General features: G+C 67.0%; 81 protein-coding genes and 2 pseudogenes. 43 read left to right on the top strand and 40 right to left on the bottom strand.

All coding sequences use genetic code 11. From position 1 onward, the window contains the following. The 4 genes from H3O04_RS02705 to H3O04_RS02690 form a co-directional block, all read left to right on the top strand. Positions 1-768 (top strand): 2-hydroxycarboxylate transporter family protein (locus H3O04_RS02705; RefSeq protein WP_202587093.1); only part of this gene is annotated, 768 nt, incomplete at its 5' end. 205 nt (positions 769-973) lie between these two features. Then, entirely contained in the window at positions 974-2,878 is a 1,905-nt protein-coding gene (locus H3O04_RS02700) for a sensor histidine kinase (RefSeq protein WP_027812004.1), read from the top strand. Further along, positions 2,868-4,229 (top strand): sigma-54-dependent transcriptional regulator, encoded by a 1,362-nt coding sequence (locus tag H3O04_RS02695; RefSeq protein ID WP_202587092.1) that lies wholly within the window; start codon positions 2,868-2,870, stop codon positions 4,227-4,229. Before H3O04_RS02700 ends, H3O04_RS02695 begins: the two co-directional genes overlap by 11 nt. A gap of 25 nt (positions 4,230-4,254) precedes the next feature. Further along, on the top strand, positions 4,255-4,584 hold the full coding sequence (locus H3O04_RS02690) for a DUF3579 domain-containing protein (RefSeq protein ID WP_185921208.1): 330 nt from the start codon (positions 4,255-4,257) through the stop codon (positions 4,582-4,584). A gap of 22 nt (positions 4,585-4,606) precedes the next feature. Here H3O04_RS02690 and H3O04_RS02685 read toward each other — a convergent pair whose 3' ends face one another. Then, positions 4,607-5,452, bottom strand: a complete 846-nt coding sequence (locus H3O04_RS02685; RefSeq protein ID WP_006480453.1) for a GSU2403 family nucleotidyltransferase fold protein — start codon at positions 5,450-5,452, stop codon at positions 4,607-4,609. Further along, positions 5,449-6,585, bottom strand: coding sequence for an RpiR family transcriptional regulator (locus tag H3O04_RS02680; RefSeq protein WP_011546856.1), 1,137 nt, complete (start codon positions 6,583-6,585; stop codon positions 5,449-5,451). Before H3O04_RS02680 ends, H3O04_RS02685 begins: the two co-directional genes overlap by 4 nt. 329 nt (positions 6,586-6,914) lie before the next feature. Here H3O04_RS02680 and H3O04_RS02675 point away from each other — a divergent pair, with 329 nt between their 5' ends. Continuing rightward, on the top strand, positions 6,915-7,766 hold the full coding sequence (locus tag H3O04_RS02675) for an alpha/beta fold hydrolase (RefSeq protein ID WP_006480452.1): 852 nt from the start codon (positions 6,915-6,917) through the stop codon (positions 7,764-7,766). Positions 7,767-7,868: 102 nt separating this feature from the next. Here H3O04_RS02675 and H3O04_RS02670 read toward each other — a convergent pair whose 3' ends face one another. Continuing rightward, positions 7,869-8,309 (bottom strand): PACE efflux transporter, encoded by a 441-nt coding sequence (locus tag H3O04_RS02670; protein WP_006480451.1) that lies wholly within the window; start codon positions 8,307-8,309, stop codon positions 7,869-7,871. A gap of 101 nt (positions 8,310-8,410) precedes the next feature. Here H3O04_RS02670 and H3O04_RS02665 point away from each other — a divergent pair, with 101 nt between their 5' ends. Then, positions 8,411-9,301, top strand: coding sequence for a LysR family transcriptional regulator (locus H3O04_RS02665; protein ID WP_202587091.1), 891 nt, complete (start codon positions 8,411-8,413; stop codon positions 9,299-9,301). A 186-nt stretch (positions 9,302-9,487) separates the two neighbouring features. Here H3O04_RS02665 and H3O04_RS02660 read toward each other — a convergent pair whose 3' ends face one another. The 5 genes from H3O04_RS02660 to H3O04_RS02640 form a co-directional block, all read right to left on the bottom strand. Then, positions 9,488-9,901 carry a hypothetical protein gene (locus tag H3O04_RS02660; RefSeq protein ID WP_011546853.1) on the bottom strand — a complete coding sequence of 138 codons (414 nt, stop codon included), beginning with the start codon at positions 9,899-9,901 and terminating at the stop codon, positions 9,488-9,490. A gap of 386 nt (positions 9,902-10,287) precedes the next feature. Continuing rightward, complete coding sequence (opcM, locus tag H3O04_RS02655) at positions 10,288-11,829, bottom strand: multidrug efflux transporter outer membrane subunit OpcM (RefSeq protein WP_027812008.1); 1,542 nt, start codon at positions 11,827-11,829, stop codon at positions 10,288-10,290. 10 nt (positions 11,830-11,839) lie between these two features. Then, complete coding sequence (gene ceoB, locus H3O04_RS02650; protein WP_011546851.1) at positions 11,840-15,025, bottom strand: multidrug efflux RND transporter permease subunit CeoB; 3,186 nt, start codon at positions 15,023-15,025, stop codon at positions 11,840-11,842. 45 nt (positions 15,026-15,070) lie between these two features. Beyond that, a complete protein-coding gene (ceoA, locus tag H3O04_RS02645) occupies positions 15,071-16,288 on the bottom strand; it encodes a multidrug efflux RND transporter periplasmic adaptor subunit CeoA (RefSeq protein WP_027806808.1) in 1,218 nt (405 codons plus the stop codon). Between the two features lie 38 nt (positions 16,289-16,326). Beyond that, a complete protein-coding gene (locus H3O04_RS02640) occupies positions 16,327-17,187 on the bottom strand; it encodes an alpha/beta hydrolase (RefSeq protein WP_012339341.1) in 861 nt (286 codons plus the stop codon). 174 nt (positions 17,188-17,361) lie between these two features. Here H3O04_RS02640 and ceoR point away from each other — a divergent pair, with 174 nt between their 5' ends. Both ceoR and H3O04_RS02630 read left to right on the top strand, forming a co-directional pair. After that, positions 17,362-18,366, top strand: coding sequence for a putative multidrug efflux transcriptional regulator CeoR (ceoR, locus tag H3O04_RS02635; protein ID WP_011694866.1), 1,005 nt, complete (start codon positions 17,362-17,364; stop codon positions 18,364-18,366). A 418-nt stretch (positions 18,367-18,784) separates the two neighbouring features. Next, on the top strand, positions 18,785-19,078 hold the full coding sequence (locus tag H3O04_RS02630; protein ID WP_006480444.1) for a DUF4148 domain-containing protein: 294 nt from the start codon (positions 18,785-18,787) through the stop codon (positions 19,076-19,078). Positions 19,079-19,304: 226 nt separating this feature from the next. Here the strand turns inward: H3O04_RS02630 and H3O04_RS02625 are convergent, their stop codons facing one another. The 3 genes from H3O04_RS02625 to selD form a co-directional block, all read right to left on the bottom strand. Beyond that, positions 19,305-20,384, bottom strand: a complete 1,080-nt coding sequence (locus tag H3O04_RS02625; protein WP_011546848.1) for a purine-nucleoside phosphorylase — start codon at positions 20,382-20,384, stop codon at positions 19,305-19,307. A gap of 228 nt (positions 20,385-20,612) precedes the next feature. After that, a complete protein-coding gene (locus H3O04_RS02620; protein ID WP_202587090.1) occupies positions 20,613-21,206 on the bottom strand; it encodes a LysE family translocator in 594 nt (197 codons plus the stop codon). Positions 21,207-21,278: 72 nt separating this feature from the next. After that, on the bottom strand, positions 21,279-22,343 hold the full coding sequence (gene selD, locus H3O04_RS02615) for a selenide, water dikinase SelD (protein ID WP_202587089.1): 1,065 nt from the start codon (positions 22,341-22,343) through the stop codon (positions 21,279-21,281). Positions 22,344-22,458: 115 nt separating this feature from the next. Here selD and H3O04_RS02610 point away from each other — a divergent pair, with 115 nt between their 5' ends. Then, on the top strand, positions 22,459-23,295 hold the full coding sequence (locus H3O04_RS02610; RefSeq protein ID WP_202587088.1) for a DMT family transporter: 837 nt from the start codon (positions 22,459-22,461) through the stop codon (positions 23,293-23,295). A 256-nt stretch (positions 23,296-23,551) separates the two neighbouring features. Here the strand turns inward: H3O04_RS02610 and pdxR are convergent, their stop codons facing one another. Continuing rightward, positions 23,552-25,060 (bottom strand): MocR-like pyridoxine biosynthesis transcription factor PdxR, encoded by a 1,509-nt coding sequence (pdxR, locus tag H3O04_RS02605; protein ID WP_202587087.1) that lies wholly within the window; start codon positions 25,058-25,060, stop codon positions 23,552-23,554. A 126-nt stretch (positions 25,061-25,186) separates the two neighbouring features. On the opposite strand from pdxR, the gene H3O04_RS02600 reads away from it, so the two are divergent. Together H3O04_RS02600 and gabD are read left to right on the top strand one after the other, a co-directional pair. Further along, complete coding sequence (locus H3O04_RS02600; protein WP_027814522.1) at positions 25,187-26,470, top strand: 4-aminobutyrate--2-oxoglutarate transaminase; 1,284 nt, start codon at positions 25,187-25,189, stop codon at positions 26,468-26,470. A gap of 91 nt (positions 26,471-26,561) precedes the next feature. Further along, entirely contained in the window at positions 26,562-28,031 is a 1,470-nt protein-coding gene (gene gabD / locus H3O04_RS02595) for an NADP-dependent succinate-semialdehyde dehydrogenase (protein ID WP_202587086.1), read from the top strand. A gap of 115 nt (positions 28,032-28,146) precedes the next feature. On the opposite strand, the gene H3O04_RS02590 is transcribed toward gabD, so the two are convergent. Both H3O04_RS02590 and H3O04_RS02585 read right to left on the bottom strand, forming a co-directional pair. Then, on the bottom strand, positions 28,147-29,691 hold the full coding sequence (locus tag H3O04_RS02590) for a methyl-accepting chemotaxis protein (protein ID WP_124548588.1): 1,545 nt from the start codon (positions 29,689-29,691) through the stop codon (positions 28,147-28,149). A 409-nt stretch (positions 29,692-30,100) separates the two neighbouring features. Then, positions 30,101-31,645, bottom strand: coding sequence for a methyl-accepting chemotaxis protein (locus H3O04_RS02585; protein ID WP_202587085.1), 1,545 nt, complete (start codon positions 31,643-31,645; stop codon positions 30,101-30,103). Positions 31,646-31,956: 311 nt separating this feature from the next. Here H3O04_RS02585 and H3O04_RS02580 point away from each other — a divergent pair, with 311 nt between their 5' ends. The 3 genes from H3O04_RS02580 (at position 31,957) to H3O04_RS02570 (ending at position 33,983) form a co-directional block, all read left to right on the top strand. Next, positions 31,957-32,814 (top strand): class I SAM-dependent methyltransferase, encoded by an 858-nt coding sequence (locus tag H3O04_RS02580; protein WP_078041709.1) that lies wholly within the window; start codon positions 31,957-31,959, stop codon positions 32,812-32,814. Beyond that, positions 32,811-33,371: a GNAT family N-acetyltransferase gene (locus H3O04_RS02575; RefSeq protein WP_078041710.1), complete on the top strand. Its 561-nt coding sequence runs from the start codon at positions 32,811-32,813 to the stop codon at positions 33,369-33,371. Before H3O04_RS02580 ends, H3O04_RS02575 begins: the two co-directional genes overlap by 4 nt. Before the next feature lie 132 nt (positions 33,372-33,503). After that, complete coding sequence (locus tag H3O04_RS02570; RefSeq protein ID WP_157130416.1) at positions 33,504-33,983, top strand: DUF523 domain-containing protein; 480 nt, start codon at positions 33,504-33,506, stop codon at positions 33,981-33,983. A 100-nt stretch (positions 33,984-34,083) separates the two neighbouring features. Here the strand turns inward: H3O04_RS02570 and pcaF are convergent, their stop codons facing one another. Beyond that, complete coding sequence (pcaF, locus tag H3O04_RS02565; RefSeq protein WP_011546836.1) at positions 34,084-35,286, bottom strand: 3-oxoadipyl-CoA thiolase; 1,203 nt, start codon at positions 35,284-35,286, stop codon at positions 34,084-34,086. Positions 35,287-35,513: 227 nt separating this feature from the next. Here pcaF and H3O04_RS02560 point away from each other — a divergent pair, with 227 nt between their 5' ends. Then, complete coding sequence (locus H3O04_RS02560; protein ID WP_027813851.1) at positions 35,514-36,302, top strand: IclR family transcriptional regulator; 789 nt, start codon at positions 35,514-35,516, stop codon at positions 36,300-36,302. A gap of 210 nt (positions 36,303-36,512) precedes the next feature. Here the strand turns inward: H3O04_RS02560 and H3O04_RS02555 are convergent, their stop codons facing one another. Together H3O04_RS02555 and H3O04_RS02550 are read right to left on the bottom strand one after the other, a co-directional pair. Further along, entirely contained in the window at positions 36,513-37,628 is a 1,116-nt protein-coding gene (locus H3O04_RS02555; RefSeq protein ID WP_202587084.1) for a succinylglutamate desuccinylase/aspartoacylase family protein, read from the bottom strand. 55 nt (positions 37,629-37,683) lie between these two features. After that, the gene (locus H3O04_RS02550; protein WP_006480429.1) at positions 37,684-38,457 is read right to left on the bottom strand and encodes a transporter substrate-binding domain-containing protein; all 774 of its coding nucleotides are present in this window, start codon (positions 38,455-38,457) and stop codon (positions 37,684-37,686) included. A 136-nt stretch (positions 38,458-38,593) separates the two neighbouring features. Here H3O04_RS02550 and H3O04_RS02545 point away from each other — a divergent pair, with 136 nt between their 5' ends. Next, positions 38,594-39,514 carry a LysR family transcriptional regulator gene (locus H3O04_RS02545; protein WP_006480428.1) on the top strand — a complete coding sequence of 307 codons (921 nt, stop codon included), beginning with the start codon at positions 38,594-38,596 and terminating at the stop codon, positions 39,512-39,514. 41 nt (positions 39,515-39,555) lie between these two features. Here the strand turns inward: H3O04_RS02545 and H3O04_RS02540 are convergent, their stop codons facing one another. The 3 genes from H3O04_RS02540 to H3O04_RS02530 form a co-directional block, all read right to left on the bottom strand. Next, complete coding sequence (locus H3O04_RS02540) at positions 39,556-40,887, bottom strand: MFS transporter (protein WP_006480427.1); 1,332 nt, start codon at positions 40,885-40,887, stop codon at positions 39,556-39,558. 56 nt (positions 40,888-40,943) lie between these two features. Further along, positions 40,944-42,143, bottom strand: a complete 1,200-nt coding sequence (locus H3O04_RS02535) for a M20 aminoacylase family protein (RefSeq protein ID WP_124476266.1) — start codon at positions 42,141-42,143, stop codon at positions 40,944-40,946. 186 nt (positions 42,144-42,329) lie between these two features. After that, a complete protein-coding gene (locus tag H3O04_RS02530; protein ID WP_034175370.1) occupies positions 42,330-42,938 on the bottom strand; it encodes a short chain dehydrogenase in 609 nt (202 codons plus the stop codon). A gap of 107 nt (positions 42,939-43,045) precedes the next feature. Here H3O04_RS02530 and H3O04_RS02525 point away from each other — a divergent pair. Then, positions 43,046-43,938, top strand: a pseudogene (locus H3O04_RS02525) (LysR family transcriptional regulator). A 140-nt stretch (positions 43,939-44,078) separates the two neighbouring features. Here the strand turns inward: H3O04_RS02525 and H3O04_RS02520 are convergent. Beyond that, a complete protein-coding gene (locus H3O04_RS02520; protein ID WP_229278325.1) occupies positions 44,079-44,999 on the bottom strand; it encodes a type 1 glutamine amidotransferase domain-containing protein in 921 nt (306 codons plus the stop codon). Continuing rightward, positions 44,980-45,789 (bottom strand): SDR family NAD(P)-dependent oxidoreductase, encoded by an 810-nt coding sequence (locus H3O04_RS02515; protein WP_202587082.1) that lies wholly within the window; start codon positions 45,787-45,789, stop codon positions 44,980-44,982. Before H3O04_RS02515 ends, H3O04_RS02520 begins: the two co-directional genes overlap by 20 nt. Before the next feature lie 314 nt (positions 45,790-46,103). Between H3O04_RS02515 and H3O04_RS02510 the strand changes: the two genes are divergently transcribed. Next, positions 46,104-47,069: a GlxA family transcriptional regulator gene (locus H3O04_RS02510; protein WP_053524753.1), complete on the top strand. Its 966-nt coding sequence runs from the start codon at positions 46,104-46,106 to the stop codon at positions 47,067-47,069. 117 nt (positions 47,070-47,186) lie between these two features. On the opposite strand, the gene H3O04_RS02505 is transcribed toward H3O04_RS02510, so the two are convergent. From H3O04_RS02505 to H3O04_RS02455, 11 genes are all read right to left on the bottom strand, one after another. Then, the gene (locus H3O04_RS02505; protein WP_034175119.1) at positions 47,187-47,582 is read right to left on the bottom strand and encodes a tautomerase family protein; all 396 of its coding nucleotides are present in this window, start codon (positions 47,580-47,582) and stop codon (positions 47,187-47,189) included. A 177-nt stretch (positions 47,583-47,759) separates the two neighbouring features. Continuing rightward, positions 47,760-48,692: an amidohydrolase family protein gene (locus H3O04_RS02500; RefSeq protein ID WP_202587081.1), complete on the bottom strand. Its 933-nt coding sequence runs from the start codon at positions 48,690-48,692 to the stop codon at positions 47,760-47,762. Positions 48,693-48,694: 2 nt separating this feature from the next. Next, positions 48,695-50,017, bottom strand: coding sequence for an MFS transporter (locus H3O04_RS02495; RefSeq protein WP_023475776.1), 1,323 nt, complete (start codon positions 50,015-50,017; stop codon positions 48,695-48,697). Between the two features lie 11 nt (positions 50,018-50,028). Further along, entirely contained in the window at positions 50,029-51,267 is a 1,239-nt protein-coding gene (locus H3O04_RS02490) for an MFS transporter (RefSeq protein ID WP_202587080.1), read from the bottom strand. After that, on the bottom strand, positions 51,264-52,544 hold the full coding sequence (locus tag H3O04_RS02485) for an MFS transporter (protein ID WP_034175117.1): 1,281 nt from the start codon (positions 52,542-52,544) through the stop codon (positions 51,264-51,266). The genes H3O04_RS02490 and H3O04_RS02485 overlap by 4 nt, the downstream gene beginning before the upstream one ends. Further along, positions 52,541-53,587: an amidohydrolase family protein gene (locus H3O04_RS02480; RefSeq protein WP_034175116.1), complete on the bottom strand. Its 1,047-nt coding sequence runs from the start codon at positions 53,585-53,587 to the stop codon at positions 52,541-52,543. The genes H3O04_RS02485 and H3O04_RS02480 overlap by 4 nt, the downstream gene beginning before the upstream one ends. 10 nt (positions 53,588-53,597) lie before the next feature. Continuing rightward, positions 53,598-54,749: a porin gene (locus tag H3O04_RS02475; protein ID WP_202587079.1), complete on the bottom strand. Its 1,152-nt coding sequence runs from the start codon at positions 54,747-54,749 to the stop codon at positions 53,598-53,600. A gap of 49 nt (positions 54,750-54,798) precedes the next feature. Next, positions 54,799-56,178, bottom strand: a complete 1,380-nt coding sequence (locus tag H3O04_RS02470; RefSeq protein WP_105798285.1) for an MFS transporter — start codon at positions 56,176-56,178, stop codon at positions 54,799-54,801. Positions 56,179-56,264: 86 nt separating this feature from the next. Then, a complete protein-coding gene (locus H3O04_RS02465; RefSeq protein ID WP_006480416.1) occupies positions 56,265-57,206 on the bottom strand; it encodes an SMP-30/gluconolactonase/LRE family protein in 942 nt (313 codons plus the stop codon). A gap of 21 nt (positions 57,207-57,227) precedes the next feature. After that, entirely contained in the window at positions 57,228-58,175 is a 948-nt protein-coding gene (locus tag H3O04_RS02460; RefSeq protein ID WP_006480415.1) for an NAD(P)-dependent oxidoreductase, read from the bottom strand. Next, complete coding sequence (locus tag H3O04_RS02455) at positions 58,175-58,873, bottom strand: demethylmenaquinone methyltransferase (protein ID WP_023475784.1); 699 nt, start codon at positions 58,871-58,873, stop codon at positions 58,175-58,177. Before H3O04_RS02455 ends, H3O04_RS02460 begins: the two co-directional genes overlap by 1 nt. 165 nt (positions 58,874-59,038) lie before the next feature. Here H3O04_RS02455 and H3O04_RS02450 point away from each other — a divergent pair, with 165 nt between their 5' ends. The 4 genes from H3O04_RS02450 to H3O04_RS02435 all read left to right on the top strand — a co-directional run bounded on the left by H3O04_RS02450 (position 59,039) and on the right by H3O04_RS02435 (position 62,232). Further along, the gene (locus H3O04_RS02450; protein WP_006480413.1) at positions 59,039-59,749 is read left to right on the top strand and encodes an IclR family transcriptional regulator; all 711 of its coding nucleotides are present in this window, start codon (positions 59,039-59,041) and stop codon (positions 59,747-59,749) included. A gap of 203 nt (positions 59,750-59,952) precedes the next feature. Beyond that, positions 59,953-60,591 carry an acrylate utilization transcriptional regulator AcuR gene (acuR, locus tag H3O04_RS02445; RefSeq protein ID WP_202587078.1) on the top strand — a complete coding sequence of 213 codons (639 nt, stop codon included), beginning with the start codon at positions 59,953-59,955 and terminating at the stop codon, positions 60,589-60,591. 45 nt (positions 60,592-60,636) lie between these two features. Next, positions 60,637-61,620, top strand: coding sequence for an acrylyl-CoA reductase (NADPH) (acuI, locus tag H3O04_RS02440; protein WP_202587077.1), 984 nt, complete (start codon positions 60,637-60,639; stop codon positions 61,618-61,620). A 33-nt stretch (positions 61,621-61,653) separates the two neighbouring features. Continuing rightward, complete coding sequence (locus H3O04_RS02435) at positions 61,654-62,232, top strand: peroxidase-related enzyme (protein ID WP_011549018.1); 579 nt, start codon at positions 61,654-61,656, stop codon at positions 62,230-62,232. Positions 62,233-62,635: 403 nt separating this feature from the next. Here the strand turns inward: H3O04_RS02435 and H3O04_RS02425 are convergent, their stop codons facing one another. Together H3O04_RS02425 and H3O04_RS02420 are read right to left on the bottom strand one after the other, a co-directional pair. Continuing rightward, positions 62,636-63,511, bottom strand: a complete 876-nt coding sequence (locus tag H3O04_RS02425) for an SDR family NAD(P)-dependent oxidoreductase (protein ID WP_023475787.1) — start codon at positions 63,509-63,511, stop codon at positions 62,636-62,638. Positions 63,512-63,663: 152 nt separating this feature from the next. Further along, the gene (locus H3O04_RS02420) at positions 63,664-64,242 is read right to left on the bottom strand and encodes a TetR/AcrR family transcriptional regulator (RefSeq protein ID WP_023475788.1); all 579 of its coding nucleotides are present in this window, start codon (positions 64,240-64,242) and stop codon (positions 63,664-63,666) included. 203 nt (positions 64,243-64,445) lie between these two features. Here H3O04_RS02420 and zwf point away from each other — a divergent pair, with 203 nt between their 5' ends. Beyond that, a complete protein-coding gene (gene zwf, locus H3O04_RS02415) occupies positions 64,446-65,921 on the top strand; it encodes a glucose-6-phosphate dehydrogenase (protein ID WP_011549013.1) in 1,476 nt (491 codons plus the stop codon). A 72-nt stretch (positions 65,922-65,993) separates the two neighbouring features. Here the strand turns inward: zwf and H3O04_RS02410 are convergent, their stop codons facing one another. Continuing rightward, complete coding sequence (locus H3O04_RS02410; RefSeq protein ID WP_006480405.1) at positions 65,994-66,935, bottom strand: LysR family transcriptional regulator; 942 nt, start codon at positions 66,933-66,935, stop codon at positions 65,994-65,996. A gap of 101 nt (positions 66,936-67,036) precedes the next feature. Here H3O04_RS02410 and H3O04_RS02405 point away from each other — a divergent pair, with 101 nt between their 5' ends. The 7 genes and pseudogenes from H3O04_RS02405 (at position 67,037) to H3O04_RS02375 (ending at position 73,338) form a co-directional block, all read left to right on the top strand. Further along, positions 67,037-68,239 carry an MFS transporter gene (locus H3O04_RS02405; protein WP_006480404.1) on the top strand — a complete coding sequence of 401 codons (1,203 nt, stop codon included), beginning with the start codon at positions 67,037-67,039 and terminating at the stop codon, positions 68,237-68,239. A gap of 28 nt (positions 68,240-68,267) precedes the next feature. After that, entirely contained in the window at positions 68,268-68,591 is a 324-nt protein-coding gene (locus tag H3O04_RS02400; RefSeq protein WP_006480403.1) for a MoaF-related domain-containing protein, read from the top strand. 16 nt (positions 68,592-68,607) lie between these two features. Next, positions 68,608-69,556, top strand: a pseudogene (locus H3O04_RS02395) (LLM class oxidoreductase). Between the two features lie 151 nt (positions 69,557-69,707). Then, positions 69,708-70,514 carry a 2,5-didehydrogluconate reductase DkgB gene (dkgB, locus tag H3O04_RS02390; RefSeq protein ID WP_011549008.1) on the top strand — a complete coding sequence of 269 codons (807 nt, stop codon included), beginning with the start codon at positions 69,708-69,710 and terminating at the stop codon, positions 70,512-70,514. Positions 70,515-70,583: 69 nt separating this feature from the next. Beyond that, positions 70,584-71,699 (top strand): alkene reductase, encoded by a 1,116-nt coding sequence (locus tag H3O04_RS02385; protein ID WP_006480400.1) that lies wholly within the window; start codon positions 70,584-70,586, stop codon positions 71,697-71,699. Between the two features lie 19 nt (positions 71,700-71,718). Then, on the top strand, positions 71,719-72,681 hold the full coding sequence (locus H3O04_RS02380; RefSeq protein ID WP_006480399.1) for a cyclase family protein: 963 nt from the start codon (positions 71,719-71,721) through the stop codon (positions 72,679-72,681). A gap of 138 nt (positions 72,682-72,819) precedes the next feature. Continuing rightward, positions 72,820-73,338 (top strand): DUF3455 domain-containing protein, encoded by a 519-nt coding sequence (locus H3O04_RS02375; protein ID WP_202587076.1) that lies wholly within the window; start codon positions 72,820-72,822, stop codon positions 73,336-73,338. Between the two features lie 122 nt (positions 73,339-73,460). Here H3O04_RS02375 and H3O04_RS02370 read toward each other — a convergent pair whose 3' ends face one another. Continuing rightward, positions 73,461-74,126, bottom strand: coding sequence for an O-methyltransferase (locus H3O04_RS02370; RefSeq protein ID WP_202587075.1), 666 nt, complete (start codon positions 74,124-74,126; stop codon positions 73,461-73,463). 48 nt (positions 74,127-74,174) lie between these two features. Between H3O04_RS02370 and H3O04_RS02365 the strand changes: the two genes are divergently transcribed. The 3 genes from H3O04_RS02365 (at position 74,175) to H3O04_RS02355 (ending at position 77,572) form a co-directional block, all read left to right on the top strand. Continuing rightward, positions 74,175-74,852: a TetR family transcriptional regulator gene (locus H3O04_RS02365; protein WP_023475795.1), complete on the top strand. Its 678-nt coding sequence runs from the start codon at positions 74,175-74,177 to the stop codon at positions 74,850-74,852. 530 nt (positions 74,853-75,382) lie between these two features. Then, the gene (locus H3O04_RS02360; protein ID WP_237666149.1) at positions 75,383-76,771 is read left to right on the top strand and encodes an NCS2 family permease; all 1,389 of its coding nucleotides are present in this window, start codon (positions 75,383-75,385) and stop codon (positions 76,769-76,771) included. Positions 76,772-76,978: 207 nt separating this feature from the next. Beyond that, positions 76,979-77,572 (top strand): hypothetical protein, encoded by a 594-nt coding sequence (locus H3O04_RS02355; protein ID WP_202587074.1) that lies wholly within the window; start codon positions 76,979-76,981, stop codon positions 77,570-77,572. A 9-nt stretch (positions 77,573-77,581) separates the two neighbouring features. On the opposite strand, the gene H3O04_RS02350 is transcribed toward H3O04_RS02355, so the two are convergent. Then, a complete protein-coding gene (locus tag H3O04_RS02350; RefSeq protein ID WP_006480393.1) occupies positions 77,582-77,983 on the bottom strand; it encodes a CopD family protein in 402 nt (133 codons plus the stop codon). Next, entirely contained in the window at positions 77,980-78,288 is a 309-nt protein-coding gene (locus H3O04_RS02345) for a DUF3817 domain-containing protein (protein WP_023475797.1), read from the bottom strand. The genes H3O04_RS02350 and H3O04_RS02345 overlap by 4 nt, the downstream gene beginning before the upstream one ends. Before the next feature lie 106 nt (positions 78,289-78,394). On the opposite strand from H3O04_RS02345, the gene H3O04_RS02340 reads away from it, so the two are divergent. The 4 genes from H3O04_RS02340 to H3O04_RS02325 all read left to right on the top strand — a co-directional run bounded on the left by H3O04_RS02340 (position 78,395) and on the right by H3O04_RS02325 (position 82,672). After that, a complete protein-coding gene (locus H3O04_RS02340; RefSeq protein ID WP_124592023.1) occupies positions 78,395-79,342 on the top strand; it encodes a GlxA family transcriptional regulator in 948 nt (315 codons plus the stop codon). A 60-nt stretch (positions 79,343-79,402) separates the two neighbouring features. Continuing rightward, on the top strand, positions 79,403-80,323 hold the full coding sequence (locus tag H3O04_RS02335; RefSeq protein WP_006480390.1) for a LysR family transcriptional regulator: 921 nt from the start codon (positions 79,403-79,405) through the stop codon (positions 80,321-80,323). A 226-nt stretch (positions 80,324-80,549) separates the two neighbouring features. Then, complete coding sequence (locus H3O04_RS02330; protein ID WP_006480389.1) at positions 80,550-81,332, top strand: ABC transporter substrate-binding protein; 783 nt, start codon at positions 80,550-80,552, stop codon at positions 81,330-81,332. 224 nt (positions 81,333-81,556) lie between these two features. Next, positions 81,557-82,672: a succinylglutamate desuccinylase/aspartoacylase family protein gene (locus H3O04_RS02325; RefSeq protein WP_027805884.1), complete on the top strand. Its 1,116-nt coding sequence runs from the start codon at positions 81,557-81,559 to the stop codon at positions 82,670-82,672. A gap of 157 nt (positions 82,673-82,829) precedes the next feature. Here the strand turns inward: H3O04_RS02325 and H3O04_RS02320 are convergent, their stop codons facing one another. After that, entirely contained in the window at positions 82,830-83,636 is an 807-nt protein-coding gene (locus H3O04_RS02320) for a MetQ/NlpA family ABC transporter substrate-binding protein (RefSeq protein WP_185921215.1), read from the bottom strand. A 594-nt stretch (positions 83,637-84,230) separates the two neighbouring features. Here H3O04_RS02320 and H3O04_RS02315 point away from each other — a divergent pair. From H3O04_RS02315 to H3O04_RS02290, 6 genes are all read left to right on the top strand, one after another. Further along, positions 84,231-85,388, top strand: coding sequence for a porin (locus tag H3O04_RS02315; RefSeq protein WP_105798274.1), 1,158 nt, complete (start codon positions 84,231-84,233; stop codon positions 85,386-85,388). A 218-nt stretch (positions 85,389-85,606) separates the two neighbouring features. After that, positions 85,607-85,867: a DUF2866 domain-containing protein gene (locus H3O04_RS02310; protein WP_011548992.1), complete on the top strand. Its 261-nt coding sequence runs from the start codon at positions 85,607-85,609 to the stop codon at positions 85,865-85,867. A 123-nt stretch (positions 85,868-85,990) separates the two neighbouring features. Next, positions 85,991-86,374, top strand: coding sequence for a DUF6232 family protein (locus H3O04_RS02305; protein WP_034175112.1), 384 nt, complete (start codon positions 85,991-85,993; stop codon positions 86,372-86,374). Between the two features lie 190 nt (positions 86,375-86,564). Beyond that, on the top strand, positions 86,565-86,792 hold the full coding sequence (locus tag H3O04_RS02300; protein ID WP_006480384.1) for a hypothetical protein: 228 nt from the start codon (positions 86,565-86,567) through the stop codon (positions 86,790-86,792). A gap of 227 nt (positions 86,793-87,019) precedes the next feature. Then, a complete protein-coding gene (locus tag H3O04_RS02295; protein ID WP_202587073.1) occupies positions 87,020-89,287 on the top strand; it encodes a TonB-dependent hemoglobin/transferrin/lactoferrin family receptor in 2,268 nt (755 codons plus the stop codon). A 49-nt stretch (positions 89,288-89,336) separates the two neighbouring features. Next, positions 89,337-90,323, top strand: a 987-nt coding sequence (locus H3O04_RS02290) for a hemin-degrading factor (protein WP_202587072.1), incomplete at its 3' end; no start/stop codon positions are given.

Below are 90,323 nucleotides of genomic sequence, written 5' to 3'. Positions count from 1 at the left end.
GTCGGCGAAGGCGCGATTCCGCTGTCGATCGGCTATTCGGAACTGATGCACCTGCCGCAGGGCGAGATGTTCGCGATGGTGCTGCCGCCGGTGATGCTCGGCAGCCTGACCGCGATCATCCTGTCGGGCGCGCTCGACATGCTCGGCAAGCGCCTGCCGCACCTGACCGGCAATGGCCGCCTGCAGGTCGGCGAAAGCGGCGACATGACGCCGGAGAACGAAGAGATCCGCGGTCACGTCGACGTCACGCACATCGCGGGCGCCGGCATCACCGCGATCACGCTGTACCTCGTCGGCCTGATGGCGCACAAGCTGTTCGGCCTGCCCGCGCCGGTCGCGATGCTGTTCCTCGCGGTGCTGGTGAAGCTCGCGCGTGCGGTGTCGCCGCCGCTGCAGGAAGGCGCGTTCGTCGTCTACAAGTTCTTCTCGACCGCCGTCACGTATCCGCTGCTGTTCGCGATCGGCGTCGCGATGACGCCGTGGGACAAGCTGACCGCCGCGTTCACGATCGTCAACGTGGTCACGATCGTGTCGACCGTCGCGACGCTGATGGGCACCGGTTTCGTGGTCGGCCGCCTGCTGAAGATGTACCCTATCGACACCGCAATCGTGAACGCCTGCCACAGCGGGCAAGGCGGCACCGGCGACGTCGCGATCCTGACCGCCGCGAACCGGATGCAGCTGATGCCGTTCGCGCAGATCGCCACCCGCATCGGCGGCGCGATCGTCGTCACGGTGACGCTGATCCTGGTCGCGCACTTCGGATAACGCGCGGCCGCGCGCACCGTCGCGCCGGCTGCTTCAGACGCGCCGCCGCCGGCCCCGCCGGCGCGCGGCGCGCGTCGTTGCGGGCGACCGGCGGCGGGCGACCGGCTGCGGGCGACCGGCTGCGGGCGACCGGCTGCGGGCGACCGGCTGCGGGAGCCGGCCAGCGGCGGCCGACGGTGGCGGACGGCCGACGTTGCGGGCTTCGATGAGGGCGAACGTGCAGAAGAGCTTCAAGGGAATCCCGTGGTGGGGCTGGGCCTCGGCCGCGGTGCTGTATGTCGGCGTGGCCGGCGCGGCCGTCGATTTCGCGTGGGAACGCGCGATCGACGCGCTCGAGGAGGCCGGCGCGCACCGGCTCGACCTGTATGCGTCGAGCCTGAAAAGCGAGCTCGGCCGCTTCGAGATCCTGCCCGGCCTGGTCGCGCGGCAGGACGGCGTGCGCGCGATGCTGAAAGCCGCGCCGAACGATGCGCCCGAGCTCGTGCATGCGGTGAACACCTACCTCGAAGCCGTGAACCGCGACGCGGGCAGCGGCGCGGTCGACGTGATCGATCTGCAAGGCGACGTGATCGCCGCGAGCAACTGGAACGAGACGATCAGCTTCGTCGGCACCAACGTGTCGTACCGGCCGTACTTCAAGGACGCGCTCGCGCGCGGCAGCGGCCGCTTCTTCGGCATCGGCACCAACACCGGCGTGCCCGGCGTCTACTTCGCGAGCGCGGTGCGCAGCGACGGCGTGCCGATCGGCGTGGCCGCCGTGAAGATCAGCGTCGACCCGCTCGAATCGGCATGGCGCGCGCCGGGCGTCGCCGCGCTGGTCGTCGACGGCAACGGCGTGGTCGTGATCTCGACCGAACCCGCGTGGAAATTCACCGCACTGCGTCCGATCACAGCGCAGCAACAGCGCGACATCCAGGCGTCGCGCCAGTACGCGGGCCGCACCGTCGACGCGCTGCCCTATCGCCGCATCGGCGATCGCAGCTCGGCCGCGTGGTTCGGCACCTTCCCCGATCCGCGCCACGCCGGCCGCACCACCCGCTATCTCGTGATGTCGCGCCCCGCGCCGCAAGCCGGCGATTCGCTGATGGTGCTGCTCGACATCGCGGGCGCACGACGCCAGCAGCAAACGGCGTTCGTGTTCGTCACCGGCGCGTTCCTGATCGTCGCGCTGCTGGCCGGCTATGCGATCCAGCGCCGCCGGGCGATCCTCGCACGGCTGAGCGCGCAGGACGCGCTGCGCCGCGCGAACGACCGGCTCGAACTGACCGTCGCGCAGCGCACCGCCGCGCTGACGGCCGCGAACGAGCGGATGCAGCGCGAGATCGACGAACGTGAACGCACCGAGCAGCGGCTGCGTGCGTCGCAGCAGGAAGTCGTGCACGCGGGCAAGCTCGCGGTGCTCGGGCAGATGGCCGCCGGCCTCACGCACGAACTGAACCAGCCGCTCGTCGCGATCCGCACGCTGTGCGACAACGCGCGCACGTTCTTCGAGCGCGGCCAGCCGGCGCCGGCGCTCGCGAACCTCGAACGGGTCGGCAAGCTGGTCGACGGCATGGCCGTGCTCACCGGCGAGTTGAAGACCTTCGCGCGCAAGCCCGACGTCGAGCGCGTCGCGGTGTCGCTGAACGAGGCCGTCGCGCATGCGCGGCTGATCTACGATGCACGGATTCGCGACGAAGGCGTGCGGCTCGACGTCAATATCGCACCCGGCACGACGGTCTCGGCCGAATCGAGCCAGTTGCAGCAGGTGATCGTGAACCTGCTCGGCAACGCGCTCGACGCGGTGCACGACGCGCCGGTGCGCCGCATCGTCATCGAGGCGGCCGAAACCAGCGATGCGGACGATGCGACCGACGCCGGCCGCGTGCGCCTGACCGTGGCAGACAGCGGCGCCGGCATCGCGCCCGACGTGCTGCCGCACCTGTTCGAGCCGTTCGTGACCACCAAGCCGCGTGGCCAGGGCCTCGGGCTCGGGCTCGCGATCACGTCGCGCATCGTCGAGGCGTTCGGCGCGAGGATCACCGCGACGAACCGCGACGAAGGCGGCGCGCAGTTCACCATCGAATTCGCGGCGGCGACGCCGCAACAAAGGACAGAGCATGGAAGATGAGATTCGGGTGCTGGTCGTCGAGGACGATGAAAACGTCCGGATCGGCGTCGAGCAGGCCGTCGCGCTCGCCGGATTCCCGGTCGACGCGTTCGCGGCGGCCGCCGACGCGCTCGCCCACGTCGCGCCCGGCGCGCCGGTGGTGATCGTGTCGGACGTGCGGATGCCGGGCATCGACGGGCTGCAGTTGCTCGACCGCGTGATGGCCATCGATGCGCAGATCCCGGTCGTACTGATCAGCGGCCACGCGGACATCTCGACGGCCGTCGGCGCGATGCAGGTCGGCGCGTACGACTTCATCGAGAAACCGTTCTCGTCGGACCTGATCGCCGGCCGCGTCGCGCGCGCGGTCGAGAAGCGTCGCCTGACGCTCGAGGTGCAGGGGCTGCGCGCGGCGCTGAACAACTGGCAGGGCATCGAGGCGTTCGTGCTCGGCAAGTCGCCCGCGATGGCCGACGTGCGCAAGAAGATCCTGCGCCTCGCCGATACGTCGGTGTCGGTGCTGATCACCGGCGAGACGGGCACCGGCAAGGAACTGATCGCGCGCAGCCTGCACGACTTCGGCGGCCGGCGCGACGCGCATTTCGTCGCGCTGAACTGCGGCGGCCTGCCCGAGCAGGTGTTCGAGAGCGAGCTGTTCGGCCATGAGGCCGGCGCGTTCACCGGTGCGATCAAGAAACGCATCGGCAAGATCGAATGGGCGGACGGCGGCACGCTGTTCCTCGACGAGATCGAGACGATGCCGATCGCGCTGCAGATCAAGATGCTGCGCGTGCTGCAGGAGCGCGTGGTCGAGCGGCTCGGCGCGAACGACCTGATTCCGGTCGACTGCCGCGTGGTGGCCGCATCGAAGGCCGATCTCGCCGGACTCGCCGCCGACGGGCGCTTTCGTGCGGACTTGCTGTATCGCCTCAACGTCGCGCAGATCGAATTGCCGCCGCTGCGCGAACGGCGCGAGGACGTGCCGCTGCTGTTCGAGCATTTCGTGCTCGCGGCCGCGCGGCGCTTCGGGCAGCCGGCGCCGGTCGTCACCGCCGCGCAGGTGTCCGAACTGATGACGCACGCGTGGCCCGGCAACGTGCGCGAACTGCAGAACGTGGCCGACCGCTTCGTGCTCGGGCTAACCGGCGACAGCCTGCTGTCGTCCGGCGAAGCGCCGGCCGTGGGCAGCACGCTCGCGGAACAGCTCGCGTATTTCGAGCGGATGCTGATCGAGGACATGCTGCGGCGTCACAACGGCAACGTCGCGGACGCGAGCGAGGCGCTCGGCATGCCGAAGAAAACGCTCTATCACAAGCTGCGCAACCTGCGGATTCCCGCGCGCGGCGACGCGGCGGCCGACGGCGGCGAATGACGCGCACGAGGACACGCACCCCAGCATGGATCGCATCGACATCACCGACCACGGCCGCATCACCGGCCATTTGATCCGCGGCGTCACGCACGCGCAGAAAACCTTCCGCCCGGGCGACTGGCCCGAGCGCCTCGCGGGCGTCATCACGCTGTTCGTCGGCGAGCGGCGGCCCGGCTATCCGTGCGCGCTGTCGCGGCTCGCGATGCCGGTCGTCGACGGCGGCGTCAAATGCCTGTTCGTGTCCGACGAATTGCGCGCCGTGTGCGCCGATGCGTTCGAGTTCGCGATGCAGTTCGCGGCCGACAATGATTTGCCGGTCGAGCTTCAGGGCGTGCCGGCGTTGACGGTGCGCTGACGCGTGGGCTGCGGCCGGCGCCCTAGGGCACTTCGCCGAACAGCGCTTCGAAACCGTTCTTGCACAGCCTGAGTAAATCCTCGGGCTCGATCTGCCGGTCGGGCCGCGGAATGTCCGCCGCTGCACGAATGGTGTCGTTCACTTCAGCGAAAAATGCGCCGACGCCCGCATCGAGGGACCTGCGCTGAGCATCCGACAACGTGGGTTCGAGGCGCTTCCAGACCGGGACAAGCTCGTCCTCGATCGCGCCGCCAAAAAGGAGCATCGCATCGTGGATGTAAAGCACATCCTGAGCGCGCTTTTCCGGAATCCTGTCGTCACGAATCAGCAGCTTCTGGACCATGAAGCTCACCGGATTGGGGATACGTAGGTCGACCAGTGCATCGCCACACCCTGACTCCTCGGCGGGAATCGTCACGAGCCAAGGTTCGTGCAGCAGTATCTCCAGATGGCGCAGCTTCTGTGCAACAACGCCGGCATTCGCCTCCGTTGCGTCTTGCTCCATCCGCCTCGTGACCTTGTTGCGCCGCAAGGGGCTACCTGTCAGCGGCGTAAGAAATTCTGCGTAAAACCCGTTGGCTTGCTTGCCGAGGGTGTAACGCATCGCCGGCGGTTTGAACCCGCCGGCGAAATTCGGTTCCTCCTTGAAACCCGCGCTTTCGAGCGCCTTCTTGATATCTCCTTCGAGTACCTCGCGTTCTGCGTACGCGACGTCGGCATCCTGCGTGAAGATCGGCTTGTGGTCGGGCTTCCAGGCACGCGGCTCATACGAATAGAGCCGAAAAGCCCAGCCTCCGATGAAAACGATCCTGGCTCGCCACGGCGCCAACGTCATCGCGAGATTGCTGAAATCGGCCAATTCGCTCACGCACCTTCTCCAGTCACGTTCACGAGCACGCCGTGCTCCAGTTCAGCCGCCTGCTCCGCCCCGCGCGCCGGGTGAGCGGAAACGTCGAGCCAGGTCTGGATGATGTCCGTGACCGGCAAACCATCGCGGTAGACAACACCCCGCCCCAGTGATTGGGGAAAGCCAGGCTGTTGCAAGACGAGATCGGGGCGCTCGCCCTCTTTGGCCCGACGCAGTGGTCGCCAGTTTTCGGCTTCCATCAGGCTAGGGACCCAGACCGTTGGCGGGACGCCGCTGACATGGCCGACACCGAGTGCATCGGCCGCGGCAAAAAGGCCGAGCGTGCCGCCCTCATTCTTGAGCACCTTGCGCAACTGGACGTCCGGCGCGGCCGGCACAAGAAACTTCATCGGCACCGCCGCTGCCTGCCTCAGGTATTCAGCCTTCCAGCGTTGAGCGAGTTTTCGCCGTTGCACGACCTTCAGGAACGGCTTCGTCTCGATGAAACCCTCCTGTTTGAGCGCATGGATCAGTCGCGTCGCCGTCATTACCGAGACATCGGCGGCACGCGCGAGGTCGGTCGCCGTGGTGTATCGCCGGCCCTCCGCACCGATAAGGTTCTCTCTCTTGATATCGATCGCGAGCAGGAGCTTGAGCATCCACTGGTTCAGATCCGAGAATGCCAGCCCCGGCTGGACACTGCGACTACGGCTGTAGGAACGAGTCGACTGCCCCGGATGCTCGGAAATATCCAGCCCCGGAAACCGGACATATCGCGTTCCGTCGGCCGAGAGTACGGCGAAGGGCTCACGGTCGGCGAACTCAGCGTGAAAATCGGCCAATCGCTGGATGAGCGACGGCGGAGCACTGCCGACCCAAATCAGAATCGCGGGCCGCATCTTCTGCCGTTTCGCGTATGCACGTGCCTCGAGGAGCGCCTGAGCAAAGAGCGCGGTAACGCGATCAGCACGCCCCTCGTTGAACGTCTTGAGGTTCGCGACGTACGTTTGGCCCTTGTCATTGCTCAGGATGAGGTCTCCGACATGATCCTGAGCAATCTCCTCGACCACGCGCCACCCCTCTGCTTTCTCGAACAACGTCCGGAAAGCGTCAAGCGCAACGCGCGCCGGCATAGGGTTCGGCAGCGATCTCATATCACACTCACTTGGCCAAGTGATATCACTTGGGCGCGTTAAATGACATGGCCATGTTATGACCATCTCGACCGCGCCGCAAGTGTCCCTCGCTCCGACATCGCTTTCACACCGTCATTGTTGATGCTCGGCCACCGAGATCCTCTATGCAGGAACCCCACACGGATGCAGCCGAGTCGTATGCGAATCGTCAGCCCCCTCAGCCCGACAAGTGTTTCCAGCCGAGCCATCAATAAAATTGATCGTGACGATGAAAATTATGCGTTTTCCTTGCAGGTCGCCGTGATGCATAGTTGCGTCGTGTTGACGCACCTTTGAGTCTTTCAGTCATGAACATGCGAATCGAGCCGTCCGTGCTCGCGAACCCCGACCTGCAATTTGCGACGCTTTCGTCAGGCATCAGCCTGCCGTATGTCGAGCGGGGCAGCGGTGCGCCGATGGTGTTCGTGCACGGCTCGCTGTGCGACTACCGCTACTGGGATCCGCAGCTTGCGGCGTTGTCGGCCCACTACCGCTGCATCGCGCCGAGCCTCAGCCACTACTGGCCGGCCGTCGAAGCGGGCATCCAGGACGAGTTCAGCTGGCAGAACCACGTCGACGAGCTCGCCGAATTCATCGATGCGCTCGATCTCGGCCCCGTGCACCTGGTCGGCCATTCGCGCGGCGGCAGCGTCGCGTTCAACGTCGCGCGCCAGCATCCGCACCTCGTCGAATCGCTGACGCTCGCCGATCCGGGCGGCCCGCTCCAGCAGCCGGGCGTGCGCGAAGCCGCGCTGCCGGCCGCCGCCCTCGCGCTGCGCACGAAGGCCGTGAACCTGATCGAGCAAGGTGAAGTGGAAGCCGGCCTCGAGATGTTCGTCGATTCCGTGAGCCTGCCCGGCGCATGGAAGAAGAGCACGGCGCGCTTTCGCACGATGGCGATCGACAACGCGAGCACGCTGCCGAAGCAGCTGCGCGACCCGCTGCCCGCGTATTCGCAGCACACGGCTGGCGATATCGCATGCCGCACGCTGCTGATCGACGGCCAGCGCAGCCCGAAGATGTTCCGCCACAACGTCGACACGTTGTCGCAGTGGATCGGCCATGCGCAACGGCAGACTGTCGCCGGTGCGTCGCACGGGATGAATGCGGCGAGCCCGGCGGTGTTCAACCGTTACGTGCACGAGTTCGTCGCCGCGTAACGCGAGCGGGCGGCATGCGCGCCGCCCCGTCTTCCTCTCTGTTGCAGAAGCGAAACGTCGCGGGTGTCCGCATCGTTTCGCATCCCTCTGCATCCGTCTACATTACGCCACCGGCGCCGCCTTGCGCGTCACCGCATCCGGCAACCCGAACACGCTGTCGAACGCCCAGTTGTACGTGAACGTGAAGATCGGGAAGAACACGATCAGCACCGCGTCGTACAGGAACGCCTGCCATAACGACACGTCGAGCCACCACGCGATCAGCGGAATCAGGAACGTCACGAGCGCGACCTGGAACCCGATCGCATGCACGACGCGCCGCCCGACGGTGCGCGTCGTTTCCGCCCGCCGCCGCTCCCACGCCTCGAACCCGAGGTTGTACAGAAAATTGACGGTGACGCCCGTCGTCGAGATCATCACGCCGAGCAGCCCGCTCGTCGCCGCGCTCGCGCCGCTCAGCATCCCGAGCACCGACGACGCGACGAGGATGCCGAGCACCTCGAACATCACGACGTAGACTATGCGTCTCTTCCATCCTTGCATGACCGACCACCCTCATATCGAACAAGGTGGCGAGACTACAGCGGGCACTGCATCCGCCAAAGTCAGGTCCTTTCAATTTTTCTGACAGGAGGCGGCCGACCATGCTGACCAGCGATCACATCGACATGCTGCTGACCGTCATCGACAAAGGCTCGTTCTCGGCCGCCGCGCGTGCGCTCGGCCGTACGCCGTCGGCGGTCAGCATGGCGATCGCGAACCTCGAGGCCGAGCTCGACCTCGTGCTGTTCGACCGCGGCACGCGCGAGCCCACGCCGACCGCCGCGATGGCCGCGCTGCTGCCCGATGCGCGTGCGATCGCCGAACGGCTGCATGCGCTGCGTGCGCATGCGCAGCACTTGTCGGAAGGCGTCGAGGACACGCTGCGGCTCGGGCTCGCGGCCGAAATCGACGGCGTGCCGATTGCGCGCGCACTGACCGCCGTGGCCACGAAATATCCGGCGCTCGCGGTCAGCGTCGTCACGGCGCCGCAGGATGCGATCGTCGACGCGCTGCATCGCGGCACCGTCGATCTTTGCGTCGCGTACGGCGGGCTCGATCTTCATCCGCAGGAACAGATTCACGCGCTGTGGACCGAGACATTGATCGCGGTCGCCGCGCCCGGCCATCCGGCGATTGCCGAAGCCGCACATCCGGAAGCGATCGAGCGATTGTCGGGGTTTCGGCAGATCGTGATCGCCGATCCGGAGCGGCCGTTGACCGACGTGCGGCCGCTGATCGGCAATCGCACGTGGAAGGTCACCGACATGGGCACCGCGATCGCGCTCGTGAAGGCCGGTCATGGCTGGGCGAATCTGCCGGAATCGGTCATCGGCCGGTATGTCGACAGCGGCGAACTCGCGCCGCTCGTGTTCGCGAACATTCGCAACGGGTTGCCGCTGCCAGTGTATTTGCGGCGGCCGAAGCATACGGGGCTCGGCAAGGCGGCGAGCGAGCTGGTACGGGCTCTGCGGGCTGAACGCGCCGACACCTGAGCGCCGCCGACAGCATGTGTCAACTAGCGGGGCGCGCGGCGGGACGCCGCCGCACCGTTGGAAGGCGCTGGGTGAAACCGACCGTTAGTTGCGAAACACGGAGCAATGAAGAAGGTGCTTCATCGATTTCCGTGGACGTCGCCTTCCGTTCCGGCGTGGTCGCTTATCGGCACGTTGCCCGGAAAGTCAGCGGATAAGCTGTCCGAAAACCCGCGCCCACGCTGCCCGAAGGCGTCGCGCGCGGTCTTCGAGGAGATAGGAAGCCGCCAGCGCCAAGAGACCTGAAATTACCCCGGTCACGATGTGCTCGACATAGGGAATACGGTAATGACTCGTATGCGAGTAGGCGTCGCCCAGCGTCGTCAGGACGCCAACGACCAGCGCATTGCCGTATCGATGCGCGTAGAGTTTCCCCACCGGCGTGAAAGTCAGAAGTACCGCCAGGAGTCCGGTCAGCAGACCCGTATGAAATGCGATGGTCCAGTGGGGGAGGCTGGTGATGTTTCCCCAGCTCCCCGGCATGCAGGTCATGCACGCAGTGGTTGGCTGCCAGAAACGCTGGACGAACAGCCTGACGCGGTGCTTCCACTCGGTTGACATGATGCGTTCCCATCAATGCCGTCGCCACGGCCGGCGCCGCCACACGTATCGTTGAAGCAGTTTCCCAACGCTTGACGAGCCTGCCGCCGTCGCCCCGGGATGGTCGGCTGTCCGCCGAAGAGACCCGGCAATCACCTGGACATGGGGAAATACTACTCCACGATCAAATGGCCGCTGTGTCGACCGAGACCGGAATTCGACACTTGCTTCTATCGGCGCGACCCCGTCCGCGACGCGCATCGAACGATGCCCTTGCACGCGAAGTCGACGACGGGCGCCCTGAAGCGCGACGACCCATAAAAGAACCCCGGCATGCAGACCTGAGCCTGCATGCCGGGATTCTTCGCTTCACGGTCGGCAAGCGACGAATCGCCCGCCGTTCGCGCTTACCGCGCAGCTACGTCAGCCTTGCCAGACGCCGCATCACCCACCGCCGTCGGCGCCGGCGCATTCCCCCACCCGCCGCCCAGCGCGCGGATCAGGTTGACGGTCGACACCGCCTGCGCCCCCGTCAACTGGTTCGCCTGCAACTGCGATTGCAACACCGACCGCTCGCTGTCGATCACGTCGAGATACGCGACCTCACCTTCCTGATATTGCGTGCGCGACAACGTCGCCGCCCGACGCGACGCGTTGACGGCCGCCTCCTGCGCGCGGATCTGATCATCGAGCAAACGCAGATCAGCAAGATTGTCCTCGACCTCGCGGAACGCGACGAGCACCTGCTGCCGGTAGTTCGCGACCTGCTCGTCGTACTGCGCGCGCGCCTGCTGCACGCCGGCCGCCCGCCGCCCGCCGTCGAACAGCGGCAGCGTCAGCGCGGTGCCGGCGAACGGCCCGAGCAGGAACGTGCGGCTCGACCACAGGAACAGGTTGCCGAGCGTCGACGCTTCATAGCCGAACGACCCGGTGATATCGAGCTTCGGGAAGTACGCCGACTTCGCAAGCCCGATCCGCGCGTTCGCGGCCGCCATCGCGCGCTCGGCCGCCGACACGTCCGGGCGGCGTTCGAGCAGCGCGGACGGCAGGCCCGGCGGAATCTTCACCGCGACCGGCACGATCGGCGTTTCCTTGAACGCGAAATCCGCGGGCGCCTTGCCGAGCAGAATGGCCAGCGCATGCTCGGACGCCGCGCGCCGGCGCGCGACGCCGACCGCATCGGCCTGCGCGCTCGCCAGTTCGTTCTTCGCGCGCGACACGTCGAGCTCGCTGATGTCGCCTTCGTTGAAGCGGCGCTGCACGAGCTTCAGCGCCTGCTCGCGCAACTCCACCGTGCGGCGGTACAGGTCCTGATCCGAATCGAGCTGGCGCAGTTCGAAGTAGTTCTGCGCGACGTCGGCCTGCAACGCGAGCTGCACCGAGCGGAACAGCGCTTCGCTCTGCGCCTGGTCGGCACGCGACGCCTCGACGTTGCGGCCGACGCGGCCGAACAGGTCGGCTTCGTACGACACCGTGCCCTGCGCGCGCCACAGCGTCGCGTTGGTCGGGCCGGTGCCCTGCGGCTGGAACTGCGACGCCGACGACAGCCCCTCGCGCGTCGGCCCGAAACCGGCGCCGACCTGCGGGAACCATTGCGAGCGCGCCGAACGGGTCGCCGCACGCGCTTCCTCGACCCGCGCGGCCGCGGCCTTCAGGTTCTGGTTCGCGGCGAGCGCCTGCGTCTCGAGCGAATCGAGCACCGGGTCGCCGAACACCTTCCACCATTCGCCGCGATGTTCGCCGTCCGCCGGCTCGGCCGTCTTCCACGTGCCGGCCTGCTCGCCGGCGGCGAGGGTCGGCGCTTCCTTGAACGCGGCGGGCGCCGCCGCGTCCGGACGCTTGTAGTCGGGGCCGACCGCGCACGCGGCGAGCAGCGTCGCGAGCAGGGTGCTCGCGGCCGCCACCTTCGCGAAGCGCATCAGGCCGTTCGTGTTGTGCAAGTTATTCATTTTCTGGTCCTCAAGCATCGGGCGCCGGCACGCCGTACCCCGTCGAATCCTTGCCGGCGACGTGGATCTTGCCGCCCGCGAGCGTCCGCAGCACAACGTAGAACACCGGCGTCAGCATCAGCCCGAACAGCGTCACGCCGAGCATCCCGAAGAACACCGCGACGCCCATCGCATGGCGCATTTCCGAACCGGCGCCGGTCGACGTGACGAGCGGCACCACGCCCATGATGAAGGCGATCGACGTCATCAGAATCGGGCGCAGCCGCAGCCGGCTCGCCTCGATCGCGGCCTCGAGCGGCGTCCTGCCGTCGTGTTCGAGCTCGCGCGCGAATTCGACGATCAGGATCGCGTTCTTCGCCGACAGCCCCACCAGCACCATCAGGCCGATCTGCGTGAAGATGTTGTTGTCGCCCTGCGTGAGCCACACGCCCGTCAGCGCCGACAGAATGCTCATCGGCACGATCAGGATCACCGCGAGCGGCAGCGTCAGGCTTTCATACAGCGCGGCGAGCACGAGGAACACGAGCAGCACGCTGATCGGGAACACATACATCGCCGAATCGCCCGCGAGGATCTGCTGGTACGTGAGGTCGGTCCATTCGAAACGCACGCCGCGCGGCAGCGTCTCGTGCGCGATGCGCTCGACCGCGGCCTGCGCCTGCCCCGACGAGAAGCCGGGCGCCGGGCCGCCGTTGATGTCGGCCGCCGTGTAGCCGTTGTAGCGCACGACCATTTCCGGGCCGAACGTCGGCGTCACCGTCACCAGCGACGACAGCGGCACCATCTCGCCCTTGTCGTTGCGGGTCTTCAACTGCAGGATGTCGTCGGCGCGCTGACGGAACGGCGCATCGGCCTGCACGCGCACCTGGTACACGCGCCCGAAGCGGTTGAAGTCATTCACGTACAGCGAACCGAGATACACCTGCATCGTGTTGAACACGTCGGTCACCGGCACGCCGAGCTGCTTCGCCTTCACGCGGTCGAGATCGACGTTGAGCTGCGGCACGTTGATCTGGTAGCTCGTGAACAGCGGGCCGAGTTCAGGCGCCTGCTGCGCGCGCTTGATGAAGTCGTTGGTCGCATCCGACAGCTTCGCGTAGCCGACCGCGCCGCGATCCTCGATCTGCATCTTGAACCCGCCGAGCGTCCCGAGGCCGAGCACCGGCGGCGGCGGGAACACCGCGACGAACGAATCCTTCATCGCGCTGTATTTCTGGTTCAGCGCACCCGCGATCGCGCCGGCCGACAGCGCCTTGCCGTGCCGTTCCGAGAACGGCTTGAGCGTGACGAACACGATGCCCGCGCTCGAGCTGTTGGTGAAGCCGTTCACCGACAGCCCCGGGAACGCGACCGCGCTCTCGACGCCCGGCTGCTTCAGCGCGATCGAACCCATGTCGCGGATCACCTTCTCGGTGCGGTCGAGCGATGCACCGTTCGGCAGCTGCGCGAACGCGATCAGGTATTCCTTGTCCTGCGCGGGCACGAAGCCGCCCGGCACGACCTTCGACACGAGCACGGTCGCGCCCACCAGCACGAGATACACGCCCAGCATCAGCGTCTTGCGCGACAGCACGCCGCGCACGCCGCGGCCGTAGTTCTCCGCGCCGCGATGGAACACCTTGTTGAAGCCGCGGAAGAAGCCGCCGAGCACGCGGTTCATCACGCGCGTGAGCCAGTCTTCCTTGTCGCCGTGACCCTTCAGCAGGATCGCCGACAGCGCCGGCGACAGTGTCAGCGAGTTGAACGCCGAGATCACCGTCGAGATCGCGATGGTCATCGCGAACTGCTTGTAGAACTGGCCGGTCAGGCCCGACATGAACGCGAGCGGCACGAACACGGCGACGAGCGTCAGCGCGATCGCGATGATCGGCCCGCTCACTTCCTGCATCGCCTTGTAGGTCGCCTGCCGCGCGTTCATCCCGCCCTCGATGTTGCGCTCGACGTTCTCGACGACGACGATCGCATCGTCGACCACGATCCCGATCGCGAGCACCATCCCGAACAGCGACAACGCGTTGATCGAATACCCGAACGCCAGCAGCAGCGAGAACGTGCCGATGATCGACACCGGCACCGCGATCAGCGGAATCAGCGATGCGCGCCAGGTCTGCAGGAACACTATCACGACGATCACGACCAGCGCGATCGCTTCGAGCAGCGTGTGCACGACGGCCTTGATCGACGAGCGCACGAACTGCGTCGGGTCATAGACGATCTTGTAGTCGACGCCCGCCGGCATGTCCTGCTTCAGCTCGGCCATCGTCTTGCGCACTTCGTCCGAGATCTGCAGCGAGTTCGCGCCGGGCGACTGGTTGATCGCCATCGCGACGGCCGGCTTGTTGTCGAGCAGCGAGCGCAACCCGTATTCGGATGCGTCGAGCTCGATCCGCGCGATGTCGCGCAGGTGCGTGACGCCGCCGTCCGGCGTCGTCTTCACGACGATGTCGCCGAATTCGTCTTCCGTCTGCAGGCGGCCGCGCGCGTTCACCGACAGCTGCAGCGGCGTGCCGGGCAGCGACGGCGATGCGCCGATCACGCCGGCCGCGACCTGTACGTTCTGCTCGCGGATCGACTGCACGACGTCCTCGGCCGACAGCCCGCGCTGCGCGACCTTCTGCGGATCGAGCCACACGCGCATCGCGTAGTCGCCCGAACCCCACAGCTGCACCTGACCGACGCCCTGGATTCGCGACAGGCGATCCTTCACGTTGATCAGCGCGTAGTTGCGCAGGTAGGTCATGTCGTAGCGGTTGTCCGGCGAGATCAGGTGGACCACCATCGTCAGCGTCGGCGAGCTCTTCACCGTGGTGATGCCGAGCCGCTGCACGTCTTCCGGCAAGCGAGGCAGCGCCTGGTTCACGCGGTTCTGCACGAGCTGCGTGGCCTTGTCCGGATCGGTGCCGAGCTTGAACGTGACGGTGATCGTCATGTTGCCGTCGCTGTTCGCCTGCGACTGCATGTAGAGCATGTCCTCGACGCCGTTGATCTGCTCTTCAAGTGGCGACGCGACCGTCTCGGCGATCACTTTCGGGTTCGCGCCCGGGTACTGCGCCTTCACGATCACGGAAGGCGGCACGACTTCCGGATATTCCGAAATCGGCAGCAGGAACATCGCGATCACCCCGCCGAGCAGGATGATCACCGATAGGACTCCTGCAAAGATCGGCCGGTCGATAAAGAATTTGGAAATGTTCATGTGTGGCTCTGTCTGGTTGAACGCGGATGCGAAGCGGCGCGCCGCTTACGAATCCGCCTTCGCCGGTGCGGCCGGCTTCGCGGTGCTCGCGAGCGGCGCGGACGGCTCGTCGCCGCCCGTCATCGGGACCATGTGCGGCTTCACCTGCGCGCCGGGACGCACGCGTTGCGTGCCGTTCACGACCACGCGGTCGCCGGCGGCAAGACCGCTCACGATCACGCGCCGGTTGCCGTGCTGCAGCCCCGGCTGCACTTCGCGATACGACACGCGGCCCTGCTGATCGACGACGAACACGAACTTCTTGTCCTGGTCGGTGTTGATCGCCGCGTCGTCGACGAGCAGCGCCTCGTGCGGCGCGCTGCCGCCCACCTTCACCCGTGCGTACAAGCCCGGGACGAGCGTGCCGTCCGCGTTGTCGAAGCGTGCGCGCACGCGGATCGTGCCGGACGACGTGTCGAGCCGGTTGTCGACCGAATCGATCTCGCCGCTGCGCGAGTAGCCGGTTTCGTTCGCGAGGCCGAGCTCGACCGGGACCTTGCGGCCGCTGCGCGCGCCGTTGATGTATTGCAGGTAGGTCTGCTCGTCCGCGTCGAACGACGCGTAGATCGGCGACACCGACACCAGCGTCGTCAGCGGCGCGGCCGATGCGCCGGCCGACACGACGTTGCCGAGCGTGATTTCCGCGCGCGACACGCGGCCCGATACCGGCGCGGTGATGCGCGTATAGCCGAGGTTGATGCGGGCCGTTTCCAGCGCGGCTTCGGCGGCCTTCAGGTTCGCGTTCGCTTCGCGCGCCGCGTTCTGCTTCTCGTCGTAGTCGCGCTTCGCGATCGCGTTGTCGCCGATCAGCCGCTGCGCGCGCTGCCAGTCGGTCTGCGCATAGCCGTTGCGCGCCTGCGCGGCCGCGAGCTGCGCGGCCGCGCGGTCGACTTCCGCCTGGTACGGGCGCGGGTCGATCACGAACAGCACATCGCCCTTCTTCACGAGCGCGCCGTCCTTGAAATTCACCGCGACGATCGTGCCCGACACCTGCGGGCGCACGTCAACTTTCTCGACCGCCTCGAGGCGGCCCGAATAGCTTTGCCAGTCGGTCACGGTCTGCGGCACGACGGTCGCGACGTCGACTTCGGGTAGCGGCGCCGCCGCTTTCTCGGGGGCGTTCGCGTTGACGCGCATCGCGCCGAACGTGCCGAGGCCGACGACGGCGAGCGTGACGATCGCCGCGGTCGCGATTCGTGAACGGGAGGTGCGTAGGATGGCCATGTGGATCTCCAGGAAACGTGGATTGGTCTGGTTATGGGTTATTCGGGACGGTTCGGCTGGCGCGCCTGGAAGCGGCACTGGAAGAAGCGCACGGCTTCCTCGAATGCGGCTTCGTGCGTGGCGAGCGCGGCGTGCGTGATGTCCGGATAGCGGATCACCTGCGTGAGCACGCCGGACGAGATCAGGCAGCCCGCATATTTCTCCGCTTCGACGTGCAGCACGTCGTTCTGCGCGGTGACGACGAGCGTCGGCGGCAGCCCCGCGAGGCGCACCGATTCGATCGGCGCCGCGTACGGGTGCATGCGCTGCGCCGCCTGCGGCAGATACGCGCGATAACAGGCCGCGCATTCGCGCGCGGTGATGTCGGACGCGAGGCGCTCGGCGTCGCCGATGCGCGTCATGCTCGGGTCGAGCATCGGCCCGAACAGCGCCTGCGCGGCGATCGACACTTCGCCGCGGTCGCGGGCGATGAAGGCGAGGCAGTTCGCGAGCTGGCCGCCCGCGTCGTGCCCGGCGACCCCGATCTTCTTCGGGTTGCCGCCGAACGCGCGGGCACGCGTCGCCGCCCACACGGCGGCGCGATACGCATCCTCCGGCGCGGCGGGAAAAGGAAAGGCCGGCGCGAGCGAATAATCGACCGACACTACGAGCGCTGGTAAGCGTTCTGCTAAAAAACGCGCGGCGAAATCGGCGTCCTCGAGCGAACCGCGGACGAAGCCGCCGCCGTGGAAATAAAGCACTACTGGCAGCCCGGTCTTGTCCGGGCGGCGGTAGAGGCGCAGCACGATGTCCTGTGCGTAGCCGGGAATTTCCACTTCGGCAACCGTCAGCGCCGCGCCCGTCAAGGCTTGAGCGGGCAGCGCGGCTTTCAGGAATTTGCTGAATTCAGAGGCGTCCATGACGATGCAGCATCCATTTCGAGATGGAACGAATTCTGGGTCCGGCAGACATTGGGATAAATGCCTATAATCCGGCAACACAATTCAACGCCCCCGAACAATCCGAGGCTGCGTTTACCCACGAGGTAGCGCAGCCTTCTTGTTCCGGCGGCAAATTAAATTGCGGAGGTTGTGATGGACCGGCTTCAGGCCATGCAGGTATTTACTCGCGTCGTCGATACAAGCAGCTTCACCAAGGCAGCAGAAACGCTCGGCTTGCCGCGCGCGTCCGTCACGACGATCATCCAGAATCTCGAAGCCTTCCTCGGCGTGCGGCTGATGCACCGGACCACGCGCCGGCTGTCGCTCACGCCGGACGGCGCCGCGTACTACGAACGATGCGTGCGCATCCTCGCGGACGTCGAGGAAACCGAAGCGAGCTTCCAGGCCAACAACCGGAAGCCGCACGGAAAGTTGCGTATCGACATGCCGGGCTCGATCGGGCGGCTGCTCGTGATTCCGTCGCTGTGCGAATTCCACACGCGCTATCCGGACATCGACCTGCAGCTCGGCCTTTCCGACCGGCCCGTCGACCTGCTGCAGGAAGGCGTCGACTGCGTGATCCGCGTCGGTGCGCTGCAGGACTCGTCGCTCGTCGCCCGCCGCGTCGGCCTGTTCGAATGCGTGACGGTCGCGTCGCCCGACTATCTCGAGCGCCACGGCGAGCCGCAGACGATCGACGACCTCGGCCAGCACAAGGCCGTCAACTACTTCTCCAGCCGCACGGGCCGCACGATCGACTGGACCTTCCTGATCGACGGCAAGGAAGTCGAGATGAAGATGGAGGGCATCGTGTCGGTGAACGATGCGGATGCGTACGTGACGTGCGGGATCGAGGGCTTCGGCCTGATCCAGCCGCCGCTGTTCATGGTGCTGCCGCACCTGCGCGAAGGCCGGCTCAAGGAAGTGCTGCCCGGGGTCAAGCCGCTGCCGATGCCGATCTCGGTCGTGTATCCGCATAGCCGCCATCTGTCGCCGAAGGTGCGCGTGTTCGTCGACTGGATCGCCGAGGTGTTCGACCGCTGCCCGCTGCTGAGCGGCAAGGGCAGCCTCGACGCGACGTGCAGCAAGCGCACGTTCGAGGAAGCCGAGCGCGCGCCGGTGCTCGATACGCCGGTCATCAACGAGTGGGTCGCGTAATCGTCTGACCTCCACGCGCGGGCCTCGCCGCCCGCGCGTCGTCCCGCCTCAGCGCCGCCTCGGCACGCCTTTCAAGCGCGGCGCCCCCGATCCTTCCCGAATCCGCAGTAAACCTTTGCACGACCCGCGGCAATCGGTCGCCGCGTCATTGCGTGTCGTTGCGCGGTGCCGCGGCGCGTCCCGGCGAAGCCCGCGCCGCCGGGCTCCCGGCCATTTCCGCATAACCCTGCCGGCGGTGCGGATGACGATTGTTCCACTGACACGACAATTCAATTCGCGTCTGCCGCATTTATCGCACCGGAACAGATACCTAGAGTAAACCCTGTCGCGCAACCTCGTTGCGCATCGAACAGATCCCGCCTGGCGGGACCGGAGTCAGCGCCCAGGCGCCAACTCCGACATCTCTAGGAGTGACGCCATGAACCGCCGCCATCTTCTCTCGGCCCTTGCTCTCACCCTCGCCGTGTCCGCACCGGCCTTCGCCGATTCGGGTACGCCGCACGCCGGCGACTACGCCAACACATCGTGGTACTCGCAGCACAACGGCCCGCGTACGCGCGCCGAAGTGCGTGCGGAAGTCGAGCAGGCACGCAAGGACGGCACGCTCGCGTACCTGCGCAAGGCGACTTCGTATCCGCAGGGGCTCGAGCTAGCCCAGGGCCCGTATCGTCCGCTGCCGGAAGGCAACCAGCTCGCCGGCGGGGGCCGGTAAACGCGCGACGCCGCGCAGCGGATTGCCCGATGCGCGGCGTCTCGAACTATCTTGTCGACGACTCGCTGAGTCAATTAGTTGCAGGAGCACATGATGAACGACCAACTTCCTTCGCCGCTCGATCACTGGGACGACACCACGCCGGTATGGACGCCGTTCCGTTCGACCCAGCAATCGCATTGACCGCATTCACTGCCTTGACCGCCGACTGAGTCGTCGCCGGTTTTCAACGGCGCGGCACCCCGTCGCGCCATTCGCCCCAGTGCGTGACGATGTCCTGCACCAGCGGATTGCCCGCGCGGTACAGGTTCTCGGTTGCCGGCGCGAAGCCGCCTTGATCCGCGTAGTTCAGCAGGTTGTCGGCGCTCGTCTGCCCCGCGTACGGCCGATCGAAATCGGACCCGGTGCGCAGCACGGCCACACGCGACAGGTCGACCCGCTTCACGCTCGCCGCGCGCTTGAGCGCTTCATACGTCGCGTTGTCTTCCTGAGCGGTCATGCAGTAGGTGCCCTTGCCGTCCGTCAGGATCTTGGTCCACTGGCGCGCGCGCTCGCCGATCAGCGTGCCCGAGAACCACGTGTTGCCCGATGACGTATCGCACTGGATCACCGTCGGCGGCCGGTTCGCCGGCGCATACGTGAACTTCGCGCGCGCGGCCTGCGCCTGTGCGCTGTCGGCGAGCACGACGTTGCGCGACAGCGCATACGCGGCATCGGTCAACTGCGGGTTGAGCTGGAACACTTCGGTGCGATAGTCGAGCGGCGGCTTGTCGTTCGGGCTCTTCGTGTTGATGCCGAGATAGCCGGTGTTCCAGCCGGCCGGGATCTCGCGCGCATCGAGCTCCCACTGCAAGCTGAAATCGACGAGGTATTTCGACCACGCGGCCGATCCGACCGTGCCCTGTGCGGGGTCGACGCCCGCGATGCCCGAGACCAGGAAATACGTGCGGCGCAGATCGAAGCGTTGCGAGAACGTGAGCGCCATGATCGTCGCCGATGCGTTCGCATAGCCCATGCCGGTCGTGACTACGCACACGTCCTGCTTGTTGCAGTGGACCGCCGGATAGTCGGGCGACAGGCCGGGCACGGTGACGTCACGCCACGGGCCGAGCCGGTCGAGCCACGCCTGGCCTTCCGGCCCGAACATCGTGATGATCATGACCTTGACCGGGCGGCCATGCGAGCCGGTCTCGGCGAATGCTGCGTTGCCGGCATCGTTGCCCTGGTTGTCCTGCGCGATCGACGGCGCGGTCGCACAGGCGGCAAGCGAGAATGCAGCGGCGGAAAGGATGGAGCGAGTCAGCATCGGCGTTCCTTGTTTCGGTGATTGGGTGAGAACGGCTGTCGGAGACTGCGCGACGAGTATAGAACGGGCGTGCGCGATGCGGAACCCGACTACGAAACGGCTGGCGGTGTTACGTGCGAACGGCTGCGTGTTGCGCGACGGAAAATCGCGTATTCGTCGCGGACTCGCAAACATCAGGAATGCTACCGGGTTCGTCGCCGTGCGCGATATCGGCCGCTTTGCGCCGCGCTACACGCGCATCAGCCCCGCGACGCCGTAACCGAGCACGACGAGTGCGGCGACCACATGGCTCGCGGCCAGCCACCCCGGCGATTTCACGAAGCGCCCGATTGCGCCGCCGCCGAACGCGAACACGAGTTGCCCGATGAGGCTGCCGGCAAACACGCATGCGGCACCGAGCAGCCAGTGTCGATGCGCACCGGCGGCAGCCGTCGCATAGCCGTAGAACAGCAGGATGGTCAGCGGATTCGCGAGCGTGACGAAGAACATCGCCATGAACGGGCGATTACCCGGCGGCGGCACTACGTCGCCATCGAGCGTGCGGCGCCGGTCACGCAGCGCCTGCCACAGCATCCGCGCGCCCATCGCGAGCAGCACGCACGCACCGACCATGCGGAACAGCGACAGATGCGACGCGAGCGTGCCCGCGAGCAGCGCGCCGATGGTGAACGCGACGACCGCATAACAGCCGTCGGCAGCGGCCACTCCGATCGCCGCGCGCACGCCGGTCGCCGTGCCGGCGCGCATGCCGTAGTTCGCGATCATCAGCGCGACAGGCCCGACCGACAGCGCGATCATCAGCCCGAACAGGAAGTCGTTCATCGGTCGTCGATGCCTTCAACGGAAGGCATCGATTCTATCGACCGACGGCGCGCCGGCGTGAGAGAAAACGCGTCAGGCGACGTCGACGCGTGCGGGCCCGTCCGCCATCTCGCCGATCACGGCCGCGCGGTCGAAGCCGTCGGCGCGGAAGCACGCGAGCACGTCGTCGACGGCCTCGGGCGCACACGCGACCAGCAGCCCGCCCGACGTCTGCGGATCGGTCAGCAGCGCCTGCGCGACGGGCGGCAGGCCATCGGCGAGCCGGACATCGGTGCCGTACGCGGCCCAGTTGCGGCCCGACGCACCGGTGAACACGCCGTCGGCCACGAACGTCTCGACGCCCGCCAGCCACGGCAGCGACGCATAGTGCACGCGCGCGGTAAGTTGCGCACCGCGCGCCAGTTCGAGCGTATGGCCGAGCAGCCCGAAGCCCGTGACGTCGGTCAGCGCATGCACGCCCGGCAGCGCGGCAAGCTCGGCGCCCGGTCGGTTCAGCTTGGTGGTCGTCGCGACCATCTGCGCGTAACCGTCGGCATCGAGCTGGTTCTTCTTCAGCGCGGCCGACAGTACGCCGACGCCGAGCGGCTTGCCGAGCACGAGCACGTCGCCCGCGCGCGCGGCTGCGTTGCGCTTCACGCGCGACGGATGCACGACGCCGATCGCCGCGAGCCCGTAGATCGGCTCGACCGAATCGATCGAATGGCCGCCGGCGACCGGAATGCCGGCCTCCGCGCACACCGATTCGCCGCCACGCAGCACGGCCGCGATCGTCTCGTGCGGCAGCACGTTGATCGGCATGCCGACCAGCGCGAGCGCGAGGATCGGCTTGCCGCCCATCGCATAGACGTCGGACAGCGCGTTGGTGGCCGCAATGCGGCCGAAGTCGAACGGATCGTCGACGATCGGCATGAAGAAATCGGTGGTCGCGACGATCGCCTGCTCGTCGTTGAGCCGGTAGACGGCTGCGTCGTCGGACGTCTCGGTGCCGACCAGCAGATCGGGGAACAGCGCGGGCGGCGTCGCGCGCTTGAGCAGCTCGGACAGCACGCCCGGTGCGATCTTGCAGCCGCAGCCGCCCCCGTGCGACAGGCTCGTGAGGCGCGGAACGGCAGGCTGGGCTTGGGTGGCTTCGGTCATCGTCGGCATCCGTTGAATAACAACGTTCCATTATCGACAATTCCGCGCGAACGCGCCCGATACCCACATAATTGACGGCGCAGCCCCGCTCCCGCTCCCGTCCGCCCCTTCGTTCATGGATCACCTGTTCATCGGCCTCGTGCTGTGCTCCGCGCTGCTGCACGCCATCTGGAATGCGTTCCTCCACGTCAGCGAAGACCGGCTGGTCCAGCTCGGCACGATGTCGCTGCCGTATCTCGCTTTCGGCATCGCCGGCGCCGTGCTGCTGCCTGCGCCGGCGCCCGCCGCATGGCCGTACGTCGCCGCGTCGGCCGTGCTCGAGGTCGCGTACTGCTTCACGCTGGCGCGCGCGTACCGCAACGGCGAATTCGGGCAGATCTACCCGATCGCGCGCGGGATCTCGCCACTGCTCGTATCGGTGCTGGCGCTCGCGATGCTGCACGAGCGGCCGACGCCGTTCGGCTTCGCGGGCATCGCGCTCGTGTCGTTCGGCATCATGTCGCTCGCGCTGCGGCGCGGCTTCCGGTTTTCCGGCGAAGGCGTGCCGTATGCACTGCTCACGGGCGTGTTCATCGCCGCGTATTCGATCTGCGACGGGATCGGCTCGCGCGTGTCCGGCAGCGCGCTCGACTATATCGCATGGGTGTACCTGCTGTGGAGCGTGCCGCAGCTCGTGCTCGTCTGCGCGGTGCGCGGCGGCCCGCGCGCGGTGCTCGGCTCGCGCTCCGCGCTCACGCAAGGCACGATCGCCGGCACGATCTCGCTCGCCGCTTACGGGATCGTGATCCTCGCGTACCGGCACCTGCCGGTCGCGACCGTATCGGCGCTGCGCGAAACGAGCTCGATCTTCGCGGTCGCGATCGGCTGGTTCGTGATGCGCGAGCGGCCCGGCCCGCAGCGGCTTGCGGCGTGTGCGCTGGTGGTCGCGGGCGCGGCGTTGATCCGGCTGTAATGCCCGAACCGGGCGTCTGGTCAGTGCCGGTGTTCATGACTGATTCGGCGCAGGGGCTCCGTCCGCACCGCTACGCTTTGCAATACTGCCCGCCACTCTTGCCGTATCAGGAAGAGGCATGTTGGCGATTCCCATTCGACGACGCCGAAGCAGGCTCGCCAGTAGCGCACGAAATTCCCTCGTCATTGCGGAGCGTATCGAGCTTCGATCGGCCTTTGACGGCATCACGACGAGCCGATATTGCCGTGCTCGCACGTCAAGCCGCCGCAACAACCCCGCCGAACGCCCGCTCGTCGATCGCCTCGGCAAGCGTCGCGAACGCGGTCGCGATCTCGTCTTCCGGCACGCACGCATAGCCGAGCAGCAACCCCGAGGCAGCCCGCGAGCGGTCCGCGTAATACCCGGACAGTGGCCGCACGACGATGTTGCGTTCGAGCGCGGCCTGCGCGACCACGCGATCGTCGACGCCCGCCGGCAATTGCGTGACGAGATGCAGCCCGGCGTCGCTGCCGAGCGCGTGCAGCGTATCGCCGTAGCGCCGCGCGACCGCCTCGAGCAGCACCTCGCGGCGTTGCCCGTACAGCGTGCGCATCTTGCGGATGTGCGACACGAAATGCCCTTCCGCGATGAATTCGGCGAGCACGGCCTGCTGCAGCAACTGCCCTTCGCGATACAGCTCGGCGCTCGCGGTCGCGAAGCTTTCCGCGAGCGGCTCCGGCGCGACCAGATAGCCGACCCGCAGCCCCGGGAACAGCGTCTTGCCGAAACTGCCGACGTAGATCACCTGCCCGGCCGTGTCGAGACCCTGCAGCGACGCGAGCGGCCGGCTGCCGTAGCGAAATTCGCTGTCGTAATCGTCCTCGATGATCCAGCAGCCGTGCTGGCGCGCGTATTCGAGCAGCATCCGCCGCCGCGCAAGGCTCATCACCATCCCGAGCGGATACTGGTGCGACGGCGTGACGAGCATCAGCTTCGGCGGCTCGGCCAGATCGGCGGCCGACGGCGCGATCCCTTCGTCGTCGACCGGAATCGGCCGCGTGGTCAGCCCCGACACGTTCAGCACGCTGCGCACGCCCCAGTAGCACGGGTCCTCGGTCCAGATCGCGTCGCCCGGATCGGTCAGCAGCCGCACCGCGAGGTCGATCGACTGGTGGATGCCGGTCGTGATCACGATCTGCTCCGGCGTGCAGCGCACCGAGCGCGACGTGCGCAGGTAGTCGGCCAGCGCCTCGCGCAGCAGCGCGAGCCCGCCGCCGGGCGCGTAGGTCAGCAGGTCCGGACGCAGGCGCCGCCAGTACTTGTTGTGCAGCCGCGTCCACACGCGCGCCGGAAAGCGCGACACATCGGGCACGCCCGGCATGAACGCGCCGCCCTGGCGCTTCGACACGCCGGCGCCTTCGACGAGCCGCGTACCGCGCGCGGACAGCCGCCGCACGGACGGCGTCACGATGGCCGGGCCTGCGCCCGCGTCGGGCGGCGCGCCGACGATCTCGTCCGGCGCGCTGTCGGCGACGAACGTGCCGCGCCCCGTCGCCGAGTTCACATAGCCTTCGAGCGCAAGCTGTTCGTAAACCTGCGTGACCGTGTTGCGCGCGATCCCGAGCTCGGCGGCCAGCAGCCGCGACGACGGCACGCGCGTGCCGGCCGGCAGTTCGCGCGACAGGATCGCCTGTTGCAGCAGCCGGTGAAGCTGCCGGTAGATCGGCTGTTCGCCGCCGCGCACGAGGCGCTGCGCCAGCCAGTCCGACAACACGCTCGCGCGCATGATTGGCTCCTGAATATTTATTGAAATGGCTCTGATTGCCAGAGCCAAATGTGATTATAGTCGCCTCCATGGGCTGCCAAGGCGCCCGATTCCCTACCCACCGGACAGAACATCAAGGAGATGACCGTGAAGAATGCCGACCTGCAGGCCCGCAAGAACGCCGCCACCCCGCGCGGCGTCGGCGTGATGTGCGATTTCTACGCCGCCCGCGCCGAGAACGCGGAGCTGTGGGATGTCGAAGGCCGCCGCTTCATCGATTTCGCCGCCGGCATCGCGGTGCTGAACACGGGCCACCGTCACCCGAAGATCGTGAAGGCGATCGCCGATCAGTTGAACAACTTCACGCACACCGCTTACCAGATCGTCCCGTACGCGTCGTACGTCGAACTGGCGGAAAAGATCAACGAGCGCGCGCCGGGCGACTTCCCGAAGAAGACGGCGTTCTTCACGACCGGCGCCGAAGCCGTCGAGAACGCGATCAAGATCGCGCGCGCGGCAACCGGCCGTCCGGGCGTCATCGCATTCTCGGGCGGCTTCCACGGCCGCACGATGATGGGCATGGCGCTGACCGGCAAGGTCGCGCCGTACAAGCTGAACTTCGGCCCGTTCCCGGGCGACGTGTTCCACGCGCCGTACCCGAACGCCGTGCACGGCGTGACGACCGCCGACTCGATCAAGGCGATCGAGATGCTGTTCAAGGCCGACATCGATCCGAAGCGCGTCGCCGCGATCATCTTCGAACCGGTCCAGGGCGAAGGCGGCTTCAACCCGGCGCCGGCCGAATTCGTGCGCGCGCTGCGCAAGATCTGTAACGAACACGGCATCCTGCTGATCGCCGACGAAGTGCAGACGGGCTTCGCGCGTACCGGCAAGCTGTTCGCGATGCAGCACTACGACGTGCTGGCCGACCTGATCACGATGGCGAAGAGCCTCGCAGGCGGCATGCCGCTGTCGGGCGTCGTCGGCCGGGCGGACGTGATGGACGCGGCCGCGCCTGGCGGCCTCGGCGGCACCTACGCGGGCAACCCGCTGGCGGTCGCCTCGGCGCACGCGGTGCTCGAGATCATCGACGAAGAGAAGCTGTGCGAGCGCGCGACGCAACTCGGCGACGTGCTGAAGGCGAAGCTGAATGCACTGCAGGCCGACGTGCCGCAGATCGCCGACGTGCGCGGCCCGGGCGCGATGATCGCGGTCGAATTCCTGAAGCCGGGTTCGGGCGAGCCGGATGCCGAATTCACGAAGCGCGTGCAGACGCGTGCGCTCGAGCGCGGCCTGCTGCTGCTCGTGTGCGGCGTGTACTCGAACGTCGTGCGCTTCCTGTTCCCGCTGACGATCCCGCAAGCCGTGTTCGACGAAGCGCTCGTGATCCTCGAGGAAGTGCTGAAGGAAACGGTCGGCGTGCCGGCCTGAGTGCCCGTCCACTTCAACTGAATGCGCCGCCGCCGTCGTGAAGACGGCGGCGGCCGTTTTCATCCGTCCTTTTTCGAAGCAGGTGATGCATATGAGCACGGTTCAGGAAACCCTGGCACTGAAAGATCCGTCGCTGTTCCGCCAGCAGGCGTACGTCAACGGCGAATGGCAAGGCGCGACGAACGGCGAGACGTTCGAGGTCCGCAACCCGGCTACCGGCGGCCTGCTCGGCACCGTGCCGGCGATGGGCACGGCGGAAGCGCGTCACGCGATCGACGCCGCGAACGCCGCATGGCCGGCGTGGCGCAAGAAGACCGCGAAGGAACGTGCGGTCATCCTGCGCAAGTGGCAGGACCTGATGATGGACAACGCCGACGACCTCGCGCTGATCCTCACGACCGAGCAGGGCAAGTCGCTCGCCGAAGCGAAGGGCGAGATCGGCTACGCGGCGTCGTTCCTCGAGTGGTTCGCGGAAGAAGGCAAGCGCGTGTACGGCGACACGATCCCGACGCCGGCGAGCGACAAGCGCATCGTCGTGACGAAGGAAGCGATCGGCGTATGCGCGGCGATCACGCCGTGGAACTTCCCGGCGGCGATGATCACGCGCAAGGTCGGCCCGGCGCTCGCCGCAGGCTGCCCGATCGTCGTGAAGCCGGCGGAAGCGACGCCGTTCTCCGCGCTCGCGATGGCCGTGCTGGCCGAACGCGCGGGCGTGCCGGCCGGCGTGTTCAGCGTCGTCACGGGCGACCCGAAGGCGATCGGCGGCGAGCTGACGTCGAACCCGATCGTGCGCAAGCTGTCGTTCACGGGCTCGACGCCGGTCGGCCGCCTGCTGATGGCGCAGTGCGCGGCGACGGTCAAGAAGGTGTCGCTGGAGCTCGGCGGCAATGCGCCGTTCATCGTGTTCGACGACGCCGATCTCGATGCGGCCGTGCAGGGTGCGATCGCGTCGAAGTACCGCAACAGCGGCCAGACTTGCGTGTGCACGAACCGCTTCTACGTGCACGAAGCCGTGTACGACCAGTTCGCGCAGAAGCTCGCGGCGGCCGTCGGCCAGTTGAAGGTCGGGCGCGGCACGGAGCCGGGCGTCACGCAAGGCCCGCTGATCAACGAAGCGGCCGTGCTGAAGGTCGAGGCGCACATCGAGGACGCGCTCGCGAAGGGCGCGACCGTCGTGACGGGCGGCAAGCGTCACGCGCTCGGCCACGGCTTCTTCGAGCCGACCGTGCTGACGGGCGTCACGCCGGCGATGAAGGTCGCGAAGGAAGAGACGTTCGGGCCGCTCGCACCGCTGTTCAAGTTCGGCAGCGACGACGAGGTGATCCGCCTCGCGAACGACACCGAGTTCGGCCTCGCCGCGTACTTCTACAGCCGCGACATCGGCCGCGTGTGGAAGGTGGCCGAAGCGCTCGAATACGGGATGGTCGGCGTGAACACGGGCCTGATCTCGAACGAAGTCGCGCCGTTCGGCGGCGTCAAGCAGTCGGGCCTCGGCCGCGAAGGCTCGCACTACGGCATCGACGACTACGTCGTGATCAAGTACCTCTGCCTGGCCGTCTGACGGTTCGGGGCCGGCCGCTTCCCGGCGACAGGCCCGCGCCGCCCGGCCGGAACCGGGCGGCCCGACGCGGGCCGGCGCCTCTCCGTCGCGCCCGCGTCACTTTCCCTTCCCGCGATCAGCGGAACACGTTCACCGCCTCCACCAGCCGCGTCGCCTGCTGCTTCAGGCTTTCCGACGCCGCCGTGCTCTGTTCGACGAGCGCCGCGTTCTGCTGCGTGATGTTGTCCAGATGCACGACCGCCTGGTCGACCTGTGCGACGCCCGTGCTCTGTTCGGCCGTCGACGAGCTGATCTCCGCGATGAGATCCGACACGCGCTTCACCTGCGTGACGATGTCCTCCATCGTCTTGCCCGCGCCGTCGACGATCCGCGCGCCCGACTCGACGCGCTCGACGCTCGCGCCGATCAGCGTCTTGATCTCCTTCGCCGCGTTCGCGCTGCGCTGCGCGAGTGCGCGCACTTCGCCGGCCACCACCGCGAAGCCGCGCCCCTGATCGCCCGCGCGCGCCGCCTCGACCGCCGCATTCAACGCGAGGATGTTGGTCTGGAACGCGATGCCGTCGATCACGCCGATGATGTCCGCGATCTTGCGCGAGCTGTCGGTGATGTCGTTCATCGTCGCGACGACTTCGTTCACCGCCTGCCCGCCGCGCCCGGCCGCCTCGCTCGCGGACACCGACAACTGGTTCGCCTGCAGGGCCGTCTCCGCATTGCTCGACACGGTCGCCGTCATCTCGGCCATCGACGCGGCCGTCTGCTGCACGCTCGTCGACGCCTGCTCGGTGCGCGCGCTCAGGTCGTTGTTGCCTTGCGCGATTTCATTGCTCGCGCGCTGCACGTTCAGCACCTGTTCGCTGACGTCGTCGACGAGCCAGCGGAACATCAGCCCGAGCTGGTTGATCGTGCGCAGCGTCATGCCGATCTCGTCGACGCGGTTCATCCGCACGCCGCTGCGGCTCTCGCCGGTCGCCACGCGCAACGCCTCGTCGCGCAACTGCCGCAGCGGCCGCACGATCTGCGCGTCGAGCCACAGCCCGGCCGCCGCCGTCACGCCGACCGCCGCACCGGCGAACGCCGCGAGCGCGCCGCCGGTCAACCCGGCCGCCCAGCCCGCGCCGACGACCGCCGGCGCCAGCACGCACAGCGTCGACACCAGCCGGGCCCGCACCGACATCGTCTGGAACAGCGACGCGACGCGCAGCGCGCCCGTGCGCACGATCAATCCCTTGTGGAACCGGCGGCTGCCGGCCTTGCCTTCGCGGAAATCGCGATACAGCGCCTCGGCGGCCGCGATCTCGTCGCGTGTCGCCTTCGTGCGCACCGACATGTAGCCCTTCGGCTGCCCGTTGCGCATCACCGGAATCGCATTCGCGCGCACCCAGTAGTGATCGCCGTTCTTGCGGCGGTTCTTCACGAGCGCGGTCCACGGCTCGCCGCCCTTGAGCGTCGCCCACATGTCGGCGAACGCCTCCTTCGGCATGTCCGGATGCCGCACCACGTTGTGCGGCTGGCCTTCGATCTCCTCGGGAGAAAAGCCGCTGACCTGGATGAATGCCGCGTTCGCGTAAGTGATATAGCTGTCGGCATCGGTCGTCGACATCAGCGTCGCATCATCGGCAAATTCGAATTCGCGTTGCGTGACGGGCTGGTTGTTGCGCATGGTGTGGAGCTCCGGGTGGCGGATCTTGCGTCCGCTCGTCGATTGATTCGAGACCCCGCGCATGGCGATCGATTCGCATGCGTGTGAGTCAGGCTCCTGCACTTTCGGCAAATTCGGCGAAAACATTATGCTGCATTCGGGTAAATATGCATTAAAGATGCATCAACTTGTTTTTGCCGAATAACTTGTTCATGGATAAAACGAAACGCCTTGTCTGGCAACGGTTTTGCGGGTATTCGTCTGATCATTGCACGTTATGATTTCGGCGAGATTTAATGCGCAAACACGCAATCTGAAGTACGAATATCTTCCATTCCACGTCATTCGATTTAACCCGCAAACCTGAATGGGCGCTGTGCGCAACATCCGGCGCTCATCGATCACCCGTACGCGCGCCCCGTTCGCGCCATCATCTGAACACGTTCACCGCATCCACGAGCCGCGTCGCCTGCTGCTTCAGGCTTTCCGATGCCGCCGTGCTCTGCTCGACCAACGCCGCGTTCTGCTGCGTGATGTTGTCCAGATGCACGACCGCCTGGTCGACCTGCGCGACGCCCGTACTTTGCTCGGCCGTCGACGAACTGATCTCCGCGATGAGGTCCGACACGCGCTTCACCTGTGTGACGATGTCCTCCATCGTCTTCCCCGCCCCATCGACGATCCGCGCGCCCGACTCGACCCGCTCGACACTCGCGCTGATCAACGTCTTGATCTCCTTCGCCGCGTTCGCGCTGCGCTGCGCGAGCGCGCGCACTTCGCCGGCGACCACCGCGAAACCGCGCCCCTGTTCGCCAGCACGCGCGGCCTCGACGGCCGCATTCAGCGCGAGGATGTTGGTCTGGAACGCGATACCGTCGATCACGCCGATGATGTCCGCGATCTTGCGCGAACTGGCGGTGATCTCGCTCATCGTCGTGACGACCTCGCTCACCGCCTGCCCGCCGCGCTCGGCCGCATCGCTCGCGGACACCGACAACTGGTTCGCCTGCAGCGCGGTCTCGGCATTGCTCGACACGGTCGCCGTCATCTCGGCCATCGACGCGGCCGTCTGCTGCACGCTCGACGCGGCCTGTTCGGTGCGCGCGCTCAGGTCGCCGTTGCCCTGCGCGATCTCGTTGCTCGCGCGCTGCACGTTGTGCACCTGCTCGCTGACGTCGTCGACAAGCCAGCGGAACATCAGTCCGAGCTGGTTGATCGTGCGCAGCGTCATGCCGATCTCGTCGACCCGGTTCATCCGCACGCCGCGCCGGCTCTCGCCGGTCGCGACGTTCAGCGCCTGCTCGTGCAGCCGCTTCAGCGGTTGCACGATCTGCGCGTCGAGCCACCAGCCGGCGGCCGCCGCCGCGCCGACCGTCACGCCGGCAAACGCCGCGAGCCCGCCGCCGGTGAGCCCGCAGGCCCACCCCGCGCCGATGACGCCCGGCGCCAGCACGCACAGCGCCGAATGAACGCGCGCGCGCACCGACATCGTCTGCGGCAACGATGCGATCCGCAGCAGCCCGGTGCGGATGACGAGGCCCTTGTGGAACCGGCGCTGGCCAGCCTTGCCTTCGCGGAACGCGCGATACAGCGCGTCCGCAGCCCGGGTCTCGTCGTGCGGCGCCTTCGTGCGCACCGACATGTAGCCTTGCGGCGCGCCGTTGCGCACCACCGGAATCGCGTTCGCGCGCACCCAGTAGTGATCGCCATTCTTGCGGCGGTTCTTCACGAGCGCGGTCCACGGCTCGCCGCGCCGCAGCGTCGCCCACATGTCGGCGAACGCCTCCTTCGGCATGTCCGGGTGACGCACCACGTTGTGCGGCTGGCCGACGAGTTCCTCGTTCGAGAACCCGCTCACTTGCGCGAACGTCGTGTTCGCGTAGGTGATGACGCTGTCGGCATCGGTCGTCGACATCAGCGTGACGTCGTCGGGACAATCGAATTCCTGTTGGGTAACGGGCTGGTTGTTGCGCATGCAAGGCTCCGAAAGGCGGATCTGTCGTCCGCGCCGCGCTGAAATCGCGCTCAGTAGCCGAAAAACGGTTGCTCGCTTTACGACACTCTCGTCCTTACTGTCGGCAATTCAGCGGAAAACCTTAATTCCGTTGCGCATAAAATGGGCAATCCGGCCATTGCCATGATTTCGATCAAATAATCCGGCGATAATCACCGCGCGCGTTTATCTGGCTGTCACGAAGCGCCGCGCGGCATTGACAATGCCCGCAGCCGTTGCGTGCGGTGAAACGATTCGCTTATCCTGCCCCATTCGACCTGAATTCGAATCCGATGAAAAAGGCATTGCATGAACTGAATCGGCTGTCCTGGAATACGGCGACGGTCGCGCATAACAGCCATAAAGGCGATCAGGCTGCATTTTTCCGCAATGGCGGCTCGACGCTGTTTCCGGAAGAACGCGAACTGCTCGGCGATCTCACCGGTTTGCGGCTCTTGCACCTGCAATGCAACGCGGGACAGGACACGCTGAGCCTCGTGCGCGACGGCGCGGACGCAACCGGCGTCGACATCTCCGACGAGGCGATCGACTTCGCGCGGCAACTGTCGGCCGACGCGGGCCTGCCCGCGCGCTTCGAGCGCGCCGACGTACTCGACTGGATGCCCGCAGCCGCCGCGCGTGGCGAGCGCTTCGATCGCGTGTTCACGTCGTACGGCGCGATCTGCTGGCTGTCGGACCTGAGCGCATGGGCGCGCGGGATCGCCTCGTTGCTCGCGCCGGGTGGCCGCTTCGCGATGGTCGAGTTCCATCCGTTCTCACTGTATTTCGACGAACAGTGGCAGCCGCGCTACGACTACTTCAACGGCGACGCGACCGAGGAACCCGCAGGCGTCGGCGATTACGTCGCGGCGTCCGGCACGGGGCTCGGCGAGCAGCACGATCATCCGGGCATCGTCGGTTTCGCGAACCCGCATCCGAGCTACGAGTTCATGTGGGGCATCGGCGACGTGGTGAATGCGCTGGTCTCGGCCGGGCTCGCGATCGACCGCCTGAACGAATATCCGTACTCGAACGGCTGGAAGGGCTTCGACGGCATGCGCGAGCTGGCGGGCCGCCGGATGGTGCCGCCCGAAGGCATGCCGCGCCTGCCGTTGATGTACGCAATCGCCGCGCACCGGAGGGCCGCATGACCCGCCGCACCGCCGCCGAGCGCGACGCGCTGTCGGCCCGCCTGCTGGCCCGCGACGACGTGCCGCTCGTGTGGACCATCGACCGGCGCGAAATCATCGAACACCTGTACGTATTGCGCGACGGCGCGCTGCATCTCGTGCCCGAGTTCTACGACGTGTCCGGCTGGCCCGACGGCGAAGCCGACCACTACACGCCGATCCTGCTCGACTGCCACGACCGCGGCGGCGGGTTTCTCGGCCGGTTCGACGGCGCGCGACTCGTCGCGGCAGCGATCGTCGACAGCCGGCCGCTCGGCCCGCGGCGCGACATGCTGCAGCTGAAGTTCCTGCACGTGAGCCACGACTGGCGCGGTTGCGGGCTCGGCGAACAGCTGTACCGCGCGGCGCAGGTGCAGGCACGCGCGATGGGTGCCGAGCGCCTGTATGTGTCGGCGACGCCGTCGCAGCGCACGATCGACTTCTACCTGCGGCTCGGCTTCACGGTCAGCACGGCGCCCGATCCCGAGCTTTACGCGCTCGAGCCCGACGATATTCACCTCGAAGGGCCGACCGCGTGACGGCTCGACACACGGATGAAGCGTAGAATTTTCCGCCCCGCCCCAGCCGTCATCCGTTGCCATCAGCCGTCACGGAGCGCGACATTGAACAACGACCCGCCATCGCCCACCACGCCGAAGATCCTCGTCAGCATGTGCGTGGTCGGCCATCCGGTCCGTTACAACGGCTCGGCGAAGACCGCCGCGCACGAGGCGCTCGAACGGTGGCAGCGCGAGGGGCGTCTCGTGGCCGTCTGCCCGGAGCTGGCGGGCGGCTTGAGCGTGCCGCGTCCGCCCGCCGAGATCGCCGACGGCGCATCGGGGCAGCAGGTGCTGTCAGGTCACGCAAGGATCGTCGACGTGAACGGCACCGACGTGACGGCGCCATTCGTTGCCGGCGCGCAAACCGCGCTGGCCCTCGCGCAGGCACACGATTGCCGCTTCGCGATCCTCGCCGACGGCAGCCCGTCGTGCGGCAGCACGTTCATTTACGACGGAAGTTTCGCGAGCCGGCGGCACGCGGGCGCCGGCGTCACGGCGGCGCTGCTACGCGAACATGGCATCGAGGTGTTCGCGGACACCGAGATCGACGCGCTCGACGCGCGCCTCAGGCAACTGTCGCAGGCCGGTTAACGACGATGGGCGGCACGAGACACCTCGTGCCGCCCATCGTGGCGGATACAGCACAGCGGTGAAGCGGCGCATATCCGGCCGCTTCACCGCATCGCGCCGGTCACACGCGTTCGATCGCGATCGCGATGCCCTGGCCGACGCCGATGCACATCGTGCACAGCGCGAAGCGGCCGTTCGTGCGATGCAGCTGGTACATCGCGGTCGTCACGAGGCGCGCACCCGATGCGCCGAGCGGGTGGCCGAGCGCGATCGCGCCGCCGTTCGGGTTCACGCGGGGATCGTCATCGGCCACGCCGAGCATGCGCAGCACGGCGAGACCTTGCGACGCGAACGCCTCGTTCAGTTCGATCACGTCGAACTGGTCGATCGTCATGCCGAGCCGCGCGAGCAGCTTCTGCGTGGCCGGCGCCGGGCCGATGCCCATCACGCGCGGCGCGACGCCGGCCGTCGCGATCCCCAGCACGCGGGCACGCGGCGTCAGGCCGAAGCGCTTCGCGGTGGCCTCGTTCGCCAGCAGCAGTGCAGCGGCGCCGTCGTTCACGCCCGACGCGTTGCCGGCCGTGACCGAGCCGTCCGGGCGCACGACGCCCTTCAGTTTCGCGAGCGCTTCGAGCGACGTTTCGCGCGGATGCTCGTCGCGCGACACGACCACCGGGTCGCCCTTCTTCTGCGCAATCGTGACCGACACGATTTCTTCGGCCAGCGTACCGTCCTGCTGCGCCCGCGCGGCTTTCTGCTGGCTGCGCAGCGCGAACAGGTCCTGATCCGCGCGGCTGACGTTGTAGTCGACCGCGACGTTCTCCGCGGTTTCCGGCATCGAATCGACACCATGCAGCTGTTTCATCAACGGATTGACGAAGCGCCAGCCGATCGTCGTGTCGTAGATGTCGGCCTGGCGCGCGAACGCGCTCGCGGCCTTGCCCATCACGAACGGCGCGCGCGTCATGCTCTCGACGCCGCCCGCAACCATCAACGCGGCTTCGCCCGATTTGATCGCGCGTGCGGCCACGCCGACCGCATCCATGCCGGAACCGCACAGGCGGTTGATCGTCGAACCCGGCACGCCCTCCGGCAAGCCCGCGAGCAGCGCCGACATGCGTGCGACGTTGCGATTGTCCTCGCCGGCCTGGTTCGCGCAGCCGTAAATCACGTCGTCGATCGCCGTCCAATCGACGTCGCGATTGCGCTCGACGAGCGCCTTGAGCGGCACCGCGCCCAGATCGTCGGCGCGCACGCCGGACAGTGCACCGCCGTAACGCCCGATCGGCGTACGGATCGCATCACACAGAAAAGCTTCGGTCATCAGTGTCTCCGGTCCCGTGAAAGGCAGGGAAATGAACAGGGCGCGCCCCTTGCATTGCCCGCCGGGATGCGCTCGGATGTTCTACATACGAACATAAGATCGTGTATCGAACGTTCAACGCATCATAGGGAGTGCGGGGACGACCTGTCAAGGGCACGGCCCGTCGGGAGGTTGGCGTGTCGGGCCCCATGCGCTATCTTCTCGGCTGCACGACATTCCAGGCGCTCATGACAACCGACGATATTCAGACGAAACCCGGCGACTCCTATGTACAGTCGTTCGCGCGCGGCCTCGCGGTGATCCGCGCGTTCGACGCGGCGCGCCCGGAGCAGACGCTCACCGAGGTGGCATCGGCCACCGGCCTCACGCGCGCGGGGGCCCGCCGGATTTTGCTCACGCTGCAGACGCTCGGCTACGTCGAGGCCGACGGCCGGCTGTTCCGGCTCACGCCGAAGATCCTCGAGCTCGGCTTCGCGTATCTCACCTCGATGCCGTTCTGGAATCTCGCCGATCCGGTGATGGAGCAACTGTCCGCGCAGATCCACGAAAGCTGCTCGGCCGCAGTGCTCGACCGCACCGAGATCGTCTACGTGCTGCGCGTGCCGACCCGCAAGATCATGACGATCAACCTGTCGATCGGCAGCCGGCTGCCCGCGTACTGCACGTCGATGGGCCGTGTGCTGCTGTCCGCGCTCGACGATGCGGCGCTCGATGAAACGCTCGCGCAGAGCACCATCCGCGCGCATACGCCGCGCACGATCACCGACCTCGGCGAACTGAAGGCGGCGATCGCGCAGGTGCGTCAACAAGGCTGGGCCGTGGTCGATCAGGAACTCGAAGTGGGGCTGATGTCGCTATCCGCGCCGATCCGCAACCGGCGCGGGCAGGTCATCGCCGCGATGAACATCAGCGGCAACGCGCAGCGGCATACCGCGAAGCAGATGGTGAAGGAGTTTCTCGGGCCGCTGCAGCAGGCCGCGCAGACGGTATCGGAGCTGGTGGCGCGGCGCGGTTGAGCGCCGGGCGAGATCGTCATATCGGTGACGCGATAAAGCGCCCAATAAAAAGACGGGCGGCACAAGGCCGCCCGCTCAAACTCTGATCTCTGCAACGTTCTTCTCACGGAACACGGAGCGCACTCCGCGTCGCACAATTTAGTGACGCACTCGCACACGGTCAATCTGACGAGAACGAAATTGCATCGCGTCGGCAGGACACCGCCCCGCTCACGCGCCCAGCAGCATCCCCTTTCGCACCGGCACCGTGCCCGTCACGCGGCCGAGCGGCGCGCCAGCCGTCACGAAACGGATCGCGCGGCGCATGTAGAACACGCCATCGGTCGCGCTCGAGATCGTCGTGATCGCGTCCGTCAGCGGATCGACGATGTCGAACAGCGGATCGCCCGCACGGATCGTCGCGCCGATCGCCGCGCGGTGCACGAGGATTCCGCTCACCGGCGCATAAAACTGCTCGCTGCCCGCGAGCGGCGTGGCCGGCGCGGCCAGCGGCGGCAGTGGCGCACGTTCGCCGCGCACCGCGCCGCACCACGCCAGATAGTCGACGAGCGCGTCGGCGTCGCGTTGCGCGTATTCGTACGTCACGTCGCGCTGACCCCGACACTCGACCGTCACGGCCACGGTGCCGGCCGCCATCGGCGTGCCGTCCGGCAACTGCGCGCGCAGTCGCGACCACAGCAGGTGATGGGCATCGTCGAACGCATGGCCGCCCGAATCCTCGGCGAGCAGCGACACCTCGGCGCCGAGATACCGCGCGAGCGGCTCGACGTCCGGCCACGCGGTATCGCTCGTGTAGACGTGCATCACCGCTTCGAGCGAGCAATGCAGGTCGATCACGACGTCGGCGTCGTGCGACAGCTTCAGCAGCGCCAGCTGCAGCGCATCGAACTCGGTGCGCGGCGCGATTTCATCGAGCGCCGCGCCGACGCATTCGCGCACGACCGCGCGATTGCGTGCGCCGTCGTCGCCGAGCCGGTCGCGCGCACGCGCGGCGATCTCCGCGAGCGGCAGGAAGCCGCGATTGAAGTTGCGGCCGCTCGCGAGGTCGAAACGGCCGATGAACTGCCCGAGCAGATGATGATTGAGGCCGACCGGGTTCGACACCGGCACGAGCACGATTTCGGCCACGAGCCGGCCTTCGGCGTCGAGCTGCGCGAGGCGCTGCTTGAGCACGAACGCCGCGAGCATCGCGGGCGTCTCGTCCGCGTGCAGCGCGGCCTGCAGGTAGATCTTGCGGCCGCTGCCGGCCGGCCCGAAATGAAAGCTCGTCAGCGTGCGCTGCGTGCCGATCGACGGCGACAGGAGCGGCGTGGTGCGAATCTGCATCGATGGTCTCGAATGGATGAAAGCGGGGAATCGGGAGAACGGGCCGGCACGGCGCTCAGTCGCCGTACGGATTGAAATCGAAATACTGCCTCGCGATCCGGTCGTACGTACCGTCCTTCAGCATCGACGCGATCGCGCCGTCGATCGACGCCTTCAGCGCGGTATCCGACTGCCGCATGCCGATGCCGACGCCGCGATCGCCCATGTCGAGCGGCGCGCCGACGAATGCGAAGCCCTTGCCGCGCGGCTGGCGCAGGAACCCGTAGTCGGCTTCCACGGTGCCGAGCAGCGCCGCGTCGAGGCGGCCGTTCACGAGATCGGCGAACACGTCGTCCTGGCTCTTGTACGGCACCACGCCGACGCCGGCCGGCGCCCAGTGCGCGAGCGCCCACGATTCGAATTGCGTGCCCGACTGCACGCCGACGCGCTTGCCGGCCAGCGACGCCGCCGTGCCGTCGAGCCCGCTGCCGGGCCGCGCGACGAGCCGCGACTTGAAGCGGAACAGCTTCGACGAGAACAGGATCTGCTTCTCGCGCTTCGCGGTGATCGCCATCGACGACAGGATCGCGTCGATCTTGCGCGCCTGCAGCGCCGGGATCATCCCGGAGAATTCGAGCTCGACCCACTGGCAGCGCAATTGCGCGCGGCGGCAGATCTCGTTGCCGAGATCGACGTCGAAGCCCTTCAGGCTGCCGTCGGGCGCCTTCGCGTCCATCGGCGGATAGGTCGGGTCGATGCCGAGCCGCACCACGTGCGCGTCGAGCGCATATGCGGACGTGGCGGCCAGGCCAATACACAGGAAAACGAGCGGGACGAGGAAACGTTTCATGGTCGACGACGGGCAGGAAGAGGAACGAACGGCATGAGCCGGACTGCCTGCGATCGTAGGGGCCGCGCGCGGCCGCCGGAACCATCGGCTGGCTTATCATGATCGGTATTTCCGATCACCGGCCTCGCTGCTTCCCATGGCGTTCACGCTGTCCCAGCTCCGCATCTTCCAGGCCGTCGTCGAGCACGGCAGCCTGCGCGCGGCCGCCCGCGCGCTCGATCTCGCGCAAAGCGGCGTCACGCAGCAACTGCAGGGCCTCGAGGCGACGCTCGGCGCGACACTGTTCACGCGCACCAACCGCGGGATCGTGCCGACGGCCGTCGGCCAGCGGCTGCTCGCGCGCTCCGGTTCGATCCTCGGCGAATGCGAGCAGGTCGAGCGGGAAATCCGTCAGTTGAGCGGCGCCTACGAAGGCACCGTCACGCTCGGCCTCGTGACCGAACCACTGATCGACGCGTTCGCGCCGGTGCTGACCGCGTTCCGCGCGCGCTTCGACAAGGTGGACGTGCACCTGCGCACCGGCACGTCGCGGATGATGATTGGCTGGCTGCGCGAGAGTGCGGTCGATTTCGCGATCGCGCTGGTCGCGAAGCAGACCGACACGACTGACCTCGCGGTCACGCCGCTGCGCACGTCGGCGCCGGTGGTCGTCTGCCGCAACGGGCATCCGGCGATGCACGCGCAATCGCTCGCCGAGCTGGCCGACTACGGATGGGTGTCGACGCGCTCGCCGAACCTGAGCGCCGACCCGGTCGTCAACCGGCTGCTCGCGTACTTCGACGCGCACGGCCAGCCGCCGCCGAAAATTCTCGCGACCGTCGAAGGAATGTTCGAGACGCTGCAGATCGTCACGCAGACCGATTCCCTCGCGCTCGAAACCGAAGCGATCACGCGGCACGGGCCGTTCGCCGGCGCGCTCGTGAAGGTGCCCGTGCGCGAACAGGCCGAAGCGCAGGACATCTGCCTGTTGCAGCGCGCGGCCGTGCCGCTGACGCCCGCCGCGCAGGAACTCGCGACGATGCTCGCGTCGTATTTGCGGGTGGTGCGCGGGCGGTAAGCGCACAGGGCCGCGCCGCGGCCCGCATCGCGCCTCGCGCGTCAGTCCAGCGATTTCCGCGCCGTCTCGCGCAGCATCGCGACCGCGATCAGCGACAGCACCACGCACGCGGCCACGTAGCCGGCCGGCGCGAGCTTGCTGCCGGTCGTCTTCACGAGCCAGGTCGCGATCAGCTGCGCGGTGCCACCGAAGATCGTCACCGCGAGCGCATACGCGATCGAGATGCCCGTCGCACGCACGTGGCGCGGCAGCGACTCGCACATCAGCGCCATTTCCGACGCCGAGCCGAGCGAATAGAACAGCAGCATCAGCGCGGTCAGCGGCAGGATCACCGACAGCGTCGGATGATGGTTCATCAGCCAGAACGCGGGGAACAGCAGCGCGACCAGCACGCCGCGGCCGACGAAGATCGGCAGGCGCCGGCTGCCGAGCTGGTCCGACAGCCAGCCGAACAGCGGGCATGTGACCAGCATCACGCAGCCCGACGCGACGCCGACGAACATCGACAGCTTCATCGGCAGGCCGAGCGTGTGGATCGCGTAGGTCGGCATGTAGAAGGTGAGGATGTAGGTCGACACCGTGCCGCCCATCACCGTGAGCATCAGCAGCAACACCGTGCGCGTGTGCTTCGAGAACAGCTCGCGCAGCACGCCGCGTTCGATGCCGTGATGACGGTCGCCGGGCGCATCGTCCGCGAGCCGGCGGCGCAGATACATGCCGACCGGCGCGATCAGCACGCCGACGAGAAACGGCAGCCGCCAGCCCCAGCCTTCCAGCGCGTCCTTCGTCATCGTGTTGGACAGCAACGCCGCGAAGCCCGAGCCCATCAGCGCGGCGCCGCCCTGCGTCGCGAGCTGCCAGCTCGCGCGGAACCCGCGGCGCGACGTGCCGCCCTGTTCGAGCAGCGTCGACGTCGCCGCGCCGAATTCGCCGCCCTGCGAGAAACCCTGCAGCAAGCGCGCGAACACGACGAGCAGCGGCGCGGCGACGCCCACCTGCGCATAGGTCGGCGCGATCGCGATCAGGCCGGTGCCGAGCGCCATCAGCATGATCGTCAGGTTCAGCGCGGCCTTGCGCCCCTTGCGGTCCGCGTAGACGCCGAGCACGACGCTGCCGAGCGGCCGCGTGAAGAAGCCGGCGGCGAACGTCGCGACCGACAGCAGCAGCGACGTGGTCGGGTCGCTCGACGGGAAGAACAGCTTGCCGATCAGCACCGCGAAGAAGCCGTACACGGTGAAATCGAAGAATTCCAGCCAGTTGCCGATCACGGCCGCCGCGATCGCGCCGCGCCGCGTGACGGCAGGCGCGCCCGGCGTGCCGGTGTCGGCGGCGCCCGCCGACGCGGGGTGCAGCGCGAGATGATCTTTCTGCATCGCTATCCTCTCCTGTCAATGCGGCCGGAAGCGCCGGCCGCGCGCCGCCGCCGCGATTACTGTCCGAGGTAACGCTCGACGAGGCGCGTCCAGAACGCCGCGCCGATCGGCAGGTTGCGATCGTTGAAGTCGTATTTCGGGTTGTGCACCATGCAGCCGTCCTCGCCTTCGCCGTTGCCGAGCCGCACGAACGAGCCCGGCCGCTGCTGCAGCATGAACGCGAAATCCTCGCTGCCCATCAGCAGGTCGGTCTGCTCGACCACGTGCGCATCGCCGACGAGTTCGCGCGCGACCTGCGCGGCGAAATCCGTTTCGGCATCCGTATTGACGACGACCGGATAGCCTTCGATGTACTCGACGTTCGCGCTCGCGCCGTAGCTCGCGGCCTGCGATTCGGCCAGCTCGGTGATGCGGCGCTTGAGCAGCGCGCGCACTTCCGGGCTGAACGAACGCACGCTGAGTTCGAGGCGCGCGCCGTTCGGAATCACGTTGTTCGCGGTGCCCGCGTGCATCGAGCCGACCGTGACGACCGCCGGCTGCGACGGGTCGACGTTGCGCGCGACGATCGTCTGCAGCGCCATCACGATGCTCGCCGCGACGACGACCGGATCGACCGTCAGGTGCGGCCGCGCCGCGTGGCCGCCGACGCCCTCGATCGTGATGATCGCCTTGTCGCCGGCCGACATGAACGGGCCGCGCCGCGTGAGAAATACGCCCGGCGCCGCGCCCGGATGGTTGTGCATGCCGAACACCGCATCGCACGGGAAGCGCTCGAACAGGCCGTCGTCGATCATCTTCTTCGCGCCGCTGTCGACGCCGTGCTCTTCCGCCGGCTGGAAATACAGGTGCACGGTGCCCGAGAAGTTGCGCGTCTTCGCGAGATGCTGCGCGGCGCCGAGCAGCATCGTCGTGTGGCCGTCGTGGCCGCACGCGTGCATCTTGCCGTGCGTGCCGCTCGCATACGGCAGGCCGGTCGCCTCGACGATCGGCAGCGCATCCATGTCCGCGCGAATACCAATGCTGCGCGCGCCGTCGCCCACCCGCAGCGTGCCAACCACGCCCGTCTTGCCGACCCCGCGCGTCACCTGCCAGCCCCATTGCTCGAGCTTGTCCGCGACGAGCGCGGCCGTGTCGTGCTCCTCGTACGCGAGTTCGGGGTGGTGATGGATGTGGTGACGGATCTCGCGCAGCCCGCCGGCGGCGGGCATCAGATCCTCGACTTCGGTGAAGCGGGTATCGGGGGTATCGGTGGTCATCAAGGGGCTCCTGCTGATTGTCAGCGTGTCTCGCACGCGGCGTTTGCATGCGGGAAAGCGAGCCACTATATCCAGCCGATATCGGTTCAAGAAGATGCGGAATTTTTCACCGTGATAAGTGTTTTTAATCAGGGTTAATACGGAGGTGTCGGGCCGGCTTGTAGCTTTCGCCGCAAACGCTTCATTTCAGTGCCCGACCCGATAGATGCGGCCGCTATGCACACCCTCCACGCTGCGCCGATACGCCATTGCCACACGTGTCGCGGGCACGCCTTCGTAACCGGGAAAGAACGGCCCGAACCGTTCCGCGGATTCGATCAGCATGGTTGGACTGACCGCATTGATTCGGATACCCCGACGAAAATCGCACGCAGCGGCACGCACGAACCCTTCGATTCCGGCATTCGATGCTGCGGCGTGAGCACCCTGCGCGATCGGATCGTCGACGGCGATGCCGGACGTCAGCGTGATCGAGCCGCCATCGCTCAGGTAATGCTGCCCCACCAGCGCGACGCGCACCTGACCGAGCAGCTTGTCCTGCAGGCCTCGATGAAAATCGGCCGCCGTCATCTTTTCGATTGGGGCGAGCACGACATTGCCTGCGGCGACGACGATGGCATCGACGCGCCCGATCTGCCCGAACAGCGAACCGACGCTGTCGTCACGCGTGATGTCGACCTGATGGTCTCCGCGGGTGCGGCCAACACGAATGATTTCGTGCTTGCCATCACGCGCAAGCTCATCTGCCGCGGCACGACCGACGTCCCCGCCGGCACCGATTACGACGATCTTCATCGAACACTCCTTTTCGCGTTCAGGTTGGAACGTCGCCATTCTTCACCGAACCGGGAACCCCATAAATATGCTCTAATTTCCGACACTCCTAACCTACAGTTCGCAATATGGACAGACTGCGTGCCATGGAAACCTTCGTTGCCGTCGTCGAAGGCGGCAACTTCACCGAGGCAGCGCGGCGGCTGGAAATCTCGGCGGTCATGGTCGGCAAATATGTGCGCGAACTGGAGGAGCGTCTCGCTGCGCGCCTGCTCGAGCGCACTACCCGGCGCCAGAACCTGACCGATGCCGGTCGCGTGTTCTACGAAGATGCCAAGCGTGCGCTCGAACACATGCGCATCGCCGAAACGTCGGTCGAACGGCTACGCGCGTCGCCCTCCGGTACGTTGCGAATCAGCGCGCCGATCACCTTCGGCGCCTGTGTCATCGCGCCGCTGGCCGCGACTTTCCGGCAGCGGTATCCGCTCGTGCGTGTCGAGCTGGAATTGAGCAATCGCAACGTCGACCTGATCGACGAGGGTTTCGATCTGGCGATCCGCATCGGCGAACTGGGTGATGCCGACCTCGTTGCAAGGCCGTTGACCGGGTATCGGATGGTGATCTGCGCGTCGCCGGGCTATCTCGCTCAGTACGGACGTCCACAGACGCCACAGGACCTGAGCGCGCATCACTGCCTGTTCCACACGGTGTGGAACAGCCGAAACGGCTGGAAGCTCGGCGACGATGACGGCACGCACTTTTCGGCTGAATCGGGGTTCACTTGCAACGACGGCAACGGCCCGCGGATGGCCGCGATCGCAGGCGCGGGATTGCTGCTGCAGCCGGAAGTCCTGGTGAGCCACGATCTGGCGAGCGGCGCGCTGGTACAGGTGCTGCAAGGTTACGAGCCGAAGCCGCACCCCGTTCATATCGTGTATCGACAAGACCGGCGCCCGCTGCCGAAGCTCACCGCTTCGTCGCGCATTTGCTCGAGCATGTGACGGAGCGCGACGCGTCGTAGCGTGCTTTTTCGGCGCCATGTCGATCAGCGCCTTCGCGACCGGTGCGACGTCGTCGTAGGCAGCCGCGCGCCCTGCACCACCCGCTCGATGTGCCATCCGAGGTTCGCGATACGCGCGGCCGCCGCCATCGCAGACGAACTCAGTTCGTACGGGCCTTCAGTTTCGCCACGAGGACATCGCCGAATTCAGGCGCCGACATTGGCTGCTGCCCCGTGATCAGTTCGCGATCGACGACCACGTTGCTGTGCCAGTTCGCCACCGTGTCGACGTGAGCGCCGGCTTCGGCCAACGCGTTCACCGGATAGAACTGCACGTTGCCGCCGAGCCCGCTCGGACCTTCGAGCTGCTGCTCCTCGCCCGTCGAGAAGACAGTCATCCGGTAACCGGCATACGGCCAGCCAGCCGCGAAGGCATTCGCGTTGCCGTCGTTGGCGGCCATCGATGCAACGAAGGCATTCGGGTCGCGCAGCATGGACAGCAACACGATCGGCCCGTGACAGATGATCCCGGTAGGGCGCCCGCTGTCGTGGAAGCTGACCAGGATCTTGCCGAGATTCCGGTCCTTGAGCAGGTCGACCATCGGCGCGTGGCCGCCGGGGATAAACAGGCCGACATAACCGCCGGTCCCCTCCGAGACGACGGAGGCCAGCGTCTTCGGATGCTTCAGTTGCGCGATACCTTGCGCGTATTTCAGTGCATCCGCGCGCGCTGCATCGTCGCCGCCGAAAAACAGCTTGTTGTTCGAGTTCGCGTCCATCACCGGCATGTCGCCGTTCGGATTGGCAATCACCGGCTCGTAGCCAGCCTCGACAAGCTTGCGGTACGGCACGACGAATTCGTTGAGGTAATAACCCGTCGAATATTTCCTGCCGTCGCGCAAATCGAGCGCGTGAGCGCTCGACATGACAACCAGCACCTTGCCGCGCGACTGCGCCGACGCGCCCACCGGCAATGCAAACGCGGTCGCCGTGGCGAGTGCGGCAGCACCGATCTTGAGGATGTTCATCATCAATACCTTCCGAAAAATTGAGTGAGCCGGCTCAAGCGCCGGTCCCGGCATCCACCACGTAGCGCGGAGCGGCCTTGGCGTTGGCGAATTGGGGCGTGAGTGCGCGGCGCGCCGCTTCCCATTGCGTCCAGCCGTCGCCGTCGTGCAGCGTCGGGATCGTCACGAGCTCGCCCTGATCGAGGCCCGCAAGCGCGGCATCCACCAAGTCGTCGGCCGTCATCGTGCTGGCGGCCTCCTTCTGCTTCGCATAGCCGGCCACATCCCAGAACTCGGTCGCCGTCGCTGCAGGCAGCACGGTCTGCACGCGCACGCCCTTGTCCGCCAGGTCGCGCTGAAGTGTGTGACCGAAACTCAGCACATACGACTTCGATGCGCTGTACACGCCGTTGAGCAGTTCGACCGCAATGCCAACGACCGAGCTGATGTTGATGATGGTGCCCGTGCCCTTGCTGGCGAACACCGGTGCGACGGCGTAAGTCAGGCGCGTGAGCGCGGTGATATTCAGATTGATCATCGATTCCATCGTGTCGACGTCACCGTTGAGAATCGACGCGACCGAGCCGATTCCCGCGTTGTTCACCAGCATCGTGATGGTGCTGTTCTCACGCAGGATGCCTTCGATCTTCGCGAGCGCGACCTTGTCGTTCAGATCGGCGGCGACGGTCTCGACCGAGCGGCCGGTTTCGGCCCTGAGGCGGCGCGCGAGCGCGCTCAGACGGTCCTGGTTACGCGCCACCAGGACGAGGTCGTAGCCGCGTTTCGCGAGGCGGTCTGCGTAAATGGCACCGATGCCAGCCGATGCGCCGGTGATCAGCGCGGTGCCTTGCGTGGAAGTGGTCATGATTTTTCCTTTCCGTGAATCGAACCGACCGGGTGTCGGTTCGTGGAACGAATTCTGGCTTCGACCGAATCCATCCTCAATGTCATATATGCAATGATTTATGCCATCCGCATGCTGACCGAAAACCTTGCGGATTCGTCCTTTGGAACAGGCGCCCGATTACCCAAAATCGGTTCTGTAGTGGGTTCCGCCCGGCGTCTTGCTTCCCGAAGGCGGCCGCGCGCAGGGCCATCTGATGACACGCCGCCGCAGCCCGTGACGATGTCCGTTTTATGCTAGATTCAATTGATCGGGACACGCACATGGCGGACGTCATGCACACGGTAGGGCTCGTTGTTTACCCAAATTTCCAGTCGCTCGCGCTCGCGGTGGCGAGCGTGTTCGAGTACGCGAATCTGCTCCGCGGCGAGGAGGTGTACCAGTTCCGGATCGTGTCCGAGCACGGCGGCGCGGTCATGTCGTCGCAGGGTTTTTCGGTCAACACCGAACCGCTGGCCAAAGCGGGATATGACACGCTGATCGTCGCCGGCGACAACGAATGCCGGCTTCCGTCGGCGACGCTGGTGGACTTCCTGCATCGCGCGCCCTTCCACTCGCGGCGTATTGCGTCGATATGCACGGGAGCCTTCGTCCTCGCGGCCGCCGGGCTCCTCGACGGGAAACGGGCGACGACGCACTGGTATCACGCGCGGGACTTCAAGAAACAATATCCGAACGTGCAGCTCGACGAAGATCGCATCTTCGTCGTGGACGGTCAGGTCTGGACTTCGGCCGGCATGAGCGCCGGGGTGGATCTTGCCCTAGCGATCGTCGAAAGCGACTTCGGGCTGGAAACGGCGCGCATGGTCGCGCGCAAGCTCGTGCTGTACCAACGGCGCGGCGGCGGCCAGTCGCAATTCTCGACCTTGCTGGAACTGAACGCGCGATCGGACCGCGTGCAAATGGCGCTGACCTACGCGAGCGAAAACCTGGCGAGCGATCTGTCGGTGGAGCGCCTGGCAGAGGCGGCACGTTTGAGCCCGCGCCAATTCAGCCGCGTGTTCCGGGAGGAGACGGGGCAATCCCCCGCGAAGGCGGTTGAGCGGCTGCGCGTCGAAGCCGCCCGCCTGATGATGGAAACGACGCGCCATCCGATCGAAATCATTGCGAGAGAAACCGGATTCGGCGACCGCGAGCGCATGCGCCAGGCATTTCTGCGCGCGTTTGGGCAACCCCCGCAGACCATCCAGCGCGCCTCCGGGGTTGCGCCGCTCATGAAGCAGGGCTTGTTGAACCAATAGGCGGGCAGGTACGCGCACCCAAACCGTAAGCGCTCGCTTCGCCCATCGAGAATGACGAGTGGGTTTCCGTCATTGAAGCGCCAGGGCTGCAAGCAGCCAGCAATCCAGGCGAAAAATCTACTGCTCGCCGGAAGACCACTCCGGGCTATAGCCGCCAAGCGCCGGGTGGTACATTTCATCGCCGGAATGCTGCGTGAATTCGACATTGAGCCGATCCTCGCGCAAGCCGAGAATCTCCACGCAATGCGCGCAAAGTGCCTGCGCCACTTCCATGCGCTGCCCGGGCGGGCGGCCCCGGCGGATATCCAGCATCATCACGGCGACCGGGACAGGCGCTTCGCCGACCTCGGCAATACGCCAGACACCGCCTTGCCCCAGCTCGCGGATCGCGACGCTGATACGCCGAATATCGACCGACATCATCCGCGCATAGGTCTCGCTCATTTTGGCGGCGAGCAATTGCTTGGTTTCCACCGAATAGTGGTCGTTCACGTCCAGTTGCAGATAGGGCATGGTATTCAGGATTCCGGGTGATTGATCGAACGCGTGCGGCATCGGCCTGTCCAGATGCCGCCAGCCGATTCTGGCACCCGGCTCGCCGCCCTCACCATGTCGAATAAGCCACGATTCCGGACACTGGTTCAAAAACGACGCCTGTTCGCAGAGGATTCTCGCGGCATCCTCCCCGCGCTATGCAAATCCGTACAACTTCGCCGGGTTCGTGACGAATATCCGCTGCTGCCAGTCCGGACGCCCGATCCACCCGGCGATCACGTCCAGCAAGCTTGCGTCGTCCGGCTTGTCCGTCTTCTGCGTCGGGTGCGGCCAATCGGTGCCCCACAGCATGCGCTCCGGCGCCATGTCGATCAGCGCCTTCGCGACCGGCGCGACGTCGTCGTAGGCGGGCGCGCCCGTCTTGCTGTCGACGTACGGCCCCGACAACGTGATCCACGTATGGCCCTTTTCCACGAGGCGTTGCGCGGTACGAAACGCGGCCGACGACAGCCCGTCGGGTTGCGGCACATGCGCGATATGGTCGATGACGAGCGGGCAAGGCAGCGCTGCAAGATGCGGCTCCAGCTCAGGCAACCGCGCACCCTGCACCACCAGTTCGATGTGCCATCCGAGGTTCGCGACGCGCGCGGCGAGCGGCGCCAGCATGTCGAGCGTCGTCGCGCCCGGATAGCTGAGGTTGAACCGGATCGCACGGATGCCGCCGCGATCGAGCGCCCGAAGTTCGTCGTCGCTCACGGTGCCGTCGACGACGGCGACGCCGCGCGCATCGGCGCCGAACTGCGCGATCGCCGCCAGCGTGCAGCGATTGTCCGTCCCGTACGTCGACGGCGTCACGACCACGTTGCGCTTCACGCCGATCCGCGCCTGCACGCTCCGGTATTGCGCGACGGTCGCATTCGGCGGGCGCAGCGTCGTGCCCGGCGCGACCGGAAACCGGTCGTCGTAGATGTGCATGTGACAGTCGATCGTCCCGTCGGGCAACCGGAACGCCGGCCGCTCGGTGCCGCTCGACCACGTTTCGTCGGCCGCGGCCAGCCTCGGCAATGCAGCCGAAGCCAGCGTCGCGCCGGCGATCCGGAGGAACCCGCGTCTCGCGATGCGCGTCATGATCAGATGGTCCCCGTCTTGCCGACCAGCTTGCCGGCCGCATGATTGCGCGTGAGCAGCAGCAGCGTCGCGACGCTCACGAGCGTGAGGATCGCGAGCGGCATCAAGGCGAGCGCGTAGCTGCCCGTCGCCGCCTTCACCCACCCGTACACGTTCACCATCAGCCCGCCGCCGAGCAGGTTCGCGATCGCGTTGACCGTCGCGAGCCCGGCCGCCACGGTACTGTTGGACAGCATGTCGGTCGCGAGCGCCCAGAACGGGCCCTTGAACGAATACGCACCGACCAGCACCGCACAGAGCATGCAGACCGTGGGCAGCAGCGATCCGCTCAGCGACGTCGCGAACAGGCCCACGCCGATCAGCAGCATCGGCACGACCGTGTGCCAGCGACGTTCGCCGACGCGGTCCGAGCGCCGGCCCCAGTAGACCATCAGGATCGAGGCCACCGCGTACGGCACCGAGTTCAGCAGGCCGGTTTCCATGACGGTCAAGCCGAACGACTTCAGCAACTGCGGCTGCCACACGGACAGCGTGCTGCCTGCCGCGGAAGCACACGTGTCGACGAGCGCGAGGCACAGCACGTAGCGGTTGCGGAACAGCTGCGCAAGCGGCAGCGATGGCACCTTCTTGCGTGTCTTGTGGCCGGCGGCCAGCGCGTTCGAGAGCCACGCGCGCTCGTCGTCGTCGAGCCACCTCGCGTTCTCCGGCTTGTTCGTCAGCATGAACAGGCACGCGATGCCGAGCAGCACCGTGGGAATGCCTTCGAGGATGAACAGCCAGTGCCAGCCGCGCAGGCCCCAGACACCGTCCATCTGCAACAGCAGCGCGGAGATCGGCGAGCCGATGAAGCTCGCGGCCGGAATCGCGACCATGAACGTCGCGACGATCCGCGCCCGGTACTGCGCGGGAATCCAGTACGACAGATAAAGCAGCACGCCCGGGAAGAAGCCGGCCTCGGCCGCGCCCAGCAGGAAACGCAGCACGTAGAACGTCGTCGCGTTGTGCACGAGCGCGGTCGCCGCCGACACGATGCCCCACGTGATCATGATCCGCGCGATCCAGATCCGCGCGCCGTATTTCTGCAGCGCGAGATTGCTCGGCACTTCGAAAAAGAAGTATGAAATGAAGAACAGGCTGCTGCCGAAACCGAAGACCTGCGCCGACATCCCGAGGTCGTGGTTCATCTGCAGCGACGCCATCCCCACGTTGCCCCGGTCGATGAAGGCAAGCAGGTAGCAGATCATCAAGAAGGGAATGAGTCGCCAGACGACCTTTCGTATGGTCCGGCGCTCGATCGCGGACGCTTCCATGAAACCGGCTTGCATGTTGTCTCCGTTTATTGTGCGCCTGAGCGCGTTCCTGTGAACCGTTGCCACGCGATGACCGCCACGACGCCGCACGCCAGCACGGCGGCCATGGCGGCGAAGGTGTGTCGCACGCCGAGCGCCTCCGATGCGCTGCCGACGAGCAGGTAACCGAACGGCATCGTGCCGTTGTAGGCCATGCCGTACATCCCGACGAGCCCGCCGCGCACGTGTTCCGGACACTGCCGCTGAATCGTCGCGTTCGTCGACGTGGCCGCGAACGTGAGGCTGAAGCCGAGCGCATAGAACGCGGGAATCGAACCCGCGGCATCGGTCGTCGCGGCCAGCACGGCCAGCGCGCCGACTGCCGTCCACGGTGCATAGGCGATGAACCGGCGCGACGCGCGCGGCCCGAACGCCGACGACAGCAGCACCGCCGCGCTCAACGAGCCGGCGCCGGCGCACGCGAAGAACACGCCGGTAAAGCGCGCCGCGTCGTGAAAATCCTGGTCCGCGAGCAGCGGCACGAGCGTCTGGTAGCTGCCGGCGAACAAGCCGATGCACGCGAGAATCGGCAGATAGCGGGCCGAGAACGCATCCGACAGCACGTAGCCGACCGCGTCGCGCAGGCCGCTTTCCGCGCGCGACGGGCGGTCCACCGTCGCGGTCCGGATCGACCGCACGCACGCCGCCATGAAGCACAGCGCGAGCGCATAGATCGCAAACGACGTCCTGGGGCCCAGCGTCGGATAGACGAAGCCGGCGATGGTCGGGCCGACCATGCGCCCGACGTTGTAGACCATCGTGTTCATCGCGACCGCGTTGGACGTGTGCGTCGCATCCTGCAGGCTCGTCAGCAGCAGCACCTGCCGCGCCGGCGTTTCCACCGCGCTCGACACGCCGATCGCCAGCGCATGCGCGAGGATCAGCTTCACGCCGAGCAGGCCGAGCAGCGACAACGTGAAGAGGCTGCCCGTCAGCAGCAGCGACGTCGTCAGCACGCAGAGCGTCACGCGGCGCGCGTTGGCCGAGCCGATGCGGGAGCCCGCCACCGGTGCGACGATCAACTGCGGCCCGTACAGCAGGAAGTTGAGCAGCGCGAGGATCGCCGCCGAGCCGGACAGGTGATAGATCAGCAGATTCAGCGTGACGTTCTGCGTCCAGCTGCCGAGCACCGACGCGACCTGCCCGCTCAGGTAGCGCCGCAGCGATGCCTCCGTCAGCGCCGGAAACAGCCTGTTCACCCACCCCGCTTGCGTCGCCACGTTCATGACAGCGCCTTTCCGCGCGTTTCGGGCGCGAACAGCACGACCGCGGCCGCGGCGACGAACGCGACGATCGTCGTCGCGAGCCCGAGCACGAAGCCGCCCGACGTCGACGCCAGCGCACCGATGATCAACGGCGCGATGAAGCCGCCGAGCCGGCCGCCGTTGTATGCGAGGCCCATGAAGAAGCCGCGCGATGCCGTGTTGCCGATGATCTCCGCGAGGAACGGGCCGGCACCCGCGAAGATCCCGTTCACGCTGAAGCCGGTCAGAAAGATCGCGGTCATCAGCAGCAACGGATTCGCCGACACGATGTATACGCCGACGGCCAGCGCACCGACCAGCAGATAGGCCAGGAACATCGGCCGCCGGCCGAGCCGGTCGACCCATGCCGAGAACAGCAGGAACCCGGTGATCGCGCCGAACTGCAACGCCAGCACGAACTTCAGGCTATGCACGAAGTCGAGGTGCTTCACCGTGATGAGGAACGTCGGCGTCCACGTGAATACGCCCCAGTAGAGGTACTGCAGGAAGAAGATGAAGCAGAAGGCGGTGAGCAAGCCGCGCACGTTCAGCTTCTCGCGACTGGCCGGGCCGGGCTTGCGAGCCTGCGACTTCGCGTGCCTGCGCTCGAGCCAGATCGGCGACTCCGGCGTCTTGCGTGCGACCCAGAACAGAATGAAGAACGGCGACGCACCGATCAGGAACAGCAGACGCCAGCTGTCGCCGCCCAATCCGCCCTGCGTGGCGCTGACGATGCCCGAGATCGCGATCGCGAGAATCGCGCCGATCGGCAAGCCCATCTGCATCAGCGCGCCGCCCTTGCCGCGCCGGCCCGGATGCCAGGTCTCCGCGATGAGCGCCGCGCCGGCGGTCCAGGTTCCGCCCATGCCGAGCGCGCCGAAAAAGCGCAACGTGGCGAACGCGTGCGCATCGGGCGCAAATGCGATCAGGCCGGAAAACAGCGAGTAGATGCCGACGCAGAGCAGCGCGGTGCGCACGCGCCCGATCCGGTCCGACACGAAGCCGAACAGAATGCCTCCGATGATCTGTCCGGCCGCCGTGACGCTCGTGAACATGCCGAGCTGCGCCTTGTTCAGCCCGAACTGCAGCGCGAGCGTGGGCAGCAGCAGCGACAGCAGGAACGAGTCGTAGCTCTCGAACGTCCAGCCGAGCCCCGCGAGCGACAGCGAACGCCACTCGATACCGGTCACGCGCGTGAGCCCTTTTTCCGCGGCGGCGGCTTCCATCTCCTGCGTCGCCGCGGTTGCAGTCGTCTTCATGGGTTGTCTCCGGGAATCGCGACGCGATAAGTCGAAGCGGCCGTCCGGCTGAACAGCGCGGCCTTTTCGTCGGCCGACATCGCGGACGCGAGTCGTTTGAAGGCGTTCCACAGCACGCGATAGCTGAACATCCCCTTGTCGACGGGGAAGTTGCTTTCGAACATGCAGCGATCGACGCCGAAAAGCTCGACGCAGGTGTCGAAATACGGCTGCCACGCGGACGCCAGTTCCTGCGACGACGGCGGCAACTCGCGCGCGGCGAAATCGAAACCGAACACGGTCATGCCCGCGCCGCCGAGCTTCATGCGCGTGTTCGGCAGCGCGGCGAGACGCCCGAGTTGCCGTTTCCACTGCGCATGCACTTCGGCACGCCGGCCGGCATGCGGCCCCACGCCGACGGGGCCGCCGAAATGGTCAATGACGACGATGACGTCCTCGGACGCGCGAGCGAGTTCGTACAGGTCGTCGAGCTGCGTGTGATAGACCCACGCGTCGAGCGACAGTCCGTAGCGGCCGAGCGTCGTCACGCCCTGCCGGAAAGCCTGCTCCGACATCCGGTCGCGCGGCGGCGTCACCGGGCTCGACCGCACGTCGGGGCTCGCGTGCCACGCGAGCGGATTGCGGATGCCGCGCAATCGCCCGCCGGACACCTGCAGCATCGTGTCGAGCACCGCCTCGAGTTCCGCGCCGAGCGACAGATCGGCGCCGCCGACGATGGCCTCGCAGCACCGCGCGGGACCGTATGCGCCGCTGTCGAACATCGCGGCGACGCCGCTCGCGAATGCCACTTCGCCCACCGGCTTGAACGCCTCCGGCCCGCTTGCGCGCAACATCGATCGACACTGCACGTAGACCGTCGACACGACCCGATGCCCGCTGCGCACGTCCGCGCCGAACTCGTCCGCGAGATAGCGACCGGTCTGGCGGTCCCACAGATGGTGATGGGCGTCGACGATGGCGAGTTCGGGCTCGAGCACCGGCTCGTCGCGCAATGCGAGCCACTCGGGCCTGACCGGCAGATGGGGCGCGTGAACGGTCTGCATCGCACTCGCCTCAGAACTTCTGGCGCATGCCGATCACCACGCCCGTCTGGTTGTGATCGGGCGCGACCGTGCCATAGCCGTTCACGCCGAGCGCGGAGCCGCCCTTGTTGCGCGCGAAACCCGCCGTCGCATAGATATCGGTGCGCTTCGACAGCAGATAGTCCGCACAGAGCACGGCGAGCCACGGGTCGGCACTGGTCGAATGCACGTCCTGGTAATAGGCCGTCGCCGTGACCACGAACGCGGGCGACACCGCGTATTGCGCGCCGGCCCAGTACAGGTTCGCCGCGCTGGCTTCGGCGCCGTTCGCGACACGGATCGGGTTCGCCGGCAGGAACGCATTCGACGCACGAAGGTAGCGATAACCGGCGAATCCCTTCACCGGTCCGATCGCATACGACGTGGCGGCCGTGGCGCGCCGCTCGGTGCCCGTGTTGGTCGCGACGGTGTTGCTGTTGCGCTGCTCGTACGACACGCTCGCGGCGAGCGGCCCTTGCGAGAAAGTCAGCGCCCCGCTGAAGAAGCGGCCGGTGAGTTGCGCGCCCGGCACCTCGGCGCCGTACCCGGTGTCGTAGCGGGTGCTATACATGGCCTGTGCCGTCAGTGGGCCGAACACGCCGGTGTACTTCACCGAGTTGTCGATGCGCGCGGCCGCCGCGTAGTCGACCGACAGCACCGAGTATCGCGACGACGCGCCCATCGGGTCGAAGGCCACGGCCTGTTCGTAAAAGAGCGCGTTCTGGCGGCCGAACGTCAGTTGCTGACCCCGGTACGCCAGCCCGACCCACGCCTGCCGGCCGAAAATCCGCGACGTCGTGGCGGCGTTCGAACCGAGACCTTTCGTCGACTGCGCGGTCGTGCCGTCATTGATGTTGAAGCCGTTTTCCAGCTGGAAAATGGCCTTCATGCCGCCGCCGAGATCCTCGACGCCCTTCAGTCCCCAGCGCGAACCGGACAGATTGCCCGACGCTTCGCGCGTCTGCGCGCCGCCGGTATTCGTATTGTTGATGTGTTCGACGCCGACATCGGCAATGCCGTACAGCGTGACGCTGCTTTGCGCATGCGCGGCAGCGCACCACGAGGCCGCGCTCGCGACGGTGACGGCGCCGAGCATGAAGCGGGGTTTCGGGCGGGAATGCTGGCTGGCCTGATTCGACAACATGAAGTCTCCAAACTGTTTTTTGTGGGTGGGTGTTCTGGCGAAAGAAAATTCACGCCTCGCGGGTGACAGGCGCTTCGCCGGCGCCCGAGCCCGGATCGCCGAGCCATGCGATGGTCAACGCGCCGAGCAGCAGCACACCCGACACGGCGATGAGCGGCGCGGTGAAGCCGCCCGAGAATTGCTTGAGCGCACCGATCATCGACGGCCCGACGAAGCCGCCGAGATTGCCGACCGACACGATCAGCGCGAGTCCTCCCGCGGCGGCCCGGCCGGTGAGGAATCCCGACGGGATGGCCCAGTAAGTCGCCTGGAACGCGAGGATTCCGCTCACCGTGACGCACAATGCGATCAGCTTGAAAACCGGCGCATGAATGAAGGCGCTCGCACACAACGCCGCCGCGGCGAGTGCGAGCGCACCGGCGACATACGGAATACGGTTGGCCGCGCGATTGGCGAGACGCGCCCACCAGAGCATCGCACCGGCGCCGATCGCATACGGAATGGCCGTCAGCCAGCCGACCACCGCGTGTTCGACGCCGAACTGCCTGATGATCTGCGGCATCCACAAGCCGACGCCGAGCGAGCCGACGATCCCGCAGAAGTTGACGAACGCGAGCACGAACACGCGCCAGTTCGTCATCGCGTCGCGCAGTGTGCTGCCGTGCTTCGCGCCGATGTCGCGCTGCTCGAACGCGAGGCGCTTCGCGAGCGACGCCTTTTCTTCGTCACTGAGCCACGCGGCTTTCTCGGGACGATCGGCCAGCACGAACAGGCACGCGATGCCGAGCATCACCGCAGGGACGCCTTCGATCAGCAGCAGCCACTGCCAGCTGCGCAGCCCATGCAGGCCGCCGAGTTCGAGCAGCGCGCCCGAAATCGGCGAGCCGACCATGTTCGCGACGGGAATGCCGACGAGAAAGGCGGCCGTCACCTTCGCGCGCCACTTGCCGGGAAACCAGTGCGTGAAATACAGGTAGATGCCGGGCGTGAACCCCGCCTCGGCGAGCCCGAGCAGAAAACGCGCGGCCGCAAAGCTCTTCGGTCCGACGACGAATGCCGTCGCCATCGAGAACAGGCCCCACGTGATCATGATTCTCGCGATCCATACGCGCGCCCCGACCTTCTGCATGATCAGGTTGCTCGGAATCTCGAACAGGAAATAGCCGATGAAGAAGAGGCCGGCGCCGACACCGAACTGCTCGGCCGTCAGACCGAGATCCTTGTTCATCGTGAGCGCGGCGAAACCGACGTTGGTCCTGTCGAGATAGCTGATCACGTAGCAGACGAAGATGAACGGCAGAATGCGCCGGAACGCCCTGGCGAGCGTGCGCTCGCTGGCCGCGTAATCGTCGCCGGCAAGCTGCGCCGAGGACGGCGCGTCGGCGCGCGGTGCGTCGTCGCCGGCACGCAGCGCGTGCGAAATGGTCATGCTTGTCTCCTTCGTCGCGCGGCTGGCGGCGCGATCTTTCGGCATGCGGGCGGGAAGCCGATGCGCGGCTTCCCGGCTCGTGGGTCTCAGTCCTGCTTCACTGCCCGTTTCGCTGCCTGTTTCGGCAGCGCTCCGGCAATACTCATGTCCGCTTTCAGGACGGAACCGGACGTCGATTCGGTGATGAAGAGCGTCTTCATGTCCGGGCCGCCGAAGCACACGCTCGTGAGCGACGCCCCTTTCGGCCCGGTCAGGATCTCGACGGGCTCCGCGCAATGGTCGAGCACCCACACGCGGCCGAGCCCCGGATTCGCGACGAACAGGCGGCCTTCGAGATCGACGGTGAGGCCGTCGGGGCCGCTCGGTCCGTAGGAGGTAAAGAACTGGCTGACCTTGCTGACCGACCCGTCGGCCTGCAACGGCATGCGCCACACGGCATTGCCGCGCGTCATCGCGACGAACAGCACCTTCTCGTCGCGCGACAGGACGAGCCCGTTCGGGCTCGGGCAGGTGTCGAGCAGCATGTCGAGCTTGCCGTCGGGCGACAGCCGATACACGCGGCCCGTCGGATCGTGCAGCCCGGTCTGCCCCTGGTCGGTGAAATAGAGGTTGCCGGCCGAGTCGAACGTCAGGTCGTTCACGCCCTTGAAGCGTTCGGTGTTGCGGCGCTCGAGATGCGGGCGAATTTCACCGCGCTCGATATCGAGCAGCATCAGGCCGTTCCGGTAGTCGGTGATGATCAGGTGCGATGCGTCGAAGCGCTTCATCCCGTTGGGCTCGCCGTCGTATTCGACGACGAGATCCCAGTCGCCCGACGGCGAAATGCGGAAGATGCGCCCGTGCGGAATGTCGGTGACGAACAGATAGCCGTCCGGATCCCACACCGGCCCTTCGAGAAAGGAATCGGTGACCATGCCGCCGCGATTCGCGCGCGCCCATTCCGTGCGGACGTCCGGCTTGCGAAACTTCTCCGGCATGCGCGTGAATACTTCGGCTTCGCGCACGTCGGGACTCGTCAGATAAAACATGCGTACCTCGATGTCCAGGGTTCAAGCCGCGCTGTGCGCGCGTTCGTCGAGCACCGCGAGAACGTTGGCGGCCGCGCCCTTCCCCATGTTCACGTACGCGGCATCGCTCACGCCGCCGACATGCGGAGACAGAATCACGTTGGGAATCTGCTGGAACGGGTGCGGCACCGTCATCGGCTCGACATCGAAGCTGTCGAGGCCCGCCGCGCGCAATTGGCCGCTCGCCAGCGCGTCGGCAAGCGCGGCTTCGTCGATCAAGCCACCGCGTGCGGTATTGACGAGAATCGCTCCGCGCTTGAAACGCGCGAACGTGTCGCGGTTGAGCATCCGGCGGTTGTCGGCCGTCAACGGACAATGCAGCGACACGACGTCCGACTCCGCGTACAGCGTGTCGAGCGCCACGCGCTTCACACCGACCGGCGCTTCCTTCGCGAACGGATCGAACGCGAGCACCTTCATGCCGAACGCCGCGCCGATCGCGGCCACGCGCCGGCCGATCGCGCCGAGTCCGACGAGGCCGAGCGTGCGCCCGTCGAGTTCGACGGACTTGTGCGTCGCCTTGTCCCAATGGCCCTCGCGCATGCGGATATCGAGCTGCGGAACCGACTTCGCGCACGCGAGCAGCAGCGCCCATGCGTGCTCGGCGACGGCGGCCGCATTCGCGCCGACCGCGGCGCGCACCGCGATACCGCGTGCGGCAGCCGCGTCCTGATCGATCACGTCGATGCCGCTGCCGTGCTTCGAAATCACCTGCAGGTGCTCGGCGGCGTCCATGATGCGGGCGTTGATCTTGCCGTACCGGACGATGATCGCGACCGGCTTGTGCCGGGTGCAGAGCGCCACGATGTCGCCTTCGGTCGGTTGCTTGCCGGCGAACACGACGTCGAACTGCGCAAGCATCTCGAGCGCTTGCGGCGCAAGGTCGGCGGCGGTCACGAGGACCACGGGCTTGTGCGAAGCGATCCGCATCACAGTGCCTCGCCTTCGGCCAGCATGCCGGCTGCACGCAGCTCCTTCTCGATCCAGCCCGGACGAAGGTCGCCCTTGTGGATCGCCGCGATACGCGCGGTTTCGAAGTCCAGTTTTTTCTGCGCGAGATCGACGATGCGCGCGACGTCGGCGCGGGGAACAACGACGACGCCGTCTGCGTCGCCGACCACCAGGTCGCCCGGATTCACCGTCGTGCCGCCCAGCGAGATCGGCGCATTCACGCGCCCCGCGATGCTTTTGGTCGGGCCGCACGGATTGAGGCCGGCCGAGAAGATCGGGTAGTCGCCGTTGGCCAGTTCGTGCGCGTCGCGCACCGCGCCGTCGATGACGATGCCGGCGATGCCGCTCGCCTTCGCCTGCGCCGCCATGATTTCGCCGAGCAGCGCGCACGAGATGTCGCCCTTGCCGTCGACCACGACGACGTCGCCCGGCTTCGCGACGGCGAGCGCCGCATGGATCGCCAGGTTGTCGCCCGGACGGACTTCGACCGTGACTGCGGGGCCGGCGACCTTCATCTTCGGCGACAGCGGCCGCACGCGGCCATGCACCGTGCCGCGGCGGCCCGCGACGTCGGCGAGGATCGCGGCCTGGTAACGCGCGGCCGCCTGAACGAGTTCCGGCGAGATGCGTTCGATGTCGCGATTGATCGGAGAAGTGCTGACGGATGGCTTGCTCATGACTCGACCTCGGGTTGTGCGTTGTACTCTGTACAACACTGGTGTACATAGTGAAATCACTATAACGAGACAACCCATACCAGGGCACTGGCGTTTACCCTTTTACGTGGTAAACCATCGTTTTACTCTGTACAATCCCTGTTGTGAGTCGACGGGAGAGAAGGAATGGGAAATGACGGCGTGGTTGCCGTGGAAAAGGCGCTTTCGCTGCTGGACTGCTTCAAGCCGGGCGCCGAATCGCAGTCGCTCGCGACGCTGTCGCAAGCCTCCGGCATGCACAAGACGACGGTCTATCGGCTGATGAACTCGCTGGAGCGAATGGGCTATGTCGTGCGCGCGCAGTCCGGCAACTATTCGCTTGGGCACCGCGTGCTGTACCTCGGCAAGCTGTACGAGCAGTCCTTCCATCTGTCCACGGTGGTCGAACCGGCGCTGCATGCGCTGGCCGCGCTGACGAAGGAAAGCGCATCGTACTACGTGCACGACAACGGGCAGCGGCTTTGCCTGTTTCGGGTCGAGCCGTCCGAAGGCCTGCGTGAAACGCGGCTCGCGGGCACGATGCTGCCGCTCGACGACACGGCCATCAGCCAGGTGATCCGTTTCTGGGGTCTCGGCGAACCGATCTATGACAAGCCGCCCGCACTGCCCCTCTTCACCGCGGGTGCACGCGATGTGCACACCGCAGCGTTCGCGGTGCCGATCTTCGGCGCCGGCGACAAGTTCATGGCGGCGCTGACGCTGTCCGGTCCAGCGTCGCGCCTCAGCGTCGCGCACGAATCGGGTGAACTGGATCGACCGCAGCTGGATGCGGCCGCCGATCTATCGCGGAAGCTGGGCGCGAGTGTCGCGCTCTGCGAGAGTCTGTACGGCACCTGATCGCCGCTTTGACCAAGGCGTGGTTCAGGTCGACGAACCGTTCGTCGCCTGACCGCGGACACGTTCGCACCATGCCCCGCCCGGCCCCCGGGAGCGCAACGCATGCGTCGCCGCACCGACGCGACGGCCCGCCCAATCGGCCTGTCCAATCGGCTCGGCACGCGGGCCCTTGATTTTCGAGACGAACGGTCTATTATTCCGCCATGGACGCTCGAACCGATCCGCCGCGCCGCCGCGGCAGGCCACCCAAACAGCACGACGACCTCGTCGCCACGCGCGACATGCTGCTGCGCACCGGGCTCGAGATCCTCACCGAAAAGGGCTTTTCCGCCACCGGGCTCGACGAGATCCTCGGGCGCGCCGGCGTGCCGAAGGGCTCCTTCTATCACTACTTCGACAGCAAGGAAACGTTCGGTCTCGAACTGATCGACCGCTACGCCGAGTTCTTCGCCCGCAAGCTCGACCGCCATTTCAGCCAGCTGGAACGCTCGCCGCTGGCGCGCGTGCGCGCGTTCGTCGACGACGCCCGCGACGGCATGGCCCGCCATGCGTACAACCGCGGCTGCCTGATCGGCAACCTCGGCCAGGAAATGGGCACGCTGCCGGAAAGCTTCCGCGCCCGTCTGCGCGCGACGTTCGAAGACTGGCAGCGCCGTCTGGCCGAATGCCTGGACGCCGCGCAGCAGGCGGGCGAGCTGGCGGAGTCCGCCGACCCCGCCGCGCTGGCCGCGTTCTTCTGGATCGGCTGGGAAGGCGCAGTGCTGCGCGCGAAGCTCGAACGCAGCGACGGGCCGCTCGCGCTGTTCGCGCAGTTTTTCTTCAACGGATTGCCTCGCCGCTGAATTTTTTTACGATTAATTAGACGATCGGTCTAGAAAGGAGGACGCATGTTCCAGGGCATCGTGATCGACAAGGACGAAACCGGCCAGCACGCACGGCTGCACACGCTGGACGACGCGCAGTTGCCCGCCGGCAACGTGACGATCCGCGTGGGCTATTCGACGCTGAACTACAAGGACGGGCTGGCGATCACCGGCAAGAGCCCGGTCGTGCGCAAGTTCCCGATGGTGCCGGGCATCGATCTGGTCGGCGAAGTCGAAGCGAGCACGCACCCGGATTACCTCGCCGGCGATCAGGTCGTGCTCAACGGCTGGGGCGTCGGCGAAACGCACTGGGGCGGCCTCGCGCAGAAGGCGCGGGTCGACGGCGACTGGCTGGTGCCGCTGCCGTCCGCGTTTTCGCCGCAACAGGCGATGGCCATCGGCACGGCCGGCTACACGGCGATGCTGTGCGTGATGGCGCTGGAACGGCACGGCGTGCGCGCTGGCGACGGCGAGATCGTGGTGACGGGCGCGGCCGGCGGCGTGGGCAGCGTCGCGACGGCCCTCCTCGCGCGGCTCGGGTATCGCGTCGTCGCCGTGACGGGCCGCCCGGCCGATGCCGACTACTTGCGGCAACTCGGCGCGGCGGAGATCCTGGATCGCGCTCAATTCAGCGCACCCGGCAAGCCGCTCGGCAAGGAACGCTGGGCGGGCGCCGTCGACGTGGCCGGCAGCCACGTCCTCGCCAACGTGTGCGCGACCACGCGCTACCGCGGCGTGGTGACGGCCTGCGGCCTCGCCGCCGGCATGGATTTCCCCGCGACCGTCGCGCCGTTCATCCTGCGCGGCGTCACGCTCGTCGGGATCGACAGCGTGATGTGCCCGCGCGCCGAACGGCTGGAGGCCTGGCGCCGGCTCGCGTCCGACCTCGACGTCGAGCAGCTGGGCGCCATCGGCCGTCGGGTCGGCCTGAGCGAGGTCATCCCGCTGGCCGCGGAACTGATCGACGGCAAGGTGCGCGGCCGCATCGTCGTCGACGTGAACGCGTGATCGCCATTCGTGCCGCTTTATCGAGGAGACGTCATGACCGCTTCAGACAACGCGCCCGTCAGCCGCTTTCCGGTGCCGGCGCTCGAAGACCTGCCCGACGACATTCGCGCACGCATCGCGGCCGTCCAGGAGAAATCGGGCTTCATCCCGAACGTGTTCCTCACCCTCGCGCATCGCCCGGACGAGTTTCGCGCGTTCATGGCGTACCACGACGCGCTGATGGACAAGCCGGGCAATCTCAGCAAGGCCGAACGCGAAATGATCGTCGTGGCCACCAGCGCCGCGAACCAGTGTCAGTACTGCGTGATCGCGCACGGGGCGATCCTGAGGATTCGCGCGAAGGACCCGCTGATCGCCGACCAGGTCGCCACCAACTACCGCAAGGCCGACATCACCGCCCGGCAGAAGGCGATGCTGGACTTCGCGATGAAGGTGTCGCAGGCCGCGCATCAAGTGGGCGAGCCGGACTTCGACACGCTGAAGACGCACGGCTTCACCGAGGACGACATCTGGGACATCGCGGCGATCTCGGCCTTCTTCGGAATGTCCAACCGCATCGCGAACGTGACCAACATGCGGCCCAACGCGGCGTTTTACGCGCTGGGGCGCTGAGAGCGCCGGACGTGTCGCCGGTCAAGGTCCCCGCGCGCGCCGCGAAGCCGCAAGTGGTAATGCACCGGTCGCTGAGCACGCAGTTCGCGCAACTGCTGCAGGTTTCGGACCGGCTCGTGTACGCGAACGAACTCGAAACGGTGCGTCACCTGCTCCAGCACGGGCATGGCTGGGGCTTCCTGCCGACGCATTTCGACGATAACTGCCGGCCGTCCGTCACGCGCATCGACACGGAGGTCAGGCACGGCAGCCTCGTCCATTCGATCGTCCGGTGTGGAATCCCGGCGCGTGGAACCCGTCGCCGATCATCGAAGCGATCGACGCCGCCGGCGCGGCATGGGAGAAAGCCACGCAGTGGCAGCACGGCGCACGCTGAACGCAGCGGCCATGCTGCCGGCCGCCGTTACTCGATCACCTTCAACGCATCGAGCCCGTCCGGCAGCTTCGCATCCGGAAACTGCGTCGACAGCGTGGCGTCCCGCCACCGCGCCGCCTCTTCCGCACGCTGCCGCTCCGCCTGCTCGCAGACGAACAGCGCATCGCCGCCGAGCAGCAAACGCAGCGGCACGTCGTCGCGGCGCGACAGGTCGACGATCAGCGCCGCGATGCGTGCGGGGTCGCCGATCTCGTGGCCGCCATACGCACCGAGCAGGTCGAGAATCTTGCCGACCGACGGCTGATAGTCGGGCAGCAGATCGTCGACGCCGCGCTTCGCCTGCGCGGCCCATTCGGTACGCATCCCGCCCGGCTCGAGCGTGCACACGCGCACGCCGAACGGTGCCGCTTCCTTCGCGAGCACGTCACTGAACCCGCCGACCGCCCACTTCGCGGCCTGATACGCGGACAATCCGGGCGTCGACGTGCGCCCGCCGACCGACGACACCTGGAAGATGTGCCCCGCGCGTTGCGCGCGCATCGTCGGCAGCACCGCGCGCGTGAGGTTGATCACGCCGAACAGGTTCGTTTCGATCTGGTCGCGGAAAGCGTCGGCGCTCATCTGCTCGAACGGCGCCGTGTGGCCGTAGCCCGCGTTGTTCACCAGCACGTCGATGCGGCCGAACGCCGCGCGTGCCGCCGCGACGGCCTGCGCGGCCGCCGCTTCGTCGGTGACGTCGAGTTCGACCGGCAGCAGCCGGTCGCCATACCGTTCGGCCAGATCGGCCAGTCGCGCCGGATCGCGGGCGCCCGCCACCAGCCGGTCGCCCGCCGCCAGCACCGCTTCCGAAATCGCTCGCCCGAGGCCGCGCGCGGCCCCCGTTACCAACCAGACTTTCGACATTTTCCACTCCTTGATCGTGGTGAAACGATGAAATGAATGATTACTCACTCATTAATATGGGCGACGTATCGATCGTTCATGACCTGCATCGCCCTGCCTGAAACGCCCTGCCCGTCGTCGCGGCACACGCCGCCACGACGGCCATCCCTGACTCACACCGTGTGCAACACGGCCCACATCGCGCGAAATCCCGCTTCCCGGTATGCGTCGGCCCGCGCTGGATCGCGTGCGATCGACTCCATCGCGGTTTCCGCGATCGACGTGAACAACGCCGAGCAGAATGCATGGGCTTCGTCGCGGTTCAGGCCGCCCGACGCGGCAACCTGTTCACGCAGCAGCGAGCCGATCCCGCCGAAACCTTCCGCGCCGGCTGCCCGATGCGCGTCGTCGATGCGGCCGCTCACGCCGAGCTGCTGCAGCGCACGGCGCCCGTCCGGATTCGCGACGCCCCACGACACATAGCCATTCCACGCATGCCGCACCGCCTGCTCGGCCGGCGCATGTTCCGGAAACCCGGTCATCATCGCCTCGCGCAGGCCGGCCTTCAGGCTCAGGTACAGCGCGTTCAGCAACGCATCCTTGGTCTCGAAGTACGTGAACACCGTGCCTTCCGCCACGCCGGCGAGCTTCGCGATGCGCGCGGTCGTCGCGCTCGCGCCGTCCTCGGCGAGCGCACGCGCGGCCGCGGCGAGGATGGCGTCGTGCTTGTCGGGACTGCGCGGTCGGGCCACGTTCGATTCCTTTAATGAGTGAGCGCTCAATCATAATCAACCCGGCATCCGGAACGCAAGCCCTGTTACATCCGGGGGGAACGCATACGCAAACCATCAAAACGGTGCACTATTGCGTTTTGCCGTACCGGCGCCCGAGCATCCGGCGCCTCATTGCCCTCGACGTTCGTTTCACGTTCACCGTTTCAAACCGCGAACCTCCCATGACGAATCAGCCTTCCCAGACGGCGGCCGACCGGCCCGTCGACATGATCATCTTCGGCGGCGGCGGCGACCTGGCCGCCCGCAAGCTGTTGCCCGCGCTGTACATGGCGCACCTGCACTGCAATCTTCCGCCCGAGACGCGCATCATCGCCGTCGGCCGCCGCGACTGGGGCATCGACGGCTATCGCAAGTTCATGGACGAGCAGTCACGCCCGTTCATCGACGAGAAGGCGTTCGACGCCGACGCGTGGAGCCGCTTCCTCGACCTGTTCAAGTACGTGCTGATCGACGTGAACGCGCCGGACGACTATCTGCGCCTCGCCGAAGCGGCGCGTAGCGACGCCGTGCGCGTGTTCTACCTGTCGACGTCGCCGGAGCTGTTCACGACGATCTGCGACAACCTGTCGGCCGCGCACCTCGTCGACGCGCACTCGCGCGTCGTCCTCGAAAAGCCGCTGGGCCACGATCTCGCGTCCGCGAAGGCGATCAACGACGCGGTCGGCAAGCACTTCGAGGAATCGCAGATCTACCGGATCGACCACTATCTCGGCAAGGAAACCGTACAGAACCTGATGGTGCTGCGCTTCGGCAACCCGATCTTCGGGCCGCTGTGGCAGGCGCCGAACATCCGCAGCGTGCAGATCACCGTTGCGGAAACGGTCGGCGTCGGCAGCCGCGCGGGTTTCTATGACCATACCGGCGCGCTGCGCGACATGGTGCAGAACCACCTGCTGCAACTGCTGTGCATCGTCGCGATGGAGCCGCCGGTGTCGCTCGACCCGGACGCGGTGCGCGACGAGAAGCTGAAGGTGCTGCGCTCGCTGCGGCCGATGTCGCTGTCGGACGTCGCGCGCGACACTGTGCGCGGCCAGTACACGGCCGGCGCGGTGGACGGCCAGCCGGTCAAGGGCTATCTCGAGGAAGACAACGTGCCGGCGGACAGCCGCGCGGAAACCTTCGTCGCGCTGCGCGCGCACATCAACAACTGGCGCTGGGCGAACGTGCCGTTCTTCCTGCGCACCGGCAAGCGGCTGCAGCGCCGCCAGTCGGAAATCGTGATCGAGTTCGCGGACATGCCGTTCTCGATCATCCCGACCGGCCCGCGCAATTACGGCAACCGCCTCGTGATCCAGCTCCAGCCGGAAGAGTCGATCCAGCTGCAGATGCTCGCGAAGGAGCCGGGCAGCGGCATGAACATGGTGCCGGTGAGCCTGAACCTCGATCTGCAGCAGGCGATTCCGGAACGGCGCGCGGAAGCGTACGAACGGCTGCTGATCGACGTGATCCGCGGCCGCCTCACGCACTTCATGCGCCGCGACGAGCTCGAAGCCGCGTGGTCGTGGGTCGAGCCGATCCTCGACGGCTGGAAGCAGCTCGGCGACCGGCCGCGCCTGTACACGGCCGGCACGTTCGGCCCCGCGGCTTCGTCGGCGCTGCTCGCGCGCGACGGGATGTCGTGGGCCGAAGAGGCGTAATCGCAGCACGACGGCGTGCCGCCGCGCGGCACGCCCGCTCCCGAAGGGCAGCGCCGCCTGCCCTGCGCCCCGCTACTGCGGCTCCATCCACGCGGCCTTGCGCCGCGCCGGCGCATCGCCGCCGCTGCCGCCGCCCAGCACCTCGATCAGGTAGTCGACGAACGACGCGATCCGCGACGAGATCGCGGTATTGCGGTAGTACACCGCGTGAATCGGCTGCTGGACGTCGAGCGTGTGGCGCGCCAGCACCTGCACCAGCCGCCCCGCGTCGCGATCCTGCGCGGTCACGAAATCCGACAGGCAGACGACGCCCGTACCCTCCAGCGCAAGCTGCCGCAGCGTTTCGCCGCTCGACGAATACACGTCCGGCTCGATGCGGTACGCTTCGCCGTCCGTGCCGAGGATCGGCCATACGTTCAGCGATTCGGGCTGCGTGAAGCCGAGCAGCGTGTGCTTGTCGAGATCCTCGACCTTGCGCGGCTGGCCATGCGCTTCGATGTAGTCGGGGCTTGCCAGGATGCGCACCCTGCTGTTGCCGATGCGCCGGCTGTGCAGCGTCGAATCCTTCAACCGGCCGATCCGGATCGCGACGTCGGTGCGCCGCTCCAGCAGATCGATGATGCCCTCGTTGCTGTTCAGCTCCAGCTCGACCTTCGGGAAGCGTTCGCGGTAGCCGCGCACGAGCGGCACGATCACGTGCAGCATGAACGGCGTCGCGGCGTCGACGCGCAGGCGCCCGGACGGCATCTCGCGCCGCGCGAGCATCTGCTCTTCCGCGGTCTCGACCGATTCGATGATCGCGCGCGCGTTCTGCAGAAATGCGCGCCCTTCTTCCGTCAATTCGAGCCGGCGGGTGGTCCGGCGCAGCAGCGTGGTCTTCAGCTTCTCCTCGAGCCGCGCGAGCGTGCGGCTCGTCGCCGACACGGTGAGGTCGAGCTGCTGGGCGGCGGCGGTGATCGAACCGGTGTCGACCACGGCGGCAAAGGCCTGGAGTTCGTCGAGGGTGATCTTCATTGTTGATTTGAAATCAAAACAATTTGGTTTATAGACCAGTTTTTCAGCAAAAGTAAAGCCGGCACACTGCGATCCATTCCTACTGAAACCCGGATCCCGTCATGCCACTCGCGTTGCTTGCGCTGACCATCAGCGCCTTTGCCATCGGCACCACCGAATTCGTGATCGTCGGCCTGATCCCGACGATCGGCGCCGACCTCGGCGTCAGCCTGCCGTCCGCCGGCCTGCTCGTCAGCCTGTACGCGCTGAGCGTCGCGATCGGCGCGCCGCTCCTCACCGCGCTCACCGGCCGCGTGCCGCGCAAGGCGCTGCTTGCCGGGCTGATGGCGCTCTTCACCGTCGGCAACCTCGTCGCATGGCAGGCGCCCGGCTACGAATCGCTGATCGTCGCGCGCATCCTCACCGGCCTCGCGCACGGCGTGTTCTTCTCGGTCGGCTCGATCATCGCGACCACGCTCGTGCCGAAGGACAAGGCCGCCAGCGCGATCGCGACGATGTTCAGCGGGATGACCGTCGCGTTCGTCGCCGGCATTCCGCTCGGCACCTTCATCGGCCAGCACTTCGGCTGGCGCGCGACGTTCCTGATCGTCGCGCTGTTTGGCCTCATCGCGTTCCTCGGCGCGGTCGCGTTCGTGCCGCGCGGACTGCCGCAGACGCCGCCCGCGCCGCTCGCCCGCCAGCTGCGCGTGCTGGCCCAGCCGCGCCTGCTGCTCGTCTATGCGATGACGGCCGTCGGTTACGGCGGCTCGCTGATCGCGTTCACCTATATGGCGCCGCTGCTCGAACAGATCGCCGGCTTCACGCCGTCGCAGGTCAGCCTCGTGCTGGTCGGCTACGGCGTGTCGGTCGCGGTCGGCAACGTGTGGGGCGGCAAGCTCGCGGACGCCGTCGGCCCCGTGAAGGCGCTCAAGCGGATCTTCCTGCTGCTCGCGATCGTGCTGCTGGCACTGACCTTCACGATTCACGTGAAATGGCTCGCGGTGCTGACGATGCTCGCGTGGGGCGCCGTCGCGTTCGGCAACGTGCCGGGGCTGCAGGTGTACGTCGTCAAGCAGGCGCGCCACTTCGCGCCGGACGCCACCGACGTCGCATCGGGCTTCAACATCGCCGCCTTCAACCTCGGCGTGGCCGGCGGCTCGTCGCTCGGCGGCCTGATCGTCGCGAACGTCGGCCTCGGCCACACGCCGTGGATCGCCGCCGTCGTCACGCTCGGCGCGTTCGCCCTCACCGCGCTGAGCGGCCGCCTCGACCGCCGCCACGGGCTGCCGGAACGCACGGCCGAACCCGTCGAACTCGCCCATTGAACGTCACCTTTTCACAGGAGCCACCAGCATGAACGCATCGACCCAACGTCCGCCGTTCGCCGGCAAGACTTTCGAAGTCCGTTACGACGGCCTCACCGCGCTCAACGCGTACGACGAGGACGGCCGCCACATGCGCTACGAGATCACCGAAGGCCCGTACGCGGGCGCGAAGGGCGAAGTCGAATACACGTGGCAGCCCGTCGCCGGCGAGACCTACGCGATCTCGTGGCAGGAAGCCGATCGCGCCACCGTCGTGCACATCGACGATTTCGCCGCCGGCACGTCGCGCTCGTTCTTCACCGCGTCGTCGCTGGATTTCTACCGGCTCGACGGCAGCCTGCGCGCGGTCTGAACGGAGCAACCCGATCATGTCCCCCTCCCTCGACAAGCTCGCCGCCGGCGGCTTCAGCATCGGCATCGAACTGCCGCTCGACAACGACTGGACCCCGTCCGGCAACGCGAAACGCCGGCATGACGGCCGCCACCCCGGCGAGCCCGACCTGGAAATCCACGCGGAGCTCGCGCAACTGGCCGACACGCTCGGCTTTCGCGCGCTCTGGGTGCGCGACGTGCCGGTGTACGACCCGTCGTTCGGCGACGCCGCTCAGGTGTTCGAAACGTTCTCGTATCTCGGCTACCTCGCCGGCATCACGCGCGACATCCTGCTCGGCACCGCGGCCGTCGTGCTGCCGCTGCGCGAGCCGCTGCTGACGCTGAAATCGGCCGCGACGATCCAGGAACTGAGCGGCGGGCGCCTGCTGCTCGGCGTCGCGAGCGGCGACCGGCCGGTCGAATATCCGCTGTTCGGCCGCGACTTCGCGTCGCGCGGCGCGAACTTCCGCGACCAGATCGCGCTGCTGCGCGACGGCGCGCGGACATCTGCCGCCCGGCCTGGAAGTGCTGCCCGCCGCCCGCTCGCCGGTGCCGCTGCTCGTCGCGGGCCTCGCTCAGCAGACGCCCGCGTGGATCGGCGAACACATGGACGGCTGCCTCGCGTATCCGGGCACGCCGGCCGACCATCTGCAGCGCGCCGCGAACTGGCGTGCGGTGGCGGGCGACAAGCCGTACGTGAGCTTCATCCACCTCGACCTCGCGGAAGATCCGCACGAACCGCTGCAGCGGCACCGCTTCGGCGCCCGCGCGGGGCGCATCGCGCTGACGGAGGAACTCGCGGCGATGCGCGACGCGGGCGTGCGGCACATCGGCCTGCATTTCCGCCGCAACCGGCGGCCGCTCGACGAGACGATGGCCGAGATCGCGGCGGACGTGCTGCCCGCATTCCATCCGAAAACGACTCCGCAGACGCTCGCCGCATAAGGCCGGCGAGCGTCTTCCAATAGGCGAATTGCCGGCCAATATTTGATTTCAAATCAAATATATTTGACCTCTACAGGCGTTTATTTCATCAGTCTCAAGCGCCAGAATGACGTCCATACCGCAATCGTTCCCCCTCTTTCAGGAGCACATGATGAGCAAGATTCCCGCATTCGGCCTCGGTACCTTCCGCCTGCAAGGCCAGGTCGTCATCGACTCGGTCCGCAACGGCCTCGAAGTCGGCTACCGCGCGATCGACACCGCGCAGATCTACGGCAACGAAGCCGAAGTCGGCGAAGCGATCGCCGCATCGGGCGTGCGCCGCGAAGACCTGTTCCTCACGACGAAGATCTGGGTCGACAACTACGCGCCGGAGAAGCTGGCGGCCAGCCTCGAGGAAAGCCTGCGCAAGCTGCGCACCGACGTCGTCGACCTGACGCTGATCCACTGGCCGGCGCCGGGCAACGGCGTGTCGATCGACGCGTTCATGACCGCGCTGGCCGATGCGAAGGCGAAGGGCCTCACGCGCCAGATCGGCATCTCGAACTTCAACATCGAACTGACGAAGGAAGCGATCGCGGCGGTCGGCAAGGATGCGATCGCGACGAACCAGATCGAGCTGAGCCCGTACCTGCAGAACCGCAAGCTGGTCGAGTTCCTGAACGCCGAAGGCATCCACGTGACGTCGTACATGACGCTCGCGTACGGCAAGGTGCTCGGCGACCCGGTGATCGGCGCGATCGCGCAGCGTCACGACGCGACGCCGGCGCAAGTCGCGCTCGCGTGGGCGCTGCAACTCGGCTACTCGGTGATTCCGTCGTCGACCAAGCGCGAGAACCTCGCGAGCAACCTGCTCGCGCAGACGCTGCGCCTGACCGACGAAGACATGGCGCAGATCGCCGCGCTCGAACGCAACGGCCGCGAAGTCGACCCGGCCGGCCTCGCGCCGAAGTGGGACTGAGCACGCGGCGGCTTCATCCGATATGACCCATCCGCGGCCCGCCGGCCGCGGCACCGACAGGAATCCATCATGACCCAGGACCCGCTTTTCCAACCGCTGCGACTCGGCGCGCTGACGCTGCCGAACCGCATCGTGATGCCGCCGATGACGCGTTCGCGCGCCAGCCAGCCCGGCGACGAAGCCAACGAACTGATGGCCGCGTACTACGCGCAGCGCGCGAGCGCGGGCCTGATCGTCAGCGAAGGCACCTACATCGCACCGCTCGGCAAGGGCTACGCGTGGACGCCCGGCATCCACACGCCGTCGCAGGTCGCCGGCTGGCGCAAGGTGACGGACGCCGTCCATGCCGCGCATGGCCGCATCTTCGCGCAGCTGTGGCACGTCGGCCGGCTGAGCCACACGAGCCTGCTCGGCGGCCAGCAACCCGTATCGTCGTCGCCGCTCCAGGCGAAGGGCGTGAACGTGTTCATCGCCGGTGAAGACGGCAGCACGCCGGGCTTCGTGCAGGCGTCCGAGCCGCGCGCGCTGTCGATCGACGAGATCCGCGAGATCGTCGACCAGTACCGCACCGCCGCCCGCCATGCGATCGAAGCCGGCTTCGACGGCGTCGAGCTGCACGGCGCGAACGGCTACCTCGTGAACCAGTTCATCGACTCGAACGCGAACACGCGCACCGATGCGTACGGCGGCTCGCTGGAGAACCGGCTGCGGTTCCTGCGCGAAGTCACGCAGGCGCTGATCGAAGGGACCGGCGACGCGTCGCGCGTCGGCATCCGTCTCGCGCCGCTGACCACGCTGAACGGCTGCGTCGACGACGACCCGGAAACCACCTACCTCGCCGCCGCGAAGCTGCTCGGCGAACTCGGCGTCGGCTATCTGCACATCGCGGAAGCCGACTGGGACGACGCGCCGCTGATGCCGGTCGCCTTCAAGCAGCAATTGCGCGCCGCGTTCCCGGGCGTGCTGATCTATGCCGGCGCGTACACCGCCGAGCGCGCACGCGAAGCGATCGCCGCCGGCTGGGCCGACCTCGTCGCATTCGGCCGCCCGTTCGTCGCGAACCCCGATCTCCCCGAGCGGCTGCGCACCGGCGCCGCGCTCGCGCCGCACGATCGCAACACGCTGTTCGGCGGCGGCGCCCACGGCCTGACCGACTACCCGACGCTCGCGCAAGCCGCGGCATAACGATCGACAGGAGTCTCGAATGAAAGCGACGCTCGCCCGGCTCGCGCTCGCCGCGATTTTGCCGTTCGCGGCAGCCCAGGCGGCGCACGCCGCGCCGGCCGCCCCGGCGGCCGACTGGTATCCGTCCGTGTATGGCGCCGATGACGAAATCGGCGCGGCCAACCTGCTGACGCCCGACGTTGTCAAGCAGGCGGTCGGCCTCGTGAAGGCCGGCAAGACCTATCCGCTGGCCGTGCCGGTGGACAAGCGCCTGCCGGCGTTCCGCCATCGCAGCTTCCGGCTGTACAACGTGCAGGTCGGCCAGCAGGCCGGCAAGAGCCTCGGCCCGAACAAGTTCACGTTCAACGACGAACTCGTCAACGCATGGACCGGCGTCGGCACGCAACTCAACGGAATCGGCCACATCGGCATCGACAACGTCTACTACAACGGCAACAAGGCGGCCGATTTCGTGACCGTCGACGGCGTGAAGAAGCTCGGCGTCGAGAAAGTGCCGCCGATCGTCACGCGCGGCGTCGTGCTCGACATGACCGCCTACTACGGCAAGCCGATCGTGCCGGGCGGCACCGAATTCACGGTCGCCGACATCCAGGCCGTGCTGAAGAAGCAGAGGCTGACGCTGCGCAAGGGCGACGTCGTGCTGTTCAACACCGGCTGGCTCCAGCTGATCGGCAAGGACGACAAGCAGTTCCTCGACGTCGAGCCCGGCATCGGCATGGAAGCCGCGCAGTGGCTGGCCGACCAGGGGATCGTCGCGTTCGGCGGCGACACGTGGGCGTCGGAGGTCTATCCGAATCCGCATACGCAGGACGAATTCCCGGTCAACCAGTACATGCTCGCGAAGCGCGGCATCTACAACCTGGAACTGATCGACAGCCGTGCGCTGGTGCGCGACAAGGCATGGGAATTCCTGTTCGTGCTCGGCCAGCCGCTGTACGTCGGCTCCACGCAGGTCAATATCAACCCGGTCGCGATCCGCTGATCGCGCGCCTGCCCTGCGGCAATCGCGGCGACTATCGCCGCGATTGTCATTTCCGCATTGCAGCCTGTGCGATCGGCGTCTAACGTTGACGGGATCGACGCCGTACGGCCGTCACCCGACCTGAAAGGACGCCCCGTCATGCCAAGCCGCTCCCCGACACGCGACATGCTGCTGGCCCTTGCGGCCAGTCTTTCCCTGGCGGCTTTCACCGCGCCCGCCCACGCCGACGAGGCCGCCGGCCTCGCGCCGCCGGCGCCGGCCACGCCGGTGCTGACGACTACCGCGACCGGCGTGCAGATCTATGCGTGCGAATACGATGCCGACCACCGGCTCGCGTGGGCCTTCAAGCGCCCGGAGGCGATGCTGTTCGATGAAAGCGGCACGCTCGTCGTGCGGCACGGGGCGGGGCCGTCGTGGGAAGCGCTCGACGGCAGCCGCATTACCGGCAAGAAGCTCGCGGAAGTGCCGAGCGCAAACGCGGCCAGCGTTCCGCAACTGCTGCTCGCGGCGACGCCGGCCGCAACCGGCACGCTCGCCGGCGTGCGCTTCGTGCAGCGGCTCGACACCGCGGGCGGCACGCCGCCGGCCGCGACGTGTACGACCGAGCATGCGGTCGGCCGCTTTCCGTACTTCGCGCGCTACGTGTTCCTGAAGTGATGCGCACGGCGTCGCAAGCGACGGGCGTCATCCCGTCGCCTTTCGTCATGCGTCGATTTAATCAGCCATCCTATATTTTATGCGGGGAAGCGTGAAATCACCGGCACCCTCGTTCCGTCTGGTCAGCGCGTCCGCATCGACAATTCGACGTCGCCGCCGAACGGCACCGACAGATAGCCGTTTTCCGGCGCACGCACGTAAGCAAGGTAGTCGGGGCTGTATTCCGCGTTGTCGGCCACGACGAACGCGCCCGCCCTGAGCCGCGGCTCGACCCGCGCGAGAATCTCCGGATACAGCGCCTTCGCTCCGTCGAGCAGCAGCAGATCGACCGCATCCGGCAGATCGTGAGCCAGCGTACGCAGCGCATCGCCTTCGCGGATCTCCACGAGATCGGCCAATCCGGCCGCCGTCAGGTTCGCCCGTGCGCGCACGACCTTCGACGGCTCGAACTCGCTCGTGATCAGCCGCCCGCCGCCGTTGTCGCGCAGCGCGGCCGCGAGATGCAGCGTCGAAATGCCGAACGACGTGCCGAATTCGACGATTGCCTTCGCGCCGCCACTGCGCGCGAGCATGTATAGCAGCATGCCCGTCTCGCGCGACACGGGAAGCGGGTAATCCTTCAGACGCGCATACAGATCGGCGTAGTCCGTCTTGCTGCGCATCAGCCGCGCTTGCTCGTCGCGCGACACGTTGGCGAAGGCCGGGCTCGTCGCGGGCAACGACGCGTCGGCTTCGTCGAACAGGCGCGCCAGCAGCGAAGCCAGCGGGTCGAGCATCAGGGTGGTCATGCGATATCTCCGGTAGCAGTTGAGTGCGTCAGTGCACCCGACTAGAATATGACGAACCATTCAGGTTTTACTATTCGCATTGGCAAACCGCTCATGACCGACCGCCGAAACGCCCCGATCGCCACGCGCAAGCAGCCTCGGCAGGCGCGCTCGACCCGCCTCGTCGAGGACGTCCTGCAGGCGGCTATTCAGGTTTTGGCGAGTGAAGGCGCGCAGCGCTTCACGATGGCGCGCGTGGCCGAGCGGGCCGGCGTGAGCGTCGGCTCGCTGTACCAGTACTTCCCGAACAAGGCGTCCGTGCTGTTCCGGCTCCAGCACGACGAGTGGCGGCAGACGCACGACATGCTGTGCGCAATCCTGCAGGACACGCGGAAGACACCGCCCGAGCGGCTGCGCACCGCCGTCCACGCGTTCATCCGTTCGGAATGCGACGAGGCGCCGATGCGCATCGCCCTCGACGATGCGGCCCCGCTCTATCGCGACGCCCCCGAGGCGCAGGACGTGAAGGCCGAGGGCAACCGGGCGTTCAGCGCGTTCATGCGCGAAGCGCTGCCCGACGTGTCCGACGCCACGCATGCGCTCGCGTGCGAACTGATCCTGACGACGCTCACCACGGGCGGCAAGGCATTCTCCGAAACGGCGCGCACGCCGACGGAAATCGACGCCTATTCGGCCGCGATGGCCGACATGTTCTGCGCGTATCTCGCGCATCTCGTGCACGATTGAGGCCCGCGCCGACACGGAAACCGCGCACGCGTGCCAGCCGTATCGTCCGGATGCAGGTTGTGCGCGGCGATGAATCCCGTCACCCGCCCCGGTTCGCACCGGCTTCCCGGCCCCATTCCGAAAGCAATTCGTAAAATTCAGTGCCTTGCCTGCTTGCGCGCTGCCCGCCGACCCTGCATTCAAATAGTCGCCTTAACGGATTCGAACTAGGCGTATACACGCGGGCCGGCGCGACGGAGCCCCGTCGCACGCCGATATAAGCGCTGCGACATGCGCTGCATGCTCTTCCCCCGATGGGACGTGATGGGCGGCTCGCCTAACCTTCGCTACGGCAAAGCACACGTGACGGGGTCGACCACACCACGCGTCGTCCGACGCGACACCCTCGCGATCGTTTCGACTCGCCCGTAACGACACACACCACGCGTCATGCGTCCCCACGACGTTGCCGATCAATCCAACCAGATACGAGACACCCTGACGACGGTTCGCGACGAGCCGTTTCAGCATGCTGATAAAGGAGCAAGCTCATGAGTGATACCCCGGTGCAGCCGACGGTCGGCGTCGGCGCGGAAGAACCCGGCCTGGGCGCCAACGGCGCCATCGACCGGTACTTCGGCATTTCGTCGCGCGGCAGCACGCAGCGCCGCGAGATCATTGCCGGCGTGACCACCTTCCTCGCGATGGTCTATTCCGTGTTCGTCGTGCCCGGCATGTTCGGCAAGGCCGGCTTCGACACGAGCGCGGTATTCGTCGCGGTGTGTCTCACCACCGCGTTCGGCTCGCTGCTGATGGGCCTGTGGGCGAAGCTGCCGATCGCGATCGGCTGCGCGATCTCGCTGACCGCGTTCACCGCGTTCGGGCTCGTGCTCGGCAAGGGACTGCCTCCGACGGTCGCGCTCGGCGCCGTGTTCCTGATGGGGCTCGTGTTCACCGGCATCTCGGTCACCGGCGTGCGTTCGTGGATCCTGCGCAACCTGCCCGCGGGCGTCGCGCACGGCACCGGGATCGGCATCGGCCTGTTCCTGCTGCTGATCGCGTCGAACGACGTGGGCCTCGTGATCAAGAACCCGGGCGCCGGCCTGCCGGTCTCGCTCGGCCAGATCACCGCGTTCCCGGTCATCATGTCGGTCGTCGGCCTCGCCGCGATCTTCGGCCTCGAAAAGCGTCGCGTGCCGGGCGGCATCCTGCTCGTCGTGATCGCGATCTCGGTGTTCGGCCTGATCTTCGACCCGGGCGTGAAGTACCGCGGCATCTTCGCGCTGCCTTCGCTCAGCGCACCGGGCCACGCATCGCTGATCGGCGCGATGGACCTCAAGGGCGCGCTGTCGATGGCCGTGCTGCCGAGCGTGCTCGCGCTGGTGATGACCGCCGTGTTCGACGCGACCGGTACGATCCGCGCGGTCGCGGGCCAGGCCGGCCAGCTCGACGGGAACGGCCGCATCATCAACGGCGGCCGTGCGCTGACCTCCGATTCGATCAGCTCGATCTTCTCCGGCTTCCTCGGCGGCGCGCCGGCGGCGGCCTACATCGAGTCGAGCGTCGGCGTGGCCGCCGGCGCGAAGACCGGCCTCGCGGCGGCCGTGGTCGGCCTGCTGTTTCTCGTCGTGATGTTCTTCTCGCCGCTCGCGGGCCTCGTGCCGTCGTACGCCACCGCACCGGCGCTGATGTACGTCGGCCTGCTGATGCTCGGCAGCGTGAGCAAGCTGCACATGGACGACATGGTCGACGCGATGTCGGGCCTCGTGTGCGCGGTGTTCATCGTGCTGACCGCGAACATCGTGACGGGCATCATGCTCGGCTTCTCGACGCTCGTGATCGGCCGCGTCGCCAGCGGCGAATTCCGCAAGCTCAACGTCGGCACCGTGCTCATCGCGGCCGTGCTCGTCACGTTCTATCTCGGCGGCTGGGCCATCTGAGCCCGAGACATGCGCGACGTCGCCGGCAGAAGGACGGCGCGCATCGGGACGACATCGTCTCCTCCACCATCATCGTTGATGGTCTCCAGCCTGGGAACGCGAGTTTCCAGGCTTTTTTTATCGACGAGACGCGACGCGACGCGCGCAAACGGCGCGACACCCGTTCGCGCCCGGTGCTACGATCGCGTTTTGCCTTCAGGAGTCGCGATGAACACACTCGGCATCGTCTCCGAATCGAACACCCGGGCCTCGGCGCGCAAGCCGCCGTTCATTCCGTCGTTCGGCTTCCACGAAGTGCACGAATCGCAGCCGATCGGCGCGCCGCCCGCGCGCATCATCGACGTCGTCGCGTCGCTCGACATGCGCGCCGATCCGGTCATCGACACGCTGCTGACGGTGCGTGAATTCCCGGCGGCCATCGCCGGAGCGCTACGCCACGCGCCGGCCCGCCCCGAACGCGCGCGCTTCGGCTTCGACACCTTCACGCCGCTCCATCGAGACGACACGTCGCTGTCGCTCGGGCTCGTCGGCCGCTTCTGGCGCCCGACGCCCGACGTGCGTCCCCTCGCGGACGCCGACGCCTTCGTCCGGCACGACGACCCGCGCGATGCGAAGCTGGTACTGCGGTTCGAGGTGGTCGGGCTCGCGTCGGGCGCGCACATCCTGCGCACCGAAACCTTCGTCCATTGCCCGAGCGCGCGCACGCGCGCGCTGTTCACGCCGTACTGGCTCGCGATCCGGCTTGGGAGCGGCTGGATTCGGCGTCGTACGCTGGCGGCAGTGGAAATCGCGCTGGCGTGATTCGCGCCATCAGAACGGCTTGATCACGGCCAGCCCGACGACGAGCGCCATCGCGACGATCACCACGCCGGCCGCCTGCCCGAGCCACGGCGCCGGTACGACGACGAGGTCGTCGCGCTCCATGCGCCGCAGCGTGCCGGCCAGGACCCCGTGCAGCACCGACAGCGCGACGACAAGCACAAGCTTCACCGACAGCCACGCGGCGCCGAACCAGTGACCGCTCAGCGCGAGCGCGATGCCGGCGATCCAGACGATCGCGAGCGCGGGCGCCGTCACCGTGCGATCCCAGCGCCGCACCGCGCGATGCACGGCGAGATTCGCAATACGCACCGCGACGGACGACAACAACAGCCCGCCGACGAACGTGACGATGGCGGCCAGATGCACGGCCTTCAGCATCAGGTAGATCATCGCGCGTGCCGCCTGCGCGCGATCCAGCCGGCGCTCGCCAGCCCCGCGAACGGCACGACGGCCGACAGCACCAGCCGCGCGACCTCGGCCTTGCTCCACAGCCCGCTCGACGCGGTGCCGACCACCGCCCACACGTACATCGCGAACGCGATGCCGTGAACCGGGCCCATGATCGATACCGCCACCGGATAGCCGGCCAGATGCTTGAGCGGCACGGCCACGCACACCAGCACGACGAGCGTGGTCGCCTCCAGCAGCGACAGGTATTGCAGGTTCCGCAACGCGTTGCGATCGTCTTGTTTCATCGGCAGGCCTCCAGGTGGTCCGCCGCGATTGTCGCGTGTGGCGCCGGGTCGAGCCATTGGCTAGAATGACATCTTTCAACGGATTCTGGCCACGGCCGCGAATACCATGCACACGGTCGCCGTTCTCGCGTTGCCCGATGTCGTGCCGTTCGATCTGGGCGTCGCCTGCGATACGTTCGCGCGCGTGCGGGCGCCGAATGTCGAGCCGGCGTACCGCGTGCGCGTGTGCAGCGAGCAGCCGCGCGTCGGCGGCGACCTGTTCGAGCTGCGCCCGCCGTTCCGCCTCGATGCGCTGGCCGACACCGACACGATCATGGTCCCCGGCACGTCGGTGCCGCTCGCGCCCACGTCGCGCCGCGTGCTCGACGCGCTGCGCGCGGCGGCCGCGCGCGGATGCCGGATCGCATCGATCTGCAGCGGCGCGTTCGTGCTCGCGGAAGCCGGGCTGCTCGACGGCCTGCGCGCGACGACGCACTGGCTCGCGGCCGCCGAACTCGCGCGCCGCCATCCGAACGTCGACGTCGATCCGAACGTGCTGTTCGTCGACAACGGCCAGATCCTGACTTCGGCCGGCGCGGCGGCCGGCCTCGATCTGTGCCTGCACATGATCCAGGCCGACTATGGCGCGGCGGTCGCCGTCGACGCCGCCCGCAGCGCGGTGGCGCCGCGCGTGCGCGAAGGCGGGCAGGCGCAGTTCATCGCGCCCGAATGGCCGGCCGGCGGCGACGGGCTGCACGACCTGATGGACTGGCTGCACGCGAACCTGCGCCAGCCGCTGACGCTCGACACGATCGCGCGCAAGGCGTCGACGAGCGTGCGCACGCTGACGCGGCGCTTCCAGGAGCAGACGGGCACGTCGCCCGGGCAATGGCTGCAGACCGCGCGCGTGCGGCATGCGCAGCAGTTGCTGGAGGTGACCGAGCTGTCGATCGAACACGTGGCGACGGAAGCCGGGTTCGGTTCGGTCACCGCGTTTCGCGAACGCTTCGCGCGTATCGTCGGCACGTCGCCGCAGCGCTATCGGCAGGCATTCCGCGCGCGCGCCGATGCGTGACCTTCAGCGGGCTCGGCCCCCGAACCCACCGCTCCCGCTCGCGCCAACCGGACCCGACCGATGACCCGCATCCGCAATCCCCTGAACATCGCGCAGCTCCAGGCATTCGTCTCCGCCGCGCACCTGAAGAGCCTGCGCGCCGCCGCGCGCGAGCTCGGTGTCACGCAGCCGGCAATCACGCACACGATCCGCGAGCTCGAAACGGCGCTCAACGCGGAGCTGCTCGTGCGCAGCGTGCGCGGCGTCGAGCTGACCGCCTGCGGCGCGGCGCTGCTGCCGCGCGCCGAGCAGTTGCTCGGCGACGTCCGCCGCACGGTCGAGGCCGTCGAGCAGGTGAAAGGCGAGATGTCGGGCCGCGTCGCGGTCGGCACGATGCCGTCGATCGCGCTGACCGCGTTGCCGCACGCGGTGACGGCGTTTCGCCGGTCGATGCCGAACGTCAGCCTGCATCTCGAGGAAATGACGGTGCCGGACGCGCTCGCGCAACTGCGCAACGGCACGCTCGACATCGCTGCGATGCACCATGTGCCCGCACTCGACCGCGATTTCACGCAATTGCCGCTGCTGTCGACCGAATTCACGATCGTGATGCGCGACGGTCATCCGCTCGCGCAGGCGCGCCGGTTAGAGGAATTGCTCGACGCCGAGTGGATCGTCACCGTCGGCGCCGAGCAGTTTCCGCACAGCGTGATGGTCGGGATGTTCGAGGCGCACGGGCTGCCGCTGCCGAAACGTCTGCTGCGCTCGCCGATGTCGTTCGCGGTGACGCTCGGGCTCGTCGCGCGCTCGGACGTGATCGGCTGCTTCACGCGCCCGCTCGCCGCGATGGTCGCGCCGCTCGGCATCCGCACGGCCGAACTCGACGAAAGCATGCCGCGCTTCGACTTGTCGATCATCGCGCGGCGCGACCTGCTGCCCACGCCCGCCGTGTCGCACTTCGTCACGTGCCTGCAGCGCGCGGTCAACGAAACGCTCGGCTGAATCGTTCCTGTGTGTGAAACGGCGGCGCATCCGACGCGCCGCCGCCGGGCCCGGTATCGGGGCTTGTCCTAGGCGCCCTGCCGGTATTTTGTCTTGATAATCTTGCGCACGTCGCGCGCCCCCATCGGGCGGGCGAAACGGACTGTCCGACGCGAAGCCGCGGCGGGCCGAAGGCTTACGGCGCGGCACAACCGCGCACCCATCGAACAAAACGAGGAGTCACCGAGTGAAAAAGATTCTTGCGGCTGTGACCGTGGCCCTGCTCGCCGTATCGGCCGGCAGCGCATACGCGAAGGACTGGTCGACCGTGCGGTTCGGCGTCGACGCAAGCTACCCGCCTTTCGAATCGAAAGGCGCCGACGGCAAGGTGGTCGGCTTCGACGTGGATCTCGGCAACGAGATCTGCCGCCGCATCAACGCGAAATGCGTGTGGATCGAAAACGACTTCGACGGGATGATCCCGGCGCTGAAGGCCCGCAAGTTCGACGGCGTGCTGTCGTCGATGTCGATGACGCCGGCACGCGCCGAGCAGATCGCGTTCTCGTCGAAGCTGTTCAACACGCCGACGCGCCTCGTCACGAAGAAGGGCGCCGGCCTGCAGCCGACGGCCGAATCGCTGAAGGGCAAGTCGGTCGGCGTCGAGCAGGGCACGATCCAGGAAACCTACGCGAAGGCGCACTGGGCGTCGAAGGGCGTGAACATCGTGCCTTACCAGAACCAGGACCAGGTCTACGCCGACCTGATCTCCGGCCGTCTGGACGGCGCGCTGCAGGACGCGGTGCAAGCCGAGATCGGCTTCCTGAAGACGCCGCGCGGCGCGAACTTCGACTTCGCCGGCAAGGACCTCGACGATCCGAAGACGCTCGGCAACGGCGCCGGCATCGGCCTGCGCAAGGAAGACACCGACCTGAAGGCGAAGATCGACGGCGCGATCGCCGGCATGCGCAAGGACGGCACGTACGACAAGCTCGCGAAGAAGTACTTCGATTTCGACGTCTACGGCAAGTAATCCGGCCGACCGACGCACGATTCGGCATGATGGAAACGGGCTCCGCAAGGAGCCCGTTTTTTTTGCGCGCGGCGCGGACGACGTTATTTTTTCCGCGCCAACCTGATGATTCTCAACGGAAAACTGCGTGCTCTGGCGCCGGTTTGATGGCGGCGAGGAAGGCAACGTACAATCGATCTTCCACGCACACGGATCATTCGCGGCTGCGCCGCACTCCCCTCATCATGCAAACGCAGACCCATCCGCTGATTTCCCCCGCCGTCGGTACCGAACGCCAGATCACCAGCTTCCACTACGGCCCGCGCGGCGGCAAGAAGGTCTACATCCAGTCGTCGCTGCACGCGGACGAGCTGCCCGGCATGCTGGTCGCCACGCTGCTGCGCCGCAAGATCGCCGCGCTCGAGACGGCCGGCAAGCTGCAAGGCGAAGTCGTCATCGTGCCGGTGCCCAACCCGATCGGCCTGTCGCAACACGTGTTCGGCGATCACCTCGGCCGCTTCGAGCTCGGCTCGATGCAGAACTTCAACCGCAATTTCTACGATCTCGCGGCGCTCGTGCTGCCGCGCGTCGAACACCACCTCACGAACGACGCGCAGCGCAATCTGGCCGTCGTACGCACCGCGATGCGCGAAGCGCTCGACGAACAGAAGCCGCGCACCGAACTCGACTCCCAACGCCTCGCGCTGCAGAAGCTGTCGTTCGACGCCGATATCGTGCTCGACCTGCACTGCGACAGCGATGCGGTGATGCACCTCTACACGAATCCCGATCTGTGGGCGGACGTCGAGCCGCTGGCGCGCTATCTCGATGCCAAGGCGTCGCTGCTCGCGCTGAATTCGGTCGGCAACCCGTTCGACGAAATCCACAGCTTCTGCTGGTCGGATCTGCGCAACCGCTTCGGCGACCGCTTCCCGATCCCGAACGGCGCGATTTCCGTCACGGTGGAACTGCGCAGCGAACGCGACGTGTCGTACGAGTTCGCCGAAAAGGATGCGCAGGCGATCGTCGAATACCTGACCGAGCGCGGCATCGTCGAAGGCACGCCGGCGCCGCTGCCGCCGCTCGCGCATCCGGCCACGCCGCTCGCGGGCACCGATCCGCTGGTCGCGCCGGTGTCGGGCGTGATCGTGTTCCGCACGCCGGTCGGCGCGATGATCGAGGCCGGCCAGGCCGTGGCCGACATCGTCGATCCGCTGACCGATCGCGTCGTCACGCTGAAGAGCAGCGTGTCGGGCGTACTGTATGCGCGCCAGGTCGTGCGCTTCGCGACGGCCGGCATGGAAGTCGCGCGCATCGCCGGCGCGACCGCGATCCGCACTGGGTCGCTGCTGTCGGCCTGAACCGGCGGGGCGCGGCCCGCACGCCGGGCCGCGGCGCGCATCGCACGTCATCGGCTGCATCAAACGAAATCGCCCGCTTACGCGGGCGATTTGCTTTCCGGAGCGCGCGTCGGCGGCCGATACCGCGCCGCCGGCCGCTGCCACGTGCGAAGAAAGTTCAGAACGCCGGCACGATCGCGCCGCCGAACTTCTGGTCGATGAACTTGCGCACGTCGTTCGATTCATAGGCCGCGACGAGCTTCTTCACCCACGGCTTGTCCTTGTCCTGCGCGCGCACCGCGATCAGGTTCGCGTACGGGCCGCGCAGATCCTCGATCGCGATCGCATCCTTCACCGGCGTGAGTCCGGCCTTCACCGCGTAATCGGTGTTGATCGACGCGGCGTCGACATCGGGCAGTGCGCGCGGCAACTGCGCGGAATCGAGCTCGACGATCTTGATCTTCTTCGGGTTCTCGGCGATGTCGAGCGGCGTCGCGTTCACGCCGTTCGCGCCGACGCCCGGCTTCAGCTTGATCACGCCGTATTTCTGCAGCAGCAGCAGCGCGCGGTTGCCGTTCGACGGATCGTTCTGGATCCCGACTTTCGCGCCGACCGGCAGATCCTTCAGCGACTTGATCTTCTTCGAATAGAAGCCCATCGGTGCCGTATAGGTCAGCCCGACGTTGACGATCTTGTAGCCGCGCTGCTTGATCTGGCTGTCGAGGAACGGCTGGTGCTGGAAGCCGTTCGCATCGAGGTCGCCCGCATCGAGCGCCGCGTTCGGCTGCACGTAGTCGTTGAATTCGATGACCTTGATCGCGAGGCCTTCGCGCGCGGCGACCTTCGTCACTTCGGTCCAGATTTGCGCGTCGGGGCCGCTCATCGTGCCGATCTTCAGCGTTTGGGAGTCGGCGTGCGCGCCGGGCGCGGCGAATGCCAGCGCGGCGGCGAGTGCGCCGAGGCCGGTCAGGATCGAACGTCGCATGTGGTGTCCTCTTGTCCCGTGTCAATTGTTGGAGGACGGATCGTGGCATAGGGCCCCGAACGCGATCAACCAAGCTTATTTCATGTGCATATTCCTGTTCGGAATCGAATCTCAGCCGAAATCGGTATAACCCCCGCTATACAACCCGGGCAGAATTTAGGGCCTGCTTGCATAGGGAACGTGCATGCGAATGCCTGAAATCGCTCGCGGGGCCAGGAGTGAGGAGCGCCGTTTGGCCGCGCCAAACAAGCGACGAACGACGCCGCCATGCGGGCGATTTCAGGCATTCCCGTGGATTGAATTTTTAGTTTGGGGTTGCCACGAGAACGGCCGCTCGCCGCGTTGCGCTCCTTGCGAATACGCGAGTATTCGCGGCGTCGCGGGCCTCGCGAGCGGCCGTTCTCGTAGCAACGCATGCACGTTCCCTATGCAAGCAGGCCCTAATGTCGCATCGGCACCACACATTCTTCATATGACAGTCGCTGTCATATTCATTACGTGGCCCGCCGATAAAGTTGCGCCGGTCCGTGAAAGCGCCCATAGAGAGCGCCGGAACCGCAACTGGACACGCCATTCATTCGCTCGGAGAATCCTTTGAACAAGAAACTGTTGACCATCGCCGCCCTGGCAGCAACGGCCGGCACGGCGCACGCACAAAGCAGCGTGACCCTGTACGGCGTCATCGATGCCGGTATCAGCTACGTGAACCACAGCAAGACCGCCAACGGCGGCACGGGCAAGCTGTTCAAGTACGACGACGGCGTGGCCCAGGGCAGCCGTTGGGGCCTGCGCGGCACCGAAGACCTCGGTGGCGGCCTGAAGGCGATCTTCGTGCTCGAAAACGGCTTCAACAGCGGCAACGGCACGATCGGCCAGGGTGGCGCGATCTTCGGTCGCCAGGCCTACGTCGGCCTGAGCCAGTCGCAATACGGCACGGTCACGTTCGGCCGCCAGTACTCGTTCTCGACCGACATCCTCGGTTCGAACTACTCGACGGGCGGCAACACGGTCGCGGGTAACTACGCGTACCACGTGAACGACATCGACCAGCTCACGTCGAGCCGCATCAACAACGCCGTGAAGTTCCAGAGCGCGAACTACTCGGGCTTCACGTTCGGCGCGTTGTACGGCTTCTCGAACTCGACCGACTTCGCTGGCGCACCGGCCACGACGACGGGTACGACGACGACCGCGGGCTCGTCGCGCGCATACAGCTTCGGCCTGAACTACGCGAACGGCCCGATCTCGGTCGGCGCGGCGTACACGGACATCCGTTACCCGAGCCAGTCGACGCCCGGCTTCTCGACGACGATCGCGAACCTGAGCACCGGCAACGTCCGCGACCTGCGCACGTACGGCGTGGGTGGCCGCTACGTCTGGGGCCCGGCAACGGCATGGCTGCTGTGGACGCGTACGCAGTTCTCGACCGTGTCGGGCGCGGGCGGCACGTTCTACAACGCGTATGAAGCAGGCGCGAAGTACGCGTTCACGCCGGCACTGTCGGGCGGTCTCGGCTACACGTACACGAACGCGACGCAGAACGGCAACTCGTGGCACTGGAACCAGGTCAACGGTATCGCCGACTACGCACTCAGCAAGCGTACGGACGTGTACGGCCTGGTCGTGTACCAGCAGGCTTCGGGCAAGGGCGTGCAAGCGCAGATCGGTTCGAGCACGAGCTACTTCAATACGTCGGGCACGGGTTCGAAGAACCAGATCGCCGCACGTATCGGTATCCGCCACAAGTTCTAAAGCATCCGCTTAACTGTCCGCGTCACGCGCGGATCACGACGGCAAGAAGCGCCCCGCTCCACGCGGGGCGCTTTTTTATAGGCTTTTAAGTTTCGCTTAATTCTGGGCTGAGAGGATGCTCTCACCCCCCCTGTTGGCCGCCTGAGCATCGGCGGCTTTTTTTTTAAACGCCGACGGCGCCGCCATCGATTGCCCACAAGACAGGATCGGAGGCCATGATGATCGAAGATACCGTTTTCAGCCATCTGCACGCGATTCTGACGTGCCAACACTCGCTGCCGGTCCAGAGCTGCCGCGTCTCGGTTGAAATGCAGCGCCCCTGGGGCCGCCCGTATCGCCTCGTCGAATGGACGATGCATCTCGACGCCCCCGCGCGGCGTCAGATCGTGCCGGCCGAATCGACCGACGAAGAGATCGCCGAGGTCGTCGCGTCGCACGTGCCCGGCCGCCTTTACGGCGACGGCCGGCTGCAGTTCTGAACGCGTTTCCGCTCCCCCGCTTCCCGTCTGTCGGCCACGCCGCACGCATCGTGCGGCAGTCGGTCTCGTTTGACGCGGCAACGAAACCTGCTACGCTGCGCGTTTTCGTCCACGCAACACACGATGGAAAACGCATTCAACGAACGTGGCGTCATGGTCACGCGCAACGGCCTGTCGGCCGCCGGGCAGGTATTCGCGCTGCGTGACATCCGCCACGTCGACGTCGTCAAGATTCCGAAGAACCGTCTCGTGCCGTCGCTGATCTCGCTGATCGGCGCGGCCATTGCCGTCGCCGGCGGCATCGGCGCATCGAGCGCCGCGCTGGTGGTCGGCGTGATGCTCGTCGTCGTCGGCTATCTTGCGTGGGCCACGCAGGACATCACGTACCGGCTGATGGTCGAGATGCCCGACGGCAAGCGCGAAGCGCTGTCGAGCGTCGACGCCGAATTCGTCGAACGCGTCGCGCAAGTCGTGCGCGATGCGCAGTCCGCCACCGCGGCCGGCTGATTTTCCTTCGCATGCGTGCCCGCGCCGGTTCGCGCGGGCCGCACACATTCGCGGCGAATATCGGCTCGCGCGGCGTTCGCGTCGCACCGCATACCGCCCGCCGCCCCGCACGCACCTCGCCTCCACGGGGGACGCCGACCGCCTAGTATGGAAAGAGCGGCTCGCCGCCGCATCGTCCGAGGAGGCCAGCATGAACGCTCAATCGCTGTCCGGCATGCTTCGCGCACAGGAACTGCTGATCGTGTCGATGATCCGCGCGCTTCCCCCCGACACGCGCCGTGCGCTCGTCGAGCTCTACACCGAACAGATCGCGTTCGCCGAACAGGCCGGGATCGAGAGCCATGGCGATCGCGCCACGCACGATGCGTTCATCGCGCATGCGCGCAACCTGCTGATCCGCATCGAAGCGCTGGCCTGAGTTTCTCGAAGCGTTTCCCCACGGCTCGCCCGAGCCGCGCAGGCGAGCGCTCACTCGCACGAGCCGTTTTGCTTCCTTGTGTTGATAATGATTCTCATTTACACTGGTAAAGTTGTCAGTTGCCTTTCAAATCGCCGTTTGCCGCATGCCGCGCGCAAACGGGCCAGCCAGGTGAACGCGTCACCCAGCCAGCCTTCGGGCTTGTTATCGTCAATGGGAGACCACCTGTGCATTGCTATACGCTGGCGCGGCGGCCGATCTGTGCCGCGCTGTTCGGCGCGTTCGGCCTGTCCGCCGCCCCGGCTCACGCCGATTCGTCGCCGCAAGGCGCCACCCCGCCTTCCGCCGTCCTGACCACCGCATCCGCGCGCGGCGAGGCGGCGCTGCTCGATCCCGTCACCGTCACGGCCACCCGCACCGCCACCGCGGCGAGCCGCACGGCGGCGTCCGTATCGGTGATCACCGACGAGGATCTCGAAGAGCAGCAGGCCACCAACATCAAGGACGCGCTGCGCTACGAGCCGGGCATCACGGTACGCCGCACCGCGTACCGGCCCGGCAGCGCCGCGCTCGGCGGCGGCCGCGACGGCGATTCGAGCATCAACATCCGCGGCCTCGAAGGCAATCGCGTGCTGCTGATGGAAGACGGCATCCGCCTGCCGAACGCGTTCTCGTTCGGGCCGCTCGAAGCGGGCCGCGGCGACTACGCCGATCTCGACACGCTCAAGCGCATCGAGATCCTGCGCGGGCCGGCGTCGGCGCTGTACGGCAGTGACGGCCTGACCGGCGCGGTGAACTTCATCACGAAGGACCCGCGCGACCTGCTGTCGATCTACCACAAGCCTTACTACTTCTCGTTCCGGCCGAGCTACGACTCGACCGACCGCAGCATCGGCGCGACCGTATCGGCCGCGGGCGGCAACGATCGCATCCAGGGGATGATCATCGCCGACGGCCGGCGCGGCCACGAGGTCGACACGCGCGGCGACAACAACTCGGCGAGCACGCTGCGCACGACGTCGAATCCGCAGAACGTGTATTCGGAATCGCTGCTCGGCAAGCTCGTGCTGACGCCGACCACGCGCGACACGATCAAGTTCACCGCCGAAACGGTGCAGCGGCGCGTGAGCACCGACGTGCTGTCGGCGATCAATGCGCCGGCCACGCTCGGCCTCACGACCCACGACCGGCTCGAGCGCAACCGCTTCAGCGTTGACTACGACTTTCGCGACGACGCGTTCCGCTGGTTCCAGACCGGGCACGTGCAGTTCTACTACCAGGACGCGAAGCAGGACCAGTACGCGTTCGAGACGCGCGGCAGGCTACCCTCGCGTTCGCGCGACAACCAGTACAAGGAACGCACGTTCGGCGGCGCCGCGTTCGCCGAAAGCGGCTTCGCGACCGGCCCGCTCGCGCACAAGCTGCTCTACGGCGTCGACGGCAGCCTGTCGCGCGTGACGAACCTGCGCGACGGCACGGTGCCGGGCGTCGGCGAAGCGTTCCCGAACAAGGCGTTTCCCGACACCGACTACACGCTGTTCGGCGCGTTCGTGCAGGACCAGATCGGCTACGGCCGCCTGCTCGTCACGCCGGGCCTGCGCTTCGACACGTACCGGCTGAGCCCGACCGGAAACGATCCGCTGTTCACCGGCAAGGCCGTGTCGACGAGCGCGAACGAGCTGTCGCCGCGCGTCGCCGTGCTCTACGAGATCACTCCCGCGGTCATTCCGTACGTGCAGTATGCGCACGGCTTCCGCGCGCCGACGCCCGACCAGGTGAACAGCAGCTTCTCGAACCCGGTGTACGGCTACACGTCGATCGGCAATCCGAACCTGAAGCCCGAAACCAGCGACACGTTCGAAGCCGGCCTGCGCGGCAAGGCCGGCACCGGCTACGGCGCCGTGCGCTACAGCGCGGCCGCCTTCACCGGCCGCTACCGCAACTTCATCTCGCGCACGACGATCGCCGGCAGCGGCCGGCCGGTCGACCCGTTCGTGTTCCAGTACGTGAACTTCGCCGACGCGCGCATCCACGGCCTCGAAGGCCGCGCCGAATGGGTGATGCCGAACGGCATCACGCTGAAGACGGCGATGGCGTTCACGAAGGGCTCGACGCAGAACGACGGCGCGGCGAGCCAGCCGCTCAATACCGTGAACCCGTTCTCGGCCGTGTTCGGCGTGCGGTACGAGCCGACCGAACGCTGGTTCGTGCAGACCGACCTGCTGTTCCAGGCCGCCAAACGCGACAAGGACGTCGACAAGTCCGACTGTTCGAACAAGGCGTGCTTTACGCCGCCGTCGTCGTTCGTCGTCGACCTGCGCGGCGGCTATCGCTTCAACAAGCACGTGAGCGCGACGATCGGCATTCGCAACCTGTTCGACCGCAAGTACTGGAACTGGTCGGACGTGCGCGGCATCGCGGCCGATTCGCAGGTGCTCGACGCATATTCGTCGCCCGGCCGCACGGTCGCCGTCAGCATGAAAGTGGATTTCTGATGCGCGTTGCCCGCGCGCCCACCCCAACCGTTACTCGAAGGAGTCCGACATGATGCAATCCGCCCTTCCCGGTCAATCCGCCACGCCGGCCCGCGCGGCCGCCGCGCTGCGCGACGCGTTCATCAAGCTCAAGACCGAGCGCCAGTTGCGCAACCGCGACGTCGCGCAGGCGCTCGGCGTCAGCGAAGGCGAGGCGCTCGCCGCGTTCGTCGGCGAGCACGTCGTGCGGCTCGACGCGCGCTTTCCGGCGATGTTCGAGGAAATGCCGCGCCTCGGCCGCGTGATGGCGCTGACGCGCAACGACACGGCCGTCCACGAAAAGGATGGCGAGTACGCGCAGATGAGCCACGACGGCCCGATCGGCCTCGCGCTCGGCGACATCGACCTGCGCATCTTCTATCGTCACTGGGTGTCGGCGTTCGCGGTGCGCGACGAGACCGCGCACGGCCCGCTGAAGAGCCTGCAGTTCTTCGATGCGCAGGGTCACGCGATCCACAAGGTCTACCTGCGCGCGCACAGCGATCATGCCGCGTACGACGCGTTCGTCGAACGCTGGCGCGCGCCGTCGCAGGAGCCGGGCCTCGAGGTCGTGCCCGCCGCCCCGAAAACGCCGGAGCGCGCCGACACCGAAATCGACGTCGCGGGCTTTCGTGCCGCGTGGGACGCGATGACCGACACGCACCAGTTCTTCGGCATCACGCAACGTTTCGGCGTGAGCCGCATGCAGGCGCTGCGCCTCGCCGATCCGCACTACGCGTATCCGGTCGAAACCGCGCATGCGTTGCGCCACGTGCTCGAACAGGCGGCGAAGAGCGGCCAGCCGATCATGGTGTTCGTCGGCAACGCGGGGATGATCCAGATCCATACGGGCCCCGTCGCGAACGTGCGCGAGGTCGGCGCATGGATCAACGTGCTCGATCCGGGCTTCAACCTGCATGTGCGCGAAGACCTGATCGCCGCCGCCTGGGTCGTGAAGAAGCCGACGAGCGACGGCATCGTCACGTCGCTCGAACTGTTCGACCGGCAGGGCGACCAT

Source organism: Burkholderia sp. KCJ3K979 (genome assembly GCF_016759955.1).
In the GTDB taxonomy this organism is placed as follows: Bacteria; Pseudomonadota; Gammaproteobacteria; order Burkholderiales; family Burkholderiaceae; genus Burkholderia; species Burkholderia orbicola.
The sequence above is the reverse complement of the archived record's forward strand: the minus strand, read 5'-3'. Positions and strand labels throughout refer to the sequence as shown.

Excerpts from the sequence above, each read along its gene's own strand:
- H3O04_RS02695 (WP_202587092.1), top strand. The coding sequence starts at position 2,868 with ATGGAAGATGAGATTCGGGTGCTGGTCGTCGAGGACGATGAAAACGTC.
- H3O04_RS02585 (WP_202587085.1), bottom strand. The coding sequence starts at position 31,645 with ATGCGCAACAACCAGCCCGTTACCCAACAGGAATTCGATTGTCCCGAC.
- H3O04_RS02570 (WP_157130416.1), top strand. The coding sequence starts at position 33,504 with ATGTGCGTGGTCGGCCATCCGGTCCGTTACAACGGCTCGGCGAAGACC.
- H3O04_RS02300 (WP_006480384.1), top strand. The coding sequence starts at position 86,565 with ATGAACGCTCAATCGCTGTCCGGCATGCTTCGCGCACAGGAACTGCTG.
- H3O04_RS02480 (WP_034175116.1), bottom strand. The coding sequence starts at position 53,587 with ATGCAGACCGTTCACGCGCCCCATCTGCCGGTCAGGCCCGAGTGGCTC.
- gabD (WP_202587086.1), top strand. The coding sequence starts at position 26,562 with ATGAGCACGGTTCAGGAAACCCTGGCACTGAAAGATCCGTCGCTGTTC.
- ceoB (WP_011546851.1), bottom strand. The coding sequence starts at position 15,025 with ATGAACATTTCCAAATTCTTTATCGACCGGCCGATCTTTGCAGGAGTC.
- pdxR (WP_202587087.1), bottom strand. The coding sequence starts at position 25,060 with ATGCGCGCGAGCGTGTTGTCGGACTGGCTGGCGCAGCGCCTCGTGCGC.
- pcaF (WP_011546836.1), bottom strand. The coding sequence starts at position 35,286 with ATGACCGAAGCTTTTCTGTGTGATGCGATCCGTACGCCGATCGGGCGT.
- H3O04_RS02340 (WP_124592023.1), top strand. The coding sequence starts at position 78,395 with ATGCACACGGTCGCCGTTCTCGCGTTGCCCGATGTCGTGCCGTTCGAT.
- H3O04_RS02515 (WP_202587082.1), bottom strand. The coding sequence starts at position 45,789 with ATGACCACTTCCACGCAAGGCACCGCGCTGATCACCGGCGCATCGGCT.
- zwf (WP_011549013.1), top strand. The coding sequence starts at position 64,446 with ATGACGAATCAGCCTTCCCAGACGGCGGCCGACCGGCCCGTCGACATG.
- H3O04_RS02555 (WP_202587084.1), bottom strand. The coding sequence starts at position 37,628 with ATGCAGATTCGCACCACGCCGCTCCTGTCGCCGTCGATCGGCACGCAG.
- H3O04_RS02670 (WP_006480451.1), bottom strand. The coding sequence starts at position 8,309 with ATGCAAGGATGGAAGAGACGCATAGTCTACGTCGTGATGTTCGAGGTG.
- H3O04_RS02320 (WP_185921215.1), bottom strand. The coding sequence starts at position 83,636 with ATGCGACGTTCGATCCTGACCGGCCTCGGCGCACTCGCCGCCGCGCTG.
- H3O04_RS02640 (WP_012339341.1), bottom strand. The coding sequence starts at position 17,187 with ATGGACGCCTCTGAATTCAGCAAATTCCTGAAAGCCGCGCTGCCCGCT.
- H3O04_RS02630 (WP_006480444.1), top strand. The coding sequence starts at position 18,785 with ATGAACCGCCGCCATCTTCTCTCGGCCCTTGCTCTCACCCTCGCCGTG.
- H3O04_RS02380 (WP_006480399.1), top strand. The coding sequence starts at position 71,719 with ATGAAAGCGACGCTCGCCCGGCTCGCGCTCGCCGCGATTTTGCCGTTC.
- H3O04_RS02505 (WP_034175119.1), bottom strand. The coding sequence starts at position 47,582 with ATGCCCTATCTGCAACTGGACGTGAACGACCACTATTCGGTGGAAACC.
- H3O04_RS02450 (WP_006480413.1), top strand. The coding sequence starts at position 59,039 with ATGGGAAATGACGGCGTGGTTGCCGTGGAAAAGGCGCTTTCGCTGCTG.
- H3O04_RS02675 (WP_006480452.1), top strand. The coding sequence starts at position 6,915 with ATGAACATGCGAATCGAGCCGTCCGTGCTCGCGAACCCCGACCTGCAA.
- H3O04_RS02535 (WP_124476266.1), bottom strand. The coding sequence starts at position 42,143 with ATGACCACCGATACCCCCGATACCCGCTTCACCGAAGTCGAGGATCTG.
- dkgB (WP_011549008.1), top strand. The coding sequence starts at position 69,708 with ATGAGCAAGATTCCCGCATTCGGCCTCGGTACCTTCCGCCTGCAAGGC.
- H3O04_RS02500 (WP_202587081.1), bottom strand. The coding sequence starts at position 48,692 with ATGACGCGCATCGCGAGACGCGGGTTCCTCCGGATCGCCGGCGCGACG.
- H3O04_RS02700 (WP_027812004.1), top strand. The coding sequence starts at position 974 with ATGAGGGCGAACGTGCAGAAGAGCTTCAAGGGAATCCCGTGGTGGGGC.
- H3O04_RS02375 (WP_202587076.1), top strand. The coding sequence starts at position 72,820 with ATGCCAAGCCGCTCCCCGACACGCGACATGCTGCTGGCCCTTGCGGCC.
- H3O04_RS02560 (WP_027813851.1), top strand. The coding sequence starts at position 35,514 with ATGACAACCGACGATATTCAGACGAAACCCGGCGACTCCTATGTACAG.
- acuI (WP_202587077.1), top strand. The coding sequence starts at position 60,637 with ATGTTCCAGGGCATCGTGATCGACAAGGACGAAACCGGCCAGCACGCA.
- H3O04_RS02455 (WP_023475784.1), bottom strand. The coding sequence starts at position 58,873 with ATGAGCAAGCCATCCGTCAGCACTTCTCCGATCAATCGCGACATCGAA.
- H3O04_RS02530 (WP_034175370.1), bottom strand. The coding sequence starts at position 42,938 with ATGAAGATCGTCGTAATCGGTGCCGGCGGGGACGTCGGTCGTGCCGCG.
- H3O04_RS02575 (WP_078041710.1), top strand. The coding sequence starts at position 32,811 with ATGACCCGCCGCACCGCCGCCGAGCGCGACGCGCTGTCGGCCCGCCTG.
- H3O04_RS02660 (WP_011546853.1), bottom strand. The coding sequence starts at position 9,901 with ATGTCAACCGAGTGGAAGCACCGCGTCAGGCTGTTCGTCCAGCGTTTC.
- H3O04_RS02550 (WP_006480429.1), bottom strand. The coding sequence starts at position 38,457 with ATGAAACGTTTCCTCGTCCCGCTCGTTTTCCTGTGTATTGGCCTGGCC.
- H3O04_RS02610 (WP_202587088.1), top strand. The coding sequence starts at position 22,459 with ATGGATCACCTGTTCATCGGCCTCGTGCTGTGCTCCGCGCTGCTGCAC.
- H3O04_RS02510 (WP_053524753.1), top strand. The coding sequence starts at position 46,104 with ATGCACACGGTAGGGCTCGTTGTTTACCCAAATTTCCAGTCGCTCGCG.
- H3O04_RS02385 (WP_006480400.1), top strand. The coding sequence starts at position 70,584 with ATGACCCAGGACCCGCTTTTCCAACCGCTGCGACTCGGCGCGCTGACG.
- selD (WP_202587089.1), bottom strand. The coding sequence starts at position 22,343 with ATGACCGAAGCCACCCAAGCCCAGCCTGCCGTTCCGCGCCTCACGAGC.
- H3O04_RS02345 (WP_023475797.1), bottom strand. The coding sequence starts at position 78,288 with ATGAAACAAGACGATCGCAACGCGTTGCGGAACCTGCAATACCTGTCG.
- H3O04_RS02310 (WP_011548992.1), top strand. The coding sequence starts at position 85,607 with ATGATCGAAGATACCGTTTTCAGCCATCTGCACGCGATTCTGACGTGC.
- H3O04_RS02680 (WP_011546856.1), bottom strand. The coding sequence starts at position 6,585 with ATGAGATCGCTGCCGAACCCTATGCCGGCGCGCGTTGCGCTTGACGCT.
- H3O04_RS02335 (WP_006480390.1), top strand. The coding sequence starts at position 79,403 with ATGACCCGCATCCGCAATCCCCTGAACATCGCGCAGCTCCAGGCATTC.
- H3O04_RS02580 (WP_078041709.1), top strand. The coding sequence starts at position 31,957 with ATGAAAAAGGCATTGCATGAACTGAATCGGCTGTCCTGGAATACGGCG.
- H3O04_RS02405 (WP_006480404.1), top strand. The coding sequence starts at position 67,037 with ATGCCACTCGCGTTGCTTGCGCTGACCATCAGCGCCTTTGCCATCGGC.
- H3O04_RS02490 (WP_202587080.1), bottom strand. The coding sequence starts at position 51,267 with ATGAACGTGGCGACGCAAGCGGGGTGGGTGAACAGGCTGTTTCCGGCG.
- H3O04_RS02400 (WP_006480403.1), top strand. The coding sequence starts at position 68,268 with ATGAACGCATCGACCCAACGTCCGCCGTTCGCCGGCAAGACTTTCGAA.
- H3O04_RS02305 (WP_034175112.1), top strand. The coding sequence starts at position 85,991 with ATGGAAAACGCATTCAACGAACGTGGCGTCATGGTCACGCGCAACGGC.
- H3O04_RS02690 (WP_185921208.1), top strand. The coding sequence starts at position 4,255 with ATGGATCGCATCGACATCACCGACCACGGCCGCATCACCGGCCATTTG.
- opcM (WP_027812008.1), bottom strand. The coding sequence starts at position 11,829 with ATGAATAACTTGCACAACACGAACGGCCTGATGCGCTTCGCGAAGGTG.
- H3O04_RS02460 (WP_006480415.1), bottom strand. The coding sequence starts at position 58,175 with ATGCGGATCGCTTCGCACAAGCCCGTGGTCCTCGTGACCGCCGCCGAC.
- H3O04_RS02435 (WP_011549018.1), top strand. The coding sequence starts at position 61,654 with ATGACCGCTTCAGACAACGCGCCCGTCAGCCGCTTTCCGGTGCCGGCG.
- H3O04_RS02470 (WP_105798285.1), bottom strand. The coding sequence starts at position 56,178 with ATGACCATTTCGCACGCGCTGCGTGCCGGCGACGACGCACCGCGCGCC.
- H3O04_RS02355 (WP_202587074.1), top strand. The coding sequence starts at position 76,979 with ATGAACACACTCGGCATCGTCTCCGAATCGAACACCCGGGCCTCGGCG.
- H3O04_RS02325 (WP_027805884.1), top strand. The coding sequence starts at position 81,557 with ATGCAAACGCAGACCCATCCGCTGATTTCCCCCGCCGTCGGTACCGAA.
- H3O04_RS02475 (WP_202587079.1), bottom strand. The coding sequence starts at position 54,749 with ATGTTGTCGAATCAGGCCAGCCAGCATTCCCGCCCGAAACCCCGCTTC.
- acuR (WP_202587078.1), top strand. The coding sequence starts at position 59,953 with ATGGACGCTCGAACCGATCCGCCGCGCCGCCGCGGCAGGCCACCCAAA.
- H3O04_RS02665 (WP_202587091.1), top strand. The coding sequence starts at position 8,411 with ATGCTGACCAGCGATCACATCGACATGCTGCTGACCGTCATCGACAAA.
- H3O04_RS02625 (WP_011546848.1), bottom strand. The coding sequence starts at position 20,384 with ATGCTGACTCGCTCCATCCTTTCCGCCGCTGCATTCTCGCTTGCCGCC.
- H3O04_RS02465 (WP_006480416.1), bottom strand. The coding sequence starts at position 57,206 with ATGTTTTATCTGACGAGTCCCGACGTGCGCGAAGCCGAAGTATTCACG.
- H3O04_RS02360 (WP_237666149.1), top strand. The coding sequence starts at position 75,383 with ATGAGTGATACCCCGGTGCAGCCGACGGTCGGCGTCGGCGCGGAAGAA.
- H3O04_RS02350 (WP_006480393.1), bottom strand. The coding sequence starts at position 77,983 with ATGATCTACCTGATGCTGAAGGCCGTGCATCTGGCCGCCATCGTCACG.
- H3O04_RS02495 (WP_023475776.1), bottom strand. The coding sequence starts at position 50,017 with ATGCAAGCCGGTTTCATGGAAGCGTCCGCGATCGAGCGCCGGACCATA.
- H3O04_RS02540 (WP_006480427.1), bottom strand. The coding sequence starts at position 40,887 with ATGCAGAAAGATCATCTCGCGCTGCACCCCGCGTCGGCGGGCGCCGCC.
- H3O04_RS02520 (WP_229278325.1), bottom strand. The coding sequence starts at position 44,999 with ATGCCGGGACCGGCGCTTGAGCCGGCTCACTCAATTTTTCGGAAGGTA.
- H3O04_RS02545 (WP_006480428.1), top strand. The coding sequence starts at position 38,594 with ATGGCGTTCACGCTGTCCCAGCTCCGCATCTTCCAGGCCGTCGTCGAG.
- ceoA (WP_027806808.1), bottom strand. The coding sequence starts at position 16,288 with ATGGCCATCCTACGCACCTCCCGTTCACGAATCGCGACCGCGGCGATC.
- H3O04_RS02485 (WP_034175117.1), bottom strand. The coding sequence starts at position 52,544 with ATGAAGACGACTGCAACCGCGGCGACGCAGGAGATGGAAGCCGCCGCC.
- ceoR (WP_011694866.1), top strand. The coding sequence starts at position 17,362 with ATGGACCGGCTTCAGGCCATGCAGGTATTTACTCGCGTCGTCGATACA.
- H3O04_RS02365 (WP_023475795.1), top strand. The coding sequence starts at position 74,175 with ATGACGAACCATTCAGGTTTTACTATTCGCATTGGCAAACCGCTCATG.
- H3O04_RS02590 (WP_124548588.1), bottom strand. The coding sequence starts at position 29,691 with ATGCGCAACAACCAGCCCGTCACGCAACGCGAATTCGAATTTGCCGAT.
- H3O04_RS02425 (WP_023475787.1), bottom strand. The coding sequence starts at position 63,511 with ATGTCGAAAGTCTGGTTGGTAACGGGGGCCGCGCGCGGCCTCGGGCGA.
- H3O04_RS02410 (WP_006480405.1), bottom strand. The coding sequence starts at position 66,935 with ATGAAGATCACCCTCGACGAACTCCAGGCCTTTGCCGCCGTGGTCGAC.
- H3O04_RS02370 (WP_202587075.1), bottom strand. The coding sequence starts at position 74,126 with ATGACCACCCTGATGCTCGACCCGCTGGCTTCGCTGCTGGCGCGCCTG.
- H3O04_RS02620 (WP_202587090.1), bottom strand. The coding sequence starts at position 21,206 with ATGAACGACTTCCTGTTCGGGCTGATGATCGCGCTGTCGGTCGGGCCT.